Here is a 111954-nt window from a genome sequence, read left to right as displayed (position 1 = left end):
GCCGCCCACCTTCGTCCCCGGGTGGCACTGGTCCAACTACGCGGAGGTGTTCCGCTCCACCCCGTTCCTCGCGCAGTTCGGCAACACCGTGCTGATCACGGTCGTCCGGGTCCTCACCCAGCTGCTCTTCTGCTCGATGGCGGCGTACGCCTTCGCCCGGATGCGCTTCCCCGGCCGGGACGCGCTGTTCCTGGTGATCCTCTCCGTGCTGATGGTGCCCGGCCAGCTCTACCTGCTGCCGCAGTACCGGATGGTGATGAACCTCGGGCTGCTCAACACCCTCACCGGCATCGTGCTGCCCGGGATGTTCAGCGCCTTCGGCACCTTCATGCTCCGCCAGTTCTTCCTCTCCCTGCCGCGCGACATCGAGGAGGCCGCCCGGCTGGACGGCGCCGGCCCGCTCCGGGTGTTCTGGTCGATCGTGCTGCCGCTCGCCCGGCCCGGACTGATCTCGCTCGGCGTGCTCACCGTCCTCTGGTCGTGGAACGACCTGCTCTGGCCCCTCGTGGTCACCAGCGACGCCGACCGGATGCCGCTGTCGGTCGGCCTCGCCACCCTCCAGGGCGAGCACGTCACCGACTACCCCGTCCTGATGGCCGGCTCCCTGCTGGCCAGCCTGCCGATGATCGTGATGTTCATCGCCGCCCAGCGCCGGATCACCGAGGGCATCGCCTTCACCGGCTCCAAGTGACCATCCACCAAACGTTTTCACCTGAAGGGACACCACCGAGTGGACGACCTGCGCCTCGGCGTCATCGGCCTGGGCCTGCGGCTCTCGCTGCCCCTCGCCGCCCACCGGCCCGGCCGCGGAACCGCGGTGGCCGCCCTGTGCGACACCGACCCGGCCGCGCTCGGGCGGGCGGCCGCACGCCTCGGCGTCGACGACACCTGCGCCGACTACCGCGACCTGCTGGAGCGCGAGGACGTCGACGCGATCCTGGTCGTCACCCCCGACGACACCCACGAGCGCATCGCCGTCGACTGCCTGCGGGCCGGAAAGCCTGTCTACCTCGAAAAGCCCATGCACATCACGATCGAGGGCTGCGACAACATCCTGCGCGCCGCCCACGAGAGCGGTACCCGCCTGTACGTCGGGCACAACATGCGGCACATGGGCGTGGTCCGGCAGATGCGCGAGATCATCGAACGCGGCGACATCGGCGAGCCGAAGACCGTCTGGGTGCGCCACTTCGTCGGCTACGGCGGCGACTACTACTTCAAGGACTGGCACGCCGAACGGGAGCGCACCACCGGGCTACTGCTGCAGAAGGCCGCGCACGACCTGGACGTGGTGCACTGGCTGGCGGGCGGCTACACCGAGCGGGTCAACGCCTTCGGCGACCTGATGCTCTACGGCGACCTCCCGCGCCGCGAGCCCGGCACCCCGCGCCCCGAGGGCTGGCTGAAGGAGTTCGCCTGGCCGCCGACCGAGCGGCGCGACCTCAACCACCGGATCGACGTCGAGGACGTCTCGGTGATGAACATGCGCCTGGACAACGGCGTGATCGCCGCCTACCAGCAGTGCCACTTCAGCCCGGACTACGTGCGCAACTACACCGTGATCGGCACCGAGGGACGGCTGGAGAACTTCGGTGACGACCCCGGCGCGCTGGTGCGGGTGTGGAACAGCGGCCCGAGCGGCTACCGGGCCGAGGGCGACGCCACCTACCGGGTGAAGGAGGCGCACGGCACCCACGGCGGCAGCGACGTCGCCATCGTCGAGGAGTTCGCCCGCTTCGTCCGCCACGGCGGCCGCACCGACACCTCCCCGCTCGCCGCCCGGATGGCGGTCGCCGCCGGCTACATGGCCACCTGCTCGCTGCGCGACGGCGGCCGGCCGTACGACATCCCGCCGCTGGACCGGGAGCTCACCGCGTACTTCGAGAACGGGCAGATCCGTCCGAGGTGAGTTCTGCCCGACGCGACTCTTGACGCGCCGCTGTCATGACTGGCACGTTTGCGCAGAACTGATTGAACAGTAGATGAACGATGCAGCTTTGATCAGTTCAACTCACCCTCTCCATAGCCACGTTCAAAGGTCGATCGCATCCATGGCTGATCTGAACCGTCGTCGCTTCTTCCAACTCGCCGGTGCCACCGTGGCGTTCTCCGCGCTGTCGCAGAGCATCGCGCGGGCCCAGGCGATCGCCCCGGCCGGGGTCACCGGCACGATCCAGGACGTCGAGCACATCGTCGTGCTGATGCAGGAGAACCGGTCCTTCGACCACTACTTCGGCGCGATGAAGGGCGTCCGCGGCTTCGGCGACCCCCGCCCGGTGACGCAGCCCAGCGGCAAGCCGGTCTGGTACCAGAAGGACAGCGGCAGCAAGGAGATCCTGCCGTTCCGGCCGCAGGTCGACGACCTGGGCCTGCAGTTCGTCCAGGACCTGAACCACGACTGGGCGGGCGGCCACAGGGCGTTCAACAACGGCAAGTACGACCAGTGGGTGCCCGCCAAGACCGCCACCACCATGGCGTACCTGACGCGCCAGGACATCCCGTTCCACTACGCGCTGGCGGACGCCTTCACCATCTGCGACGCCTACCACTGCTCGTTCATCGGCTCGACCGACCCGAACCGCTACTACATGTGGACGGGCTACACCGGCAACGACGGGGTGGGCGGCGGCCCGGTCCTGGGCAACCAGGAGGCCGGCTACGGCTGGATGACCTACCCCGAGCGGCTGGAGCAGGCCGGGGTGTCGTGGAAGATCTACCAGGACATCGGCGACGGCCTGAACGCGGCCGGCTCCTGGGGCTGGATCAACGACGCCTACCGCGGCAACTACGGCGACAACTCGCTGCTCTACTTCAACACCTACCGCAACGCCCAGCCCGGCAGCCCGCTGTACGAGAAGGCCCGCACCGGCACCAATGCGAAGGCGGGCGAGGGCCTGTTCGACGTCCTGCGGCGCGACGTGCAGGCCGGCACGCTGCCGAAGATCTCCTGGATCGCCGCGCCCGAGGCGTTCACCGAGCACCCGAACTGGCCCGCCAACTACGGCGCCTGGTACGTGTCGCAGGTGCTGGACGCCCTCACCTCCAACCCGGACGTGTGGGCGAAGACCGCGCTGTTCATCACCTACGACGAGAACGACGGCTTCTTCGACCACGTCGTGCCGCCGTTCCCGCCGTCCTCCGCGAACCAGGGCCTGTCGACAGTCGCCACCGGCGCGGACTGGTTCGCGGGTAACGCGAGTTACGCGGCCGGTGCGTACGGGCTCGGGCAGCGGGTGCCGATGATCGTGGTCTCGCCGTGGAGCAAGGGCGGCTTCACCTGCTCGGAGACCTTCGACCACACCTCGATCATCCGGTTCATGGAGCGGCGCTTCGGCGTCGCCGAGCCGAACATCTCGCCCTGGCGCCGCGCAATCTGCGGCGACCTGACCTCGGCCTTCGACTTCACCACGTCCGACGCGGCCGTGGCCGCGCTGCCCTCGGTGGCCGCGTACGCGCCGAAGGACAGGAACCGGCACCCCGACTACGTGCCGACCCCGCCGGCGACCGGCACCATGCCCAAGCAGGAGGCGGGCAGCAAGCCCACCCGCCCGCTCAAGTACGCGCCGTACGTGGACGGTGCGGCCAACATCAGCACCGGCAAGTACGCGCTGACCTTCAGCGCGGGCGCGGCCGCGGGCGGCCAGTTCCTGGTGACCTCCTCGAACCGCACCGACGGCCCGTGGACCTACACCACCGAAGCCGGCAAGACCATCGGCGACAGCTGGAACACCACGTACTCCAAGGGTGTCACCGACCTGACCGTGCACGGGCCGAACGGCTTCCTGCGGCGCTTCCGCAACCCCGGCAAGACCGCCGGCCCCGAGGTCGTCGCCCGCCACAACGCCGCCACCGGCAACCTCGACCTGACCTTCACCAACCCGGCCGGCGCCGACGCCGTCCTCACCGTCACCAACGCCTACGCCGGCACCCCGCAGGCCGTCACCGTCCGCAAGGGCACCACCGTCAACCTGACGCTCTCACTGGCCGGTTGCCGCAACTGGTACGACGTCACCATCACCTCCAACGTCACCACCGACTTCGTCCGCCGCCTCGCCGGACACGTCGAGACCGGCGCCCCGGGCCTCTCCGACCCGGGCCTGATCACCTACTGAGGTCGGCCTCCGGCGTCAGCCGTACGAGTAGCCGAGCGGTGTGATGTCGTCGACCTGGGCGGCCGTGGTCGGCTGCCACGGGTCGAGGACGGCGTCCGTTCCGGAGAGGGACGGGCGCCCGGAGTGGGTGAGCTGCCAGTGGTCCCAGACCCGGTCGACGTTGGCGTGCAGCAGCCAGAAGATCGGGTCCTGGGTGGCGGTCATCGGGTCGCTGATGGTGCCGTTGCACCAGTTGTGGACGTTGTTGTGGGCGTCCGTCTCCAGGTGCGAGGTGAACCCGGTGTAGGTGCGGCGGTGCTGCAGGCCGTCGATCACCGCCTGCGTGGGCAGGTGGTCGCCCGCCGCGCCGGGGACGCCGCGCTGCACGCCCGGCGGCTGCCACACCCAGTCCGGGCGGTGGTGGTCGGTGGCGTAGTCCCAGTACGGGATGGTCAGTCCGGGCTGCTTGCGCCGCAGCAGGTCCTCGCAGCGCAGCGTGTACAGGCGGTGCCAGGGCAGGAAGCGCTGGGTGCCGATCGGGCCCATCATCGAGTGCATCAGGTGGCCCATGTCGGCGTGGATCGCCGCGAACGGCTGGTACGAGTGGTCGGCGTGGGCATCCTTCAGCGCCTTGTTGAAGCGGTCCTTCGCGGCCTGGTCGAGCCGCCGGTGGTCGACCCGGACGCGGGAGAGGCTGCCCGTCAGCTGCACCAGCCAGCGGCGCACCTCCGCCACCGGGACGGTCGGCGCGCCGTCGGGCCCGGCCGCGCGGACGGCGGCGGGCGGAGCGGGGACGGTCGCCAGGTGGCGGTCCAGGCGCAGCGCCAGCGACTCCGGGTCGACGGCGGGGCGCAGCCCCCACTCGTCCTCCAGCACGCGGAGCTGCTCGCCGCTGGGGAACCGTCCAACGGGTGCGGCGACCGCGGCGGGTGCGGCGGCGGTGGTCTTCCTGGTACGGGTGGTGGCCTTCTTGCGAGGGGCGGGAGGCATGGGCGGCGGGTCCTCTCGGCAGTCCCGGTCGGCCGGTGCGGGCCGCCGGGGGCGGCTCCGGCACCGTCCACCATGAGCGGGGCGGGCGGCGAACCTGCGGCGACGCCCGGTCGTCCCGGTCGAGGACCACCCGGACGGGCGGCGTACGCCGGGCGGGGCGGGCGAATGGCCCTGTGCGGCCTGCCAGCGGTCGGTGGTGACAGCCGAGGTGGCGACGACAACGCTCGGACTCCCCTTGCTGCTGCGGCTGACCGACGGACGATCGGCCGCCCTCCGTGCCGCGGTCGGCCCCGCGCCGGGCCTGGACGCGCAGGTGCCGAGCTGCCCGGCCGTCGACCTGGTCCTCGCCCTGCGCGGGCGCATCCCGCTGGACCGGCTGGAGCCGGAGGGCGATCCCCGGCTCTTCGACCCGCTGAAGGAGTGGGAGCCGGAGGCGTAACCCGCAGGCCGCTCGGCGGCCCCGGTTCACACGGTGACGTCGGGGCTGTCCGCGCTGAGGTGGGCGACGGCGGTGCCGTCGCCGTGCGGGGCCAGGAGCGCCCGCAGCTCGTCGGCGGCGGCGGCGAGGTGGTGGCCGTCGCGGTCGGCGTGGAGGGTCTCCAGGAGGAAGGTGACGTGCGTGGAGTCGGCGGTGACGCGGGTGCGGTGCGCGTCGCGGTGGTTCCAGTGGCGGGTGAGCACGCCGGTGGTGTCGGCGTAGACGATCTCGCCGGGCCGGGGGTGCTCGACGGTGTCGGGTTCGCCGAGCGGGGTGAAGGTCTCGGTGCCGTCGGCCGGGCGGATCACGACGCCGCCGGTCACGTGCGCGAGGTCGAACGCCCCGGCGGGCAGGCCGTGGCGGACGGAGACGGCGTTGTAGGAGTCGACGGCCGGGTTGATCCGGGGCAGCAGGCCCTGCTTGGCGAGCCGGCGTCCGAGCGCGTCGACGCTGGGCCGGATCCGGCGCGGGTTGGTGCCGAAGGAGCGGTAGGCGGTGTGCCAGGCGTCGATCCGCGGGTCGCTCTCGCCGGCGGGCTGCCAGGAGCCGTCCGCGAGCTGCCGCTCCAGCGCGGCGAGGGCGGCGTCGGTGGCCGGCCAGGGCTCGTGGCCGCGCAGGCCGGTGGCGGTGACCAGGGCGATCCGGGCGTCGGGGAAGGCGGCGGCGACGGCGGGCGTCAGGTGGAAGGTCGTCGGCATGGCGGGGTCCGCTCCCAGGGGGTCGTCAGGCGAGGGCGAGCAGGCTGACGGCGACGGCGGCGACGCCGAGGCCGAGGAGCTGGCTGCGGTGGATGCGTTCGCCGAGCACGCTGCGGGCGAGCAGCACGGTGCCGGCGGGGTAGAGCGCGGTGATCACGGCGACGACGGTCAGGTCGCCGTCGCGGACGGCGAGCAGGAAGAGCAGGTTCGCGACCGAGTCCAGGACGCCGGCTGTCGCCGAGATGCCGTACGCGGGCCGCTCCTCGCCCAGTCGGCGCCGCAGCAGGAGCGCGGCGGCCAGGGTGACGGCCGAGGACACCGCGCGGCCGACGATCAGCGGGGCCACGCCGCTGCCGGAGGGCGCCCGGTCGAGGCAGACCAACTGCAGTGCGATCGCCGTGCCCGCGCCGAAGGCCAGCAGCAGCGCCGTGCGCGACGGGCGGGCCGCCCCGATCCCGGGGCCGGCGCTCACCAGGACGACGGCCGAGAGCGCGAGGACCAGGCCGAGGACGCCGGCGGTGCCGAGGTGTTCGCCCTGCAGCAGGCCGACGGCGACCGGCAGCGCTGCCGAGACCAGCGCGGTGACCGGCGAGAGCACGTTCATCGGACCGAGCGCGAGCGTCCGGTACAGCAGGACGAACGCCGCGGCGGAGGCGGCGCCGGAGGCCGCTCCCCAGCCCACCGCGGAGGCGCTGAAGTCGGCCCCGAGGAACGGCCAGATCAGCAGCTCGACGGCGAGGCTGGCGGGTGCGGCGATCAGCACCGTGCGCAGGACGTGCGCCTTGCGGGCGCCGAGTCCGCCGAGGAAGTCGGCGCACCCGTAGGCGAGGGAGCTGCCCAGGGCGAGCAGGAGAGCGATCACGGCAGATCCTTCGGCGTTACAGTGGAACGACTGAACGGTACAACGGATCGACCGGTTCGCCCAATGGAGTGACCTGGATGGTGCACTAAATTGGTCGAGCGGCGTGGAGGGGGCAGCCAGGTGAGCGAGACGGACGCCGCGCTGCGCGCGGTCGCGTACAACGTCCGGTCCGCCCGGCTGCGGGCCGGGCTGTCACTGGAGGAACTGAGCCGGCGGGCCCAGGTCAGCAAGGGCGCGCTGGTCGGACTCGAACGGGCCCAGGGCAACCCCAACCTGGCCACCCTGGTCCGGCTCGCCGACACCCTCGGCATCTCGGTGTCCGACCTGATGCAGGGCCGCACCGGGGGCCGCGTCCGGGTGGTGGCGGAGGACGCGACCGCGCCGCTCTGGACCGGGGCGCGGGGCAGCGAGGCCCGGCTGCTGCTCACCACCACCGGCCCGGTACCGGTGGAGATCTGGCGCTGGCGCCTGGAACCGGGGGAGGAGTACCCGAGCCACCCCCACCAGGCCGGCGTGGTCGAGACCGTCAGCGTCACCGCCGGCCGGATGGTCCTGCTCGTCGACGGCGTCGAGCACCCCGTCCACGCCGGCCAGACCGCGACCTTCGACGGCGACACCCCCCACGGCTACCGCGGCGCGGGCGATGCGACCTGCCACCTGATCATGACCGTCCAACTCCCCCCGGGCCCCGCCGCCACCGGCTGACACGCGGTGCGGGAACGGTTCAGGCGAGTGCCGTCACGGACTGATCGAGGACGAGTTCGTGCTCGACGGACGACTCGTCGCCCGGGACCGGGACGGAGCGGCCGCTGCGGGTGAAGCCGATCTTGCGGTAGAAGGCCTCGGCCCGCTCGTTGTCCTGGTGCACGTACAGGCGGACGCGGGAGACCTCGGGCTCGTCGAGCTCGTGGGCGAACGCGATCGCCGCGTCGAACAGGGCACGGGCCAGGCCGGTGCCGCGCTGCTCGGGGCGGACGAACACGCCGACCAGGTGGGCCTGGTCGACGGCGGTCGGCGCGCCCAGGACGTCCTGGTGGCCGGCCCGCTCGATCAGGACCGTCACCGAGCCGTCCCAGCCGCCGTCCGTCCGCTCGGCGACGAACTGCTGCGCGATCATGTCGCCGCGGGAACCGGCCGCGCGCGCCCGCCAGAACTCGTCGGGCTTGGAGGCGGCGCTGTCGTACGTGTCCAGGAAGGCGATTCCCGCGACCGGATCCCGCAGGGCCTCCAGACGCAGCTCCTTGACCTGCTGCCAGTCCTCGCCGGTGACGGCTCGTATCACGTGGTTCATGTGCCGATCCTCGGGCGCGCGCGGAGACCGGGGCAAGCGGGTTTCGGTCGGTCCTCCGCGGGCCGCTCCGGTCTCATCGGCCGGGTGGCGCCCAGGCGAGGCCGGAGAGGGCGGATCGGACCTGCCGGCGGAACCAGCGCTGCGCCGGGTCGTTGTCGTTGCGCGGGTGCCAGCCCATGGAGATGTCGATGGGCGGCAGCGGCAGGGGAATCGGCAGCGGGACGAGGCCGAGGGCGGCGACCAGGGGTGCCCCGGTCCGGGCCGGTACCTGGCTCACCAGGTCGGAGGCGGCGACGAGTTGGAGCGCGGAGGCGAAGGTCGGCATCGCCGCGACCACGCGCCGCCGCAGCCCGACGGCCTCCAGCGCGTCGTCGAGCGGTCCGCGCAGGCGACCGCGCCGGGACGGGGTGACGTGCAGGGCGCCGGCGAGCGCGGCGGGGGTGAGCGGGCCAGGGGTGAGCGGGTGGCCGGGGCGGACGACGGCGACCATCTCGTCGACGAGCAGCGGCTCGATCCGGGTCTCGGGTGCCGGGGCGGTGATCACCCGGACCTCCAGGTCGGCCGTTCCCTCGCGCAGGACCAGGTCGTCGGGGTGGGGCCCTTCGGAGAGCAGGACGACGGTCACGCCGGGCGCGGTCTGCCGCAGGCGCGGGAGGAGGCGGGTGGCGAGGGTGCCGGCGAGCAGGTCGTTGGCGATGACGGTGAACGTCCGGTCGAGCCGCGCCGGGTCGACCGGGCGGCCCTCGGCGAACAGGGCGCGCGAGCGGTCGAGGAGGGCCTTCACCTCCGCGTGCACGGCCTCCGCCCGCGGCGTCGGCACCATGGACCGCCCCGAGCGGACCAGGATCGGATCGGCGAACGCGGTGCGGATCCGCGCGAGCGTCCGGCTCATCGCGGGTGCGGACAGGCCGAGCCGGTCGGCGGCGGCCGAGACCGAGCACTCGTCGAGCAGGACGTCGAGCGCGACGAGGAGATTCAGGTCGACGTCCCGGGCCGCGGCACCCACGATTCGGTCTCCCACCTGCAGAATTGTGTCTGCTGCAATCTATTCTTGCGATACGTGCATTTGAAGTCATGGTAGTCCGCTCCTAGCGTCCCTCCCGTTGAGGTCCGAGACCCGGAGGGGACGACGTGGAGACCAAGCAACTACCGGCCGCCGAGCAGGTGGCGGCGGACCGGCCGAACGCCAGGGCGACCGTGATCCTGATGTCCCTGTGCGCGGGGACCCTGCAGGCGATGGCCGCCGCGATGAACCTCGCGGTGCCGTCGATCGCGCGGAGCGACCTGCACCCGAGCCCGACCGCCCTGGTGTGGATCGTGGACGCCTACCTGATCGCCTTCGCCTGCCTGCTGATCCCCGGCGGCGCGCTGGCCGACCGGCTCGGCCGCAAGGGCGTCCTGCTGGCAGGACTCGGCCTGTTCGCGGGCGGCGGCCTGCTCGCGGCCGCCGCCGGGAACGTACCGCTGCTGATCGCCGGGCGGCTGGTCGCCGGCGCCGGCGCGGCCCTCGCCCTGCCCGTCACCCTGGGGCTGCTGATGCTGGTCGTCCCGCAGGCCGGCCGTCCGGCCGCCGTGGCGACCTGGACCGCCTCGCTCGCCGTCGGCGGCATCCTCGGCAACGTGGTCGGCGGTGCCGTGCTCCAGTTCCTGCCCTGGCAGGGGCTGTTCCTGGTGTTCGGCACCGCTGGCGCGCTGCTCCTCGGGGCCTGCACCCTGCGGGCGCCCCGGACACCCCGGCGCGCCGTGCCGCTGGACGTCCCCGGCTCGGTGCTCCTCGCCGCCGCGATCGTCGCGCTGATCCACGGGCTGATCGAGGGCCGCGAGCGCGGCTGGACCTCCGCCTGGGTGCTCGGCTCCTTCGCCGCCGCCGTCCTGATCGCCCTGGTGTACGTCCGCGTCGCGCTGCGCCGCGGCCAGCCGCTGCTCGACCCGCGGGTGTTCGCGCTGCGCCCCGTGCGGGCCGGCACCATCGGCGTCACGGTGGCGTTCGCCGGGGCGTTCGCCATGTTCTACGTCAACGCCCAGTACCTGACGCTCGCCCACGGCTACTCCCTCGCGCTGGCGGGCTTCGCCATCGCGCCGATCGCCGTCGCGATGACGCTCGCCTCGCGGTCCTCCACCGGGCTGGTGAAGCGCTGGGGCACCAAGCGGGTGGTGGCCCTCGGCTTCGCCGGGATGGTCGTCGGCCTCGGCGCCTTCTCCTTCGTCGGCGTGGGCACCCCGTACGCCCTGTACGTCCTCTGCCCGGCGTTGGCCCTGGCCGGGATGGGCCTGGCCCTGCCCTCGCTCTCCGGCGGCATCATGACCGCCGTGCCCGCCGACCGGGCCGGGATGGGCTCCGGCCTCAACGGCGCCGCCCGCGAGGTCGGCAGCGCCGTCGGCGTCGCGGCCATGGGCACCGCACTCGGCGCCAACGCCGCAGGCACCGGCGCGTCCGCCGCGGCACTCGGCGCCGCGATGGACTCCGGCTTCCGCGTCGTCGCCGTCGCGGTGGCGCTGGCCGCCGTCCTCGTCGTCCGCTGGACCGACTGAGCCCCGGCCCCGCGCACCGACCGCTGACGCCCGGGCCCCCGTTCCAGGGGTCACCCGGGCTCCGGTCACCCGGGCTCCGCTCCTCCGGTGACGGGACCGGGCGGGGCGGGACCGGTCGGGGCGGGACCGGTCGGGACCGGGCGGGGCGGGAGGATCAGGGCCAGAACTCCGTGCGCAGCGCCGGCAGCAGGGTGCTCTCGGCCCAGTCGATGAACGCGGGTTGGCTGTCGCCGCCGACCTGGATGAGCGCGACCTCGTCGAACCCGGCCTCCACGAACGGCCGGACGGCGTCGACGAAGTCCTCGACCCGGTCGCCGCAGGGGATCGCGTCGGCGACGTCCTCCGGCCGGACGAAGCGGCTGGCGGCCGCGAACCCGGCCGTTCCGGGCAGGTCGGCGTTGACCTTCCAGCCGCCGCCAAACCAGCGGAACTGCTCGTGCGCCCGGCGGACGGCGGCGTCCCGGTCGGTGTCCCAGCACACCGGCAGCTGGCCCACGGCCGGCTTCCCCGCGCCGCCGTGCCGCGCGAAACCTGCGACCAGTTCCGGGTCCGGCTCGACCGCGATCACCAGGTCGGCCAGCTGCCCGGCCAGTTCGCAGGAGTCCGGGCCCGACACGGCCACGCCGATCGGCGGCGGCCGGTCCGGCAGGTCCCAGAGCCGGGCGCCCTCGACGTCGAAGTACGTGCCGTGCCGGGTGACGTACCCGCCCTCGAACAGCTCCCGGATGATCCGTACCGCCTCGGCGAGCATCTCCTGGCGCACCGAGACGGCCGGCCAACCCTGCCCGACCACGTGCTCGTTGAGGTTCTCCCCGCTGCCCAGGCCGAGCCGGAACCGGCCCTCGGACAGCAACTGCACCGTGGCCGCCTTCTGCGCGACCACCACCGGGTGGTAGCGGAACGTCGGGCAGGTCACGTACGTCATCAGCGGGATCCTCGAGGTGGCCTGCGCGGCCGCGCCGAGCACCGCCCAGGCGTACGGCGCGTGGCCCTGCTCCTCCAGCCACGGGAAGTAGTGGTCCGAGACCACCGAGAAGTCGAAGCCCGCCCGTTCGGCCCCGACCACGTCCGCGACCAGGTCACGGGGCCCGCGCTGCTCGGTCATCATCGTGTATCCGATCTGCACCATGGCCCGCGTCTGCCCGGGGAGCGGCCGGCCAGTCTCCGGCAGTCTTTGCCAAACGGTCGACCAATCGGCGCTCGCGGTCGGGTAGCTTCCAAGACATCCGAGGAACGTGATGAGCGGGCCCGTTCGGCTTGACCGAGCGGGTCCGGGAGGAGGCGTGTGCCCATGAGCGTGATCGACCTGACCGGGACGGCGGCCGGACTTCCGCAGGCGTGGAGCTCGCTCCTGCTGGGCCGGGTGGGAACGGCGGCGGTGAAGGTCCTGCGGATGGACGGGACGCCGGTGGCGGAGGAGAGCCACGGCGCCGACGAGGCGCTCCTCGTGCTCGACGGCCGCATGGAGCTGGTGGTGGACGGCACTCCGGTGTCGGTCCGGGCCGGAGAGCTGTACCTGGTCGCGGCGGGGACGGCGCACGCGGTCGCTCCGGGCAGCCGCGGCACGCTGGTGATCGTGGAGCTCCCCGAGAGCTGACGATACGTCAGACCGGCGGCGTCGTCACAGCCCGAGCTTGCGGCCGGCCTTGGCGGCCTCCGACAACTGGCTCTCCTCGCCCGCGCGTTGGCGGGACCGCAGGACACCCAGCGCGAAGGCGATGTCGGGCGGGGCCTGGGCCGCGACCTCGTGCAGGGTCGTCTCGCCGACCGCGGCGTCCTGATGGTCGCCGAGTGCCTTGTGGATGCGCTTGGCGTGCTTCGCCTGCCGGCGGGCGCGTTTCTTCAGCAGTGGCTCGCTGCTCTCCGCGGCGTAGCGGGCCCGCTTGGCCGCCTTGCGGGCGCGGTGCAGGGCGACGTCGCGGTCGTGCCCGGCGGGCTGGGCCAGGGCGGGGCGCAGACGCTTCACGACCCGCTTCCGCTGCTTCTCCATCACCTTCCGGGCCTGCTTGCGGCCCCGGCGCGCCCGGCCGCGCAGCGGCGGATCGGCGGCGAGGTCCTCCAGCGCGTCGACGAGCGCGAAGTAGCGGGGCCGCTCCATCGCCTCGACGGCCGCGCGCCACGCGCTCGCGTACCGGTCCCGGAAGACGGTCTCCAGCAGTCGCCGGGTCGCCCGCGGCCGGAGGTCGCCCGGCAGGTCGGACGCGGCGGTGGCGAGCTGCTCGCCCATGACCTCGGCGTCCCGGGCCCGCCCGAGGATGCGGCCCAGCCGGCGCAGCTCCTTGTCGACGTCCTCCACCGCGTCCCGGCGGAGGAAACGGCGGTGCGCGGCCAGCACGCTGCGCAGGCGGCGGATGTGCACCCGCATCCGGTGCACGGAGTCGGGCTCGTCGAGCCGGACCGCCGCGTCCAGCGACTCCAGCGCGGCGATGTGGGAACGCAGGTAGGCCGTGAGGTAGTCGCCGACCGAGTCGCAGGTGTCCGGGCCGGGCGGGGGTGCGGACCCGGCGCCGCCCGGGATCGCGTCGAGGCGCGCCTTCAGGGCCCTGCCGAGCTTGGTCGGGGAGTCGGACGGCCGCAGCCCGTCCGCGAGCAGCCGCTCCTCCACGGCGTCGAGCAGCTCCGGCCCCGCCTCCCCGAGCTCCACCTCGGTCTCGGTCCAGTCCACAGGGCGGGTCGCCGGGTCGCCGGTGCTGCCGGTGCCGCCGAGCTGTTCGGCGGACACCGTGTCCCGGACGATTTCGGCGAGGGTACGCCCGTCCTCGTCCAGCAGCAGCGTCGGCTCCCGCCGCGTCCGCAGGTGGGCCACCGCGTCGAGCCGGCCGCCGCGGGCGTGGATCGCGGCACGGGCGAGGAGTTCCTCCGGCGGCCCGTCCCGCTCCCCGGCGTCCGCGGGCAGCCGGGTCTCGGTCCGGCTCCCGTCCGGCGCGGGCGTCTTCAGATGCCAGCCCGCGTCATGCCCCCCGGTGCGCCGGCGCAGCGTGACACCGCGGCGCAGCAGACGCAGATCGGGGGTGTCGAAGTACACGGCGTCGAGCCGTACCACCGGCTCCCGGCGTACCGACGCCGCTCCCGGCAGGCCGTCCGCGGCCAGCGGCGTGCGCAGGGCGCCGTCGTACGACCGCTCTGTCTCCTGGTGTTCAGTCGCCACCCCGGGCGTCTGCCCGCACCGGCCCGTCCGAATCGTCCGGATCGACGGCGCCGAGCTGCCGGTGTGCGCCGGACGGCACGGGGTCAGGCGCCGGGCGCCCACGCGGGCCGGTACTCCGGGTGACCGGTGTACGGGAGGGCGAGCAGCCGCAGCGTCCACTCCGTCGTCACCGGCGGCGGAGCGTGGCGGGCGCCGCTGTCGTCGTACAGCCACCGTCCGTCCGCCTCCTCGTGCAGCGGGCCCATCCAGTGAAGGCCGCACGACCTGCCGAAGGAATGCTCGACGGCGCAGCCCGGCGAGCAATCGGCGTTGGAGACCGCTACCAGCTGCCGCTTCACCGCCGTCTCCGCCAGCACCCGCGCCGGCGCCCAGCGCGCGACGTGGTCGCCACCGGTCGCCGGGGCGGCGGTGGCCGCACGCGCGATGCGCGCGTCCTCGTCGAGTCGGGCGCGGAGGAACGCGACCAGGTCGGAACTCATGCGCCCATCCTTCCCTGACGGCGGCGGTGCAGTCGAGCGTTCGCGCCACGCATCGACGCCGTCTTCACCCGCGGATTGATCCTCCGCGGCGGCGAGGACGGGCCGATGTCCTGGCTGCTGGTGACGACGGGTCCCCGCTGCGGTGAGGTCTGGACGGTCTCCGATGTCGGGCCCGTCCCGGTGCCGTCGGCCGACACGAGGACCTTTGGCTGAAGCCACGCCGTACCGGGCTCTCCGCCGGCCCGGGCAGACGCCACGGTTGGAGAAGCAGAGCCGTCGGCCGCGAGTGCCAGAATCACCGGCATGCCACCGTGCGACTACTTCTCCGCCCTCGACGATCGGGCCGCCGTCGCCGTCTTCCGGACGCCGGCCCGCGCGGGGGGTGGTCTGAAGGGAAGGCGTTGATGCCTGTTCAGGCGGAGCGGAGACGGCGGGAGGAGCAGGCCCGTCAGCCGATCTGTTCGGCGAGGGCGAGGAGGATGCCCGAGGGGCCGCGGAGGTAGCAGAGGCGGTAGGTGTCCTTGTACTGCGCCACCTCGCCGAGGAGTTCGGCGCCGTGGGGGCGCAGGCGGGCGATGGTGTCGTCGATGTCGTCGACGGCGAACATGACGCGGTGCAGGCCGACCGTGTTCGGCGGCGGGCTGTCGGCTCCGGCGCCGATCGGCGCGGGGTGGTGGTACTGGGCGAGCTCCAGCTTGCTGTGGCCGTCGGGGGTGCGCATCATCGCGATGTCGCTGCGGACTCCGTCGAGCCCGACGGCCTGGTCGGCGAAGTGGCCCTCGATCTGGGCCCTGCCTTCGACGATCAGGCCGAGTTCGGTGAAGAAGGCGACGGCGGCGTCCAGGTCCTCGACGATGATGCCGACGTTGTCCATCCGCTGGAGCGTCATGACGGTTCTCCCTCTGGGTGTGCGCGGCCTCTGACGCCCAGGTATACCGAGGACTGTCCCGGTGGACCGGTCTCGACACCCGGGAACGGGCTGAGATCCGGAGAACGGGCGGGGACCGGGAGAGCGGCGGCGGCCCGGTCCGGTCGCGGGTCCGTTCCGGCAGCTTTCGGGCAATCAGTCCGAAACGGGTGTGCATGGTCCCGGGAGACGGGGGCACCAGAGTGGGCAGCCGTACAGGACGTCGCGTCGAGAGGAGACGCCGTGAGCACGGGTGACAAGGCATCCCATGCGATCCGGAGAGCCAGAGGCAGGGTCGAGGAGACCCTCGGCAAGGCGCTCGGCAACGAGCGGATGACCGCGCGGGGCAGGACGGACCGGAAGGCCGGCGATCTGAAGCAGGCCGTCGAGAAGGTCAAGGACGCGTTCCGCGGCTGATGTGCGGGCGGCGGCGGCCGCCGGGCACCGGTACGCGTCGAATGCACACCGAAGTCGCAGGAAAGAGGAGGTAGTTGTGAGCACCGGTCTGTGGGGATACGGGAACGCCGAGGGCTACAGCGCGGGGAGCGACCTGACGGGGTTCCGCGTGGAGGCGGAGGACGGCCACATCGGCAAGGTCGACAAGCACACCGACGAGGTCGACTCCTCGCACATCGTGGTGGACACCGGTCCGTGGATCTTCGGCCGGGAGGTTCTGCTTCCGGCGGGGACGATCCAGCGGGTGGACGTCGAGGGCAAGACGGTCTGGGTGAACCGGACCAAGGAGGAGATCAAGAACTCCCCGGAGTTCTACCGCGACAGGCACCTCGACGACCCGGAGTACCGCGCGCAGGTCGGCGGGTACTACGGCGGCGGGATCTTCTGACCGGCTGACGCGGCAACGGCCGACGGGCGCGGGGCCCCGACCCAATGGGTCGGGGCCCCGCGCCCGTTCCCGGCGGGGAACCTGCAGGCGGTCAGCGGGGCAGCGAGGTGGTGTCGAGGTGGCCTGCGGCGAGGGCGGTGAGGACGGGGAGGGCGGGGGTGAAGGCGTAGAGGGTGCCTTCGGTGCGGACGAAGCGGGTGAAGTGGAGGGGGGTGACCCGGCTGCCGGTGCCGCTCGGGGCAGGGGTTTCGAAGGCGAGGGGGCTGTCGGGGCCGAGGACGGGGTCGGTGCCGGGCCTGGGGGTGCGGGCGGGTGGGAAGTCGGGGGCGTCGATCCAGGCGCGTTGGATGAACTCGAACTGGGCTACCAGGTCGGCCTGGTGGCTGAGGAAGACCATGCCGCGGGCGGCGGTGGGGCCGTTGGGGCCGGAGTCGTGGCCGGGGAGGAAGGGCGCGCCGTACGGCATGCCGCGGCGGATGATCCGGTGGCCGTCCAGTTGTGCCTCGGGGAGCGGGCGGGAGCCGGGCGCGAGGACGAGGCCGTCGCGAGGGTTGCTCTTGCGGATGTGGGCGAAGAGCGGGGTGGTCCAGCCGTCGGGGTCGGCGGCGTAGCCGATGTCGTTGTCGGGGGTGCGGCCGGTGCCGGGGTCGGCGTGCGGGTGGGCGGCGAGGGAGGCGCCGGAGGGCCAGCGGCCGACGAGGCGGGCGCCGAGCCATTCGGGTGGGGCGTCGGCGGGTGCGGTGCCGGCGGCCTGGAGGGTGGTGAGCCGGCTGCGGATCTGGGCCCACCAGCCGGGGACGTCCTGGGCGAGGCGGCGGATCACCAGGAAGCTGCCGTCCCGGGCCCAGGCGGGCAGCCCGCTGGGCAGGCCGTGGGCGCGGGGGCGGCCTACGAGGAACTCGCCGGCCGGGACGAGCCGGGTGCCGGGGTCGCCGGCGACCTGGTCGGGACGGGCGGGGTCGGCGGGGTCGTAGCCGTGGACGCCGGGCTGGCTGATGCAGTCGCGGAAGCCGAAGTGTTCGCGTTCGCCGGGCAGGGCGGCGGCGGGCTGCCGGTGGACGAGGCGCAGGCCGTGCTGTCCGGCGTCGGTCAGGGCGGCGGTGACGGCGGCGGCGAGCTTGCCGGGGTGGTCGGCGGCGACGGTGAGGACGGCGTGGACGGTCGGCTGCCCGGGGCCGCCGAACAGCCAACTGCCGGGCGCGCTGGCGCCGGTGTCGCCGAGGAGGGCGGCGCGGGCGGCCGGGCCCTGGCGGAAGGCGTCGGCGGTGGCGACGGGCAACGGGTCGCGGCCGGCGAGGTGGGCGAGGCCGTCGTGGGTGAGGGCGAGGCCGGTCCACAGGACGCTCATCGCGCCGGGGTCGGGTTGCCCCTGGCGGGCGTGGGCGGCGACGCGGTCGTTGACGGCGGTGACGTCGGCGGTGGTGGCGAGCCGGGGGACGAGTGCGGCCAGCCACCGGCGGGCGGTGTCGGCCGGTCCGAAGGTGAGCAGCAGCAGTTCGGCGCGGCTGCGGCGGAAGCCGGCGAGGACGTCGCCCTGGATCTCCCGGCTTTCACGCAGCGGGGCGGGGGCGGAGTCGGAGGGCGCGGCGAGGGCGGCGGTGGCCGGTGCGAGGGCGAGGCCCGCGGTGGCGGCGGCCGCGGCGAGCAGGGTGCGGCGGGTGAGGGCGTACGGGCAGGCGGGGAGGTCCACGGGCCGGGCAACTCGCTTCCGGAATCGGGGAGTTCGCCGCCGCGTCGGCGAGGGCGCGGCGGCGGAGGGGGAGTCGGGCCTACTTGAGGGCGGTGGCGCTGCGGAGGGCGTCGGGGGCGAGCTGGACCCATTGCGCGGTGCTCGGTACGCCGTTGGCGTCGAGCAGGAAGAGCATGTACCAGCCGGGGACGGCGGCGGCCGCGCTGGGCGGCGCCTGGAGGGTGAGGGTGTTGCCCGCGCGCGCCTTGATCCGCAGCTCCAGGTGGCGCTGGCTGGTGTTGACGGCGTGGGTGGCGGTGGTGGGCGACAGCAGGACGGCGCGCTGCACCTGGTCGGGGGTGGAGGTGGTGACGGTGAACCGGGAGTCGTACCCGAGCGCCTGCTGCGGGACCTGGTCGAGCGCGGGGCGCGGGCCCTTGTGCAGGTAGGCGGGCTCGTAGATCTCGATGGTGCCGTTCCGGTCGCTGGTGATGTCGGGGTTGTTGGCGAGCTGCTGCAGTTCGTCGCCGGTGACCATGATCCGGCCGTCCGGCATCACGACGGCGTTGGAGTGGTAGCCGCGCGGCAGCCGCTGGACGGGGCCGAGCTGCCACTTGCCCTCGGCGTCGCGCAGTTCGACCTGGCGGTACTTCAGATCGGCGTTGGGGTTGTAGGCACCGTTGCCGTAGTCGCGGATGTCGTACGCGCCGTTGACGGTGAACAGGGTGCCGTCAGGCAGGATCAGGGTGTCGTCCTGGGTGCGGCCGAAGGCGCGGGCCCGGTCGGCGGTCCACTTGCCGTCGCTGAAGCGGTAGGTGCCCGGGTCGTCGTGGTCGCCGCCGAGGATCAGCGCGGAGTTCGGGCCCTCCCAGCCGCCGGGCAGCGGGACGGCGGAGCCGTAGTTGCGCATGGTGCCGTCGGGGCGGGCGGGGAGGTCGGAGCGGGTCTCGGCGACGGGGTCGAACACCCACTGCTCGGCGGCCTGCCGGCCGAAGGCGTACACCTGGCCGTCGCGCAGCGAGAAGAGGTGGGGGTAGTCGCGGGTGAACGGCGCGTCCGCCTTGAAGCGTTCGACCGGCTGGTTGCGCGGCACGTCGGTCTTGGCGTACGGGACGGGGCGGCTGAGCGCGGGGAAGCGTTCGACGATCGGGGTGGGGGTGCCCCAGCCGAGTTCGGACTGGCCGGACATGATGAGCTGCCGCCCGTCGGCGCCGGTCACCACGGAGGGGTACCAGCGGCCGGTGGCCATGTCCTGGTTCTGCGCCCAGGTCTCCGTCCACGGGTCGAAGACCAGGGAGAGCTTGGCGCCGCTACCGCCGTTGCCGCCGAGGTTGCCGCCGAAGACGCCGAGCATGCCGTTGGGCAGGAAGGAGTGTCCGGCGCAGAAGAACGGGGCCGGGCGGGCGATGTTGAGGCCGTCCGGCATCACCACGGTGGGCGGGGTGACCTTCTTGAAGGCGTCCGCCCCGGTGCCCTTGGCCGGGTCCCAGACGAAGGCGCGGCCGGCGTTCTCGGCGCCGATGGTGTCGGTGGGCGCCGGTTCCTTCTGCGGGTTGGTCTCGATCCGCTCGAAGGAGAACAGCAGCACCTTGCCGGTGGGCAGCATCGCCACGTGCGCGGCGAAGTCGGGGGAGGGGAAGTACTCCTTGAACGCGCCGAACGCCGAGGCGTCGAAGCCCGCGTTGATGCGCGCCTGGGTGTCGGTCAGCTCCTTCAGGCGGGCGGTCCGGGTGGACTGCGGGTACTCGCCGACGGCGCGCAGGCCCAGTCGGGCGCGGGCGTGGGCCTCGGCGTGCTCGGCGCCGAGCGCCTTGGCCTCGCCGGGGTCGACCTCGGCCTGGACCTGTTCGGCGGTGAAGGTCTGCGCGGCGTTGGGGGAGGCATGGTCGTGCGCGGGGCGGGCCTGGGCGGTGGCGGGGACGGCCACCAGGACGGCCGGGGCCAGCAGGCAGGCGGCGAGCAGCCGGGACGGGCGATGACGGGACATCGGTCTCCTCGGGACGGGCCGGCACAAGGGGGGACCTACCGCGGGGTAGCGCTGCGGACGCAGCGGGGCCGGCACCACAGCCAAGTGTTCGAGTACAAACCGATTGCTGTCGCGCCGGGCGGTCCGCTGGAGTGAGGAGGCGGGGCGAGGGGGGTGACGGCATGTCACGCCTGGCCGAGCGGCCCCAGCGGAGTCGATCCGGTCCGGGGTCCGCCGGTACGCAGTCGGGCTGCCGTGCACCGGCCGCCGTGCGGGTGAGCCGCCCGCGGCTCGCCGGTCGGGGCCGCCTGGGTGGCGGTCGTCGGCACCGTGCCGGTCACCGGCCGGCGTCGCGCAGGGCCTTGCGGGTGGTGTCCAACTTCCGCAGGACGGCCGCGACATGGTGCTCGGCGGTGCGCTCGGAGAGGAACAGGGCAGCGGCGATGTCCTTGTTCCTGGCGCCCCGGGCGAGCAGGTCGGCGACCTGCCGTTCGCGCGGGGAGAGCAGGCCCGCGGGGTCGCGGGGGCCGCGGGGCTTGGAGCGGTCGAGGCCGCGCAGCCGGTGCCGGCAGCGGGAGGCGTCGGTGACGGCGCCGAGCCCGTCGAGGACGGCGATCGCCTCCGTGAGGGCGGCCGCCGCGGCCTCCGGATCGGCCGTGCCGGCCGCGGCGGCGGCGCGCTCGGCGGCGAGCGCGGCCGGGTAGGGGCGGCCGATCGCGAGCCAGCCGGCGCGGGCCCGCTCGAAGGCGGCGGCGGCCTCGACGGGGGAGCCCTCGACCAGCAGCAGCCCCTCGGCGAGCTGGTGCTCCGCGTCCGCGCCGGGGCACTCCAGGCCGGTCGTCCCGGCCGCGTGGTCGGTGACCAGGGCGCTCGCGGCGGCCCGGTCGCCGCGCAGCAGGGCGGTCTCGACGGCGGTCGGCAGCAGGTCGAAGGCGAACGGCCACAGTTCCCGCCGGCGCAGCAGCCGTACGGCGGGGGCGAGGACCTGCCAGGCCGCATCGGGGTCGGCGGCGGCCAGGCTCAGCCGGGCAAGGCCCGCGGCGGAGGGAAGGGTGAGGACGCCGGTGGCGTCCTGGCCGACGGCCCGGCGGAAGCGTTCGGCTGCTTCCCCGGCGTGGCCGCGGGCGGCGGCGACCACACCCTGGGCGGCGCCGAGCAGGCCGGTATCGGTGACCGGGCTGTCGGGGAAGCGGGTGCGGTAGGCGGCGAGTGCGGTGTCCCACCGCTGCCAGTTCCCCGACGTCCACTCCAGCAGGACGGGGTAGCTGCTGGAGTACACCACCAACCCGGGCAGCCCGGCCCGCTCGCCGAGCGCGACGGCCTCCTCCGCCCACGCGGCCACCCGCCCGTCCAGGCCCACGCAGAGGGCGATCTCGGCGGCGTTGGACAGGCCGATCACGGTGGTGAACAGCAGCCTCGGGTTGTCGCTGCGCCGGGGCAGCGCGGCGATCAGCCCGGGGACCCCGGGGGAGGCGCAGGCCGGCAGGGAGACCAGCCGGTTGGTGTGGACGATCGCCGCGGTCTCCGGGTCGTCGATCCGGTCGACGATCGCCAGGGCGCGGTCCATCCAGGCGCTGCGCTCCGCCGCCGTGGCGTCGCCGGTGTCCATCGAGGCGATCACGGCGAGGGTCTTCGCGGCGTGGGCCGGATTGTCGGCCTCCAGCTCGCCCGCCGCGGTCTCCAGGTCCTCCACGCCGGCGGACCCGCCGTCGCGGGTGCGCAGGATGTTGCCGATCCGGGCCCGGATCTCGCCCCGGACGGCGGGCGCCAGGCCCGGGGTGGCGACGATCCGGCGCAGCGCGGCGATCGTGGCGTCGGTCGCCTCGGCGGTGTAGCCGATCGCCTCGGCGAGCGAGCGGGCCGCCTCGCCGAGTTCGCCGGTGGACAGGCCGGGCAGGTCGAGGATCTGCCGCAGCAGCATCGCGGCGGTGCCCTGGTCGCCGACCGCCAGGGCCTGGTCGATCGCGGCCCGGGCGTGCACCAGCCACCGCTCGGTGTCGCCCAGCGCCCGCGTGTGGTGGGCGAGTTGCACCAGCGGCGGCGGGTCCTGCGCGGCCAGCAACGCCAGCACCCGCCGGTGCAGCCGGGTGCGCCGCGGGCCGGGCAGTCCGTCGTACACCGCGCGACCGGCCAGGGTGTGCGAGAACCCGTAGGAGTCCGGGGCGTGTTCGACCAGGACGGAGCGGGCCAGCGCCTCGACCAGCGCGTCCGATCCTTGAGCGTCCGTCAGGTCGGCCGACCGGAGCAGCAGTTCCTCGCGCGCGGGGACGGCGACCACCGCGGCGGCCTCGACCAGCGCGTGGGCCGGCCCGGACAGCGGCTCGATCCGGGCGGCCAGCACCTCGCGCAGGCTGCGCGGCACGCCCAGCAGTTCGGGCCGTTCGGCGGCGTCCGGCTCGGCGGCCAGGGTGATCAGGTCCTCCTCGGCGATCAGCGGCAGCCCGGCGCTGCGCTCGTACAGCACCCGGGACAGCTCCCCGGTCGGGCGGACGCCGAGCGCGGAGCCCGCCAGCCGGGAGACCGCGGCCGGGTCCAGCCGCTGGAGGGCCAGGTCGAGCAGGGTGGTGCCGGCCGGGCGGCGGAACGCCTTGCCGAGCAGCGGGCCGGCCTGCTCCTCGCCGCGGAAGGTCAGCACCAGGCCGACGCCGTCCGGCAGGCCTCCCGCCAGCAGCAGGAGCAGTTCGCGGGTGGCGTCGTCCGCCCAGTGCAGGTCCTCGACGGTGAGCACCACCGGCGCGGCGGCGGTCAGCAGCGCCCGGGTCGCGCCGAGGACGGCGCGCAGCCGGCCGGCCGGGTCGGCGGGCCCGTCGGGCGGCGGGGGCAACCGGTCCGCGAGGTCCGGCAGCAGCGGGGACAGGGCGCCGGCCGCCGCGCCGATCCGTGCGTCCGGCCGCAGCAGCGGGCCGACGGTCTCCAGCGCGTCGATCACCGGGCCGAAGGGCAGCGGCTCGCGCAGCGGGTGGCAGCCGCCCAGCACCGAGCCGACGCCCCGGCCGCGCAGCACCGCCGAGGCCTCCGCGACCAGCCGCGACTTGCCGACCCCCGCTTCGCCCTGCACCAGGACCACCGCGGGCCGCGCGGTCAGCGCCCCGACCACGGCGGCGAGCTCCCGCTCCCGGCCGACGAACGCGAAGCCGCGGGGACCGGCCGCCCGGCCCGCGCGCCCGGCCGACCGGCCCCCGCGCCCAGTCGCCTCCTGCGCCATGGTCCGCTCCCTGCCCACCGGCGCCTCGCCCCGCCGGTGGACCCACGCTACTGCGGGGCTCGGGCCGATGCGCGGTGCGGGAGTACGGAGGTTGCGGGTCGCGACTACCCAGGATCGCGTCGGGGAGGTTCGGGAATGGGCACCGGTGGCCGTGGCCGAGGGGCCGCCCGCGGGCCTTCCCTGGAAGCAGCGAAGGACGTTGCAGGAGGCGAGAGGCCATGAACACCAGGATCCGGCCGGTGGCGACCCGGCCCACCGCGATCTACCTGCGGTGCTACCCGTACGACGCGGCCTACCTGCTCGACTTCTGGGACGTGCTGGCGTGCTACGCGCTGGAGGCCGGGCTCGGCGAGGCCACCGTCTTCCTGGACAACGGCCGACGTTCGGGCGGTGCGCTGCCCGCCCTGTCGGAGCTGCTGCGCGCCGCCGAGCAGGGCAGCCTGCGGGCGGTGGTGGTGCCCGGGCCGTTCGTCTTCTCGCTGGACGACGAGGTGGCGCGGCGGACGGTCCGGCAGCTGGCGGAGCTGGGGTGCCGGGTGTACGAGCTGCCGGACCGGTCGCGGGAGCGGCCTGCTCAGCCTGCGGAGTCCTCGGCGCTCCCGGCGACGATCAGCCGGCCGACGGACTCCTCCAGCGCCGCGCGGGCCGGTGCGTCCAGCCCGTCGTCGGTGACGAAGCAGTCGATCTCGGTCAGCGCGGCGAAGGCGCTCAGCCCCACCACGCCCCACTTGCTGTGATCCGCCACCGCCACCACCCGGCGGGCGGCGGCGATCAGCGCGCGGTTGGTCTGCGCCTCGGCGAGGTTCGGTGTGGTCAGCCCGGCCCGTTCGGAGACGCCGTGCGCGCCGATGATCAGCAGGTCCACGTAGAGGGAGCGGATCGCCTGGTCGGCGAGCGGGCCGACCAGGGCGGCCGAGGGCGTGGGGGTGCCGCCCGTGAGCAGCAGGGTCGGGCCGGTGCCGGCGACGTCGGCGACGTTGTCCCGCAGCAGGTCGGCGACCGGCAGTGAGTTGGTGACCACGGTCAGCCCGCGGACCTGGAGCAGCCGGCTCGCCACCGCGTACGCGGTCGTCCCGGCCGAGACCGCGACCACGCTGCCCGGCTCCACCAGGGCCGCCGCGGCGTCGGCGAGCGCCGCCTTGGCGCCCGACGCCAGGTGGGTCTTGGCCTCGAAGCCGGGCTCCTCCGCGCGGGCGCCGCTGGCCACCGCGCCGCCGTAGATCTTCTCCACCTCGCCGGCCCGGGCGAGCGCGTCCAGGTCGCGGCGGATCGTCATGTCGGAGACGCCGAGCTGCTCGACCAGGTCGGCCACCCGAACCGCGCCCGAGCGCTTCACCAGGTCGAGGATCAGCGCCCGGCGCTGCGGCCCCAACAGTCCGGGGTCGGCCACGGTCTCACCCTCTCCTCGTGGAAATCATCAGGAAGCAACAGTCTAGGCCGGGCCTGTCTGCCGGGTGAATTCAACAAGATCGAACATGATCGGCGGCATATGTCCCAGTTTTGGCCGGGACTTCGCGCGAGACCCCTTGACACAACCCAACATCACTCCGAGACTCTCCGGCAATCGCCTGTTTGCGCGAACACGGTGCGACCGCGTGACACCTGGCGAACCCCCACCCACCCCACCCGAGGTACGTGAACCATGCGGCGAATCAGAACCACCCTGTGCGGAACCCTGCTGGCGCTGTCCCTCCCCGTGACCGGCCTGATGGCCCAGCCCGCCGCGGCGGCGCAGGTGACCATCACTAACGGCACCCAGTTCACCGACACCACCGGCGCCGTCGTCCACGCGCACGGCGGCGGCGTCATCAAGGTCGGCCAGTACTACTACTGGTTCGGCGAGGACCGGAACGCCGACAACACCTTCCGGTACGTCTCCGCGTACCGGTCGACCGACCTGAAGACCTGGGAGTTCCGCAACCACGTCCTCACCCAGGCCACCGACCCGGAACTGGCCTACGCCAACATCGAGCGGCCCAAGGTGATGTACAACGCGGCCACCGGCCAGTTCGTGATGTGGATGCACAAGGAGGGCGCCACCGACTACGGCGAGGCCCGCGCCGCCGTCGCCGTCTCCTCCACGGTCGACGGCGACTACTCCTGGCACGGCAGCTTCCGACCGCTCGGCGAGATGTCCCGGGACATCACCACCTTCGTCGACGACGACGGCACCGGCTACATGGTCTCCGCCGCCAACGAGAACGCCGACCTGCACGTCTACCGGCTGACCGCCGACTACACCGGCATCGACGCCCAGGTGCAGAGCCTGTGGAACGGCCAGTCCCGCGAGGCGCCCGCGATGTTCAAGCGGAACGGCGTGTACTTCCTGCTCACCTCGCACGCCACCGGCTGGTCCCCCAACCAGCAGAAGTACGGCACCGCGACCAGCATCACCGGCACCTGGAGCGGCCTGAGCGACGTCGGCGACGGCGTCACCTACGGCAGCCAGACCGCGTACGTGCTGCCCGTCCAGGGCACCTCCGGCACCAGCTACCTGTACATGGGCGACCGCTGGGGCAACTCGATGGGCGGCACCGTCCAGGACTCCCAGTACGTCTGGCTGCCGCTGAAGTTCCCCACCGCCACCACCATGACCATGGGCGACTCGCCGCAGATCACCGTCGACACCGCCACCGGCACCGTCGCGGGCGTCGGCGGACCGTGGGAGTCGCTGACCGGGCGGCAGAGCGGCAAGTGCGCCGACGTCTCGAACTACGGCTTCGCGGCCGGCGCGCAGGCCATCCAGTGGTCCTGCGGCAACGGCGCCAACCAGAACTACTGGTTCAAGACCGTGAGCAACGGCTACGTCCAACTGGTCGCCCGGCACAGCGGCAAGTGCCTGGACGTGAACGGCGCCTCGAAGGCCGACGGCGCGCTCGTCGTGCAGAACACCTGCTCCACCGCCACCTCCCAGCAGTGGCAGGTGCAGAAGGTCGACAGCACCTACGTCCGGCTGGTCGACCGCAACAGCGGCAAGTGCCTGGACGTCACCAACCAGTCCACCGCCGACGGCACCGCCCTGGAGCAGTGGACCTGCAACACCGGCACCAACCAGCAGTGGAAGCGCACCACCGTGAGCTGACCCGCCCGCAGGCCCCCACCGCAACACCCCACCACCGGCACGCCCCTCTTCCTCGCCACCGAGGGGCGTGCCGTCGTGCGTCCGCACCCGAAGACCCCCGCCCCGACCCCGCCCGAAGATGGAGCCCCGATGCCCAGAGGCACCCGCACCACCGGCCTCGGCCTGGCCGTGGCCGCCGCGCTCGCCGCCGGAGGAATCGCCGTCCCGCCCGCCGCCGCCGCGGAGGCGGCGGCGCACGTCACCGTCCGCCTCGACCCCGGCTACCAGCAGCAGCCGTTCCAGGGCTTCGGCACCGCGCTGGCCTGGTTCGCCAACGTCACCGGCGGCTGGCCGGACAGCGTCCGCAACCAGCTCGCCGACGACCTGTACGGCTCGGGCGGTCTCGGCTTCACGGTCGCCCGCTACAACATCGGCGGCGGCGACAGCCCCGAGACCACCCCGTACATGCGGGCGGGCGCCGCGATACCCGGCTGGTGGAACCGCCCCGCCGCCGTGAGCCCGCCGAACCTCGAACCGCCGAACTGGTGGGACCCGGCCGACCCCGCCCACTGGAACCCGCAGGCCGACGCCAACCAGCGGTGGTGGCTGACCGCCGCCAAGGCCCGCGGCGCCGACACCTTCGAGGCGTTCTCCAACTCGGCCCCCTACTTCATGACCAACAGCGGCCTGGTCTCCGGCGCCACCGACGCCTCGCAGGACAACCTCCGCTCCGACCAGTACGACCGCTTCGCCGCCTACCTGGCCGGCTCCCTGCAGCGCGTCCAGGCCGCCACCGGCGTGACCTTCGGCTCGCTCTCCCCGATCAACGAGCCCAACACCTGGTACTGGCACGCCGGCGGACCGCAGGAGGGCTCGCACTGGGCGCCCGACTCCCAGGCCCACATGCTGACCAGCACCCGCACCGCGCTCACCGCCGCCGGGCTCTCCACCCCGGTCGCGGGCATGGACGAGACCGACCCGGTCCAGTTCCGCGGCGACTGGAGCAGCTACTCCACCGCCGCGCGTGCCGCGGTCGGCAGGCTCAACACCCACACCTACAGCCCCGGCGGCCGCGGCGGCGCCCGCGACATCGCCCGCGGCGCCGGCAAGTCGCTGTGGATGTCCGAGGTCGACCTCGGTGGCAGCGGGCCGCAGGACTTCACCGACATGTCCCCGGCCCTCGACTTCTCCCGCCGGATCACCGGCGACCTGCGCGAACTCGAACCCAGCGCCTGGGTGATGTGGCAGGCGGTCGAGGACTACGAGAACATGACCCCCGCCCACGAGAACTCCAACTGGGGCCTGATCCAGGTCGACCTGACCCCCGCCGACCCGGCTGCCGAGCCGATCCGCAAGAACAAGAAGTACTGGGCGATGGCCAACTACAGCCGGTTCATCCGCCCCGGCGCCCGGGTGATCGCCACCGACAGCGCCGACACCGTCGCCGCACTGCGCCCCGGCGGCACCGGCGCGGTGGCCGTCTACACCAACACCGGCGGCGAGGCGCGTACCGTCACCCTCGACCTCGCGGGCTTCAGCACGGTCGACACCGCGGTGCCCGTGCAGCAGTGGACCACCGACGGCGGCAAGAACCTGCAGCGGGAGGGCGACCTGACCGCGACCGCCGCCAAGACCGTCACCGCCACCGTCGGCCCCGGCTCGGTCACCACCTTCGTCCTCCCCGGCGCCACCGGTGTCTCCACCACAGCCGCCACCGCCCCCACCGGCACGGTGCGCCAGCTGATCGGCGACCACAGCGGGCTGGCCCTCTCGGCCGGCGCCACCAACACCGCGGCCCCCGTCCAGCGCACGCCCAACGCGAGCGACACCGCCCAGCAGTGGACCTTCACCAAGCTGTCCGGCGCCTGGGACGGCACCGCCCTCTACCGGATCACCAACGGCCGCTCCGGCAAGGCCCTCTCGGTCTCGAGCGGCGTCCTCGGCTTCGCCTCCTCCGGTACCTCCACCTCCCAGCAGTGGATGCTCTCCACCACCGGCGACGGCCACGCCACCCTGGTCAACAAGGCCAGCGGCCTGCTGCTCGACGTCACCGGCGACTCCACCGGTGACGGCGCGACGGTCGGGGTGTGGCAGCCCACGACCGGCAGCAACCAGTCGTGGGCGGTGCGCGGCGCGGCCGCCGACAACTGGAAGACCCTCAAGGACCGGCAGAGCGACAAATGCGCGGGCCCGGAGAACGCCTCCACCGGCGCCGGCGCGCCGATCGCCCAGTACGCCTGCGCGGCGACCGCGAGCCTGCAGTGGTCGCTGCGGTACAGCGGACCCGGCCAGGTCAACGTGATCGCCCGCGCCACCGGCCAGTGCCTGGACGTCTCCGGCGCCTCCACCGCCGACGGCGCCGAACTGGTCCAGTACCCGTGCAACGGCAACAGCAACGAGCAGTGGTCGGTCCGCGACACCGGCTCCGGCTACGCGACCCTGCTCGCCCGCCACAGCGGCAAGTGCCTGGACGTCGCGGCCGGCTCCACCGCCGACGGCGCCCGGCTGGTCCAGAACCCGTGCACCGGCGCCCCGGGCCAGCAGTTCCTGATCGGCTAGCAGCGCGCTCCACTCCTCGCGGATCGTCGCCGAGGCCACGTCCTCGACCGGGGTGCCGCGTCGCAGGGCAACCGCCCCGGTGAGTAGCCCCCTACGCCTCGTCCCGGGCACCCGTGGCCGCCGCCTTCCGGCCGGACCCCGCGGCGGCCACGAACCGGTGCATGTCGAGCTCGCCGTCGGCCGGTTCGAAGCGGCGGCCGGAGCCCTCGGTGACGATCCTCTCGTCCCGGACGCAGCCGAGCACGGGAAAGCAGACCACGGACCGACAAGTGGCCAAGGCTTTACCGTGCCGCCGACGGGCGGGTCCCCCTGTAGTAATTTACGCAGCGTGCCAGCGCCGTCTCCGGGTCACCGACCCGGCGATTCCTGTACCCAGCGGGGGATCTGATGCAGCATCCGTCCTACGACCCGTCATCCCAGCAGCCGCCCCAGCCGGCGCAGCCGGGATTCGGCCCGTCCTCGTACGGACCACCCCCGTACGGACCGCACGGCCACCCGCCGGAGGGGCGCTCGAAGGCCAAGGCGTGGGGCGCCTTCGCCGCCGTGGTCAGCGCCGTGGCCGGTGTGGCGAGCGCCGCGGCCGCCTTGATGGGCGGGGGCGACTCACCGAACCCCGCCCCCGCACCCCAGGTGACCGTCACCGTCGCCGCGCAGGCCGGTACGGGGGGAGCTCCCGCCCCGGTCCCCTCGGCCCAAGGGGCGGCTGCCTCCGCGCCGGCCACCGGCACCGCCGCGAAGGTCGTGTGGACGGGGCCCTTCCGGCTGGGCATGGAGGGCGTCGACCTGACCTCGAACCCGCCCGCCGCCGGCGCCAGCGGCAGCTTCATCTTCCTGCGGCCGGACGCCCAGCGCAGTGGCAGCAACGGCATGGTGGTGAAGGGCACGGTCGCTCCCTGGTCCGGGCCCGGGGAACCGACCGCAGAGGGCTGCCGGGTCCAGCTGCTCACCCAGAAGCGCCAGGAGGTCGAGGTCGCCGTGAACGACCAGGTGTGCGTGGTCGAGGGCGGCTCACCCATCGGAGTCCTGAAGATCACCGGTGTGCACTACAACGCCGGTTCCTACGGTGAGCTCGACACCGTCCTCACCGTCTGGAACCTCAGGATGAACCGCTGACCGCCCGCGCCCTCAGGTGCGGAAACCCGCGTGCACGTGGTCGCGGTGGGTCCGGTCCGTGAAGAACTGATTGGCCGCCGCGCCGCCGGACAGCTGTCGGGGCCCGCCCACGTTGTACGAGCCCGCCGCGGCGGCGGCCCGCATGAAACCGTCGACCAGGTCGACCGGCGTCGCCGGATCCACCACCGCCCGGCCGTCGATCTGCCAGGTGTCGAAGGCCCGGCCCACCGGATGGTCGCTGGGCCGGTCGGTCCCGAACACGTCCAGCGGATGCCCCGAGCGGACCACGCTCACCTGGAAGGCGTACGGACCGGCGAGCGCCAGCATCGCCTGCAGCACGCTGTCGTGCACCGCGCCGCTGCGCACGTCCGCGACGGCCGCCGGGGGCAGCACGATCCGGGGCTGGGCGAGGACCCGGGTGGCCGGGTCCGGGAGCTGCGCCGCGGCCGGCCCCGGTTCGGCAGGATGCAGAGCGGTCACGTCCCAGCGCGGGCTCGCGGCGCTCAGCCGGACATCCACCGTCGTCCCGCCGGCCGTCACGGTGGAGCCGGTGGCCGACCACTGCCGACAGACCACCAGCACACTCGCCGAATCCGACAGGATGCCGCCGTACTGCGCGTAGACCACCCCCACCACCGCCTCCGCCGCGGCGGGCAGCAGCGGCCCGGCCTGGTCGGCGAGCCCCGGCGGCAACCCGAGCGCGGCCACCCGCCCCCGGGCCGCCTCCAACCCCTGGCCACCCGGCCCCCACGTACCGAGCGCCTCCACCACCTCGACCGCCCGCAGCTTCACCTCCGGCTCGACCTCGCCGGGCCCGGGACGCCACGCGACGGCCTGCGGCAGTGAGGCGGAGGCCTGCGAGGCCGGAGCGGACGCGCTCGCGGTCGACGCGGCCGAGGAGGCCGGGGACGACGAGGGGGCGGGCGAGGCCGGGGGCGAGCTCGCGGCGGGAGAGCCGCCGCCGGAGCATCCGCAGGCGGCGCCGAGCGCCAGGCCGAGCCCGCCGACCAGGAACGCCCGCCGCCTCACCATTGGCGCGGGACCGTGCACGCCTCCCACTATGCGCCCGGCGCCGCGACCGCCCCGGACCGACGCGCCCACGCCGGCCGGACCGGTTCGACGGACGGGAACGTCAGCAGCCGTGACGGCCCGGACGTCCGGCGCCGCGGCCGTTCGGATCAGCGTGCTGTCGGGGCCGGGGCGGTGGAGGCGCGGAGGACCAGTTCCGGGGTGACGGCGACGGAGGCGGTCGGGGACTCGCCGGGGGACTCGATCTGGCGGAGGAGTTGGGCGACGCACTCGCGGCCCACCTCCTCGAAGTCCTGCCGGACGGTGGTCAGCGGGGGCAGGTAGTACGCGGACTCCGGCAGGTCGTCGAAGCCCACCACGCTGACGTCCTCCGGCACCCGCCGCCCCGCCTCGTGCAGCGCCCGGACCAGGCCCAGCGCCAGGTGGTCGTTGGCGGCGAACACCGCGGTCACGTCCGGCCGGGCGGCCAGCTCGCGGCCGATCCCGTAGCCCGAGGCCGCCGTCCAGTCGCCGAAGCGCAGGGGTGGCACGGGCGCGCCCGCGGCCTTGAGCGCGGCGTGCCAGGCGGCGGCGCGGCGGCGGGCCGCGTAGGAGTCCTGCGGACCGCCCAGGTGCCAGACGGTGCGGTGGCCGAGGTCGAGCAGGTGGCGGGTGGCGGCGGCCGCGCCCGCGGCCTGGTCGGTGTCGACGGAGGGGAACCGGCGCTCCGGGTCGCCGTCGGCGACGACCACCGGGACGCCGGAGGAGACGTTGAAGCCGGGCCGGTCGAGGATCTGCGCCTCGATGACCACCAGCCCGTCCACGGCCTGCTCGGTGAGCTGCCGGACGGCCTGCTGCACGGCCTCCTCGGTCTGGTCCTCCACGCAGACGACGTTCAGCGAGTAGCCGGCGCGCTGCGCGGCGCGGGAGATCGCGGCGAGGGTGCGGGCGTTGCCCTGCGCGGTGACGTCGAAGGTGACCACGCCGAGCACCTGGAACCGGCCCAGGGTGAGCGCACGGGCCGCGCTGTTGCGCTGGTAGCCGAGGATCCGCATGGCGGAGAGCACCCGGTCGCGGGTCTCGGGTTCGACGTTGCTGCGGTTGTTGGCGACGCGGGAGACGGTCTGCGAGGACACCCCGGCGAGCGCGGCGACGTCCGCCTGCGAGGGCGGCCGGTTCCGGCCCCTGGCGGCGGCGGGCCCTTCCGTCTTCTCCATGCCGGTCCTTCCCGTGATGTCTGCGTGAACATGGTACTGGCCGGAAGCAGCCGGACGCCGCCGCCCTTCCCGTGTGGGGACGGGAAGGACGGCGGCAGCGGCGGGCGGGGCCGACCCTCACGGCCCTCCGCCGGTCACGGGGGCCGGGTCAGGCGGGGAGACCGATGGCGCGTTCGCCGGTGCGGCGTTGCTGGACGACGACGGCGAGGACCAGCAGGGTGCCTTGGGCGACGTTCTGCCAGAAGGAGTTGATGCCTTGGACGGTGAGGCCGTTCTCGAGGGCGCCGAGGAGGGCGACGGCGAGCAGGGTGCCGCCGATGCCGCCCTTGCCGCCCTTGAGGGCGCAGCCGCCGAGGGCGGCGGCGGTGATGGCTTTGAGTTCGAGTCCTTCGCTGCCGGAGGTGGGTTGGCCGGAGCCGGTGCGGGCGGTGAGGAGGATGCCGGCGACGGCGGCGACGGTGCCGATGAGGGCGTAGACGGCGATGAGGTATTTGTTGATGTTGATGCCGGCGAGGCGGGCGGCGGTGTCGTTGCCGCCGATGGCGTAGAGGTTGCGGCCGAGGTCGGTGTGCTTGAGCAGGACGTGGACGGCGAGGGCTGCCGCGATCAGGATCCAGACCATGACGGGCAGGCCGGCGATCTTGCCGCGGCCGAGGAAGACGAAGACGGGGTCGTTGAGGACGTAGCCCTGGGCGCGGCCGTCGGAGAGGAGTTGGGCGAGGCCCTTGTAGGCGGCGAGGCCGGCGAGGGTGGCGATGGTGGGGTTGACCCGGCCGTAGACGATGACGGCGCCGTTGAGCAGGCCGATCAGCAGGCCCACGGCGATGGCGGCGGCCGTGCCGGCGAAGGCGTTGGAGCCGGCGGTGGTGAAGGCCATGGCGGAGACGACGGAGGCGACGCCCGCCTGGGAGCCGACGGAGATGTCGAGGCCGCCGCAGATGATGACGACGGTCTGGACGACGGCGAGCAGGCCGGTGATGGTGGCGGCCTCGGCGATGACCTGGAGGTTGGTCAGGCTGAGGTAGTTCTCGTTGAGGACCCCGAAGACGGTCAGCACCAGGACGAGGGCGCCGGTCAGGCTGAGGTTCTGCCCGTTGATCCGGGAGGCGAGGGCGGGCCGGGGGCGCGGTGCGGTCGCCGGGGTGGCAGTGGTGGTCATCGGGTGGCTCCTGTGGTGGTGGCGGCGAGGTCGTCGGCCATGGCGAGGGCGAGGATGGCCTCTTCGGTGGCGTCGCGGCGGTCGAGTTCGCCGGTGATGCGGCCGTTCTGCATCACCACGACGCGGTCGGCGAGGCCGAGGACCTCGGGGAGTTCGGAGGAGATCACCAGGACGGCGACGCCTTGTTCGGCGAGGTCGGCGATGATCCGGTAGATCTCGGCCTTCGCGCCGACGTCGATGCCGCGGGTCGGCTCGTCCAAAATGAGGACCTTGGGCCTGCGGGCCAGCCAGCGGGCGAGGACCACCTTCTGCTGGTTGCCGCCGGAGAGCTTGCCGACCTCGTGCTCGATCGAGGGGGTGCGCACCCGGAGGCGGTCCGCGTACTCCTGGGCGAGCTGCTTCTCCGCGCCGCGGCGCACGAACCGGAAGCGGCGCAGGCGTTCCAGCACGGCGATGGAGGTGTTGTCGCGGATCGAGCGCTGCAGGAACAGGGCCTGCGCCTTGCGCTCCTCCGGGGCGAGGCCGAGCCCGGCGCGGATGACGGCACCGGGACGGCCGAAGGGCAGCGGGCGGCCGTCCAGGGTGGCGGTGCCGGAGCGGACGGGCAGGTCGCCGGCCAGGGCGAGGGCGAGTTCGGAGCGTCCGGCGCCGATCAGTCCGGCGAGCCCGACCACCTCGCCCGCGTGCACGGTGAGGTCGATGTCGCGGACGTGGTCGGTGGTGAGCCCGCGGACGGCCAGCACCGGGCGGTCGGTGGCCACCCGGCTGCGCGAGAACATGGCGGACAGGTCGCGGCCGACCATCAGCCGGACCAGCTGGCCCTCGTCGGTGGTGGCGGCGTCCTGGACGCCGGCGAGTTCGCCGTCGCGCAGCACGGCGATCCGGTCGGCGAGCTGGAAGATCTCCTGCATCCGGTGCGAGACGTAGATGACCGCCACCCCGGCCTCGCGCAGTCGGCCGATCAGGGCGAACAGCGCGTCCACCTCGTGCTCGGAGAGCGAGGAGGTCGGCTCGTCGAAGGCGATCACCTTGGCCTCGCCGGTCAGCGCCCGCAGGATCTCCACCAACTGCCGCTGCGCGGGCGTCAGCTGGGAGCCCAGCAGGTCCGGGTCGAGGACTCCGGCGAAGCCGAGCCGCTCCAGGTCGGCGGTGATCCGGCGGCGCAGCTCGGCGCGGTCCAGGCGGCGTCCGGCCCGGCGGGGGAGGGCGCCGGCGTAGACGTTCTCGGCGACCGAGACGTGCGGGATGATCTCGGGCTCCTGCGGGATGATCCGCACCCCGGCTGCCCGGGCGTCGGCGGGCGAGGTGAACTCGACGCGGCGGCCGTCCAGTTCGAGGTGGCCGTCGGTGGGGCGGTGGTCGCCGGTGAGGATCTTCAGCAGGGTGGACTTGCCGGCGCCGTTCTCGCCCATCAGCGCGGTGACCTGCCCGCCGGGGAAGTCCAGGGTCACCCCGCCGAGCGCCCGGACGGCACCGAAGGTCTTGGTCACCGCCACCACCCGGGCGGCGGCGGGCACCCCGGGCGGTGGGGAGGGGGTCTGCGTACTGGTCAAGGGGATCACCTCGGAGCGGCGGAGGGTCTGGTCGGACGGGTGGTGCCGCCCCGCCCGGACGCGGGGGCGGTGGTCCGGGCGGGACGGCGGCTGGGCCGGCCCCGGCTGGGGCGGCGGGGCCGGCGGTCGGTGGGTGCGGGGGCGGTGGGGCCGACCGGGTCGGGGGGCTCAGCTGCAGCTGACGCCGGCGTCCTTCCAGGTGGCGGCGTCGACCATCCGGGTGGGGGCGAAGGCCTCGGCGGGGAAGTCCTTGCCGTTCTTCAGGCGGTCGACCATGGTCTGGACGGCGAGCGCGCCGACGTCCTTGCCGTTGATGAACAGCGCGGCCTTCATCCCGGACGGCTTGCCGCCGTTCCAGTCCTTGCAGGCCAGGTACGCGCCCAGGCCCACCCCGATCACGTCCTCGGCCTTGAACCCGGCGTTGGCCAGCGCGGTCACCCCGCCCTGCACGTTCTCGTCGTTGCAGCCCCACACCACCCAGTGCTTGACCCCGGGGTTGGCGGTGACGGTGGCGGCGATCCTGTCCTGGGCGCCGGTCGGGGTGTTGTCGGTGGCGACGTCGATGTTCGGCACGCCGCTCGCCGCCGCGCCGAAGGCGCCCTTCGCGGCCTTCACCCGGTCGCCGCAGACCGTGACGTCCTGCTTCCAGGCCGAGATGGTGCGGGTCTCGGCCGGGTTCCAGCCGGCCTTCCTGAACTCCTCGGCGGCGCGCTTGCCGACCTCGCCGCCCATCTGCTCACCCGAGAAGCCGATCCGGGGCACCAGGTTCTCCTTGCCGCAGGCGGACGGGTCCGGGCCGTTGGCGCAGATCTGGTCGTCGGAGGTCAGCAGTGCGACCTTGGCGTCCTTGGCGGCCTGCACGACCTGCGGGCCGACCGCCGGGTCCGGCACCACGACGATCAGGCCGTTGGACTTCTGCGCGATCGCGGACTGCACCTCGCTGACCGTCTTGTTGGCGTCGTTGCCGAGGTTGACCACCTTCAGCTCCACCCCCAGCTCGGCGGCCTTCGCCTTCGCGCCGGCCGCCTCACCGACGAAGTACTCCTGGTCGCCCTGCTTCTGCAGGTAGGTGATCGAGATCCGGCCGGTGACCGGGGCGGCCTGGTCGCCACCGCCGGTGGACTGCTGCCCGGTCGAGCAGGCGGCGGTCGCACCGAGGGCGAGCAGCAGACCGGCGGCCGTGACAGCGCGGCTGGCGGAGGTACGGGGCATGGGGGACTCCTTCACACCGGCACGGCGGGACGTGCCACCGCGGCAGGGAGGGGACAAGGGGGAGAGGCCACCTGGGCCGGGGGCTGGGCCGGAACCGGAAGCCCAACAAGACTCAACATCACTCAACGTGATGCAACAATGAGACGCAATGGCGCAGGTCGGAGTCAAGCCGGTCGCCCCGCCGATACGTGGTCGTAACCTTTGCCGCCGGAGTCGAAAATCCGTCCGCAGGTCCGAGTTGCCCGTCTGACCAGCAGTGATGTCTCCGTTCTTGCGGTGGACGCCGGTCACGAAGTCGCATCGCGGTGCTACGACCGCTTGACGCCCCCGCTCCGCCAGGTCAACACTTCACGCCAACGCCATGTTGGCGCAAACATCCGCCGAAGGGCCTCACCCGTGAGCACGTCGCGCACCCCCCTCGCGCCCAGTCCGAAACCGCCGCCCGCCCGGCGCCGCCCGGCCGGCCCGGCCAGACCGACCAGCCGCCTCGGCCACGGGGCGTACGGCTACGCGTTCTTCGCGCCCTTCCTGGCGGTCTTCGTGATCGGCGTGGTCGCACCGCTCGGCTACGCCGCCTACCTGAGCTTCTTCCAGGACCGGCTGATCGGCGGGACGGTGTTCGTCGGACTCGACAACTACCGCCGGGCCCTGGGCGACGAGCTCTTCCGGGCCGGCCTGTGGCGGGTGCTGCTCTTCCTGCTGGTCCAGGTCCCGGTGATGCTCGGCCTGGCCCTGCTCGCCGCCCTCGCCGTGGACAGCGGGCGGCTGCGCCGGGCCGGACTGTTCAGGATCGGCATCTTCGTCCCGTACGCCGTCCCCGCCGTGGTGGCCTCCCTGATGTGGGGCTACCTCTACGGCGACCGCTTCGGCCTGGCCGGGCAGCTCGGTGACCTGCTCGGCATCGACGTGCCCGACCTGCTGAGCGCGAACTGGATGCTCGCCTCCATCGGCAACGTGGTCACCTGGGAGTACGTCGGCTACAACATGCTGATCCTCTACGCCGCGCTGCGCACCGTCCCCGAGGAGCTCTACGAGGCGGCCGAGATGGACGGCGCCGGCGAGTTCCGCAAGGCCTGGTCGATCAAGCTCCCGGCCGTGCGGCCGGCGTTGGCGCTGGCCACGGTGTTCTCGATCATCGGCACCTTCCAGCTCTTCAACGAGCCGAACGTCATGCAGACGCTCGCCCCCGGCGTGATCTCCACCAGCTACACGCCCAACATGTACGCCTACAACCTGGCGTTCAACGGACAGCAGTTCAACTACTCGGCCGCGGTCGCGGTGGTCCTCGGCGGCGTGACCGCGGTGGTCGCCTACGCGGTGCAGGTCCGGTCGATGCGCAAGGAGCAGGGCCGATGAGCCGCCGTACCACCCCCGCCCGCCGCCGCCCGAGCACCGCGCTCACCCTGGCCATGGGCCTGATGCTGCTGTACGCGCTGCTCCCGCTGGTCTGGCTGTTCATGTCCAGCACCAAGGACACCGCTTCGCTGATGAACAGTTTCGGCCTGTGGTTCGGCGACGGCTTCCACCTGTTCGGCAACATCCGGGACGTCCTGACCTACGACGACGGCATCTACCTGCGCTGGTTCGGCAACACCCTGCTGTACGCGGTGGTCGGCGCCGGCGGCGCGGCGTTCGTCTCCACCGCCGCCGGGTACGGCCTCGCCAAGTACCGCTTCCGCGGCCGCACCGCGCTCTCCGCCCTGGTGCTCGGCGCGATCGCCATCCCCGGCACCGCGCTGGCCGTCCCCACCTACCTGCTGTTCAGCAAGGCCGGGATCGTCGACACCCCGTGGGCCGTCCTGCTGCCCTCGCTGGTCAGCCCGTTCGGCGTCTACCTGATGCGGGTCTACGCCGCCGAGGCGGTGCCCGACACGGTGCTGGAGGCCGCCAGGATCGACGGCTCCGGAGAGCTGCGGACCTTCTTCACCATCTCCCTGCGGATGCTGGCACCCGGGTTCGTCACCGTGCTGCTGTTCGCCCTGGTCGCCACCTGGAACAACTACTTCCTGCCGCTGATCGTGCTGAGCGACCCGCAGTGGTTCCCGCTCACCGTCGGCCTCAACCAGTGGAACGCCCTGGCCACCGGCGCGGCCGGCAGCGGCGTCACCACCGTCAACTTCTACCCCCTGGTCGTCACTGGCAGCCTGCTGGCGATCGTCCCGCTGGTGGTCGCCTTCCTCTTCCTCCAGCGCTTCTGGCAGTCCGGCCTGGCCGCGGGCAGCGTCAAGGAATGACCCCGGCCGCCGGCCGTCCGTCCGGCCCAACCCTCCACCACAGCAAGGAAACCGCCATGATCCCTGTCCGCCCCCGCCGCAGACTCCTCGCGCTGGTCCCGGCGGCCGCGCTGGCCCTCGGCCTCACCGCGTGCGGCTCCTCCGGCCCCTCCCCGGCCGCCTCCACCGATCCGGCCGCCGCGCTGGACACCCCCACCACCCTGACCTTCTGGACCTGGGCACCCGGCCTCGACAAGACCGTCGCGCTGTTCGAGCAGAAGTACCCCAAGATCAAGGTCAACATCGTCAACGCCGGCCAGTCCGCGACCGAGTACACCAAGCTGCAGACCGCCATCAAGGCCGGCACCGGCGGCCCCGACGTCGCCCAGATCGAGTACTTCGCGCTGCCCGAGTTCGCCCTCTCCAAGCGGCTGGTCAACCTGAAGGACTTCGGCGCCGCCGCGCTGGAGCCGAAGTTCACCGCCTCCGCCTGGTCGCAGGTCGCCGTCGCCGACGGCGTCTGGGCCGTCCCGCAGGACACCGGCCCGATGGCGATGTTCTACAACAAGAAGCTCTTCGACGAGCTGAAGCTCGAACCCCCGAAGACCTGGGCCGAGTTCGAGCAGGTCGCGGTCAAGATCAAGGAGTCCGACCCGAAGCGCTTCATCACCTCCATCGACCCCGGCGACGCCGGCGGCCTGGACAGCCTCATGTGGCAGGCCGGCAGCCGCCCCTTCCAGCAGAAGGACGCCACCACCGTCGCCGTGAACCTGCAGGACCCGGGCGCGAAGAAGACCGCCGACCTGTGGACCTCCCTGCTCTCCCGCAAGCTCGTCGACCCCGCCCCCGGCTGGACCAACGAGTGGTGGCAGGGCATGGGCAGCGGCCGGTACGCGATGTGGCTGACCGGTGCCTGGGCGCCCGGCAACATCGCCTCCACCATCCCCGACACCGCCAAGGACTGGCGCGCCGCCCCGATGCCGCAGTGGACCGCCGGCGACAACGTCTCCGCGGAGAACGGCGGTTCGGCCGTCGCCGTGCCGTCCACCAGCAAGAACAAGGCGGCCGCCGCCGCGTTCGCGATCTGGCTCAACTCCGACCCGCAGGCCGTCCGCTCGCTCAACGAGAACGGCCTCTTCCCCGCCACCACCGAGCTGCTCAAGGACCCGGCCTTCCTCGACAAGCCGCTCACCTCGCTCGGCGGCCAGCCCGCCAACCAGGTCTTCGCCGCCTCCTCGGCCGCCGTCGGCAAGGGCTGGCAGTACCTGCCCTACCAGGTCTACGCCAACTCGGTCTTCAAGGACACCGTCGGCCAGGCCCTCGGCGCCGGCACCGACGTCAACGCCGGCCTGACCGCCTGGCAGAAGCGCATCACCGACTACGGCACCCAGCAGGGCTTCAAGGTCACCACCCCGTGACCCGCAGGCCGGCGCCCGCTCCCACCGGACGGGCGCCGGCCCCGCCTCCCACACCCCCAGGAGCAGCACCACCATGCCCGTACTCGCGATCGACGGCGACGACTTCACCCTCGACGGCGAACCCTTCCGGATCATCTCCGGGGGCCTGCACTACTTCCGCGTCCACCCCGACCAGTGGGCCGACCGGCTCCGCAAGGCCCGGCTGATGGGCCTCAACACCGTCGAGACGTACGTGCCGTGGAACCTCCACCAGCCCAGGCCCGACGTCTTCCGGCTCGACGCCGGACTCGACCTGCCCGCCTTCCTCGACCTCGCCGCCGCCGAGGGCCTGCACGTCCTGCTCCGCCCCGGCCCGTACATCTGCGCCGAATGGGAGGGCGGCGGCCTGCCGTCCTGGCTGCTCACCGACCCCGACATCCGCCTGCGCAGCCAGCACCCCGCCTACCTCAGCGCCGTCGAGGGCTACTTCGAGCAGCTCCTGCCGCCGCTGCTCGACCGCCTCGCCACCCGCGGCGGACCGGTGATCGCCGTCCAGGTGGAGAACGAGTTCGGCGCGTACAGCGACGAGTGGGCGCACCTCCACCACCTCGCCGAGCTGCTGCGCCGCCACGGCGTCGACGTCCCGCTGTTCACCTGCGACCAGCCCGCCGACCTGGCCCGCGGCAGCCTGCCCGGCGTCCTCGCCACCGCCAACTTCGGCAGCCGCGCCCGCCAGGGCCTCGCCGCCCTGCGCGCGCACCAGCCGGACGGGCCGCTGATGTGCACCGAGTTCTGGATCGGCTGGTTCGACCGCTGGGGCGGCCACCACGTCGTCCGCGAACCGGCAGCGGCCGCACAGGAGTTGGACGAGCTGCTGGCCACCGGCGCCTCGGTCAACCTGTACATGTTCCACGGCGGCACCAGCTTCGGCTTCACCAACGGCGCCAACGACAAGCACACCTACCGGCCCACCGTCGGCTCCTACGACTACGACGCCCCGCTCGACGAGGCCGGCGACCCGACGGCCAAGTACCACGCCTTCCGCGAGGTGATCGCCAAGTACGCGCCGGTGCCGGAGGAGCCGGTGCCGCAGCCCTCACCGAAGCTCGGCGGCATCACGGTGCCGCTGATCGAGAGCGCGCCGCTGTTCGGCAACCTGCCGGTGCTCGGCACCCCCGTGCCCTCCGAACGCCCGCTCGCCATGGAGCAGTTGCAGCAGGACTTCGGGTACGTGCTGTACAAGGCGATCCTGCCCGGCGCCGGGCCGGCGGTCCTCGAACTGGAGGACGTCCGCGACCGGGCCCAGGTCTTCGTCGACGGGCAGCCGGTCGGCGTCCTCGAACGCGAACGGCACGAGCGGGCCCTCGCGTTCACCGTGCCGCGGGCCGGCAGCGTGCTGCGCGTCCTGGTCGAGAACCAGGGCCGGGTCAACTACGGGCAGGGGCTGCACGACCGCAAGGGCCTGCTCGGCCGGGTGCTGGTCAACGGCGTCGAGCTGACCGGGTGGACCAACCTGCCGCTCACCCTGCGCACCCTCGACGAGCTCGGCTTCGGCGCGGGCGAGGGGCCGGTCGTCGGCCCCGCCTTCCACCGCGGCACCTTCGAGGTCGCCGAGCCCGCCGACACCTTCGTCCACCTGCCGGGCTGGACCAAGGGCAACGTCTGGGTCAACGGCTTCCACCTCGGCCGCCACTGGTCGCGCGGCCCGCAGCGTTCGCTCCACCTCCCCGGCCCCGTCCTGCGCCCGGGGTCGAACGAGATCACCGTCCTGGAACTCCACGCCACCGGCCCCGCCCGCACCGTCGAACTCCGCGACCGCCCCGACCTCGGACCGACCGAGGAGTAGCCGGACCGGCCGCGCCCCTCCGCGCGAGGGGCGCGGCCGTCAGCGGGTCAGACCTTGTAGTACAGGTCGAACTGGCGGGTGCTGCCCGCGTTGTTGGTGATGCCGAAGCACAGGCGGGGCGCGCCGGCGCCGGTGTAGATCGCCATGCCCTCCGGCTCGCGGGGGTCGGCGGCGGCGTCGGCCTCGGAGTGGGTGGACTTGACGTATCCGGTCGCGGGCAGGTTGCCCGTCCCGTTGAGGTCGAACGAGGTGGTGTGGATCGCGTACTTGTCGACGCCGGTGAGCGTCGCCGAGGGGGTGCTGACGCGCGGGTCGCCGTCGAGCATGTAGACGTACTGGCCGTACGAGGTGAACCCCTGGAACGTCGCCGGGGCGGTCGGGTCGGGGGTGCCGTCCGCCTTGTACTTGTACAGCGGGGGCTGCTGGATCCGGGCCAGTGGCGCGGGGAGGGTCTCGGTGCCGGCGGTCGCCACGGTGGCGGCCAGGTCGTAGGCCGCGAACCAGTGCGCCGAGCCCAGCGCGTAGCGGATCACCAGGAGGTTGTGGTCCACGTCCACGGACGGCGTCATCGAGGTCGCCGCCGGGTCCGGGGAGCCGAAGCGCCGGACGGCCGGGTGGCTGGTCCACAGCACGCCCTGGTCGGTGAACGGGAAGCGGACGACCTCCTGGCCGTAGCCGCTCTTCCCCGCCCCGGCCTCGGTCCAGACCTGCGCCGGGGCGCTGCCGTTCGCCGGCTCGATGCCGAGCGAGACGCCGTGGCCGAAGCCCAGCAGGTACATGAAGCCGGTGACCGCGCCGGTGGCCAGGTCGTGCCGGGTCAGGCACAGGTCGCCGGACTCGGCGTGGTCGTCGCCGCCGATCGCCTGGGTGACCGCGACCTGGCTCCCCGACCGAAGGTAGGCGACCTGGCTCATGCCCGCGATCTGCAGGGTGTAGAGGTGCTTGTTGACCGAGTCGAAGGCGATGCCCTGCAGGGTGGTGGAGGAGTCCTGGTTGCCGACGCCGGCCAGCCAGCGGGTCGAGCCGTTCGAGACGTCGATCAGGGCCGTTCCGGTCGGGACGTTCGCCGGGTCGGTGCCGGCCGCCTCGGCGACGGTGCCGGCACCGGGCAGCGCGAGGGCGGCGACGGTGCCGGCGGCGAGGCCGGTGCCGCCGCGTATCAGGTTCCGGCGGGTCAGGTTCGATGTCATGATCGCGACTTTACCGGCCGGACGTGCACCGACGACTCACAGGTGCAGCTCCGGCGGGAAGCCGGTCCACCGCAGGTCGTCGGGCAGGTGGCGCATGTCGTTGAGGAGCGCGACCGTCGTCGGGCGGCCCGGCGCGTAGCGCAGCACGGTCAGCGCGGCGTTGGCGTGGTCGAGGCCGAGCCAGCGCCACGGCGGCGCGTCCAGGGCGTGCCGCACCAGCCAGCCGATCAGGAAGTTGTGCGTCACCACCAGCTCGTGACGGTCCGTGCCGCCCGGCACCGGGCCGGTGAAGCGGGCGACCGCCTCGCGGGCCAGCTCCGGCCCGCGCTCGCGCTCCTCCTCCGTGGCCGAGGAGAGGAAGCGCAGCAGGTGGTCGGCGCAGTCCGGCGGCAGCTCGTCCCGCACCGGGACGTGCGGCACGTAGTCGCCGGCGCACTCCTCGGCCCGCACCTCGACGCCGGTGAGCTGCCCGGCGATCAGTTCGGCGGTCTGCGTCGCGCGGGGGAGCGGCCCGTGGTGCAGCACCCGGATCGGACGGCCCGCCAGTCGGCGGCCCAGCAGCTCGGCCTGGCGCCGGCCGCGCTCCGACAGGCCGCTCTCGTCCGGCAGCGCCTCGCCGTGGCGGACCAGGTACAGGTGTCGGGTGGCGCTCGCGGCGGTGTTCACGGTCATGGCGGCGGGGTCCTCCAGGTGGCTCGGGTCCGGGTACGTCCTGGCTGGACGCCGGGCCGGGGGCCGCGGTTCCCGTTCCCCGGCTGCTGGTTCGGGCCACCCGGTGCGCCTCGGCCGCGCGGAGTCGGCGCCGGCCGCCTCGCCCTCTGACGCCGCGTTCAGCCCGGGCGGTTGGTGACGGTGCGGCCGTGGTGGGCCAGCAGCGCCCGGTGGACGCTCGCCAGGGTGCCCAGGTGCTCGGTGAGGGTGTGCAGGGCGGCCGCGACCAGCTCGGGGTTGCCGGGGTCCAGGCGCAGGTCGACCAGGTCGGTGGCCACGTCGAGTGCCGCCTCCGCGCCGACCGCGTGGGCCTCCAGCTCGACATCCTCCTCGCGCGGGTCCGTCCACGGGACGCGGCCGGCAGCCCGGTCGCCGGCGGGTCCGGCGTCCTCGTCGGTGTGGATCAGGCGGGTGAAGCGGCTCCTGGTGAACGTCATCTCCACCCGCGCAGCACGCCAGTTGTCCTCCGGCAGCGGCCAGCCGTGCGGCATCACCGCCCCCGCCCGGCGGGCCGAGCCGACGGCGTCCGGCCCCATGCAGTTAACCACGTTGTAGGTCGAGCTGGTCATCGCGCGCTGCAGGTGCGCGGAGAGCGCGGCCAGCCGCCTGCCCTCGTCGCGGTGCTCGATCTCGGCGGGCACGGCCAACCCCAGCGCGGCGTGCGCCGCACGCAGCTGGGCCTCGTCCGGCAGGAAGTCCTCGTACACGCGGTCAAGCATGCCGCACGACCGTCCGCGAGCCGCGGCGGGACACCGTCGGCGGCACCGGACGCGGCCGCCCGCTCCCGCCGGTGGTGCGCGCGGGGATAGGTTGGCCGCATGCGTCTGACCAAGTACGGCCACGCCTGCGTCCGCATCCAGGACGGCGACCGGGTGCTCGTCATCGACCCCGGCGTCTTCTCCGGCCCCGAGGCCCTGGCCGGTGCCACCGCCGTCCTGCTCACCCACGAGCACGCCGACCACGTCGACCTCGACCTGCTCGCCGCCGCCCGGGAGCTCGACCCCGCGCTCACCGTCCACACCCACCCCGCCCTCGCCGCCGCCCTCGGCGACGGCGCCACGGGCGTCGCGCCCGGCGAGAGCTTCACCGCCGCCGGATTCGGCGTCACCGCGGTCGGCGGCCGGCACGCCGAGATCATCGACGGCCTGCCGGGCTGCCCGAACATCGGCTTCGTCGTCGACGGCCTCTACCACCCCGGCGACTCGCTGTTCGTCCCCGAGCAGCCGGTCGACACCCTGCTGGTACCGGCCTCCGGTCCCTGGCTGAAGCTCGCCGAGGCGATCGGCCTCGTCCGCGCGCTGCGCCCGGCCCGGACGTTCCCGATCCACGACGCCAACCTCAGCGAGATCGGCGCGGCCAACTTCGACGGCTGGCTGGAGGAGGAGAAGGGGACCGCCTACGCCCGCATCCCGCTCGGCGAGTCGGTGGACCTGTAGGAGGCGGCCGCCCCGGGCTGCTGGGGGCGAATAGTCGGATGACCGTGGTCCGAGGGTCTGTTAGAACGTTCGGCATGCCTTCTCAGCGCACCCTGCTGCCGCGTTCGGCGCCGGCGGACACCGGGATGTCCTCCCGGGCGGTCGCCGCCTTGCTGGACCGTCTCGAAGAGCGGTCCGGCGAGTGCCACTCGATCATGGTCGTGCACCGGGGGCAGGTCGTCGCCGAAGGCTGGTGGGCTCCGTACTCCGCACAACGTCCGCACCTGCTCTACTCGTTGACCAAGTCGTTCACCTCGGTCGCGGTGGGCCTGGCGATCGCCGACGGGCTGCTCGCACTGGACGACCGGGTGGTGGACGTCCTGCCCGAGCACGTCCCGGCCGACGTCTCGGAGCAGGGCGGCCGCATCACCGTCCACCACCTGCTGTCCATGACCGCCGGGCATCCCGGGGACAGCCTCGCCGCGGCCTGGCACCTGGAACCCGACGACCTGGTGAAGGGCTTCCTGCGGCTGCCGTTCGCCGCCGCCGAGGGAACGCGGCACACCTACGACAACGCGACCACCTTCCTCCTGGCCCGGATGGTGGAACGGGTCACCGGCCGCGGCCTCCCGGAATTCCTCGATCAGCGGCTCTTCGAGCCGATGGGCGTCGACCACGCCGAATGGGACCGGGTGGGGAGCGGCGCCGCCTTCGGATTCCACGGACTGCACCTCAGGACCGAGGCCGTCGCCGCGTTCGGCGAACTGCTGCTCCGGGGCGGACGCCGGGGCGACCGGCAGCTCGTCCCCCGCGCGTGGGTGGAGCTCGCGACCGGGTGGCAGGTCGACTGCGCGCCGTACAAGGACGACGGCTCGCACGACGCCGACTTCTCCTGCGGCTACGGCTACCAGTTCTGGATGTCGCGTCACGGTTACCACGGCCACGGCGCGTTCGGGCAGCAGTGCGTGGTGGTCCCCTCGCACGACCTCGTGGTCGCGGTGACCGGACAGGGGGAGGCCCAGGAGGTGCTCGACGCCCTGTGGGACTGCCTGCTGCCGGGCGTCGGCCACCCGGGAAGCCCCGAGGACGACGCGGCACTCGCCGAGCGGCTGCGGCGGCTGTCCCTGTCGCCGGTGGCGGGCGCACCCGGCCCGCAGCGCCCGGTGGAGGCGCGCCTGGACGCCTCCGCCGAGGGCTCGGCGCTGCCCGGCGGAACCAGGGTCGTCGTCGAACCCCGCGACGGCGGATGGCTGATCCGGCTGGGCGCCCACCTCGCCGTCGACGCCGGGCACGGTGCATGGCGGGAGAGCTCCCCGCTGGGCCGGCCGGTCGTCTCGGCCGGGGCGTGGCAGGGCCGGCGGTTCGTCGCCGACCTCTACGTGATCACCACCCCGCACCGCGTCCGCCTGACCGTCGACGCCGACACGGGGACCGCGCGGGCGACGTGGAGCACGGTGCCCCTGACCGGCCCCGACCTGGACCTGCACCTGCGGTCACCGCTCATGACGCGCCCCGACGTCGGGTAGGCCGCCTCCCCCGGATCACGCCGGGCGGCTGCCGGAGCGCGCACGCCCCCAGCCTCCGGCCCGGGATACCCCCACGCGGGCTTCTCGTCGGCCGCCGGAGGCCGGGGGAGACGCCCGCCGATCCGACGTGGTCCGGAAGGGACGGCCCGGCGCTCCGGCCCCGGCGCGGGAGACCTGCTGTCACTGGCCGCCCTGGCCGGCGCTTCCCATCGGGCCGATCTTGACCGGGGAGCCGCCGCCCTCGGTGACGGGGAGCGAGCCGGCGCCCGGCCACGGCAGGGTGACCGGCTGGGTCTCGTCCGGCGGGGTCACCACCAGGCCGGTGATGCGGATGCCGGTGCCGCCCGAGGTGTTGGCCGGGTAGCTGATGCCGAAGTACGTCGACTTGCCGTTCGCCACCACGCCCGCGACGACCGGCTCGCCGGAGCGCTTCGCGGAGATCGTCCCCGCCGTGGTCTTCAGGTCGACGCCCGCGTACCCGGCGAGCGTGCAGTCCTTGCCGCTGTGGTTCTTCAGCTCGACGACGACGGTGTTCTCGGCGTCGCCGGTGATGGTGCGGTCCGCGGCGGTGACGGTCAGGTCCGTGGTCCGGCACCGGGCGGCCTTCCCGCTGCCGGTGGAGCCGGTCGGCGCGGCGGTGGACGACGCGCCGCCCTTGCCCGGGGCGCCCGAACCCTGACCGCCGCCGGTGGGGGAGGCCGTGGCGGACCCCGTCGGGGTGGCGATCGGGGCGCCCTGCGCGGTACCCGGCTCGTCGTCCTCGCAGGCGGTCAGCGAGAGGGCGGCTGCGACGGCCAGGGCGGCGAAGGCGAGCTTGCTGACGCGCATGGTGTGTTCCTCCGGGCGGGGCGGTGGTGTCGGGTGCTCGGTGCGAGCGGGTTTCCGAAGAGCAGGACCGCCCGCCCGGACGAACCGTTCCGTCCGGGCCGGTCCCAGGACAGTGCTGTGACATGACGGCGCGTCACCACGCTCGGAGCCTGCCGTCGCGCCGGGCTTCCGACCTGCCCCGACGCCCCCTCGGGCGGTCTTCGCGCACCGCCGACGCCGTCACCGACCGCCGGGACACACCCGTGACCCGGACGACCTTGACCGCGCATCCGCAGGGCCGACCGGTCCCCGCGCACCGCGAACGAGGCCCACCGCCGGCATCCCCGAGCGGCCCGTCCCGCCCGCCGGAGCGCTGCCCGACTTCACGGTCGCCCCGGCGCGGCCACCGTGCCGGGGGCCGCGTCCGGCGTAAGAATGGGAGCGACCTGCTGTGCCCGCCCACTCCGGAGGTACCGGTGAGCGATCTCGAGTTCGAGCAGAAGCGCACCCTCTCCCGCGCCGAGGCGGCCGACCAGTTGGAGGCGCTGGCGACCGCGATCCGTCGCGGCGGTCAGGCCGAGCTGGACCTCGGACCCGGAAAGCTGACGCTCCGGATCCCCGACGAGCTCCGCACCGAACTCGAGGTCGAGCTGAAGGACGGCGAGATCGAGCTGGAGATCGAGATGTCCTGGCGCACGGGCCGGCCCGGCGAGGAAGACTGACGCACCGACCCGAGCAGGAGCCGTCGCATGTCACCACCCGCCGATCGTCCGTCCGACGGCCGGGACGAGACCCCCGAGGAACGCGCCGACCGCCTGTGGGGCGAGATGCTCCAGGAGGTCCGCGTGTGCCAGACCGGCGCCCAGATCCTCTTCGGCTTCCTGCTCAGCGTGGTCTTCACCCCCCGCTACCGCACGCTGCCCGCGTTCGACCAGCACCTCTACGTGGCCACCGTCTTCCTCGGCGCCCTCGCCACCGGCACCCTGATCGCCCCGGTCGCGTTCCACCGCTTCCTGGTCGGCCACGGCATGAAACCGGAGCTCATCCGCGTCGCCGGCCGGCTGATCTCCACCGGGCTGGTCCTGCTGGCCCTGACCATCACCGCCGCGCTGCTGCTCCTGCTGCGCACCGCCACCGACCTGTCGCCGGCGGCGTGGGTGCTGTCCGGGGTGGCGCTCGCCTGGTTCGCGGTGGGCTGGCTGGTGCTGCCCCGGTACGTCCTGCGGCGGGGCGCCCGGGCGGAGGGGCGGAGCAGCACGAAGGAGTGACCGCACCGACCGGACGGAGAAGGGCAGGACCGCATGACGTTCCAGCATCCGGCGCGCAGGCACGGGGACGGCAGGCGCGGCCGGTTCGAGGAACTCGCCGAACTGGCGTCGAACTTCACCAGCTCGCCGGTCTTCGCGGTGCTCTGCCTCGCCCTGGTCGGCCTGTTCGTGGGCGTCCACGCGGCCGGTCTGTCGACCGAGTGGCAGGTCCTCGTGGGCGACACGATGGCCGCCGTCACGCTGCTGCTGCTCGCCCTGCTGAAGAACGCCGAGCGGCGCGCCGAGCACGCCATCCAGCGCAAGCTCGACGCGATCGCGCGCGCCCTGCTCGAACAGCAGGAGGGCGAGATCGGCCAGGCCCACGAGGACCTCAAGGCGGCCGTGAACATCGAGGAACGTCTCTAGGACGGCGATCGCCGTCCGCCGTCGGAGTGTCAGCGCGGGTGTCCTGCGCGGGATCCGTGGGCGTCGGTGCCCATGGTGGGGCATGACCCGCCACAGGGTCGCACTGCTCTGCGCCGCCGCCGTCCTGCTGTCCTGCACCCCGCTGCTCACGGGGACCGAGCCAGCCGGTGCCGCCGCCGTGCGCCCCGGACAGGACTGCGTCTCCTCCCCCACCCCGGACGGGAGTCCGGCCCGGGAGCTGCTCGACGTCGTGGAGAAGGACAGGCAGGAGCTGAAACTGCGAGCGGTCGTCGCCCGGGTGACCCGGGACGGCCGCGAGGTGTGGACGGGCGCGGTCGGGCCGTCGATGACCGACGTGCCGGCCCGCCCGGACATGCGCTTCCGCGCGGGCAACGTGGGCATCGCCTTCATGGGCACGGTCCTGCTGCAACTGGTCGACGAGGGGCGCGTCGGCCTCGACGACCCGCTCGCGCGCTGGATGCCGGAGGAGCGAGCTCCGCCCGAAGGGCCGATGGAGGCAGCACGACTGCTGCCCGCCGGCCGCTACCCCAGCGCGAGCATCGCCTCGGCGACCTCGCGGGCCGCCGCCCGGGGGAGCGCGGTGGCGGCCTCCTCCAGGACCAGCAGCCGGGCCCCGGGGATCTCGCGCGCGATCGCCTCGCCGTTGCCGACCGGGAAGAACCGGTCACGGCGGCCGTGCACGACGAGCGCGGGGACGGCGATCCCGGGCAGCCGCTCGCGCCAGCGGGGCGCGCAGTCGAGCCGGGAGAACACCGTGCGCAGCTGGTTGGCGGTCTGGACCGCGGCGGTGGTGCCGGGCGTGCGGTCCCAGACGCGCCCGGCGAGTGCGCGGGCGGCGTCGGGGTCGTCGCCGAGGATCTCCGCGCCGGCGGCGGCGAACTCCGCGACCGCCCCGCGGTCGGACCAGTCGGGCACCGGGCGGGCGGACAGCCGGCCCATCGTCGCCGGGTCGTGGCCGGGAAGGTCGTCGTCGGGCGGTCCGGGCGCGACCGGACGGGTGCCGACCACGATGAGCGCCGAGAACGCGCCCGGACGGTCCAGTACGGCCACCTGGGCGACCATGCCACCGACGCCGATACCGGCGAGGTGCGCCGGGCCCCCGCCGAGTGCGTCGGCGAGGGCCGCCGCGTCGGCGGCGAGGTCGCGCAGGGTGTAGGCGGGCGCCTCCGGATCGGCGGTCGTCGACTCCCCGCTGTCGCGCAGGTCGTAGCGCACCGCGCGGCGTCCCCCGGCGGCGAGGCGCTCGCACAGCTCGTCGGGCCAGGAGAGCATCGTCGTCCCGCCGGCGAGCAGGACGAGCGGCGCGTCCTCGTCGCCGAAGGACTCGATGCCGAGGGCGGTCCCCCGGACGTGGACGGTGGTCATCGGACCTCCACGGGAACGGTGCGGGTCGGGCGGGTCGAGGCCGGTGGGCCGGTCATGGGTGGTGTCACACCGGGTCTGACGGGATCCGCCGGCGAAACTCATCGCCCGCACGTGGAGCGACCGGTCACGACCGCGCGGTCGGCGCCGGGCGCGTCCGGCATCAGCGCCCGGGGTGCCACTCGGCGAGGAGGACGGTGGCGTCGTCGCGCAGTTGCTGGTCCTGGTGGAGGACGATCTGCTGGATGAGGCGGCGCAGGGCCTCCGGCGCGGGCAGGCCGTCGGCCATGGCGCGCACGACGGTGTCGGCGAGGCGGCCCTCGCCGAAGAGCTCGCCGGTGGCGGCGGCGCGGGCCTCTGTGACGCCGTCGGTGAACATCAGCACGCGGTCGCCGGGCTGGAGCTGGGCGGTGTGGACCTGCGGCGCGGGCAGGTCGGGGGCGTTCAGGCCGAGTGGCAGGTGCGGCGGGCGCAGCAGGGCGTCGGTCACGATGCGGCGGCCGCGGATCAGCAGGGGTGCCGGGTGGCCGCAGTTGATCCAGTCGAGTCGGCCGGTGGTGGTGTCGAGGTCGGCGACCAGGCAGGTCAGCAGGCGGTCGGGGATCCACTGGGCGAGGGTGCGGTCGATCCGGTCGGCGATGTCGGTGAGGCTTCCGCCGGCCCGGCGGGTGGAGCGGCAGGCGGCCAGCGCGACGGCGCTGCAGCCGCCGGAGGCGAGGTCGTGGCCCATGGCGTCCAGCAGGGTCAGGTGCAGGCGGGTGCCGGCCAGGCTGTGGTCGAAGGCGTCACCGCCGACCTCGTACGCGGGCTCCAGCAGGGCGGTGGAGGTCACCGACGCGGTGCCGATGGTGAGGGGCGGCACGAACGCCCACAGCAGCTCCGCCTGCAGCGTCATCGTCCGGCTGCGCACGGTCCGGGCGAGGACGTCGCTGTGGGTCCGCTTGGTCGCGATGATCATGGCGATGAGGGAGGCGAGGGCTTCACCGCGCCGCTGAAGGGGCGGGTCGAGCGCGGGTGCGGTCACGCGCAGCACGCCGAGGCGCCCGACGCCGTCGACCACCGGCAGCCAGCCCAGCGCGCCGGCCGGATCCGTGCCCGCCGGATCCCCGGGCGAGATCTGCGCCGTCTCGGTGCGGTACGCGCGCCCGGCGAGCGAGGCGTCCACGGGCAGTGTCTCCAGCTCCGCGTCCGCGCCTTCGGCGATCAGCTGCGCCTGCCCGGGGGTGGGCAGGGCGACCAGGTTGTGCTGCTGCACGTCGGCGACGTAGACCCGGGCCTCGGACAGTCCCAGGCGCCGGCCCGCGTCCTGCACCAGCGCGGGGATCTCGCGCGGTGCGAGGCGGTGGGAGGCGGCCAGCACGTCGGCCAGCACCTCACCGAGGTCGGAGTCCTCGACCGGCACGGGCCCGCCCTCCGCAGTCGTCCGCCGGTGGTCCCCGGCGGTCCTCCCATCATCGCGCCGGAGCGAGGACGGGTCGCGGTGGCGCGCTGCCGCCGCTGCCCGGGGACCACGGCGGTGCCGGACGTCGCTCCGCCGCTCGTCGGTGCCGGCCGCGCGCACCGCGGTCGAGCCGCCCGGAGCCGAAAGGCACCTTTCGGGCCGTGGCCGACCGCCGCGCGAATTCCGTGGGCATGGCCGACCCGGGTGGTAATGTCGAATTCGGCCGCCGGGCGGAACATGTTTTCGAGAATGGCGTTCGCTGCGGAACGGTGACGAAATGTCCCTTCTCCCGCGCTGCCTCCACGTGTTCTTCGTCAATCAACGACGTTGTCGGTGCCGTCGACGCAGCCGTGGTTGGCCGTCGCGCCGGCACCGGTCACGTAGTGCGGCTGGTTGCTGCCGGGACCGGCCTCCTCGAAGCCCGCGGTCGGATCACCACTGCTCGTGACGGAGCCGAGGACTTGACCGGAGAGACGGTGTGACACGGGGCGGGCCCTCGCGCGCTGAACGGATGCGGGCCTCGAACTGCTTCCGACGATCGGAGGGAACCCCGGCCGGGCCGCACCCCCGCTTGCGCTCCGGACATGCCGAAGAAGTAGGTGATCCATCACCTCGGAAGGCGAATGTCGAAGGCCGGCATTCGCCTCGAAGCCATGCCCGAATCCGTTCGGATCCGGGCCGGCCGAATGGCCGGACGGCTTTTACCGTCGGCGTTTCCGCGGGGCAAGCGGCATTCGTTGGCGGACCTCCGCCAAGGCCCTGGCGGGGCGATTTCGAGCCGTCTGGCGAGGTCTCGCCATTCGCTGGGAGAAGTCTTTTCATCGGATGCGATCCTTCGTCATGCTTCCGGCCACCCCGGCAATCCGGCGACCCGCCTCCCCAGCAAGGCGCGGCGCCGCCGATCGCACGGGGCGGTACGTCAGCGCCCGCTCCGCCCCCAGTCGGCGCCAACCCGGCGTCTCGGAGCGCGGCGCGACCGCGGACCCGCGGTTGACCACGGAAGGAACCGTACGTGAAGCGCAAGCTCGCTCTCGGAGCCGTTCTGTCCGCCTCGGCCCTGCTGGCCGGCGCCGTCCAGGCCGGCGCCGGACTCGCCCACGCGGCGCCGGCACCCACCGCCATGGCCCACGCCCTCGGTCTGTCCGGCCAGGAGCACCTGATCGTCAAGGACACCGTCGTCGACGCCGACGGCACCCGTCACCTCCGCTACGAGCGCACCTTCGCCGGACTCCCGGTCCTGGGAGGCGACCTGATCGTTCACCAGGACGCCGGGGGCGCCATCAGGTCGACCGACCGCGCCCACGCGGGTTCCGTCGCGCCGGCCTCCCTCAGCCCGAAGCTCACCGCCGCGCAGGCCGCCGCCCGGGCGTCCGCCGCCGTGCGGGCCACGGTCGGCGTGACCGAAGGCGACGAGCCCGCCCTCACCTCGGTCGACGGGACGGGCACCGCGCAGCTGGTGGTGTGGGCCGCCTCCGGTGCGCCGCGCCTGGCGTACCGGACCACAGTCGAGGGCATGCGCGCCGACGGCACCCCGAGCAGCCAACTGGTCGTCACCGACGCCGCCACCGGCGAGGTCCTGTCCGCCCACGAGCAGGTGCAGACCTCCAACGCGACCGGCAGCGGCAAGGGCGTGTTCGTCGGCAGCGTCACGCTGACCACCAACTGGACCGGCTCCACCTACGAGCTCAGGGACAACACCCGCGGCGGCCAGTACACCGTCTCGCTGAACAACAAGCAGGGCGGTCAGGGCACGCTCTACACCGACACCGACAACGTCTGGGGCAACGGCCTGGCCTCCAACGGGCAGTCCGCCGCCGTGGACGCCCAGTACGGCGCGGCCGCCACCTGGGACTTCTACAAGAACACCTTCGGCCGCAACGGCATCCGCAATGACGGAGTCGGCGCCTACAGCCGCGTCCACTACGGCCGCAACTACGTCAACGCCTTCTGGTCGGACTCCTGCTTCTGCATGACCTACGGCGACGGTGCCTCCAACACCCACCCGCTCACCGCCCTCGACGTCTCCGGCCACGAGATGAGCCACGGCGTCACCGCCAACACCGCGGGCCTGAACTACTCCGGTGAGTCCGGCGGCCTCAACGAGGCCACCAGCGACATCTTCGGCACCGGCGTCGAGTGGTACGCCAACCTCGCGGCCGACGCCCCCGACTACCTCATCGGCGAACTGATCGACATCAACGGCAACGGAACCCCGCTGCGCTACATGGACAAGCCGTCCAAGGACGGCCGTTCCGCCGACTCCTGGTCCTCCGGCGTCGGTTCGCTGGACGTCCACTACTCCTCCGGAGTCGCCAACCACTTCTTCTACCTCCTCTCGGAGGGCAGCGGCGCCAAGACGATCAACGGCGTCAGCTACAACTCGCCCACCTCCAACGGCTCCACCGTCACCGGCATCGGCCGCGACAAGGCCCTCCAGGTGTGGTACCGCGCGCTGTCGGTGTACATGACCTCCAGCACCGACTACGCGGGCGCCCGCACCGCCACGCTCAAGGCGGCAGCCGACCTCTACGGCGCCGGCTCCGCCGAGTCGGCGGCCGTCGCCGCGGCCTGGTCGGCCGTCAACGTCAACTGATCCCCGGCGCAAGCCCCCACCCACCGGTGGCCGCCCAGACACCCGACCGGGACGGCCGCCCGCCCGCAACCCATGGGCCACTCCCACTCCCAGGAGGAGAACTGTGAGGAACGAGCGAACCACCCCCGCCGAACCCACCTCCCGTCGCGGCACCCGGCTCCTCGCCGTCGCCGCCGTCCTCGCGGCCGCGACCGCCGCCGCCGTGCCGAGCGCGGGGGCGACCGCCCCGGCCCGGGACGCGGCCGCCCTGGCCAGGGTCGCCGATTCCGTCGCCCGCGCCGACGTCGGCGGCACGGCCTGGCACGTGGACCGGGCGACCGGACGCGTCGTCGTGGTCGCGGACAGCACCGTCACCCCGGCCGGGCTCGCCAGGATCAGCGCGTCCGCCGGACCGGACGCGGCCGCGATCAGGATCGAGCGGACCGCCGGCGTCTTCACCCCGCTGCTGGCCGCCGGAGACGCCGTCTACGGTGGCAGCTACCGCTGTTCGCTGGGCTTCAACGTGGTGAAGGGCGGCACCTACTACTTCCTCACCGCCGGGCACTGCGGCAACGTCGCCAACACCTGGTACACCAACTCCGGCCACACCACCCTGATCGGCGCCACCGTCGGTTCCAGCTTCCCGGGCAACGACTACGCCCTGGTCCGCTACGACAACACCTCGCTCAGCCACGCCGGCGGCTACACGGCCGCGAACGCGTACGTCGGTGAGTCGGTCAAGCGCACCGGCTCCACCAGCGGCACCCACGGCGGAACGGTCACCGCGCTGGACGTGTCCGTCCACTACTCCGGCGGCGGCACCGTGCGCGGGATGATCCAGACGAACGTCTGCGCCGAGCCGGGCGACTCCGGCGGGCCGCTCTACGACGGGAGCAAGGCGCTGGGGATCACCTCCGGCGGGAGCGGCGACTGCCGCACCGGCGGAACCACGTTCTTCCAGCCCGTCACGGAGGCGGCTGCCGCGTACGGGGTGGCGGTCTACTAGACCCGCCGGACGCACCCTGCCGGCGGCAGGCACGTGACACGGGGTCACCGGCCCCGTCCGCGGCCTGCCGCCGGCTGCGTCCGTGTCGGCCGCGGCACGTATCGTTGCGGCGATCACCAACGCGACGCAGTACACGGGGAGCACACATGACCGTCCATCGGCCGGGACTTCCGTCGGACCTTCCGCGGGCCGAGGAGCTGTGGGCGCGCTGGGCGCTGCTCGCCGCGCTCGAGGCGACCACCGAGGGCGAGGAGACGCCGTCGGTCCACCGGACCGGCCGGTGGATCGACGACGAGGGCCTGCACTGGGACGACTGCGGCTGCACCTGGTGGATCATGTCGAGGCAGGGCGAGGGCCGTTTCGTGCTCTACGGCGAGGACGAGTCGAGCGGCGTCAAGTGGTACGAGCCGGCGATCGACGTGCTGGCGGGCGGCCCGGACTGGCTGCCCTACGAGGAACTGCGCCACCGGCTCGAGGGGAACGAGATCGGCTGCGTCTACTGGTACGAGAACGGCACCTGGGCCCGCGCGCCGTACCCGGACGACCTGGACGACGACGGCCTGGACTGCGGCCTGAGCTCCTTCATCGAACGCGGCGAGGTCCTGGAGGAGCTGACGGGCCGTCTGGACGGCTCGGCCGCAGGGAAGGACGCGTCCACCCTGCTGGCGGACGCGGAGGCGTACCGGCTGGAGCCGCGGACGCTGCTGGAACGCCTGGGCGCGACCGACCGCGACGGTGATCCGTCGGACCCGCCGGCCGTCCTCCGGGCGCTGGTGCGCGCGGGCCTGACGGGGGAACCCGCGGCGGCCGACGCGCTCTGACGGCCGGGACGGTGCGGCGGCCCGGGCCCGGCCCGGGCCGCAGGAGGGGGGACATGGCGTGGCCATCACCGCGATGCACGCCGGCCGCGGCCGGCTGGACGCCAGCCAGGACGACCTCGGGTGCGGCTGGGCATGGCCGGCGATCCACCGTGTGCGGCCCCGGGTGCCGCTGGCCTGCCCGGAGTGCGGGCACGGCGTGCACCCGAAGGTCTCCTCGGGCGGGCTGCGGTTCTTCGCCCACGACGCCGGGGCGCCGAACTGCGCGCTGGCGCAGGAGAGCATGGAGCACCATCTGCTGAAGCTGGAGCTCGCCCAGGCGGTGCGCGCCGGCGGATGGTTCGCCGAGCTGGAGGTCCGGGCCCCGGACGGCGCCTGGCGGGCCGACGTGATGGCCTCGTCCCCCGACGGCCGCCGCCGCATGGCGTGGGAGGCGCAGCTGTCCCCGATCACCCCGGACGAGATCGGCGAACGCACCGCCCGCTTCGCCGCGGACGGCGTGCGGGTGTGCTGGGTGGGGATCCACTCCCGGCCGTGGTTGGGCACCGTGCCCTCCGTGCTGGCGGCCGCTCCGGGCAGCGAGGGCGCGCCGTGGAAGGTGGTGGGCGGGCTGGCCCGCTTCGACGTGCCGAACTGGTTACCGGCCAACGCCGCGCTGCGCGACTTCGTGGCCTGGGTCCTGGCGGGGCGCGTCGTCGGCCACCGCTTCGCCCGTCCGCAGCGGCTCGACGGCCGCACCCTCTGGCCGGCGGCCTGGACGGCCCCGCGCTACACCGAGGACGCCGCCGAGTGGGAGCGGCTCCAGCGGCAGCTCGACGGCCGGCGGGTCCAGGCCGTGGAGCGCCAGCTGCGCCCGGGGACGGGGTGGCGCGGTACGGCGGAGCCCTCGCGGCGCCTGCTGCGCGATCCGCACCGGGTCGTGGTGCGGTCCTGGCGGCTGTCGGTGCCCTCGGACGACCGCCGGCGGATGCGCGAGGCGGCGGCGGAGTGGGTGCGCGTCCACCACGGCACCCAGCCGTACTTCGGGCACGAGGACTTCGACCCCCGCTGGGCGGGAGGCATCCCGCTGTGCGCCGGCCACGCGGACGGGCCGGTCGTCGCGCTCCTGCGCCCCAAGCCGGCCCTCCTCGACTGGGAGCGGCTGGACGGGGTCGTCGTCCTCGCCGCGACCGAACCGGACCGGGCGAAGCTGGCCGCGACGGCACCCCGGGGCGCGCGCGTCATCGGTCTCCCGGCACCGCGCTGAAGCGGTGGTGGCATGGGTCACGCGCACATGGCCGTCCGATCAAGGGTGGATCTCCCCGCCATTACCGCGCCTCCTGACGGGTCGCATGATTCACGTCACAGCCCCGCCGCACAGAGCCCCCGACGGTCCCACCCGCCCGGATCCGGCTCGGCGAGGCCCACGGCCGTGTCCACCCCCACCCAGGAGCCCCTCCATGACACGTCTGCCCGGCAAGTCCCGCGCGCGGCAGGGCATCCGCCGCTGGATCTCCGCCGCCACCGGCGCGGTCGCGCTCGCCGCCGGCCTGCTGACCGTCGGCGCCCCCACCGCCTCCGCCGCCGCCCTCACCCAGGTCACCGGGTTCGGGTCCAACCCCGGCAACCTCAGCATGTTCGAGTACGCCCCCGACGGCCTGCCCACCGGCCGGCCGCTGGTGGTCGCCCTGCACGGCTGCGTGCAGAGCGCCTCCGACTACCACGGCCACTCCGGCTGGGCCCAGTTCGCCGACCAGTACAAGTTCGCGGTGGTCTATCCGCAGACCACCAGCGCCAACAACTCGCTGAGCTGCTTCCGCTGGTTCGACTCCGCGCAGAGCACCCGCGGCAACGGCGAGGCGCTGTCCATCAAGCAGATGGTCGACAAGGCGGTCGCCCAGTACGGCAGCGACACCCGCCGGGTCTACATCACCGGCCTGTCCGCGGGCGGCGGCCAGGCCGCGAACCTGCTCGCCGACTACCCGGACGTCTTCGCCGGCGGCGCCGTCGACTCCGGCCTCCCCGCACAGTGCGCGACCGCGCAGGCGGGCGCCTCCAACTGCCAGAACAACGACATGGGACTCACCCCGGCGCAGTGGGGCACCAAGGTCCGCAACTCCTACCCGGGATGGACCGGCCCCTACCCGCGGGTGGCGATCTGGCAGGGCAGCTCCGACACCACCGTCAAGCCCGTCAACGGCACCGAGCTGCGCGACCAGTGGACCAACGTCTGGGGCATCCCGCAGACCCCGTCCAGCACCCAGACCCTCACCGGCGGCACCACGCTGACCCAGTACAACGACGCCGACGGCAAGCCCGCCGTCCAGCTGTACTCCGTCTCCGGCATGTCCCACGGCCTGGCCGTCAACCCCGGCACCGGCACCGGCCAGTGCGGCACCACCGGCGCGTACTACCTCAAGGCGATCTGCTCCAGCTACTACACCGCCGCGTTCTGGGGCCTCGACGGCTCCGGTGCCGCCACGCTGCCCGCGCCGGCGGGTCTGGCGGTCACCGGGACGACCGACACGACGGCGTCGCTGAGCTGGTCGGCGGTGAGCGGGGCGGCCTCGTACAAGGTGTACCGCGGCGGCGCCCTGGTGGGCTCGGCCACCGGCACCAGCTACACCGACTCCGGTCTGAGCAGCGGCACCAGCTACGCGTACACGGTGGCGGCCGTCGATTCGGCGGGGACGGTCGGTGCGCAGTCCGGCGCCGTCACCGCCACCACCACCGGTTCCGGCGGCACCACGCTGCCCGCGCCGACGGGTCTGGCGGTCACCGGGACGACCGACACGACGGCGTCGCTGAGCTGGTCGGCGGTGAGCGGGGCGGCCTCGTACAAGGTGTACCGGGGCGGCACGCCGGTCGGCTCGGCCTCGGGTACGGGCTACACCGACTCCGGCCTGACCAGCAGCACCGCCTACGCGTACACGGTGGCGGCCGTCGATTCGGCGGGGACGGTCGGTGCGCAGTCCGCCGCCGTCACCGCCACCACCACCGGCTACACCCCGCAGTGCTTCACCGCGAACAACTACAGCCAGGTCGTCGCCGGCCGCGCCCACACCAGCGGCGGCTACACCTACGCCAACGGCTCCAACCAGAACATGGGCCTGTACAACCTCTACGTCACCCACACCCTCAAGGAGACCGCGGACGGCTACTACGTGATCTCCGACAGCGGCTGCTGAACCCCTGCGGCAGCCCCGCCCCGCCCCGTCCGTGCTGACGGGGCGGGGCCTTCGGGGTCCCCGTCCACCACGTTCGGCCGTGGGAGGTGGTGGGAGGTGGCGAACGCGCCCGGACCCACCGGCTGTCGGGGGCGCCGTCGACCGGGAGGTGTTCCAGGACGGGCAGGGCATTCACTCCGCGCCGGGGACACCTGCCAGGCCCGGCGCCCGGCGGTCCGGGGATCTGTCGGACCCCGGGGATACATTCGGTCGCACGGGGCGCGGCGGCCTTGCCGCGCCGGAGTGTCGACTGCCGGAGGTCCTCACGTGTCGCTGGTACGGGTCCACAACTTCTCGGTCTCGCTGGACGGCTTCGGCACCGGCGAGGGGCAGACCTTCGACGAGCCGTTCGGCCACGCCGGGCACCGGCTGCACGGCTGGTTCTTCAACACCCGGGCCTTCCGGTCGATGCAGGGCGCGGAGGGCGGCGCCTTCGGCGTGGACGACGCCATGGCCGGGACGTGGGGCGAGGGGATCGGCGCGGAGATCATGGGCCGGGGCAAGTTCGGTCCGCAGCACGGCCCCTGGGAGGACCACGACTGGAACGGCTGGTGGGGGGAGGAGCCGCCGTTCCACACGCCGGTCTTCGTGATGACCCACCACCCCCGTCCCTCGGTGGAGATGAAGGGCGGCACCACCTTCCACTTCGTCGACGGCTCGCCGCAGGAGGTGCTGGCGCAGGCCAAGGAGGCCGCGGGCGGCCTCGACGTCCGGATCGGCGGCGGGCCGAGCACCCTGCGCGCCTTCCTCGCCGAGGACCTGGTCGACCACCTGCACGTCGTCGTGGTGCCGATCCTCCTCGGCCGCGGTGAGCGGCTCTGGGACGGCCTCGAAGGGATGGAGAGCCGCTTCCGCGTCGAGACGGTGGCGACCCCCAGCGGCGTCACCCACCTGACGTTCACCCGCGCCTGAGGTTCACCCGCGCCCGACCGGGCCGGGCGTGTCGCGGAGGCCGGGGCCTCGTCCGTCAGGCGGCTTCCGCGACCCGCGGTGCCCGGGACAGGGCTCGGCGCGGGGGGAGCTGGAGCAGCCGGCAGCCGTGCCGGTCGAGGTGGCGGAGCGCCGCCGCCACCTCCTCCTCGCGCAGGCCGAACACGTACAGGCCGGGCACCAGGACCGCGGAGATCCAGCCCTCCGCGACGGCCCGCAGCAGTGCGTCGAGGGCCGGCAGGCCGTCGGTGACGCGGTGGCCGTTGTCCACGAACAGCTGCGGCTCGGGAAGCCCCGCCGCGGCGGCCAGGTCGGCGAGCGCCCAGCGCCGGCACTCCATCCCGCTCGGGTCGGCGGGGTAGGCGCGGAGGTAGGCCGCGGTCCGCGGCGGACCTCCGGGGTCGGCGGTCCGCTCGAATGCGTCCATCGGTGCCACCTGCCTCTTCTCGGGACCGCACCGGAGTGCGGCGGCAGGTCCGGCACGCCCGGTGAATCGCCGGGTGTTCCATTGCGGGCCCTACCTGTTCGCCCCTCATAGATGCGGACGATCCCGGGTGGGCATTCAGTTGCAGGTACCCGGGTGCCGCCGAGTGCCGGTGTGACTTATGCGCTCGTGCGGGTGGCCCCGGCGTATCGCTACCGGCGCGCCTTGGTTCGTGTGCCTATAAAGAGCCCGTCACGTTGACCGACCGATGGGCTCTCACCATGCTGCAAGCCGCTCTGCGGGTGCTCGCCGCCGCCTCCCTCGCCTCCGCCGTCGCCTCCGCCACGGCCGTCCCGGCGGCCGCCGCCGCTCCGGCCGCTCCGGCCGTGCCCGCCGTGCGGGCGGCGGCCGACGACGACCTGACCACGCCCTGCGGGCCGGTCGTCGACTACCGCGCCTGGGACTGGTGGCGCACGACCACCCAGCCACAGATCGCCCAGACGGTCGCGGCCTCCGCGGCGAACGAGCGCTGGCAGTGGCGCAACGACGTCAACACCCTCTGGCGCGGTGACACCCGCGAGAACGTGGAGGACATCTTCCGGGCCGGCTTCACGCCCCGCGGCGAGGCCGTGACCCCCCTCGCCGAGTACATCGTCCAGGGCGGCGGCCAGAACAGCGCCCACCTCAGCACCAGTTGCGCGATGTGGGTGGCGCAGAAGTTCGCCACCTACGGCGCCGCCAAGACCGGCTGGGTCTACGAGATCTACGCCCCGGGCGGCATCGACGTCAACGCCACCGCCCGCCTCAACGGCTACCAGTCGCCCTATCTCTGGAACAAGGAGATCGACTTCCCCGGCGGGGTGGAGGGCCGGTACATCAAGGGTGCCTGCAAGTACCACCTGACCGGCACCGATCCGGACACCAAGGTCAGCACCTTCGAGAACCTCGGCTGCAAGAACAACGCCGACTTCGCGCCGTACCGGAGCGAGGCGGCGGTCGCCCACTGACGCGCTCGCGTCCTGTCACGACCCGCCAACCAGGTCCGGAGCTTCCGCTGGCACCACCAGGCCGCCCCGCGGCCGCGCCCGCTGGTGTTCGGGGCGCGTTCATCCGGATAGACGCGGTGATGACCCGGGAGGTGGTGCGGGGTGGGCGAGCGGTTCGGCGCCCGGTACGGGAGCAGCTACGACGAGGTGGTGCGGGCCCTGACCGCCACGGTCGCGGACGCCGGCAGCGGCTCGCTCGCGGACGACGCGACCGTGCTGTGCCCCGACCGGTACGGCTCCCCGCAGCGCCGATTGCACCCAGGCGGCCGGAGCGGCCGCCTGGGCCCGGGCGAGGCCACTGGTGGCGACCGCCCGGCGGACGCGCCCCGGAGTGGGGCGGAAGGAGGCGAAGGAGCATGACCGAGGAGACCGCCGGTGCCACCGGCACCAAGGACCAGGACTACGACCTGATCTGGTACGTCGAGGCCTGCCTGAGCAACGCGCTGCGCCTGGAGACGTACGTCCGGGACGCGGAGCGGGCGGGCGACGGCGAGGTCGCGGAGTTGTTCCGCAAGGCGCAGGCCGACAGCCGCAAGGGCGCCGAGATCGGCAAACGGCTGCTTGCCGGCCGGCTGGGTGCGGCGGGTGCGGCGGGCGGTGCCGGTACGCCTGCGGACACGGCCGGACGGACCGTCCGGGAGGCCACCGTGAGCGGTGGCGCCGGCGAGGGCGCGGCCACGGTGCCCGGGGAAGGGACCGGCGTGGACGGGCCCGCACCGGCCGAGGACGCGGAACTGCCGCAGGACCCGACGACCCCGTAGGGGTCGGGTGGGGATCGTAGTGTCGGCGACGCGGTGCCACAGGTGCATCGGTGGGATTCACCCGAAGGAGGGGGGTGCGATCGTGGGCGTACGCCGCCTCGGCGCTGCCGTACGCGTCTTACCGGGCCCGCCCCGGCCGTCGAGACTGGGTGACGTTCGCGGCCGGGTACTCGGGACCGGCCGCCTTCCGGTGGGGGACGCCGATGGCCGAGCCGTTCGTACTGCCCGATTTCTACCTGCCGCATCCGGCGCGGCTGAATTCCCGCCGGGCATGCTCCCGGCCGGCCCACCGCGCCGCGGCCTTCGCTCTGCCCGAAGCCCGCGGCCTCGGTACGTCCGACGCCCGGATCGGCGCCGAGCTTGCCGCCCGCGCCGCGGCCGTCGTCGCCCGCTGACAGCTTCGCGCCGGGGCGCTCCACCGGCTACGGCACCGGGTGATCCGCTCACTCCGGTGCCGTAGCCGGACGGGGCCGACGGCGTGAACGGGAGGCACTGCCCGCATGTTCCGAGCGGGTGGGGGCAGCCGACTAGCAGGTTCGTCCACTGACCGGAGGTGCGTATGTCCACTGCCACGGTGCTGCTGCTGGCGCCTCTCGCGATCGCCGCGGTGCTGACCGCCACCGCCTCCCGCCCCGGTCCCCGCCACCGCGGGCCGCGGGCCGAGTCCGGCCGCGGCGACAGGGCCGGCCGTCCGCGTCACGCCCGCACCGGCGGCTGACGCCCACCGCGCGAACGCGCGGGCCGCGGAGCCGGCGGCGGGTCTCAGTGCCCGTGGTCGGCGTCGTGGGTGGTGGGTGTCGCCCCGGTGGTCGGGGGCGCCGGGGGAGCGGTGGTCGTCGCGGGGAGGGTGAAGGCGGCGGTGTGCACGGTGTCCTGGTGCTTGAAGTCCAGGAAGAGCCGGTAGTCGCCGCTGCTGGGTGCGGTGGTGGTGAAGGAGACGGCGGGGCCGCCGGTGGTGCCCCCGCCGTCGGGGTGGACGTGGAGGTAGGCGAGGTCACCGGCGCGCAGGGCGACCAGGTGACCGCCGGCGCCGAGGTACGGCTGGAGGTCGGTGACCGGGCGGCCGTCGCGGCTGACGGTGAGGGTGAGCCGGCCGGCCCGGCCCGGGGTGAGGTCGCCGGTCAGGACGACGGTGTAGCCGTCGGCGGTGACGGTCCGTCCGGTCTGCGGCAGTGCGGAGGGGCGCAGGTCGCCGGCGGCGTGCAGGTCGGCGCCGAGGGCGAGGCCCCCGTCGGTGCCGGCCGGCGCGAAGTCGGCGATGACCCGGTACTCCCCGGCGGCCGGGAGGGCGACGGGCGTGCTCCAGGTGCCGTCGGCGGCGCGGACCGGGTGCAGGTGCTGGAAGGTGGAGAGGTCGCGCGGGGCGACGATCAGGTGCAGCTCCTTCTCGTGCTGCGTGCGGTACTCGGTGACCGGTCGGCCGTCCGGGCCGAGCACGCGGAACCGCAGCTCGGTGGGGGCGCCGGCGGTGACGAAGGGGTTCTCCAGGCCGAGCGTCCAGCCGCGGTCGGAGACCTGGAGACCGCCCGGCAGGTGTTCGCCGGACTGCGCGCTCGGCGTGGCGGCGGGCGCGTGCCTGGCGCTGTCGGACGTCCGTGACGGCGGTGCGCCGGTACCGGTGGCGTTGCCGACGCCGTACGAGGCGCCGAAGACGGTGGCGATGCCGGCGACGAAGGCGGTGATCTTCAGCGCGGTGTTCATGAGGGCTCCCTCGGACACGTGGAGTGGTCGGTGCGTCGGACCTCCGACGCCCGCATTAGATACCCCCTGGGGGTATCTGGTCAACCTGTGCCCGCGGATCTGCGGGGGTGTGTCGTGGTTGCCCCCCAGGGGGGGGGGCGGCTCCGCCGGTCCGCCGTGGTGGCCCATCGGGGGTTGCGCGGAAGTGCTCGCGGTACGGGCCCCGCCAGGTCCAGCATCCGGGCGCCGTCGTGGGCGGCGATCGTCATGGGGCGGACGGGGTCGGGTGCGGTGTCGATGGCCGCCGCACTGTCGATCATGTGGCAGTCCGGGTCCGCTGTCGGCGGTGGCCGCCATGGCATCCGCCCCGGCGATCCGACCGTCGGCCTGTCCGCGGCCTGGCCGCTGTCCGTTCGCCGAGGGTTGCGATACATACCCCCTGGGGGTATAAAGAACTCGCCGCAAGGGATACCTCGTGGGGGTATCCATCGAACTGACTGCACCGGAGGAAGCCATGTCCTGCTGTTCGACCGAAGGCACCTGCTCGACCGCCGCCGCCACCGCGACCGTCGTGGTCGAGAACGCGCCCGCCACCACCGTCTACACGGTCGCCGGAATGACCTGCGGCCACTGCGAGCAGGCCGTCGGCAAGGCCGTCGCCGCGCTCCCGGGCGTCACCGCCGTCTCGGTCGACGTCAAGGGCGGCCTGGTGACCGTCTCCGCCGCGACCGCGATCGACGACGAGGCCCTGCGCGCCGCGATCGACGACGCCGGCTACGAGCTCACCGGCCGGGCCTGACGCGCCCGCCGCCCCATCCGCCAGGAGGCTCACGGTCCCGCTACCCCCGGGGGGTAGCGGGACCGCCCTCCGGCGCCGCCCCACCGACGACGACCACGAGGAGCCCAGATGACCATCAAGGCCCCCGCCTCCATCGAGGTGGAACTCCAGATCGGCGGCATGACCTGTGCCTCGTGCGCCGCCCGGATCGAGAAGAAGCTCAACCGGATGGACGGCGTCGAAGCCACCGTCAACTACGCCACCGAGAAGGCCAAGGCGGTCGTCGCCGAAGGCGTCGCCGTCGCCGACCTGATCGCCACCGTCGAGGCCACCGGCTACACCGCCACCCTGCCCCGGCCCCCGGCCGCCGAACGCCCCGTCGGCGAACAGGCCGAGCCTGCGGACGAACTCGCCCCGCTGCGCACCCGGTTGTTCACCGCGCTGGCCCTCGCCGTGCCCGTCATCGCGATGGCGATGGTGCCGGCCCTGCAGTTCGACAACTGGCAGTGGCTGTCCCTGACCCTGGCCGCCCCCGTGGTCACGTACGCCGCCTGGCCGTTCCACCGGGCCGCGTACACCAATGCCCGGCACGGCGCCGCGACGATGGACACCCTGGTCTCGCTCGGCACCGGCGCCGCGTTCCTGTGGTCGCTGTGGGCGCTCTTCCTCGGCGACGCGGGGATGCCGGGCATGCGGCACGGCTTCGAGTTCACCATCGGCCGCAGCGACGGGGCGTCCAACATCTACCTGGAGGCGGCGGCCGGCGTCACCGCCTTCATCCTGGCCGGCCGCTACTTCGAGGCACGCTCCAAGCGCACCGCCGGTGCTGCTCTCAAGGCGCTGCTCGAACTGGGCGCCAAGGACGTCGCGGTGCTGCGGGGCGGACGCGAGGTGCGCGTCCCGGTCGCCGAACTCGCCGTGGGCGACAGCTTCGTGGTCCGGCCCGGCGAGAAGATCGCCACCGACGGGGTGGTGGTCGAGGGCACCTCCGCGGTGGACGCCTCGATGCTCACCGGGGAGTCCGTCCCGGTCGAGGTCGGGCCCGGCGCCACCGTCACCGGCGCCACCGTCAACGCCGGCGGCCGCCTGGTCGTCGAGGCCACCCGGGTCGGCGCCGACACCCAGCTCGCCCGGATGGCCGGGCTCGTCGAGGACGCGCAGAACGGCAAGGCCGCCGCCCAGCGCCTCGCCGACCGGATCTCCGCCGTCTTCGTCCCGATCGTCATCACCCTCGCCGTGGCCACCCTCGGCTACTGGCTGGGCACCGGCGAGGGCTGGACCGCCGCGTTCACCGCCGCCGTGGCGGTGCTGATCATCGCCTGCCCGTGCGCCCTGGGCCTGGCCACCCCGACCGCCCTCATGGTCGGCACCGGCCGCGGCGCCCAGCTCGGCATCCTGATCAAGGGCCCGCAGGTCCTGGAGAACACCCGCAGGGCCGACACCGTCGTCCTGGACAAGACCGGCACCGTCACCACCGGCCGGATGACCCTGCTCGCCGTCCACACTGCCGAAGGCACCGACGAGACCCAGGTACTGCGCCTGGCCGGCGCCCTGGAACACGCCTCCGAACACCCGATCGCCCGCGCCGTCGCCACCGCCGCCACCGACAGGCTCGCCGCCCTGCCCGCCGTCGACGACTTCCAGAACGTCCCCGGCCTCGGCGTCCGGGGCACCGTGGACGGACACACCGTCCTCGCCGGCCGCGAGGCGCTGCTCGCCGACCGGGCCCAGCACCTGCCGCCCGAGCTGGCCGCGGCCAAGACCGCGGCCGAACGCGCCGGCCGCACCGCCGTCGCGGTCGGCTGGGACGGCCGGGCCCGCGCCGTCCTGGAGGTCGCCGACGCGGTCAAGGACACCAGCGCCGAAGCCGTCGCCCGGCTGCGCGCACTCGGCCTGACCCCCATCCTGCTCACCGGCGACAACCGGCTCGTCGCCGAGGCCGTCGCCGCCGAGGTCGGCATCGCCCCCGAGCAGGTGATCGCCGAGGTCCTGCCCCAGGACAAGGTCGCCGCCGTGCAACGCCTCCAGGACCAGGGCCGGGTCGTGGCCATGGTCGGCGACGGGGTCAACGACGCCGCCGCCCTCGCCCAGGCCGACCTGGGCCTGGCGATGGGCACCGGCACCGACGCCGCGATCGAGGCGGCCGACCTCACCCTGGTCCGCGGCGACCTGCGCGCCGCCGCCGACGCGATCCGCCTCGCCCGCCGCACCCTGGCCACCATCAAGGGCAACCTGTTCTGGGCCTTCGCCTACAACATCGCCGCCCTGCCGCTCGCCGCCGCCGGCCTGCTCAACCCGATGATCGCCGGCGCCGCAATGGCCTTCTCCTCGGTCTTCGTGGTCGGTAACAGCCTCCGCCTCCGCACCTTCCGCTGACCACGTCCCCTGCCGTTATGGGTGCACCGCTCACCGCGCGAACGCGCCGCCACCGCCGATCTGTGGGCAAGCTGGGCAGGTCGGTGGTGCACGCAGGAAGGCGAGACCATGAACCGAGTCCTCTTCGTGGTGACGGCGGCCGACACCTGGACGCTCAAGGACGGCTCCAAGCACCCCACGGGCTTCTGGGGCGAGGAGCTGGCGGTGCCGCACAGGATCTTCTCCGGGGCCGGGTGGGAGGCCGTGATCGCCACCCCGGGAGGGAAACGGCCCACCCTGGACAGGATCAGCATGGGCCGCACCGCCGGCCTGCCCGGCACCCTCCGCGAGGTCGCCGACCACCTCGCCACGATCCAGGGGGAGCTGCGCAGCCCGGCCTCCATCGGCGACGTGGACCCCGACGACTTCGACCTGGTCTTCTACCCCGGAGGCCACGGTCCGATGGAGGACCTGTCGCACGACGAGGTGTCAGGCGCGCTCCTCACCGCGAGGCTCGCCTCCGGCCGGCCGCTGGCCCTGCTCTGCCACGGCCCGGCGGCACTGCTGGCGGCCAGGAACGACGACGGGTCCTGGCCCTTCGCCGGCCACCGGGTCACCGCGCTGTCCAACGTCGAGGAGAAGTTGACCGGCTTCGGCCGCAAGGCCCCCTGGTACCTGGAGGACAGACTGCGCGAGAGCGGTGCGGACTACGCCAAGGGCGCCCTCCCACTGGTGCCGCACATCGAGGTCGACCGAGCCCTCTACACCGGTCAGAACCCCGGCTCGTCCAGGCGGCTCGCCAACCGCCTGGTGGCCGACCTGTCCTGACGGCCCGGGGGCCGGTGCGGGCCGGTGCTGGGCCGGTCGGTCAGAAGGTGATCTCCGGAGCGCCGGGCCCTGCGCCGCTACCGCGCCTGGCTGCCCGAGCGGCAGACGTCCGCAGCCGGGCACCCCGGCCGATGACCACGCGCCCCGGGCAGGGCGCCGGTCCGGCACGGCGTCAGGTCAGCGGCGCTCGCCCAGGCACAGCACCAGGGTGGAGCTGCGACGCGTCTCGACGTAGGTGGCCACCAGCGCCTGCTCCGTCTCGCACTCCTTCTCGTTGGCGCCGTGGACGACCTTGAGCACGGTGAACTCCGCGTTCGCCGAGCCGCAGTCCACCAGGCTCATGTCCGGCTTGCTGTCGGTGCCGGCGTTGTGCGCGCAGTCACCGGCCTTCGCCGCGGCCGGGTTGTCCCGGGAGACGTACGCGGCCACGGCGAGCGCCGCCGCGATCACCACGACCATCGCGCCGATCTTCAGGATGCCGGGGATCCGGCGGGACTTGGGCGCCTCGACCGGTTCGAACGGTATCGGCGGGGGCGCGAACGCGAACTCGGGCGCGTACTGGGGCGCGTGCGCGGGCGCCGGCGCGGCCTGGGGCCCGGCGGGGCCGGTGGCGGCGTCGGGCAGCGGCGGAGTGCTCAAAGGGGTTCCTTCACTCGGGCGACGAAGCGGCACGGCAGATTACCGCTGCGCCACCCAACAGCCCCGAACGGGCTGCGCACAACCCAATTCCCTCCCCTTCCTGTCCGCCCGGCTCGCGCGGACGGCCTGTCACCCCGCCGACCGGTGGGTGTCCCGGATGCGGGGAGCAGGTGGAGGTTTCGGGGGGCCTCGGCCGACGGGCCGCGCCGTGGACGGCCGTGTGCCTACAGTCGGGCCCGGGGCCGGTACGACGCCGCAAGGAGAGTGCTCGATGATGTCGATGTCCGCGGTCCGCCCGATGCCCGTCACCTTCCCGGAGAGCCCGCTGCCCCACCTCCCGGTCCCCGCGGAGCTGCGCTTCGACGCCGATCACCCCTTCGCCGCGTGCCTGTTCTTCCCGGTGGACGAGTGCGAGTGCGTCGACGGCGACGAGCCGGTGTCCTGGTGGTTCGGCCGCGACCTCCTGAACGAGGGCCGGTGCGCGCCCGCCGGGGACGGCGACGTGAGGGTCTGTCCGGGCGCCGAGGGCGAGATCCGCATCACCCTGGTCGGCGAGACCGGGCAGGCGGTGGTCAGCGCCCCGGCCGAGGCGGTCACCGCCTTCCTCGCCGACAGCTTCCGGCTGGTCCCGGCCGGTTCGGAGTCCGAGCACCTGGACATCGACGCGCTGCTGGCGCAGTGCCTCGGCGCCGACTGAAGCCGGTGGGGCTCCGTCCTCGACCCGCCGTTGCGGGCACGCTCCTTGGCGCCGGCGACGGCGGGTCGAGGGCGGCTGACGCGGGTGGTCAGACGGCGGTGGCGTGGACGGTGACGGGGATGTTGCCGCGGGTGGCCCTGGAGTAGGGGCAGATCCGGTGGGCGGCCTCGGCGAGCTCCTCGGCGGTGGGCTGGTCGACGCCGCCGAGCCGCGGGGCCAGCGTGGCCAGCAGCGAGAACTCGCCGTCGTCGCCGTGGTGGAGGGTGACCTCGGCGCTGATCGCGGTGCTGGTCAGCCTGATCCGGCGCTGGGCGGCGGCGTGGCGGAGGGCGCCGAGGAAGCAGGCGGCCCAGCCGGCGGCCAGGAGCTGCTCCGGGTTGGTGGCGTCGCCGGCCCCGCCGAGCTCCTTGGGAATGGACAGGCGGTGGTCGAGCAGCCCGTCGCTGGAGCGGGCGGTTCCGCCGTTGCGGCCCTCGCCGGTGACGTCGACGGTGGCGGTGTAGGTGACGGCCATGGTGGGTTCTTCCTTCCGGTACGGATCGGGGGCTGGGGTACGGGGGAGCGCGGGTCAGGGGCGGGGCAGCCGGTTGCGGGCCTCGACCGCGCTGATCGTCGTCCTCAGCGCCTTCGCCAGGACGCCCCGGCCAACGGTGCCCAGCAGCAGGCCGGTGACGCGGCCCTTGAGGTTCTTGCCTTCGCGGACGACCACGACGTCCAGCTGCGTCGACCCGTCGGGCAGCCGGGTGAAGGCGTAGGTGTGCCCGGAGGCGCCGCCCCAGAGGTTGGAGTCGGTCGTGGTCATCACCACGCGGTCCGGGTCGGACCAGTCGTACCGCAGCCGTTCCCACACACCGCCCGACCCCTCGGTGACGTCCGCGTGGTCGACTCCCTCCGCGTGGACCCGCAGGTACTCGTCGGCGCTGTTGGGGAACAGGGCCCGGCGTCCCGGCCCGAAGTCGGTGAGGCTCGCCACGAACTGCTCGGGGGTGGCCTGCGTCCGCTCGGTGAAGTGGATGGTTGCCATGGGGTCGCCCTGCGCTCCTCGGATCGGTGGTCCGTACGGGCCCGGCGGCCTGAACGGGTGCCCTCAGACTCCCCGGTGGCGGACCCCGGTCGAGCCGGTGCCGGACCCTGGCCCCGCCCGGCCAGTGCCCCGGCCGGTACCCGGGCCGTGACGACCAGGGTCCGGCACAGGCTCGACCGGGGTCCGGGCCGCGGGATCGTCGTCGGTGGATGCGGACGGCATCCCTGGCGGCGAAGGAGCTGACGATGGTGGAGTACAAGATCGAGGTCGTGGTCGTCCCGGTGTCGGACGTGGACCGGGCCAAGGACTTCTGGACGCGGATCGGGTTCCGCGAGGACGTCGACTTCACCGGCCCCGGCGGCTTCCGGGTGGTGCACCTGACCCCGCCCGGGTCGGCCGCGTCGATCGTCATCGGCAGCGGCGTGACCGACGCGGCGCCGGGCTCCGAGCACGGTGTGCACCTGGTCGTGGACGACGTCGTCGCGGCCCGCGCCGAGCTGGCCGCGGCCGGGGTCGAGGTCGGCGAGGTCTTCCACGACGCCGGCGGAGTCTTCCACCACGCCGGCACCGCCGGGCGCGTCCCCGGACCGCACCCGGCGCGGCAGTCGTACGGCTCGTTCGCCTCGTTCACCGACCCGGACGGCAACACCTTCGTCCTGCAGGAGGTCACCACGCGGCGCCCCGGCCGGATCGGGCACGTGGTCTACCGCTCGGCCGACGAGGTCGAGGCGGCACTGCGCGACGCGGCGCTCGCCCACGGCACGTACGAGGAGGAACTCGGCCACCACGACCAGGACTGGCCGGCCTGGTACGCCGCGCACATGGCCCGTACGGCCGGGCTGGGCAGCTGAAACGCGCCGGCGGGGCGTGGTCGCAGGGACGGGCCGGACGGCAGGAAGACGGGGCGGGCGGGCACATGCAATCCATCACCACGACGACGATGGTGGGCCGCGAGGACGAGCAGGCGGAGCTCGCGGCGTTCGTGGGGTCGGCGACCGGCCGGGCCCTGGTCCTGCGCGGGGACACCGGCGTCGGCAAGAGCTCGCTGCTGGGTCACGCCGCCGCGCTCGCCGACCGGGAGGGCCACCGCGTCGTCCGGGCCGCCGGCGTCGAAGCCGAGTCCGCGCTGCCGTACGCGGGGCTGCACCAGCTCATCCACCCGCTGCTCCCCGGCGATGCGGAGTCGGAGGCCGCCGGGCCGGACGCCGGGTCGGACGCCGGGATGCGGGCGGTGTTCGGCGCCGTGTTCGGTGCGGCGCAGGGTGATCCGCCGTCGGTCATGACGCTCGGCATCGCCGTGCTCGGCCTGCTGCTGCGCTCCGCCGCCGAGCGGCCGCTGCTGCTGGTCCTCGACGACGGCCAGTGGTTCGACGACGCCAGCGCCGACGTCCTCGGCTTCGTGGGCCGGCGCCTGAGCAGCAGTCGGGTGAGGCTGCTGATCGCGGTCCGCACCGACCTCGCCTCCAGGTTCGACACCGCCGCCCTGCCCGAACTGCCGATCGCCGCCCTCACCGACGAGGACGCGGCGCGCCTGCTGGACCGCCGCCACCCGGACCTGGGCCGGCGGATCCGCCGACTCGTCCTGGAGCAGGCCGAGGGCAACCCGCTCGCCCTGGTGGAGCTGCCCGCCCACCTCGCCGGCCGGGCGGACGACCCCGCACTCGACGACTTCTCCGGCCCGCACGGCGTCCCGCTGCCCCGGCGGCTGCACCAGCTGTACGGCGCCCGGATCGCGGCCCTCGACGAGCACGTGCGGGCCGAGCTGCTGCGGGGAGCGCTCGACGGCGCCGGGACCACGGCCGGCACCGACACCGTCCCGGGCACGCGCTACCCCATGCGCGACGCCGACCAGGCCGTGGCCGCCGGGCTGCTGGACGTCGCGGTGGCCACCGGCGAGTTCGTCTTCCGGCACCCGCTGGTGCGCTCCGCCGTCGTGCGGACGGCCACCCCCAACCAGCGCCGCGCCGCGCACCTGGAGCTGGCCCGGGTCCACCGGGCGAACCTCGAACGCCGGGCGACGCACCTGGCGGCGGCCACGGTGGACCCCGACGAGGAGGTGGCAGGCGTCCTGGAGGCGGCGGCCGGGTCCGCGACCCGGCGCGGCGGCGCGCTCGCGGCCGTGACCTGGCTGACCCGGGCCGCCGAGCTCAGCGAGAACCCCGCCGACCGGTCCCGCCGCCTGGCCGACGCGGCCTTCGTCGCCGGCCACGCCGCCCGCCTCGGCCAGGCGCACCGGCTGGTCCGGGCGGATCCCGGCCCCGGTTCGGCGGGGTCGCCGGCCTCGGTGCTTGCGGCCGCCTACCAGGCGCTCTACCAGGACGGGGACGTCCGCTCCACCCACCGCCAGGTCTCGGCCGCGATCGAGAAGCTGCGCGACGACCGGCCCGCGGTCACACCCACCGCCACGCCCACCGGCGCTGCGGTCGACGGCGGTGCGGTCGACGGCGGCGAACCCGGGGAGGTCCTCACCCGGCTGGTGGTCCTCCTCCTGGCGATCAGCCAGTACAGCGGCGACCGCACGGTCTGGGAGAGCACCCACCGCCTCCTCGCCTCGCTCGGCGACCTCGTCACCGACCGCGCGCGGCTCTACAGCGCCACCTGGAGCGACGTCACCCGGTACGGCGCCGGCCGGGCCGAGGCGGTGCGCGCCGCCGCTGCCGACCTGCCGGGCCTGGCACCGTGGGACGTCTCGCGGCTGGGCGCGGCCGCGTACCACCTCGACCTCCTGGACCACTACCGCCCGCACCTGCAGCGGGTCGTGGACCGCGAGCTGGAGACCGGGGCCGTGGCCACCGGCATGGTGATGCTGCACCAGATCCTGCTCGACCAGATGGCGGTCGGCGAGTGGGCCGAGGCCGAGTCCACCGGACAGCGTGGCCTGGACCTGGCCGCCGAGCACGGCCACCACCTCTTCGCCGCCCAGAGCCGCGCGTACCTGGCCCAACTCGCGGCGCTGCGCGGACAGCTCGGACGGGCCAGGGACCTGCAGGCCGAGGTGGACGCCTGGGCCCGCCCGCGCGGGGTGGGATTCCTGACCCAGGTCGCCGACTCCGCGGGCGCCACCGCCGCGCTGGGCTCCGGGGACCACGAGGCCGCGTACCTCTACGCCATCGGCATCACCCGGCCGGGCACCTTCCGGCCCTACGCGTACCAGGCCCCGCGCACCCTGCTCGACCTCGTCGAGGCCGCCCGGCACACCGGCCGCGCCGAGCAGGCCCGGGCCCATGCCCTCGCCGCGCGCGACGCAGGTCTGCCGCTGGTCTCGCCCCGGCTGGCCCTCATCACGTACGGCGCGCTGGCGATGACCGCCGAGAGCGACGGGGAGGCCGCCGAGATGTTCGGGCGGGCCGAGGCCCAGCCGGAGGCCGACCGCTTCCCGTTCGAGCTGGCCCGGATCCGGCTCGCGCACGGCATCCGGGTGCACCACGTCCGGGGCGGGGCGGCGGCACGGCAGTACCTCCTCCCGGCGGCCGGAGCGTTCGAGCGGCTGGGCGCGGCCGGCTGGGCCGAGCGGGCCCGGGCCGAACTGCGCGCCACCGGTGCCCCGCCGCGCACCGCGACGCCGAACCTCGCCTCGCTGACCTGGCAGGAACGCCGGATCGCGGACCTGGCCGCCGGCGGCCTGACCAACAAGGAGATCGGCACCCGGATGCACCTGTCGCCGCGCACCGTCAGCTCGCACCTCTACCGGATCTTCCCGAAGCTGGGCATCACCACCCGGGCGGCGCTGCGCGACGCGCTGAGCCGGGCCGACGGGGCGTCACAGCCCTGACGGCCGCGCCCGGTCCTGCGTGGCGGCGCCGATGCCGTTCGCGGCCAGCCAGGCGAGCACGTGGTCGGCGACCGCGCGCCGGCCGCCGTCGAACACCAGGGAGTGCCCCCGGTCGGCGAACTGCTTCAGGTCGGTCACCGCGGGGGAGTCGCCGTAGAGCTTGTAGACCGCGCGGGTCACGGCGTCCGGGACGATCCGGTCCTCCTGGCCGGAGACCAGCAGCAGCGGCCCGCGCGCCGGGCCGGCGGCGTCCACGGCGGCGTCCAGGTCGGCGGCGGCCGGTTCGGCGGCAGGACGGTCGAACCCGAGGTCCGCGAGCAACGGGCGCGGGGCCGGGACGGCGTACCGCTCGAAGAGCTCCGCGGCCTCCCGCTCACCGACTGCGTTGGCGACCAGGTGCCGGAACCGCCTGCGGGTGAGCGGCTCGGTGCCCGGGCCGGAGCCGTCCTGGCGGCTGCCCCCGACGGGCCGTGCGCCGCCCGGCGGCAGCGGTGCGAGGGCCACCGCCGCGCGGCCGAGGCCGGCGCCGAGGAGGAGCCGGGCGATCAGGCCGCCGGCCGAGTGCCCGATCAGCACCGGCGGGTCGTCGAAGGAGCGCACGATCCGCTCGTGGTGGGCGGTGAGCGCGGCCAGCCCGAGCCCGTGCCACAGGCCCGGACCGCGGCGGGCCCCGGCGGCGGTGGGGGCCTCCCCGGGCCAGCCCGGGACCGACACCGCGTAACCGTGCGAGGCGAACTGCTCGGCCCAGCCCTCCCACGAGGACCGGTGGAACCACGCACCGTGGATCAGGACGACGGGGGTTTGCTTCACTGTCAGACCTTCCGACTGCACACGACGATCCGCCCCGGCGCGGCGGCCCTCGTCCGAGGATCGCCGAGCGGTGCGGCGGCGGAAACAGTCGGATGACTGCAGGTGACGGCCCGGCAGGTCCGCGGGCTCCGGGGGGTGTCTCGACGTCATGTGACGGATGCGGCCGGCCGGTGGCCGAAGAAGAGTGGAGGCGTCAGCGAGCCTCCAGGAAGGACCAGACATGATCAGCAGGCGCACGTTCACCCGGGCGGTCGGCCTCGGCGTGGGCACCACGGCCCTGTCGCTCGGCGCGGCGTCCCACGCACCCGCCGCCCCTACCGTCGCCCCGGGCGCGCACACCGCGTTCCCCACCCTCAAGCAGGTCCGGGCCGGCGTGCTCGACATCGGCTACGCCGAGGCCGGGCCGAAGCACGGGCCGGTGGTCGTCTGCCTGCACGGCTGGCCGTACGACATCCACAGCTTCGTCGACGTGGCGCCGCTGCTCGCGGACGCCGGCTACCGGGTGATCGTGCCCTACCTGCGGGGCCACGGCACCACGACCTTCCTGGCGCCGACCACGGTCCGCAACGCGCAGCAGTCCGCGATCGCCCTCGACATCGTCGCGCTGATGGACGCCCTGCAGATCCACCGGGCGGTGCTGGCCGGCTTCGACTGGGGCTCGCGCACCGCCGACATCATCGCGGCGCTGTGGCCGGAGCGGGTCGAGGCCCTGGTGTCGGTGAGCGGCTACCTCGTCACCGACGTCCCCGCGCAGCGGAACCCGCTGCCGCCGAAGGCCGAACACACCTGGTGGTACCAGTACTACTTCGCCACCGAGCGCGGCCGCGTCGCCATGGAGACCCGGCAGAACCGGCACGACCTGTGCCGACTGGTGTGGGAGGAGACCTCCCCGGCCTGGGACTTCGACGACGCCACCTTCGAGCGCACCGCCGCGGCGTTCGAGAACCCCGACTACGCCGCCATCGTGATCCACAACTACCGCTGGCGCCTTGGCCTCGCCGACGGCGAACGCCGCTACGACCGCTACGAGCACCTGCTCGCGGCCCGGCCGGCCGTCACCGTGCCGACCATCACCCTGGACCCGGCCCTCGACCCGTTCCTCGCCACGACCGACGGCACGGCGTACCGGAAGTACTTCACCGGCCCGTACGAGCACCGCGTGCTCCCCGGCGTCGGCCACAACGTGCCGCAGGAGGCGCCGACCGCGTTCGCCCAGGCCGTCGTCGACGCGGACCGGCTGTGACCCGCGAGCAGGCGGCGGAGCTCCGCAGGGCCCGGTTCGGCACGCTCCCGGCACGCGTCGCCTTCGAGGACATGGTCGAGGAGAAGCAGGTGCCCACGGCCCGGCGGACCGCGGAGGCCCACGACCCCGACGCCCTGGCGGTCAGGTTCTCCTGCCTGGCCGCGGACCTCGGCCTCTGAGCCCGGCCACCCCTGCGGGACGGCCGCCCCCGCTCTCACCTCGGCGGCGCGCCGCCGAGGTGACGGGCTAGGAACTCGGCCTCCCGGGTGATGTGTTCGGGCGCGTACCAGCGGGCGTGGTCGTAGTCCGGGTGGTCCAGCCACGGCGCCATCGCGACGACCATCTCCGACCAGCCCTCGTGCAGCCGGGCCCGGATGTCGGCGGCACCGGGGCGGGCGGCCAGGGCGCGGATCTCCGTCAGCGTGCGCGTGGTCGCCCGGTGGGCCAGCCTGGCCAGCGCCCGGGCCACCTCCTGGGACTGCGGGTCCTCGATGCGGTGCCGCTCGTCGATGAGCCGTTCCAGCAGGAAGTCCTCCGCGGACAGCACGTCGGCCTCGGTGAGGTCGGCGGTGTACCGGAGCTCGGCCGTGGGCGGCCTCGGCACGCGCGGCGCGGTCGTCTCGTTCATGGATCCCCCGGCTCGGGGTGGACCGGACGGACGGGTCGTCACTTCCGGCTCATCACCTCGGATACCGCACTCTATGCGAGGTGATGCACGTCACACGAGACTTTGAAGATTTTCCGACAAGTTTGACCATCGCCGTAGGGCCGGGAGGTCGCGCCTGCGGCGTGCTCCGACCGCGGGCGGCGTCGGTAGGCTCGGGGCGTGGCCCTTCGCCGTCCCGACGTCGTCGGGGCGACGGCATCCTGCCCGGCCAGGACAACCCGACGATGGACGAGGTCTTCGGCTCATGATCCACCCGCACGAGCTGCGCATCGCCAAGGCCGTGGCCGACGGCATCCGCGAGCTGCCGGCCCGGGCCCGCGAGGAGTTGCGTGCCGCGCTGCTGCGGGCGCAGGAGGACCCGTACGGCTGGCCCCAGGCGGACCGGTACGACCTGGACGACACCGTCCGTGTCGTCACGACCGGCGCGGTGATCGCGCACTACGCGATCGTCCCCACCACCCCGCACCTGTGGCTGTTCGCGATCACCGTGCTGTGACCGCGCGGCAGGGAGGCGGGTCGGGCCGCGGGGTCCGTCCCGTCGAGCCGGTGGGACGGACCCCGGGGCGGGTCAGTCGCGCGGGGGCCGGACGCAGCGGAAGCCGCTCGCGGCGGCCGGGTCGCCGTGGCCGGTGTAGCGGGGGACGGTCGGGTAGCGGCAGAGGTCGCGGGTGACGGTGCGGCCGTCGGCGGTGGTGAGATCGGCGTGCAGGACGGCGGGTGCCTTGCCCCGCTCGACCCAGGCGGTCAGTGCGGCCAGGTCGTCGACCTTGCCGCCGTTGAGACCGCAGTGCGGGACGCCGGGTGCGAGGAACAGCCGGTAGAAGTCGTCGACCCGCTCGCTGCCGCCCATCCGGCGTTCCACGCGCTTGCGGTAGTCGACGGTGCCGGCGGTGGGGATCAGTTGGTCGGCGGTGCCGTGCCAGGTGATCAGCTTGCCGCCGGCGGCGCGGAAGGCGGAGAGGTCGGGGTCGCGGGCGCCGATGACCTGGTCGTACTCGGCCCCGGCCTTGCGGAAGATCTCCTCGAACCGGGCGTAGGTGAGGTTCGCGGTGTCGAACGAGGGCTGCTTCTGCACGAAGGTGGCGGCCCAGACGGCGGGGACGACGAACGGCGAGCCCGTGGTGACGCCGTTCTCGTCGGTCCTGCTGGCCGCGAGGTAGCGGAAGTCGGCGCCGATCGGCAGGCCGTACCAGAGCCGTCTGCCCTCGGCGTCGCGCGGGCCGTCCCAGATCCTGCGGACCACCTCGGCGTCGGCCGCGGTGACGGTGATCTCCTTGCCGTCGCAGACGATCCGGGTGCCGATCAGGCGGCGCGGGTCGTAGTCGCAGCGCGCCGGGTCGCCGACCAGGCCGTCGGCGGCGCCGTCGAGCCGGTCGCAGGCGGTGAGGGCGGCCCGGTTGAAGGCGTCGAACTCGCAGGCGGTCGGGTAGGTGCGGGTCTCGTGCATCACGACCTGCGGCCACAGGGTGGCGACCTCGAACTGGTTCCAGTTGATGCCGGGCGCCGCGGCGTTGACGCCGTCGAAGTCCTCCGGGTAACGCTGGGCCTCCAGGTAGCCCTGGCGGCCGCCGGTGGAGCAGCCGTTCCAGTAGGACCAGGACGCGGCCCTGCCGTAGACGCCGGCCACGACGTCCTTGCCGACCAGGGCCATCTCGTGCGCCGAGCGGGAGGCGAAGTTGTCCAGCAGCGCGGTGTTGACGTGGCCGGAGGCGTCCAGCGCCCAGCTGGTGTCCAGGGGGCCGCCGACGCCGGCGTCGGTCGTGGCGGCGGCGTAGCCCTGTCTGACGGCCGCGGCGAGTCCGGCGCCGTTGTCCCCGGCGGCGTAGGCGCTGCCGCCGACCGCCTGGAAGCGGCCGTTCCAACCGGCCTGCGGCAGCCAGACGTTCACTTCGGCGTGGTCTCCCGCGCCGGGGTGGGTGAGGGTGACCGTCACCTCGCAGTGCGCCGGGACGTCGGGCACGGGGAAGCCGCCGAGCGGCGGAACCCCGGGTACCTGGAAGGTGCCGGCCGGGACGCCGACGGCGGTCACCGACTCCACCGCGGTGCCGGCCGGGGCGGGAGGCGCGACCGGGGCGCAGGTGAAGGACAGCGGGCCGTGCGGTGGGGTGTCCGCCGATGCGCCGACCGGCGCGCCGAGGGCGGCGGCCAGCGGGACGGCGGCTGCGACGGCCAGGAACCGTCGTTTCATGTTCGCTCCAAGGGTGTTCGGGTATGGCGCCCCCACTGTCGCCGCCGCACCGGTGCCGGCACATCAGTCACCTGACGGTCGGTCGGTGCGAGGCCTGCCGGGCCCGCCGGTGGCGTCACCTGACCGATGTGTCCGGGGCGGACCGCGGGCGACAGTGGGGACCGCCAAACCCATCGCCCTTGTTCGAGCCCCTGGAGCGTGATCTCCCGTGCACAGCCCTGAGAACGTCCGCAAGCGCCGGTTCACCGCCGCCGCCGTCGCGGTCGGTACGGCCGCGGCCATCGGCGCGTTCGCCGTCGCCGGCACCGCGGACGCCGCCGCCCCCACCCCGGCGGCCGACCGCGGGCCCAAGCCGACCGTCGTCCTGGAGCACGGCGCGTTCGCCGACGGCTCCAGCTGGGACGGCGTCGTCGCCGCGCTGCGCCGCGACGGCTACCCGGTGGTGGCCGCCGCCAACCCGCTGCGGGGGCCCGCCTCCGACGCCGCCGCGCTGCGCAGCCTCGTCGACCACCTGAAGGGCCCCGTCGTCCTCGTCGGCCACTCGTACGGCGGCTCGGTCATCAGCCAGGCCGCCGTCGGCGAGCCCCGGGTCAAGGCCCTCGTGTACGTCGCCGCGTTCCTGCCCGCTCCGGGCGAGTCCGCGCTGGAGCTGACCGACCGCTTCCCCGGCTCCACCCTGCCGGGCACGCTGGACCCGGTGCCGTTCACCGGCGCGGACGGCAGCACCGGCACCGACCTGTACATCCAGCAGGACAAGTTCCGGGCGCAGTTCGCGGCCGACGTCCCGGCGGACCGGGCCGCCCTGGCGGCGGCGGCCCAGCGGCCGATCGCGCAGGCCGCGCTGACGGAGAAGGCCACCGCCGCCGCCTGGGAGACCGTCCCCAGCTGGGACGTCGTCACGACCGAGGACCTCAACATCCCGGCCGCCGCCCAGCGGTTCATGGCCCGGCGGGCCCACGCCCACACCACCGAGGTGGCCGCGTCCCACTCCGTCGCGGTCTCCCACCCCGACCTGGTGGCCGGCGTCATCGAGAAGGCCGCCCGTGCCACCCGCTGACCGAACCGGCGGGCCCCGCAGGGTGGCCGGCGGCTCCTGAACGCCGGGAGGGCGGACGTCTCCCCTCCGCCCTCCCGGCTCCCTCCGCCCTCCCGGCCGTCCACCGCGAACGAGGCCGAGTACGCTCACCGCCCGGACAGGGCGCCTTCGATCTCGCGCCGGGAGGAGATCCCCAGCTTCACGAAGACCTTGCGCAGGTGCCACTCCACCGTGCGCGGGCTCAGGAAGAGCTGCGCTCCGATCTCCGCGTTCGGGTGCCCGCCGGCCGCGAGCCGGGCGATCTGCGCCTCCTGCGGCGTCAGGACCGGCGCGCCCACCGTCCGCCTGCGGACGGTCTCGCCGGTGGCGAGCAGCTCCCGCCTGGCCCGCTCGGCGAACGCCTCCATCCCCATCTCCGCGGCCGCCTCGTGCGCCGCGTACAGCTCGTCGCGGGCCTGGGCCCGCCGGTTCCGGCGGCGCAGCCATTCGCCGAACAGCAGCCGGGCCCGGGCCTCCAGTGCGCCGAGCCCGCCCCGACCGTAGTGGTCCACGGCCTCCCGGTAGCGGTCCTCGGCCCGCTCGGGCGCCCCGGTCAGGGCGTCGGCGACGGCGTTCGCCCCGAGCGCCCAGGGCGTGCCGGCCCGGCTCCACTCGGCCAGCCGCTCGCGCGCCCGGGCCGCGACGTCCAGGTCACCGGTGCGGGTCGCGGCCTCGACCAGCTCGCTGCACGTCCAGTGGTGGACGACCAGGTCCCGGTGGTCGATGCCGCGCAGCGCCGCCTCCATCGCGAGCGGGTAGTTGCCCAGCCCGTTGTGGAGCACGGCCCGCGCGCACGCCGCCATCGCGGTGAGCCGGCCGAGGCCGCGCCGTTCGCCGTCGCGCTCCATCGTCTCGATCACCTCCAGCGCCGGCCGCTCCCGGCCCCGGTACGCGCTGATCAGGCCGGTGGTGGCCAGGCGCGTCGCGACGCCCGCGGCCTCCTCCGCGACCACCGCTTCGGCCAGCAGGTCCCCGGCCTCGGCGAACCGTCCCGCGTACCCGAGCGAGGCCGCCCGGTACGGCAGCGCCGTGGAGAGGACCGACAGGGTGCCCGTCGTCCGGGCGAAGCGGGCCGCGCGCTCGGTGATGTCCAGCCAGGCCCGGTGATCGCCCAGTTCCACGGCGGCGTTCGCGGCCGGCCACAGCACCGCCAGGTCCTCGTCGGCGGTGAGGGAGTGCAGAGCCCGCTCCAGCAGTGGGAAGGCGGCGACCGGCCCGTCCGTCGCCCAGGCGACCAGGGCCCGGAGGAAGACCCCCGCCGTCTCCTCGCCCGGCGGCAGGTCGCGGGCCGCCTCGGCGACCCGCCGCAGCCCGCCCGCGTCGTACCGGCCCGCCCAGATGGCCGCGCCGAACGCGGCGAGGTAGGTCTCCCGCGCGGCGGCCGGGTCGAGCTCCCGGAGCCGTCCCGCCGCGTCGAGCAGGGGCTGCACCGCGCCGAACCCCGGGTCGGTCATGGACGAGGCCCGGGCCCGCAGCCGACTGGCGTCGGCCTGCTGCAGCGGGTCCAGCGGCCCCAGTTCGGCGGCGGCGACCAGGTCGGGCACCCGGGCCGGCGCGCCCGCGGCGAGGTGCGCCGATGCGGCAGCCAGCGCGCGCCGCGCGCGCTCCTTCGGGTCGGGGGCGAGCGCGGCGGCACGTTCCAGGAACGAGGCGGCGGCCGCCCGGCCGCCGCGCGCCAGGGCCCGGTCGGCGGAGCGCTCCAGCGCGGCGGCGACCTGCTCGTCCGGGCCGACGGCGGCGTGGGCCTGGTGCCAGGCCCGCCGGTCGGGGTCGCGCCCGGCGTCGGTCGCCTCCGCGAGGGCGCCGTGCGCGGCCCGCAGCGCGGCGGCGTCCGCGCCCCGCCAGACCGCCGACCGCACCAGCGGGTGCCGGAACCGCACCGGGACGCCCAGGGTGATCAGGCCCGCGGCCTCGGCCGCCGCCGCTGCCTCCAGCCCGATGCCCAGCAGGCGCAGCGCGTGCCACAGCAGCGGCCCGTCGCCGACCGGTTCGACCGCCGCGACCAGCAGCAGGGCCCGGGTGTCGGCCGGCAGCGCCTCCACCCGCCGGCGGAAGCCGTCCTCGACCCGGGTCGCCAGCGGACCGGCGCCCGGCCCGCCGAACCCGAACGCCAACTCCGTCGGCGACAGGCCCCGCGGCAGCTCCAGCAGGGCCAGCGGGTTCCCACCGGTCTCCGCGACGATCCGGTCCCGCACCCGGGCGTCGACCGGGCCCGGCAGCACGCCCTCGAGCAGCGCCCGGGCATCGGCGTCCGCCAGCCCGCCCAGCGCAAGCTCCGGCAGGCCCGAGAAGCCGTCCTCGTGCTCCTCGCCGGTGACCCGCTCGGCGAACACCAGCGCCACCGACTCGGCGTCCAGCCGTCGCCCGACGAACGACAGGATCCGGTGCGACATCAGGTCCAGCCACTGCGCGTCGTCCACCAGGCACACCAGCGGGGACCCGGCCGCGGCCTCCGCGAACAGACCGAGCACCGCGATCCCGACCAGCAGCATCTCCGGCGGATTCCCCGCGCTCAGGCCGAACGCGACCCGCAGCGCCTCCTGCTGCACCGGCGGGAGTCCGTCGAGGTGCGACAGCAACGGCGCGCACAGGCGCTGCAGGGCCGAATAGGCGAACTCGGACTCGGCCTCGACACCCGCCGCGCGCACGGTCCGCACCGACGCCGCCCGCTCGGCCAGGTGATCGAGCAGCGCCGACTTCCCGACGCCGGCCTCGCCGCGCAGCACCAGCACCCGGCTGCGCCCCTCGCGCACCTCGCGCAGCAGGCGGTCCAGCGCCTCCAACTCCACGGCCCGCCCGAGCAGTCGGCGGTTCGGCTGTTGCGACATGTCCCCTCCGGCACCAGTTCCTCCCGGAGGAGCTCCACCCATCCTACGAACAGCGGGTTTCTCCGGTCCGCCCCGGCCGACGCCCACTGACTGGACGTCATGTGACGGAGGCGCGGTGGACACCCCGCGCAGCAGAGTGGGGACCGGTGGACCTCAGGAACAGAGCGGAAGGATCTCGACATGACCCGTACGTGGTTGATCACCGGAGCGTCCCGGGGCTTCGGACGCCGGCTGACCGAAGCGGCCCTGGCGCACGGCGACCAGGTCCTGGCCACGGCCCGGCGGCCGGAGCACCTGGCGGACCTGGCCGCCCGCCACGGTGCGCGTGTCCGCACCGCGACCCTGGACGTCACCGACGCGGACGCGGCCCGCGCCGCGGTGGGCGCCGCGGTCGAGGCGTTCGGCCGACTGGACGTGGTGGTGAACAACGCCGGGTACGCCAACAGCGGGCCGATCGAGGACATGACCGACCGGGACTTCCGCGCGCAGTTCGAGGCGAACTTCTTCGGGCTGGTGAACGTCACCCGGGCCGCGCTGCCGGTGCTGCGCGCGCAGCGGTCGGGCGTGTTCGTCCAGTTCTCGTCCGTCGGCGGCCGGGTCGGCGGTACCCCGGGCATGGGCGCCTACCAGAGCGCCAAGTTCGCCGTCGAGGGCTTCTCGGAGGTCCTGGCGAACGAGGTCGCCCCGTTCGGGGTGAAGGTCCTCATCGTCGAACCCGGCGCCTTCCGGACGGACTGGCAGGGCTCGTCCATGGAACTGCACGCGGTGGGCCCCGACTACGAGGAGACCGTCGGCGCCATGAACCGCTACCGGCAGGAGAACGACGGCGCGCAGCCCGGTGACCCCGCCCGCGCCGCCCGGGTGATCATCGACGTCCTCGGCCACGACGACCCGCCGCGCCGACTCCTGCTCGGCGCCCAGGCCGTGACCGCGGCCCTCGCCGCCGGCGAGGCGCGCGCCGAGGAGGCCCGGACCTGGGCCGACGCGAGCGCCGCCGCCGACTTCCCGGCAGGCGGGTGAGCGTACGGCGGCGTCCCCCGTGCTTCCGGCGATGGCCCCCGCCGCCGGGTCAGCCGCCGCAGGAGCAGCCCGCGGCGGCCGCCCCGGCGGGGGGCGGGGACGCGTCGTCGGCCCGGTCGTCGGAGGTGCAGCAGGCGTCCGGTGCGGTGGCGGCGGATCGTGCAGGGGCGGATCGGAGGAGCGGCCCCCTCCCGCGGGCACCTGCCCGGGATGCGACCGGCTCAGGGCTGCGCGGTCAGCCGGAAGCTCTGCGCGGCGGAGTTGTCGCAGGTGCGCTGGACGAGCTGGACCGAGTTGGTCGCCGCGGTCGTGGCGACGGCGAGGCACTTGGCGCTGTGCCGGGCGACGAAGTGCTGGGCCCCGTTCGCCTCTTGAAAGCTCGATTCGCGCTACCTGCTGGTTCATTGACTGTTCGCCGGTTCCGTCTCGAAGTCTTGACGTCGAGTCGGAAGCGCTGTTGACTCGGTCCGCACCGGCCCGGAACCGGTTCCGGGATTCCATTGAGGAGGGACGGTCAAGGGAGTCCCCAATGCAAGTCCTGAACGCTGGCGTTTCAGCTGGGCGTGGCGTCCTGCGCGCCTGGACCGGGCAAGACGCAACTGTCCGGCGAGGAGACCGGGAAGATGCCCCCGGCGCAGGCGACGGTTGCCGTGCGTTCCGACCCGCTGCTCGTCCTGCCGGCGTGGGACGGCCGATCGCCTCGAAGATCCCGTCGGCGTGGATGTCGTGCGAGGAACGGGGCGACGTCGATGAGGTCGGGGCAGGCGGCGGGCGCGCGAGTGTCGTGGGGGCTCAGCCCAGTGAGGCCTCGTACTTTCCGGCTTGGGCGTCCTCGGCCGACAGGGTGGCCTTCCCCCGGTGGGACACCTCCACCTGGTAGGAGCCCGGTCCCACCGGTACGCCGGTGACCCACACGCTGAACCGGCAGTACAGGCCGACGCGCATGCCGGCGGCCAGCGACCCCGTCGCGACGGCCCTGCCCCCGCCGTCGTACACCGTGACGGTGGCGCCCTCGTGGATGTCCTGGTAGCCGCCCGTCCCGGAGCAGGGGCCGGAGGTGACGCTCGACTGCTTCAGGGTCAGATGGCCGCTCAGGGCGAACGTGTCGGGCCCCGCCGCCGGCGACCCGGACGTCGGCGTGGCGGGCCCGGCGTCCTCTCCGGACAGGCCCCGGGCCAGTCCGACGGCAGCAGCGGCCACGACCAGACCGGTCACGATCGCCAGGGGGATCTTCCAGGCCGGACGGCGACGCGCCGGTACCGCGTCAACGGGCGGGGTGTCGGCGACAGCATGCTCCTCGGTCATGCCCGGCAGCATTCCAGCACGGGCCCAGGGAGGAGGGCGGAACCCGGAATCGTGGCCGCAGCGGGCCTGAGCGGGCACCGCGGCTGCGGCGGCGCATGCCGACGGGTGCGGTGCCCGGGCCTGGTGTCGGTCGGGCACCGCACCCGTCAGCGGGGAGGCTCAGACTCCGGTGGAGCGGCGGCGGAGGGAGTAGGCGCCGATGCCGAGGCCGCCGGCGAGGAGCGCGGCACCGGTGGCGAGGCCGCCGCCGGAGACGGCGAGGCCGCCACCGCCGGTGTGGACACCGCCGTGCGGCTTCTTCTGGTCCTGCCAGGGGACCTCCTTGGCGGACTCCTCCTTGGCCTGCTCATGCTTCGGGGCCCCGCCCTTGCCCTCCTCCTTCTTGCCGTCGTCCTTCTTGACCTCGGCGCTCTTGGAGTCCTCCTTCTTGGGCTCCTCCTTCGGCTGCTCCTGCACCGGTGCGCTCGGTGCGGGTGCGGTCGGTGCGGGTGCGGTCGGTGCGGGGGCGGCCGGCAGCGCCGGGGCGTCCTGCCAGACCCGCTGGTCGTCGACGACGGTGCGGTTGGAGGGCTGGGGGTCGGCGTGGGCGGCGGGAGTGGCCAGGGCGAGGACGGCGGCCGCGGCCGCGGCGGCGAGGAGGGGGCGTTCGAGACGCATGGTGGGATGTGTCCTTCCGGAGTGGCGCACGACTGCCGACCTGTCGCCGGCGGAGGGTTCGTGGCCGTACCTCCCTCACGTTCGGTCAGAGGGGCGGGGTGTGCCACCGGCCAGGTCCTTCCGGAGGACTGGCGGCCCGTCAGCCATTGGGGTGGTTCGGGGGGCTCTCCCGGGCGTGTCGGTGAGGGGAGGGCGCCGGGCGGGGACACATCTGCGCATGGTGTCTGACCATCGGATTATCGGTCGCCGGCTGCTACTGAGCGTAGCGGGCGTCACCCTGCTCTCCGCCGCCACCGCCTGCGGCTCGTCCCCGTCCGGCCAGGACCCGTCCGCCGGCGCCGGCCCCGCGGCGAAGGCCGTCAACGTGCCGAGCCCCGCCCTGGCCCCGCTGCCGTCGGCCTCCCCGCCGTCGGCCTCCCCACCCTCGGCCGCCCCGTCGTCCGGGGCTCCACAGCCGGCCGCACCACCCGTCGGCAGCGCCGCACCGTCCGCCGCGGCGGCCCGGCGCAACGCCGCCGCGCCGCTCTTCTCGCTCGCCTCCGACGACAAGCTCGTCGCCCTGACCATCGACGACGGCCCGGACCCGGTGTACACGCCCGCCGTGCTCTCGATCCTGGAGCGCTACGGCGTCCGGGCGACCTTCTTCCTGGTCGGCGAGAACGCCGTCAACCGTTCGGCGCTGGTCCGCGAGATCGCCCGGCAGGGCCACCACCTGGCCAACCACACCTGGAGCCACCCCGACCTGCGCCACCTCTCCGAGGCCCAGGTCCGGGACGAGCTCGAGCGCACCTCGGACCTGCTGCACACGGCCACGGGCAAGCCCGCGACCTGGTTCCGCGCGCCCGGCGGGGACTGGTCGGACGTCGCGCTGCGGGTCTCCAACGAGCTCGGCATGCGCCCGATGGGATGGTCGGTGGACCCGGTCGACTGGGCCCGCCCGGGTACGTCCCGGATCACCACCAGGGTGCTGGACGCGATCCGGCCCGGCTCGATCGTCCTCAACCACGACGGCGGCGGCGACCGCTCGCAGACCATCGCCGCGCTCAAGACGTACCTGCCGGTCCTGATCGACGAGGGCTACCGCTTCACCGCGCCCGCGTGAGGCGCCGCTCCGTCTCCGGCGCCGGAGGCGGAGCCGGGCCCGGAGGCGGCCGCGGGTGCGGCGGCCGTTCATCACGTTCTGCATACGACCGCAACCCAATCCCCCCTTCCGGTGTCCAATAGGCCGGAGAGATTCGTACTGGTGCTCGTTCATCGAATCTGAGGGGGATTTCGATATGCGTCGCGTTGGGTCCGCTGCCGCCCTGGTGTCCGGGCTGCTCCTGGTGTCCGGCTGTTCCGGGACCCCGCATCCAGCGGGGGGCGCTCACGGTGATGCGGTGCCGCCGGGGGCGTCGGCCTCGGGCTCGGCTCCGGCTTCCGCCCCGGCCGCGGCTCCGGCGGCCACGATCACGGTGGCGTTCGCGGGGGACGTGCACTTCGAGGGGCGGACGAAGGCGCGGTTGAACGTGGCGCCGCCGCAGCAGGCGCTCGGCCCGATCTCGAAGCAGCTGGCCGACGCGGACCTGTCGATGGTCAACCTGGAGACCGCGATCACCGACCGGGGCGCGCCGCAGGCGAAGGCCTTCACCTTCCGCGCCCCGGCCCGCTCGCTCAAGGTGCTGCAGGACTCGGGCGTGGACATGGTCTCGCTCGCCAACAACCACGCCGTGGACTTCGGCCAGGTGGGGCTGACCGACTCGCTGGCGGCCAAGGCCTCCTCGCCGATCCCGGTCGTCGGACTCGGCAAGGACGCCGAGGAGGCGTACGCGCCGCACGTCGCGGAGGTCAAGGGCGTGAAGGTCGCGGTGCTGGCGGCCAGCCAGGTGGACGAGGAGACCAACAAGAACTGGCGGGCCGGGGCCGGAAAGCCGGGCATCGCCTCGGCACTGGACGAGGCCGCGCTGCTGGACGCGGTGGCACGGGCCAAGGCGCAGGCGCCGGTGGTCCTGGTCTACCTGCACTGGGGGCAGGAGACCAATCCCTGTCCGACCGCCGCCCAGACCGCCCTCGCCAGGAAGCTGGCGAGTGCCGGAGTCACCGCCGTGGTCGGCACGCACGCCCACACGCTGCTGGGATCGGGGATGCTGGACTCCACGTACGTGGCGTACGGCTTCGGCAACTTCCTCTGGTACAACTCCAGCAGCGCCGGCGGCACCGAGACCGGGGTGACCACGCTGACCATCACCGCCGGCAAGGTGACGGGCGAGGAGTTCACGCCGGCGCAGATCAACGGGCAGGGCGTGCCCGTTCCGCACACCGGAGCGCAGGCGGCCGCCGCGGTCAAGCGCCGCGACGGCCTGCGCGGCTGCACCGGCCTCGCCCCGGTCGGGCGTTGAGCCGCGGCGCCGTCAACGTCCGGTGTCGGCGGCGCTCCTGCGGGGGCGCCGCGGATGGATCCGGCGTGACACCGCGAGCCCGATGAGGAGATAGGCGACGAGGGCGCCCGCGGAGGCGAGGATGATGTCGTCGACGTCGAAGCTGCGCCCCGGGACGAAGAAGTGCTGGAACGTCTCCAGCACGGTGACGGCCAGTGCGGCGGCGAGGGTGGTTCGCACCGGCCCGCGCAGGCGGCGGCTGACCACGGGGAGGAGAACGCCGAAGGGTGCGCCGACGAGGGCGTTCCCGCCGACCTGGAACAGCGCCGCGCGCACCGACGGGCGGTCCAGGTAGAGGCGGATGCTGGTGCCGGGCGACAGGTTGGTGTGCGCGATCCGCATCGACGCCGCCGACGGTGTGAGCGTGAGCCTGATGACGACGGCCGCGCAGAGGGCGAAGGCCAGCAGCGCGACGACCCGCGCGAGCGAGCGTGCGGCCACGGTGAGCACGCCGCGAGGGGTGATCGGCCGCCGGTCGGGCGCGGCGCGCCCGGTGGCGGTCTCCGGCGCCGCCGCGGGCGTCTCCGCGTCTTTGTCTTTCTTCCGTCCGCCCGGCGCCAGGCGCCACCGGGCGCCGCGTACGGTCCGGTTGGTAGCTGCTGTGGCGGCCTGCCGCGGCGATCTCCCCATCGTTCCTCCCCAGAGTCGGCAGACGTCTACCCCACAACGACCGCATCATGTCCGCCACCCCCTCCGGCCCCGGCACCCGCAGGCGCGGGTGCCGGAGCGGGGCGCCGTCCGGGAGCCGGTGACGCGGACTCAGTCCCGGTCGGCGCGCAGCCGGGAGAGCGCGGTCTCCAGGGCCCGGTCGGCCGGCGCCGCGACGTCCGGCACGACGCCGACGCCCTCCCAGTTGGTCCCGGTGATCGGGTTGATCGAGCGGGCGGTCGGGACGGTGACGGTGATGTGCGGGGTGAGCGCGAAGCGGTCGGTGGGGTGGGCGCCGCCCCGGGTGGTCTCGCCGATCAGGGTCGCGCGCTTGTTGGCCTGCAGGTTGTAGGCCAGCTCCTCACCGCCGGAGAAGGTGAAGGCGGCGGTCAGTACCGTCACCGGGCGGTCCAGGTAGCGGGGTGCGGGCAGGTGCGGGTACGTCCAGAACTGCCGGGTCGAGTCGGTCTCCCGGTCGTAGATGTCGTTGAGGTGCAGCTCGTCGTCGGGGAAGAAGAAGCTGCACCACAGGGCGACGCCGTTCGGCGAGCCGCCCCGGCAGGTGCGCAGGTCGATCACGAGGGCGTCGGTGTGCGCGACCAGCTGCATGGCGGCACCGATCGCCTGGCGCCCCGCGCCGGCGTCCGGGATGAACGTCAGGTCGAGGTAGCCGATGTTCCCGTCCAACTGCTCGACCCGGCGAATGCCGTAGTTCCCCCGGCGGTAGACCTCCGCCCAGCGCGCGGCCTCCTCCTCGGGAGAGTCCTCCTCCTCGACCGGCACCGCCTCCTCGCTCCACAGCAGGCGCAGGTGCTTGTCCGGCCGGACCTCCTGGAGGTGCCCGGTCACCGCCGCGCACAGCTCGGGCCCGGTCAGCCCGTCGTACTCGCCGCCGGCCGCGCGTGCGCGCAGCGCCTCCTCGATGGCCGCGGTCAGCTCGGGGAAGACGTACCGGTCGTTGATCTTCGTCAGGGCTGCGTCAAGAATCTCGTCGTTTGAGGTCACGGGCGCGGATCCTACGGTCCGACCCGGAGGCTGACGAGTGGTTTTCCGTCCGACCGGCAGGCGGTCAGAGCGCGGGGACGATCTTCTCCTGGCGCACCAGCTCCTCGAGTTCCCCGTCCGACAGCGGGTGCAGGGTGTCGAGGAGGCGGCGGAGCCGCGGTTCGTCGTCGGGCGTCCGGGCGGTGACGTCCACCTGCACGTCCCGGTGGCGGCGGGTGAGGGTGACCTGGACGCTCCCGGAAGGGTCGCGAGCGACCTTGCGCAGGTCGCCGTTCGACTCCTCCGCGCAGGTCGCGCCGTCCACCGGCGGCGGGCACCGGAGCGTGGGGGTGGGTGGGTGGCGGACCGTCAGGCTGACCTGCCGCCGGAGGTCGTACTCGCCGACGGGCCGGTACTCGATCCGGAAGTCGCCGCCGGCCGCAGCGCGCAGGATCTCCATGCCGGGCGGCGCGTCGCCCGCGTACAGAAGTTCCTGGTGCTGCCGGTACCGCGCGACCTCGGCCTCGTACCGCCGCTGGTCGACGTGCGGCAGGACGACGAGACCCCCGTACGCCACGGCGGCCGCCAGCACGGCCGCCGCTCCCAGGCGGACCGGGCGGCTCGGCACGAAGAACGCCGCGGCGAAGGCGTACGGAGCGCCCGTCAACGCGATCCGGGTGTCGGCGCTGCCCAGGTCCACGTGGCTGGTGTAGGCCGCCACTCCGGCCAGGACGCCGAACGTGCCGAGGGCGAAGACCGGCAGCGCCCGGCCGAGGATCCCCGTCGTGGTGTCGTACCGAGGGGCCGTGCCGCGCAGCGGCAGGTATGCCGCGACCAGCAGGCCCACCGCGGCGGCCACGCCCAGGGCGAGGACCAGGAGGGCCGCAACGGCCCCGCCGCCCCAGGCGGCGAGCACCAGACCGAAGCCGAGCGCCGGTACCGCGGCCGCCATGGTCGCCCAGACCAGGACGAGGTGAGCGGCCGTCAGGATCCTTCTGCTGCTGCTCTTCACAGCGGGGAGCATGTCAGCCGGGGCCCGGCGGCACATGAGCAGCGGTACTCAGAACCACGCGGCCGGGCCGATTCAGGTCAGGATCTGACCTGAACGGCGCCTACTGTCTCCCATGTCGACGGACGACACCTCACGAAGGCGGAGAGACCATGACCGAGACCACCACCACCCGCACCCCGGCCCTCACCGGCGAGCGCGCCGACCTGCTGGAGCAGCTCGGCAAGGCGCGGTTCTTCCTGCGCTTCACCGCGAAGGAGCTGACCGACGCGCAGGCCGCGACGCGCTCGACCGTGAGCGAGCTCTGCGTGGGCGGGCTGATCAAGCACGTCACCGGGGTCGAGCAGGCCTGGGTCGGGTTCATCCTCGAAGGCCCGTCGGCGATGCCGGACTTCACCGCCATGACGGAGGAGGACTTCGCCCGCCGCCGGGACGGCTTCGAGCTGCTGGCCGGCGAGACCCTGGCCGGTGTCCTCGCCGACTACGCCGAGACCGCCCGCCGTACGGACGAACTGGTCGCCACCCTGCCGGACCTGGACGCCGCCCACCCCCTGCCGAAGGCGCCCTGGTTCGACGCCGACGCGCAGTGGTCCGCCCGCCGGGTCCTGCTCCACATCATCGCCGAGACCGCCCAGCACGCCGGCCACGCGGACATCATCCGCGAGGCCCTGGACGGCGCCAAGAGCATGGGCTGACACCGCGTCACGCGGTCGACGGGCTCAGGCCGGGACGAGCGCGTCCCACTGGTCCCGGGTCGGGCCGTCGTGCGCGGGGGAGAAGTCGAGGTCAGTCCGGGCCGACGCCGACGCCGGCCCGGACCGGCGACCTACTTGGCGGGCGGGATCACCGCGTTGGCGAGCCGGAGGATGTACCGCATGTCGGCGCCGCGGGGGCTCGTCGGGTTGAACGAGTAGACCATCCGTCGCTGCAGGTCGCGGGTGGCGAACATGCCGCTGGTCCAGCCGGGGCGCGACCCGGTCTTCCCCCAGAGGGTCACGCCGTTGATCTCCGTGCGGACCAGGCCCATGCTCATGCAGGCCGACACCTGGCCGGGCAGGCACTGCGGGTTGTCGACGTTGGGCACGTCGGGGAGGGTGAACAGCAGCTCCTGCTGGGCCGCGGGCAGCAGCCGGCCCTGGAACAGTGCGGTGAGGAAGCGGTCCAGGTCGGGCGCGCTGGAGATCAGGCCGCCCTCCGCCCACGGCCACGGGCTCTGCTCGGTGACGTCCACCTGGTGGCCGGTGCCGTCCGCGTCGTGCACGGTGAGGTACGCGTGCGCCGCCGGGCGGGCCAGCCGGCTGTCGTCACGGTCCGGGACGGTCGTGTCGTGCAGGTGCAGCGGCTGGATGATCCGGTGCCGCACCTCGTGCGCGTAGGCGTGGCCGGTGACCTTCTCGATCAGGAGGCCGGCGACGAAGGTGTTGAAACCGTTGTACTGCTGTCCGGTGCCCGGCGCGAAGACCATCCGCTGGCCGGCGAGGGTGGCGACCACCTGCTGGGGCGTCCAGCTGTCGAACCGGTGGGCGACGAACCACTCCGCCGTGCCGTCGCCCCAGGCGCCACTGGTGCCGTGCGGCAGACCCGAGGTGTGGTTGAGGAGTTGGCCGATCCTGACCGGCGGGAAGTCGGCGGGCAGCAGGCCCGGCAGGTACTGCTGGACGGTGCCGTCCAGGTCCAGCCGGTGCTCCGCGGCCAGTTGGAGCACGACGGTGGCGGTGAACACCTTGGACATCGAGCCGATCCGGAACCTTCCCTCCGGGTCCGGTGCCTCCCCGGTGGTCCGGTCGCCGATACCGCCCGACGCCCCGAACGGCCGCCCGTCGCCCGCGATGCGGACGAGCGCTCCGTTGATCTCGGCGTCCGGGAACCCGGCCACCGCCTTGCGGACCGCCTCGCGGTCCAGCGGCGGCAGGGCGGCGGACGCGGTGGATGCGCCGGACGCCGTCGGGAGGGGCGCGGCCGAGGCCGACCCGCCCGCACCGGCGACCACCGCGACCAGCATCGCTCCGGCAACCGCGAGGTTGGTCCAACGTCGGTTCCGCACAGTGGTGTTCACGCTGACACTCCAGGATCGTGGCGACTCGTTCGGTTCGTGGTCGAGTCTGTCCGACCCGCGCTCCACCGCCATCCGGGATCAACCCTGACCGTACCCAAACCTTCCCCTGACGTGCCATCAGGGTCACCGGCCGGTCGGGCTGGACGGCGCCTTCCGGCGGGTGGACCTGGAGATCTCGGCAACACCGACGGGTTCCTGCACGCGCACGTGTGGCCGCGCGACGAGCAGTTCGGGCTCGGTCCGCGGCACGAGGGACTGCGCCCGGCGATCGGGGCCGAACCGGACCGGCCGGCACGGGAGGGCCCGGACGAGAAGGGCTGACGTCCTTCGGCCGGCCGGACCTCAGCTGCCGCCACCGCCGGTCGAGCCGCCGTGGCCCAGCGCGCCGTAGTCGATCTCCGAAGGGGGCGAGGGCAGGGGCCGGGGATGGCGCCGGACGAACAGGGCCACCGGGACGGCGGGGGAGAGGAGGTCGTGGAGCTCCCGGTACAGGGCGGCGGCGTCGGTGTCCGGGGGCAGCGGCTTGGGCGCGATCCAGCCGTGGGCCAGCCGTACGGTCAACGTGACGGTGACGGTCTCGGGCTGCGGGTCGCCCTCGTACGGCTCCTCGACGGAGCGGTCGATCCGGATCTGCCGGACCTCGGTGAGCGGCCTCGGCCGGGCGGCGCGGGCGGCCCGGACGAGGGCGACGGTGGTCGGCGCGGCGGCGGGGGAGAACCGGAGCCGGTGCACCCGCAGGAAGAAGGCCGTGTAGACCACCACGGCTGCGGGGACGACGGCGCCGATCGCACCGACGATCCCGGCGGCCGCCCACACCGGGGCCCACCCCGCGCCGGCGAACCGCATGACGACGCAGACCGGTACGGCGAGGAGCATCCCGAGCGCGAACAGCAGGGGCAGGCTGCGCCCCACGTCGAGGGAGACCCCGGCGGCGAAGCGGGGCGAGGGGTCGTCGCCGGTGAGAACGAGGTCGATCGCGTCAGGGTCCGAACGGTCCACCCATACCGTCTCCATGACACCACGTTAGGTCGACGGCCCGGTTCCGGGGAAGAGCGCTCGGGGGCGGGCGGTGCCAGCCGGGGGCGCGGGGTCAGCGCGACGGGGCGCGGCGGCGGGTGCGGCGGCCGGGGCCGGTGGCGGGGTCGGCGGCGAGGCAGAGGGAGAGGGTGATGCGGGCGCCGCCGAGCGGGCCGCGGTCGATCCGCAGGGCGCCGGCGGTGGCCGTGGCGGCGCGGCGGGCGATGTCCAGGCCGAGGCCGGTGGAACCGGTGCTGGCGCCGCGGGCCAGGGCGCCGTCCGGGTCGTCGATGCCGGGGCCGGCGTCCTCGACGGTGAGTTCGACGCTCTGCGCGGTGCGCTCCACCCGGACGGCGAACGGGGTGCCGGGCGGGGTGTGCCGGAAGACGTTGCCGACCAGCGAGTCGATCACGGCCGTGAGGTCGTCCGCGGGGAGCCGGACGGGCGTCGGCTCGGTGGTGATCTCCAGGCGGCAGTCCCGGTCCTGGTGGCCGGCCAGGGTGGCCCAGAAGCCCGCCCGGTGGCGGATCACCTCGGCCGCCTCCGCCCGGTCCCCGGCGGCGCGGCCCGCCGCCGGGGACCGCCCGGCGGCGGAGCGTGCCGTGCGGGCCTCCTCGGGGGCGGTCAGGGCGCGGCCCATCGGCCCGGTGGCGAGCGGGGTGCGGGCGGCGGCGATGATCGAGTTGAGTTCCTCCTCCAGCTGCGTCACGGCCGAGCCGATCCGGCGGGCGTCGGGGCCCGGGGCCATCCGGTCGGTCGCCAGCTGGAGGGCGGTCAGCGGAGTGCGCAGCCGGTGCGAGAGGTCGGCGACCAGTTCGCGCTCGGTGGCGAGCAGGTCGATCATGCGGTCGGCCATGGCGTTGAAGGCCTGTCCGGCGTCCTGCAGTTCCCGGGGGCCCGCGGGCTCCACCCGGATCTCCAGGTCGCCGGCGCCGAGGGCGTGCGAGGCCCGGGACAGGCTCTTGGAGGAGCGCACCACCTGGGCGCCGAGCCGGTCGGCGACCAGCACCGAGCCGGCGATCAGACCGACCGCCAGCAGGGACATCACCGCCCAGGAGGCGGTCACCCCGCGGGTGAGGTCCGCGTCGGGGACGAACTCCTCGACCACGGCCGTTCCGTTCTGGCCGAGCACCACGGGCTGGAGGTAGATCCAGCCGCCGGGCACGTCCTGGGCGATCGACTCGCCCTCGTCGGTGGCCCGGTGCAGCAGCTCGGCGGGGGCGTGTCCGGCCCCCAGGTGCCGGCCGTCGGGCAGGTGGACGCCCAGCCCCTCGCCGGGGTCCAGGCCGGAGACGGCCTGCTGGAGGTCGGCGGTGCGGGTGGTGAGCGCCAGCACGGGCGCCAGGGCGGCGGCGCGCTGCTCGGCGGCGGTGGTGCTCTGCTTGCGGGCCTGGTCGGCCACCAGCACGCCGAGGGGGATCAGGAAGGCCAGGGCCACCATCGAGGTGACGGCCAGGGCCACCCCGGCCAGCGACCGTCTCACCGGGGGGTCACCATCTTGATCCCGACCCCGCGCACCGTCCGCAGGTACCGGGGGAGCGAGCCGCGCTCGCCGAGCTTGCGCCGCAGCGCCGAGAGGTGGACGTCGATGGTCTGGTCGTCCACGTACGGTTCGCGCCAGACCTCGGCGAGCAGCCGGCTCTTGGGCACCACCTGGTCGACGTGCCGGGCCAGGTAGGCGAGCAGGTCGAACTCGCGGCGCGTGAGCCGCAGTTCGACCCCGTCCAGGTGGGCCGAGCGGCCGCGCGGGTCGATCGCCAGCCCGCCCACCGTCAGCAGCCCGCCCGGGTCGGTCGCCGGGCCGGCCGCCGCGGCCGCCGGCGCGGCGGCCGCGGAGCGCCGCAGCACCGCGTTGAGCCGGGCCACCAGCTGCCCGCCGGAGAACGGCTTGACCAGGTAGTCGTCGGCGCCGGCGTCCAGCAGCTTGATGATCTCCGTCTCGTCGTCGCGGGCGGTGGCGACCAGGACCGGCACCTGGGAGATGCCGCGGATCATGCGCAGGGCGTCCGCGCCGTCCAGGTCCGGCAGCCCGAGGTCGAGCACCACGGCGTCCAGCGGCGCCCGGGTGACCTCGCGCAGCGCGCCGAACCCGTCGCCCGCGCTGCGCACCAGGTGCCCGTGCGCACTGAGCACCTCGATCAGCGAAGCGCGTATCTCTGGTTCGTCTTCGACGACAAGGACGCTCGGCATGGGGGACACCGTAGCGGATCGTGGATGATGGCCCGCGTGCACCGTCTCGCTCGCTACCTGCTGGTTTGGATCTGCTGCACGGCCTTCGCCGTGACGGCCGTGTTCTTCGCGGTCGGCTTCGTCGTGGACTCCACGGCCGAGGTCCCGCCGACGGTCCGGACGGGGGCCGACGGGATCGGGACGGCGGTGGACGGGATCGCGGCGGCGGCGTCGGCGGTGGCGGTGGCGCAGAGCCCGTCCGCGGCGCCCGTCCCCTCCGGCCCGCCGTCCGCCGCGCCGTCGAGCGCGACCCCGGGCGGCCCGCCGAGCGCCGGGGGCGGCCCGTCGCCGACGAAGACCCGGGTGCCGACCCCCTCCGGCACGGCCACGCCCACGCCGCAGGGCGGCGAGCAGCCCGGCTCGTGCCCCGGCGGTCCCGGCGTGTACACCGTGAAGTCCGAGGGCGGGCAGGTCACCGTCCGGTACGGCGCGAGCGCCGTCTGCCTGGTCTCCGCGCTGCCGGCGCCCGGGTTCACCACCCAGACCGCCCAGGGCTCCGCGCAGACGCTGCAGGTCACCTTCGCCAGCTCGCAGCACCGCTCCCAGATCACCTCCACGGTGCAGCCGCGCGCCCAGTCCTCGGTGCGCGAGACGGACCTCTGAGCGGGGCCGCGGGCCTTTCGGCCGGGCCGGGCCGAAGCCCGGCCCGGCGGGTCCTGGCGCAGCTCGGGGTGCAGGTCGGGGTGCAGGTCGGGGCGGGTTCCGGGGCTGCTTCCGAAGCAGCGGCTGCGGGCTTCCTTAGGCGTTCCTGAAGATCGGCCGCAACGGCGTGCCAGGCCGTCCGGGCGCCCTATGGTTGCTGTCGCAGGAGCTCCTGACGGCCCGCCGGACCGGTGAGGCGACAGGGCTCCACGCGCACCCCGGACTCGCGGACCGGGTGCGCCGACCCACCGTCTCCCGACCCGGCCCCCGGCCGGACCCCTCTCCGGGACACGGCAACCCTCACCCGATCCCGAGGTACCCCCATGTCCATCGACCCCCGTGCGCCCGGGCCCCAGGGCCGCACCCCGGCCCACCGCGCCGCCCGACGGATGCCGCGGCTGCCCCGCGCGGCCGTCGCCGGTGCGCTGGTGCTCGCCGCGGGCGGCGCCGTGGCCGCCGTCGCCGCACTGCCCGGCCCGGCCGACGGCACCGCACCCGCCGCGACCGCCGCGGTCGCCGCCGCGCAGGCCGTCACCGCCCCGCCCGCCGTGCCCGACCAGACCGGTGGCACCGCGACGGCCGACCCGAGCGCTCCGGCCGGGCCCGCCGGCGGGAGTGCTGCCGCGAGCTCCCCTCCCGCCGCTCCGACCGCGGCCAAGCCCGGTGCCACCCGCACCGGCACACCCGCCGCGTCCCCCGCCGCCAAGCCCGCCGGTGCGGCCGCGGGCACGGCGGGCGGCGGGGACGAGGTCCAGCAGGTCCTCGCCCTGATCAACAGCGCCAGGGCAGGCCAGGGCCTCCCCCCGTACACCCTGACGGGCGGGCTCACCGCGGCCGCCGCCGGACACAACGCCGTGATGAGCGGCGGCTGCGGACTGTCCCACCAGTGCCCCGGCGAACCCGCCGTCGGCGGGCGCGAGAGCGCCCAGGGCGTCCACTGGGGCGCCGCCGGCGAGAACATCGGCCGCGGCGGACCGGTCTCCACCGGCACCGCCGACATCGCCGCGCAGGCCGTCCGCCTGACGCAGAGCATGCTCGACGAGAAGCCGCCCGCGGACGGCCACCGGCGCAACCTGCTCAGCCGGAGCTTCACCCACGTCGGCATCGCCGTGTACCGCGACTCCGCCGGCACGGTCTGGCTCACCCAGGACTTCTCCGACTGATCCGGCCACCCCGGACCGTCTGCCCCGACCCCTTCGCGGACCACTCCCGGACCTCTCCCGAACCCGAACCCGAACCCGAGGAACTCCCGTGCGCCGTAACGCCCTCACCCTCACCCTCGCCACCGCCGCGGCCGCCCTCGCCGCCTGCGGCCCGACCGCTTCCGGCGGCGACGCCGCCCCCGCGGGCGCCGCCGTCACGGCCTCCGACAGCGCCGCCCTGCCCGAGCCGGTCAACATCGTCACCGCCCCGCCGGAGACCGGTACCCCCACCCCCACCCCGACGCCGAGCCCCTCGGCCAGTGCCACCAGCACCAAGCCGCCGGCCTCCGCGAAGGCCACCGCCAAGGCCGGCAGCGCCGCCCCGGCCAAGCCCGCCGCAGGCGGGGGCGGCCCGGTCGCCATCGGCTACAACGCCGCCGCCGACTCGCCCGCCGCCGTGGCCGCCGCCCTCCAGCAGGCCAAGGCGGACGGCAAGAACGTCCTGCTCGACTTCGGCGCCACCTGGTGCGGCAACTGCAAGGCCCTCGACAAGACCCTCGGCGACAGCGGCGTGCAGGGCGTCCTCAACGCCTCGTACCACCTCGTCCAGGTCGACATCGGCAGCCACAGCACCGCCAACTTCAACCTGCTCAAGAAGTACGACTCCCAGGGCAGTTACAAGATGCCCGTGCTGATCGTGGTCACCCCCGACGGCACCGTCCGGACCGACACCAACACCGCCGGCCTGCCCTCCCTCAACACCACCGGCTTCACCGCCTTCCTCAAGAAGTGGGCCGCGTGAGCCCCCGCCGCCGCCCCGCCGCGGCCCTGCTCGCCGTCCTCCTCGCCCTCCCCGCCGCCGGCTGCTCGTCCGGCGGGAGCACCGAACGGACCGAGCAGCCCACGGCCGCCGCCACCCTCCTCGGCCGCTTCGAGGACAGCGGCGTCACCGTCACCGTCGCCCTCCGCGACTGGCACGACGGCGCCGGAACCCTCGAACTCTCCTTCGCCCCGGAGGAGGCCGGCTTCCACCTCTACGCCGTCGACCTCCCCCCGGACGGCGTGGACGGCGTCGGCCGGCCCACCACCGCCCGCACCGACGGCGCCCTCGGCGCCACCGCCCCGCTCGCCGTCGCGGCCCCCGTGCGCCGACTCGCCCTGGAGGGCATCGCCGAACCGGTGCCCGTCTACCCGGACGGGCCCGTCACCGCCACCCTCCCGGTCCGTGCCGCCGGCACCGGCCCGGCCGTCGTCCACGTCGGCTACGCCGCCTGCAGCGAGACCAACGGCTGCCTGATGCCCGTCGCCGACCACCCCGTCCCGCTGACCGTCACACCGGCCGGGCCCACCGCGGCGCCGTCCGGCTCCTCCCCGACCGCCACCCCGAGGTGATCCCCGTTGCCTGACCGCCGCCCCCGGGCCGCCCTCGCCGCGGCCGCCCTGCTCGCCGCGGCGCTGCTGCCCGCCGGCGGGTGCGCCGCCGCCGACGCCCTCCCGCAGGGCTCGGCCGCGGCGCCCGCCGCCGGCGCACCCGCCGTCACCTTCGCGGCCGCCGACCGCCGCCCCGCCCCCGACCTCGCCGGCGAGGACCTGGACGGCACCCCGCAGAGCCTCGCGGCCCTGCGCGGCCACGTCGTGGTGCTCAACATCTGGGGTTCCTGGTGCGGCCCCTGCCGCGCCGAGGCCGACGGCCTCCAGCGCGTCCACGCCGAGACCGAGCCCCGGGGCGTGCGCTTCCTCGGCATCGACACCAAGGACCCGCAGCCCGGCCCCGCCCGTACCTTCGTCCGCGACCACGGCCTCACCTACCCCAGCCTGTACGACCCCAAGGGCGCCCTGGTCCGCACCCTCCCGCCGCAGACCGTGAACGTGCAGGCCCTGCCCGCCACCCTGGTCGTCGACCGCGCCGGCCGGATCGCCGCCGCCGTCGCCGCCCCGGTGACCCCCGAACAGCTGCGCGCCGTCCTCGACCCGATCACCGCGGAGGCCGCCACCCCATGACCCCTTCGTACCGCCAGCTCGCCGTGGACCCCGGCGCCACCCTCGCCCACGGCACCCTGCTGCTCGCCGTGCCGGTGGCCGTCGCCGGCGGCCTGATCTCCTTCTTCTCGCCCTGCGTCCTGCCCCTGGTGCCCGGCTACCTCAGCTACGTCACCGGCTTCTCCGCCGTCGACCTCGCCGACGCCACCGCCCGCCGGCGCGGCCGGATGCTCGCCGGATCGCTGCTGTTCGTCCTCGGCTTCAGCGCGGTCTTCGTCTCGGGCGGAGCCCTGTTCGGCTACTTCGGCAACACCCTCCAGGACCACCGCGAGACCATCACCGCCGTGCTCGGCCTGTTCACCGTCGCCATGGGCCTGGCCTTCCTCGGCGTCCTGCCCGGCCTCACCCAGCGGGAACTGCGCACCCACCGCAGGCCCGCCGTCGGCCTGGCCGGCGCGCCCCTGCTCGGCTTCGTCTTCGGCCTCGGCTGGACCCCCTGCATCGGCCCCACCCTCGGCGCCGTCCAGGCCCTCGCCTGGAGCCAGGCCAGTGCCGGCCGCGGCGCCCTGCTGATGACCGCCTACTGCCTCGGCCTCGGGCTCCCGTTCGTCCTCGCCGCGCTGGCCTTCCGGCGCGCCCTCGGAGCCTTCACCGTGGTCAAGCGGCACTACGCCCTGGTGATGCGGATCGGCGGCGGCCTGCTGGTCGCGGTCGGCCTGCTGCTGGTCACCGGCCTGTGGGACCGGCTCGTCGGCGCGCTCCAGCAGTGGGCCGCCGCCCTGGGCGGCTGAGCTCAGCGGCCGGTGAGCAGATCACCGACCGCCGCGACGCCCTCGCGGATCGCGCGTTCGCCGACGTTGCCGAAGCCGAGGACCAGCCGGGCGGGCGTGGTGGCGCGCGAGGCGCGGCAGGTGCTCATGCCGTAGAGGCCGACGGAGCGTTCACGGGCGGCGGCGACGACCGAGCGCTCGTCGGCGCCCGCGGGCAGGTGGACGACGGCGTGGAAACCGGCGGCCAGGCCGGTGACCCGCAGCCCGGGGGCGTGCTCGGCGAGTGCACCGAGCAGTGCGGCGCGGCGGGCCCCGTACGTGCCGCGCATGCGGCGCAGATGGCGGTCGAAGCGGCCGGACTCGACGAGCCGGGCCAGGGCGAGCTGGTCGAGGGTGGGCGTGCCGCGGTCGCTGAGGTGCTTCTGCTCGGTGAGCGGCCCGGCCAGGTCGGGCGGGCAGGCGATCCAGCCGATCCGCAGCGCCGGGGCGAGGGACTTGCTGACGGTGCCGAGGGAGACGACCCGGTCGGGTGCCAGCCCTTGCAGCGCGCCCACCGGCTCGCGGTCGTACCGGAATTCGGCGTCGTAGTCGTCCTCGACGATCGTCGCGTCGTTCTCCCCGGCCCAGGCGATCAGGGCCAGCCGGCGCTCCGGGGCGAGACCGACACCGGTCGGCCACTGGTGCGCCGGGGTGACCACGACGGCGCCGGCGCCGGTCGCGGCGAGGGCGCGGACGTCGACGCCCTGCTCGTCGACCGGTACGGGCACCGCGCGCAGGCCCGCCGCGGTCGCGGCGGCGCCGATGGTGGCGGGTGAACCGGGGTCCTCGAACGCCACGGTCCGCACCCCGCGGGCCGCGAGGACCCGCAGGACGAGGCCCAGGCCCTGCGCGTAGCCGTTGCAGACCACGATGTGCTCCGGATCGGCCGCGGCGGCGCGGACCCGGCGCAGGTAGCCGGCCAGCACCTCGCGCAGGACCGAACTGCCGCGCGGATCCCCGTAGTCGAGCTCAGCCGTCGCCATGCCGCGGGCGGCCTCGCGGGTGGCCCAGAGCCACTCCTGGACCGGGAACGCACCCAAGTCCGGCACGCCCCAACGGAAGTCGGCCACCGGGCGCGGTGCCTTCGCGGGCGGCTCGGCGGCCCCGGGCGGGGCCGCGGCGCCCGCACCGACCCGGGTCGCGGAACCGGGCCGGGTCACCAGGTAGCCCTCCGCGACGAGTTGGGCGTAGCAGTCCTGCACCAGACCGCGGGAGAGCCCGAGCGTACGGGCGAGCTCCCGGGAGGACGGCAGCCGTTCGCCGACCCGCAGGCGGCCGGTGCGGATCGCGTCCCGCAGCCCGTGCTCCACCTGCGCGCGCAGCGGCCGGCCGCCGGTCCGGTCGACGACCAGCAGGAGCTCGGGCGGGGAACTGGACCACTCCGGCGGCATGGAACTGGAGCTTACCGGGGTCCGGTCGCGCGCTTAGCGTCGTGCCGTGACCGGAACCCACTCCTCGCCTCCGCCCGCCCCCGCCCCGCGTCCGCCCCTGGTGACCCGGCCGCTGCTGCTGCGCTTCGTCTCCGGCCTGGCCGCCTCGACCAGCTTCTTCCTGCTGCTGTCGGTGGTCCCCGGCTACGCCGCGGTCGGCGCCGGGGCGAGCGGCGGGGGAGGCGGAGGCGGCCGGGCGGGCCTGGCCACCGGGGCGCTGATGCTGGCGACGGTGGTCGGCGAGCTCGCCACGCCTGCGCTGGTCAACCGCTACGGGTACCGCGTCCTGCTGGCCGTCGGCCTGTTCCTGCTGGGCGCGCCGGCCCTGGCACTGCCGCTCTCCGGCGCCCTGGGGTGGATCGTCGCGGTCTGCCTGCTGCGCGGACTGGGCTTCGCGTTCACCGTGGTCGCGGGCGGCGCCCTGACGGCGTCGCTCATCCCGGCCGAACGGCGCGGGGAGGGGCTGGCCCTGGTCGGCGTCGTCAGCGGGGTCCCGTCGCTGGTGGCCCTGCCGCTGGGCACGTGGACGGCCGCACACGCCGGCTACGGCGTGGTCTTCACGGCCGCGGGGGTGGTCGCGCTCGCCGCGATCGCCTCGGTGCCCGGCCTGCCCGACCGGATCCGCTCCACCGGGCCGGCGGTCGGCGTCACCGAAGGGCTGCGAACCGCCGAACTTCGGCGCCCGGCCGTGGTGTTCGCGGCCACGGCCGTCGCCGCCGGGATCGTCGTCACCTTCCTCCCGCTCGCCGTCCCCGCCGCGGCCGGCGGCGTGGTCGCCCTGGCGCTGTTCGTCCAGCCCGCGGCGGCCACCCTGGCGCGCTGGTTCGCCGGCCGGCTCGGCGACCGGCACGGCCCCGCCCGCCTGGTGCTCCCCGGCCTGCTCCTGTCGGCCGCGGGCACGCTCGTCATGGTGCTGACCGGCAGCCCCGTCGCCGTGGTCGCCGGGGCCGGAATCTTCGGGATCGGCTTCGGCGTCGCCCAGAACGCCACCCTGACGCTGATGTACGCGCGCGTCCCCACCGCCGGCTACGGCGCCGTCAGCGCCCTGTGGAACTTCGCCTACGACGCCGGCATGGGCGCCGGCGCCGTCGCGTTCGGCTGGCTCGCCGCCGCGACGGGCTACCCCTGGGCGTTCGCCCTGACCGCCGCCGCGATGCTGACCGCCGCCGTCCCGGCCCGCCGCGACCGCAGCGCCGCCGCCCGGACCGGGCCGGGCGGGACGGACGCACCCGTGTCGGCATCCGCTCCGCAGCAGTGAACGACACCCGACGGGCAAGGGAGCAGGGGACCACGTGCAGCACTCCGTCCGGCCCCAGGGCAGTCCACCCGTGAACGGCTACAGCCACGCGGTGGCCTTCACCGGGCCGGTGGTCGCGGTCTCCGGGCAGGTACCGGTGGACGGGGACGGCCGGATCGTGGGCGAATCCGACCCGGCCGCCCGGATCCGACGGGTCTTCACCTTTGATCTCCTGGGATGTCCCGCGCTTCAGGCCGGGTCGCCGGACTCGTCCACCCGTCCTTCCGCATCGAGATCGATGCCCTCGCGGCGATCGACGGGGCCGGCCGCTGAACCTGCCGTGCCAGAAGCGGCGGGTGGATCTCTTCGCATCGGAACTGCGCGTGGTCACCGCCGCGCAGGAGCTGGCCGAATCCCTGGGCGCCGACCCGAACCACACGGTCGCAGCGGCGGCGATGGACACCTCCGGAAGGATCCACACCGCCGTGAACGCCCACCGCTTCACCCGGAGGACCCTGCGCCGAACTCGTCGTCCTCGGAGTCGCCGCCGCCCACGCGGGCCCGCTGCTGACCGTCGCTGCGGCCGGAGACCGCGGCCGCGACCTGATCCCGCCCTGCGGACGGTGCCGCCAGGTCCTGATCGACCCGCACCCCGGCGTGATGGTCGCCGTCCCCGGAGAGCACGGGCCGCAACTGCGCCCCGTCCGCCGGCTGCTCTTGGACACCTACGCCGCCCGGACGCGGACGCACGCCGCATCGTCCGCTTCGACAAGCGCCACCACGACGCCGTCGCCGACGGTACCAAGATCACGACGATCCGCCACGACGCCCCCCGTCGCCGTGGGCAGCGCCCTCTTCGTCCTCAGCGTCGACCGGTACCGCCTGGACACCGTCACCGCCCAACAGGCCGGCCTCGGACCCGGCACGACGGTCGAGCAGCTCCGCGCCGGTCCGCGACCCGGGAGGTCCGGCCGTGCCGTGCCCGAACCTTCACGCAGCCGCGCCGCAGGGAGGCTGACTTCCTTGCGCCGCCACCCGACGGGAGGACTGCGGGTCGGGCCGCTTCCGCTGCGGCCCGACCCGGGCCGGGGGACCCCCAACCGGCCCCCGGCCGCGGTCGGGACGCCCCAGGACGCGCCGACCGCTGCGCCGAACACTTCCAGGCGGTGGACCGGCCGGGCGACCCGACTTCCGCCGGCCGGAAGTGCGGGCGGTGGCGTCGGTGTCCGCGCGGGAGGCGCTCACGTTTGGTTAACGTCTCGCTGACGTGCGGAAACGGGCGCGGAGTGTGGTTGACTGACCGGGACTTCCGGCCCGGGGGCGCGCCCCCGGGCGGTGGGGGAGGTCGGGGAATCGTTGGCGTCAGGGGGAGCGATGCGGGCGCTCGCGGCCGTGGGGGAAGCGCGGCTGGAAGCGGACGGGCTGGTGCTGCGCCGTCCGGTGCCCGGGGATGCCCCGCTGGTGTACCGCGGGACGCGGGATCCGCTGGTGCGGGAGTTCCTGCAGGCGGTGATCCCGCACGTGGACCTGGCGGCCGCCGAGCGCTGGCTGGCCGAGGTGCCGCCGCAGCTGTGGACCGGCGGCAGGGCGGCGTACTTCACCGTGGTGCTGGACGGGGAGCCGGTCGGCTGGGCCGAGTTGGTCAACCTGGACGCGGCGGACGAGAGTGCGGAGGTGGCGGTCTGGCTGCTGCCGGAGCACCGCCGGATGCGGACCGCCACCGGTGCGCTGCGGCTGGTCTGCCGCTTCGGCTTCGAGTGGCTGGGCCTGCGCCGGATCGACGCCTTCGCGGCCGCCGACAACATGGCGAGCCAGGTGATGGGTGCCGCGATCGGGTTCCGGCGGGCCGGCTACCGCCCGGCGCTGTTCCGCAGTTCCCGCACGCAGCGGCTGCACGACGCGGTGCACGCCACTCTCGTCCCGGACGACCTGTGCTGACCGGGGCGCGTTCGGAGCAGGGCCGGTACGGGCTCCGACCGATCCGGTGAACCACGCGGTGGGCCACCCCGGTGAGGCGCACCCGGTGGGCCACCGGACGAGGAAGCGGACAAGGAAACGGGCAAGCGCGCGGGCAGGCAACTGCCCGGCAGGGCACGAGGAGTGACGCATGGCAGATGGCATCCGACTGGAGTCCGGCGGCCGCGGTGAGCTGCTGATCGCCGTCGACGGCACGTTCCGGGCGGTCGGCGCGGACGGCGCGGAGCGTACCGGGCGGGTCGACGCCGCGCTGGTGCGGCGGGTGCTGGGCGGTCTCGAGGACGCCCCGTCGCCCGTCGAGGACCCCACTGCGGCGCGGCGGTTGACGGTCGTCGGGCAGCCCGGCCGCCCCGGCCGGCAGTGGACCGACGGGACGGCGGCGCCGGTGCCGGCGGCGGCCGCCGTGCTGGACGCGCTGCTCGACCAGGTGTTCGCCGAGCCCGGCGCCCCCGTGGCGCTGGGCTCGGCGCTGGCGCTGGCCGCTCCGGTGGCTCGCGGGGCCCGTACGGCCGCGGCCGTCGGCGCGGTGGGCGGCCGGGCCGCGTACGCGCTGGTGAACGAGGACGGTTCGTTCGGCCTGACCGCGCTGGACGACGACGAGGCGCTGGGCGGCTCGGACGCGGACGCGGGGCTGCTGCCGACGGCGGTGGCGCTCGGCGCGGCGGCGGGCCGGTCGCTGTTCGCGGTCGGCGGGGCGGACGGCTCGGTGCAGGTCTGGGACGCCGTCACCGGGCAGGTCGCGCACGGCACCACGGGCGGGGAGGGCGCCCAGGCGGTGGCCGCGGCGGTGATCGGGGACGTCCCGGTGGCGTTCTCGGCGGGCCAGTCCGGCGACCTGCGGGCGATGCGCGCGGACAACGGCCGGGTGCTGGGCGCGCTGCCGACCGGGGGGAACGGCGCCACCGTCCTGCGGGCGGCGCACTGCGCCGGGCTCGACCTGCTGGCCGCGGCCGGTGCGGACGGCGCCGTCCGGGTGTGGAACACCGCGGACGGCGAGCAGCTGCACCTGCTGGTCGGCCACCGGGGCGAGGTCCGCGCCCTCGCGGTGCTCTCCGTCGCCGACCAGGCGGTGCTGGCCTCGGCCGGCCAGGACCGCCGGATCCGGCTGTGGGACCTCGCCACCGGTCAGCCGGTCGCCGAGCTGGACGGCCACACCGGCACCGTGACCGGCCTGGCCTTCCTGGAGGTGGACGGCCGCCCGGTGCTGGCCTCCTGCGCGCTGGACGGCACCGTCCGCACCTGGGACGTGTACGACGGCCGTCCGCTGCGCGGCTGGCCGGCGGGCGAGTGGCTGACCGCGCTGGCCGTCGACGGCGCCCGGCTGCTGGTCGGCGACGAGCGCGGCGGGATCACCGCGTGGGACGCCGCCACCGGGGCGGCCCTGCAGACGCCCCCGCTGGGCCGGACGGGCACCCCGGTCACCGCGCTGTCCCGCGGCGAACTGCTGGGCCGTGCCGTGCTGGTGGCCGGGTTCGGCGACGGCACGGTGCTGTGCTGGGACGCGCTGACCGCCACCCGGCTGGTGGAGGTGCCGGCCGACGGCGGCCCGGTGAACTCGCTGGACGTCACCGCGGACGGCCCCGACGGCCCGCTGCTGGTGTGCGGCACCGCCGCCGGGGCGGTGCGCGCCCACGTGCTGCGCGACGGCACCCCGTACCCGCTGCCCACCCCGCACGCCGGGCCGGTCGCCGGGCTGGCGTTCACCGCCGAGGAGCCGCCGCTGCTGGTCTCCGCCGGGCGGGACGGGGTGGTCGCGGTCCGTGACGCGGCCACCGGTGAGCCCCGGCTGCGCTTCGCCACCGGATACCCCGGGACCTCCGCGCTGGCGGTCACCCGGGCCGGCGGGCAGCAGATCCTGGCCACCGTCGGCGCCGATCTGACGGTGCGGCTGTGGCACGGCGGCAGCGGCCGGCCCGGTCCGGTGTGCGCGGGACTGGCGCTGCCCGCCGAGGTGCTGACCTTCGGGCGGCTGGGCGGACGCCCGGTGGTGATCGCCGGGGCGGCGGACGGCACCGTGCTGGCCTGGTCGGTGGAGGACGGCAGCCGGATCGCGGAGCTGACCGGTGGCGGCGCGGCGGTGCGCTCGCTGGTGGCCCGGGAGCTGGACGGCGAGGCCCTGCTGGCGGCGGGCGACACCGCGGGGACGCTGCGGCTGTGGCACCTGGCGAGCGGCAGCCTGCTGAACGAGGCGGCGCTGGAGGGGGCTCCGCTGGCGATCGAGCTCGACGAGGCGGGGGTGAGGATCGTCACCCCCGGTGGCGCCGTCTCCCTCTGAGAACCTGACAACCGGTTAGTAATATGGTGGTCATCTTGCCGGGGTAACCTCCGTTTTCAGATGCATGACAAGAACACGGTGGGGGAAGCGGTGCACTTCCGGCTGCTCGGAGCGGTCTCGGCAGACGGCGCGGACGGGGAACTGCGGCTCGGTCCGGAGAAGCGGCGCAGCCTGCTCGCCCTCCTGCTGCTGCGCCGCAACCGCGCCGTCTCGGTCGCCCAGTTGACCGAGGCGCTGTGGGTCGCCGAGCCGCCCGCCAACGCCCGGACCGTGGTGCAGGGCCACGTGTCCCGGCTGCGGGCGCTGCTCGTCGAGGCGCGGGTCGACCGGGACGAGGTGCACCTGGCCACCGCCGGGGACGCCTACACCCTGCACCTGCCGGACGGGCTGGTGGACGTCGAGCGCTTCGACGCGCTGGTGGCCGCCGCCCGCGCCGAGCGGCACTCCGCCGACGTGGTGGACGCGCTGGAGCGGGCCCTCGGCCTGTGGCACGGTCCGGCACTGACCGGGACGGTGGCCAGCCCGCCGCTGGAGGCCTGGCGGCAGACGCTGGAGGAGAACCGGCTCGCCGCGGTCGAGACGCTGGCCGAGCACTACCGGCTGCTGGGGGAGCCGGCCAGGGCCGCGGAAATTCTACGCGCGGAGACGGTGGAGCACCCGCTGCGCGAGTCGCTGGTCTCCGCCCTGATGCTGGCCCTGTTCGGCGCCGGGCGGCAGTCCGACGCGCTCGACTGGTACCACCGCACCCGCGAGTCGCTCGCCGACCGCCTCGGCGTCGATCCGGGGCGGGCACTGAACGCCGCCTACGAGCGGATCCTGCGCGGCGAGGGCGCCGCCACCGCCGGCGGAGCCCCGGTCGCCGTACTGCCGGAGCCGGTGCTGGTCCGGGTGCCCGAGCAGCGCGCACCCGAACCCGAGCCGCTGCCCGCCGTCGACCTGCTGCCCCGCGCCCCGCGCGGGTTCCACGGCCGGGAGGCGGAACTCGCGGCCCTCGGTGACGCCGCCCGCAGCGCCCCCGACGGCGCCATCGCCCTGGTCACCGGACCGGCCGGGGTCGGCAAGACCGCACTCGCCCTGCACTGGGCGCACCGGCACGCCGCCCGCTTCCCCGACGGCCTGCTCTTCGCCGACCTCGGCGGCCCCGGCGGCCGCCCCGAGTGCGACGTCCACGAAGTGCTCGGCGAGCTCCTCACCGCGCTCGGCGCCGCCCGGGAGGACCTGCCCGACGGCGCCGCCGCCCGCAGCGCCCTCTACCGGCGGCTCACCACCGGCCGCCGGATCCTGGTGGTGATCGACAACGCCTGGGACGTCGACCAGGTCCGCTCGCTGCTGCCCGGCGGGACGGACGCCGTCGCCGTGGTCACCAGCCGGCACCGGATGCTCGGCCTGCTGGTCTCCGAACTGGCCCGTCCCGTCCCGGTGCCGGTGCTCGGCCAGGACGAGTCCACCGCGCTGCTCGCCCGCGTCCTGGGCCCGGCCCGGATCGCCGCCGAACCCGCGGCGGTCCGCGAACTCGCCCGGCTCTGCGCGGGGCTGCCGCTCGCCCTGCGGATCGCCGCAGCCAAGGTCTCCGCCGACCCGCGCCGCCAGATCGCCGCCCTGGTCGGCCAACTCCGCCACGAGCAGCGCCGACTCGCCGGCCTCGCCGCCGAGGAGGTCGGCGTCACCGCCGCGCTGCGGCTCTCCTACGAGCAGCTCCCGCCGCCCGCCGCCCGCCTCTTCCGCGCCCTCGGCCACCTCCCCGGGCCGGTGATCGACGCGTACACCGCCGCCGCCCTCGGCGACCTCGACCCGGACGCCGCCGCACGGGCCCTCGAACAGCTCGCCGCCACCCACCTGGTCACCGAGACCGACGGCGGCCGCTACACCCTGCACGACCTGGTGTGGCTGTACGCCCGGGAGCTGGGCGACCGGGCCGGCCCGGTGGAGCGGCGGCTGGCCCGGGAACGCCTCGCCGACCAGTACCTGTTCACCGGACTCGGTGCCGCCGAGGCCGCCGAACCCGGCAGCCAGCCCTGTTTCGTCCCCGCCCCCGGCAGCCACCGGCCGCGCGCCACGGCCGAGTTCGCCACCGCCGAGGAGGCGCTGGCCTGGCTCGGCGCGCACCGCGAGCCGCTCGCCACGCTGATCGCCACCGCCGACCCCGCCCGGGCCTGGCGGCTGGTGCTCACCCAGTGGCCGCTGATCCTGCGCCGGGTGCGGGACGGCTGGGTACCGCTGCTGCAGCACGCCCTGGAGGCCGCCGCCGAGGCCGGCGACCCCGACGGCGAGAGCCAGGTCCGGGCGCTGCTCGGCTGGGTGCTGGTCTCCAACCGCCGCCTGCCCGAGGCACAGACCTGCCTGGCCCCGGCCGCCGACCTCGCCCAGCGGGCCGGCAACCAGGTCGGCAGGGCGGTCGCCCTGATCAACCTGGCGCTGGTGCAGGCCGAACTCGGCGACCCCGCCGCGGCCGGCGCCGGACTCGCCCAGGGCCTGGAGATCGCCCTGGCCGTCGACCACCGGCACACCGTCACCCTCGCCCTGCACCACCTCGCCCGCCACATGCTGGCCACCGGCCGCCCCCGGCAGGCCGTCGAACACGCCCAGCACGGGCTGGAGCTGACCGCGGACGACGGCCCCGAGGTCCGACGCGTGCTGCTGCACACCGTCTGCGGCGAGGCGCTCACCGGCCTCGGCCGGCACTCCGAGGCCCGCGTCCGGCTGCTGGCCGCCCTCGCCGAGGCCGAGCAGCTCGGGCACGACCAGGCCACCGCCGAGGTCCTGCGCGCCCTCGCGGGCGCCGAGGACGCCGCCGGACTCGGGCGGTCCGCCGCCGGCCGGCGGCGCCGCGCCGACGAGATCAGCCCGGGATGAGCGGGACGGACCGGCGCCGGCCCGGTGCGGGCCGGCACTCCGGCGGCGAGCTGCGGAAATCGGTTGACGAGACGTTAGCGACGCGCATGCGGGGCGCAAGTGGCGCGGGGGAGTCTGGGAGGGTGCGGCCGCCGTGGGTTTCCCGGTGGCGCCCGTGGCACCGCGTCCGCTTCTGCTCACCCGGTCGCCCCGGGGGCCCGGAAGTCCCTTGCCGCCCGAACCACGGGGCAGAGTCAGCGGGAGGGGTGTCCGGGGATGGCCGGCGAATCGGTGTGGATCGACCTCGACGAGGTCCAGGCGTCAGCCAAGACGATCATGGGGTTGCTGAAGGAGCTGGAGGGCCCGGCCAACCAGCTGGAGGCCGTCTTCAAGCAGGTCCAGGCCTCGGTCTACGGCACCGACCTGCTCGGCAAGTCGCTGCAGGGGTCCGGCTCCTCGGTCGGCGGCCTCGCCCAGCACCAGGAGCAGGTGCTGGAGGGCATCAGGGTGCTGATGCGCAACGCCTCCGCGATGGGCGAGAACCTGCTGACCATGGCGGCGCGCCACTCCTCCAACGACGAGCAGGTGGCGTCCGCGCTGTCGGGGATCAGCGGCACCGGGGCGGTGCCCGCCTCGCCGGCTGCCCTGAGCCTGCCGTCGGGGACGGTGCCCGCCGCCGCCACCCAGGTCGGCGTGAGCCTGCCGGACGGGGTCGCCGCCGCACCGCTGGCGATGCCCGTCGGGAGGACCCTCCCGGACCTCGACCCGGTCGCCCCGCCCCCGCCGGTCGCCCCGGTCAGCGTCCCCGACGCCGGAGTCGGCTACCACGACCCCGACGCGCCGGACCTGGACTACAACGACCACCCGAACCCGCTGTTCGTGGACCGGCCGCACGGGGGCGGCGGCGGACACATGCTGATCTGATCCCCGAGGAGGTCCCGACGACCTCCCGCCGGCCGGCCCGAGCGGCGACGGCCCGGCGTCGAACCACCCGACGCCGAGGACCGCCCGCCCGGCCGGCCGCCACCACGCCCTTGGCACCCCCAGCCCCGACGGGCCGTCACCGGACCACACCGGTGACGGCCCCGCCGAACCGTCACCGACACCTTCCGGAGAGCCTCCCGCCATGATCGAGCTGCCGGCCGACCTCGCCGAAGTACTCAAGACCGTGCAGAGCAACGAGAACGGCGCGGACATCGCCTTCCCGGACGGCGACGAGGAGCTGCTGGCCCGGCTCGCCGAAGCCTGGGACAAGTGGAACGAGGTCGCCGGCACCCACGTCCAGGCGATCGCCCAG

At 74.5% G+C, this 111954-nt stretch carries 104 protein-coding genes and 4 pseudogenes (2 of these 108 running past the window's edge); 60 read left to right on the top strand and 48 right to left on the bottom strand.

The genetic code is table 11. The features are described from left to right. The 3 genes from ABEB06_RS04905 to ABEB06_RS04895 form a co-directional block, all read left to right on the top strand. A protein-coding gene (locus tag ABEB06_RS04905) for a carbohydrate ABC transporter permease (protein WP_345695540.1) crosses the window boundary here: on the top strand, window positions 1–691 show its 3' portion. 125 nt of this gene lie to the left of the window's left edge; only the last 691 of its 816 coding nucleotides appear in the window; its start codon lies beyond the left edge, outside the window; it ends in the stop codon at window positions 689–691. A gap of 39 nt (window positions 692–730) precedes the next feature. Continuing rightward, window positions 731–1909 carry a Gfo/Idh/MocA family protein gene (locus ABEB06_RS04900; RefSeq protein ID WP_345695539.1) on the top strand — a complete coding sequence of 393 codons (1179 nt, stop codon included), beginning with the start codon at window positions 731–733 and terminating at the stop codon, window positions 1907–1909. Between the two features lie 142 nt (window positions 1910–2051). After that, window positions 2052–4112, top strand: a complete 2061-nt coding sequence (locus ABEB06_RS04895; RefSeq protein ID WP_345695538.1) for a phosphocholine-specific phospholipase C — start codon at window positions 2052–2054, stop codon at window positions 4110–4112. Between the two features lie 15 nt (window positions 4113–4127). Here the strand turns inward: ABEB06_RS04895 and ABEB06_RS04890 are convergent, their stop codons facing one another. Beyond that, window positions 4128–5081, bottom strand: a complete 954-nt coding sequence (locus ABEB06_RS04890; RefSeq protein ID WP_345695537.1) for a tyrosinase family protein — start codon at window positions 5079–5081, stop codon at window positions 4128–4130. Between the two features lie 208 nt (window positions 5082–5289). Here ABEB06_RS04890 and ABEB06_RS04885 point away from each other — a divergent pair, with 208 nt between their 5' ends. Then, on the top strand, window positions 5290–5520 hold the full coding sequence (locus ABEB06_RS04885; RefSeq protein WP_345702121.1) for a hypothetical protein: 231 nt from the start codon (window positions 5290–5292) through the stop codon (window positions 5518–5520). 26 nt (window positions 5521–5546) lie between these two features. On the opposite strand, the gene ABEB06_RS04880 is transcribed toward ABEB06_RS04885, so the two are convergent. Both ABEB06_RS04880 and ABEB06_RS04875 read right to left on the bottom strand, forming a co-directional pair. Further along, complete coding sequence (locus ABEB06_RS04880) at window positions 5547–6257, bottom strand: B3/B4 domain-containing protein (RefSeq protein WP_345695536.1); 711 nt, start codon at window positions 6255–6257, stop codon at window positions 5547–5549. A 25-nt stretch (window positions 6258–6282) separates the two neighbouring features. Beyond that, window positions 6283–7119 carry an EamA family transporter gene (locus ABEB06_RS04875; RefSeq protein ID WP_345695535.1) on the bottom strand — a complete coding sequence of 279 codons (837 nt, stop codon included), beginning with the start codon at window positions 7117–7119 and terminating at the stop codon, window positions 6283–6285. Between the two features lie 120 nt (window positions 7120–7239). Between ABEB06_RS04875 and ABEB06_RS04870 the strand changes: the two genes are divergently transcribed. Continuing rightward, on the top strand, window positions 7240–7824 hold the full coding sequence (locus tag ABEB06_RS04870) for a helix-turn-helix domain-containing protein (RefSeq protein WP_345695534.1): 585 nt from the start codon (window positions 7240–7242) through the stop codon (window positions 7822–7824). Window positions 7825–7843: 19 nt separating this feature from the next. Here the strand turns inward: ABEB06_RS04870 and ABEB06_RS04865 are convergent, their stop codons facing one another. Further along, a complete protein-coding gene (locus ABEB06_RS04865; RefSeq protein WP_345695533.1) occupies window positions 7844–8410 on the bottom strand; it encodes a GNAT family N-acetyltransferase in 567 nt (188 codons plus the stop codon). 73 nt (window positions 8411–8483) lie between these two features. Beyond that, window positions 8484–9431, bottom strand: a complete 948-nt coding sequence (locus ABEB06_RS04860; RefSeq protein ID WP_345695532.1) for a LysR family transcriptional regulator — start codon at window positions 9429–9431, stop codon at window positions 8484–8486. A 110-nt stretch (window positions 9432–9541) separates the two neighbouring features. Here ABEB06_RS04860 and ABEB06_RS04855 point away from each other — a divergent pair, with 110 nt between their 5' ends. Then, complete coding sequence (locus ABEB06_RS04855) at window positions 9542–10942, top strand: MFS transporter (RefSeq protein ID WP_345695531.1); 1401 nt, start codon at window positions 9542–9544, stop codon at window positions 10940–10942. Between the two features lie 154 nt (window positions 10943–11096). Here the strand turns inward: ABEB06_RS04855 and ABEB06_RS04850 are convergent, their stop codons facing one another. Beyond that, window positions 11097–12071, bottom strand: a complete 975-nt coding sequence (locus tag ABEB06_RS04850) for an LLM class F420-dependent oxidoreductase (protein WP_345695530.1) — start codon at window positions 12069–12071, stop codon at window positions 11097–11099. Window positions 12072–12233: 162 nt separating this feature from the next. Between ABEB06_RS04850 and ABEB06_RS04845 the strand changes: the two genes are divergently transcribed. Further along, on the top strand, window positions 12234–12539 hold the full coding sequence (locus tag ABEB06_RS04845) for a cupin domain-containing protein (RefSeq protein WP_345695529.1): 306 nt from the start codon (window positions 12234–12236) through the stop codon (window positions 12537–12539). Window positions 12540–12563: 24 nt separating this feature from the next. On the opposite strand, the gene ABEB06_RS04840 is transcribed toward ABEB06_RS04845, so the two are convergent. From ABEB06_RS04840 to ABEB06_RS04830, 3 genes are all read right to left on the bottom strand, one after another. Next, window positions 12564–14090 (bottom strand): CYTH and CHAD domain-containing protein, encoded by a 1527-nt coding sequence (locus ABEB06_RS04840; protein WP_345695528.1) that lies wholly within the window; start codon window positions 14088–14090, stop codon window positions 12564–12566. Window positions 14091–14173: 83 nt separating this feature from the next. After that, a complete protein-coding gene (locus ABEB06_RS04835) occupies window positions 14174–14569 on the bottom strand; it encodes a DUF6221 family protein (RefSeq protein ID WP_345695527.1) in 396 nt (131 codons plus the stop codon). A 448-nt stretch (window positions 14570–15017) separates the two neighbouring features. Then, on the bottom strand, window positions 15018–15458 hold the full coding sequence (locus tag ABEB06_RS04830) for a VOC family protein (RefSeq protein WP_345695526.1): 441 nt from the start codon (window positions 15456–15458) through the stop codon (window positions 15018–15020). Window positions 15459–15719: 261 nt separating this feature from the next. On the opposite strand from ABEB06_RS04830, the gene ABEB06_RS04825 reads away from it, so the two are divergent. Beyond that, window positions 15720–15893 (top strand): CsbD family protein, encoded by a 174-nt coding sequence (locus tag ABEB06_RS04825; protein WP_345695525.1) that lies wholly within the window; start codon window positions 15720–15722, stop codon window positions 15891–15893. Window positions 15894–15969: 76 nt separating this feature from the next. Then, on the top strand, window positions 15970–16320 hold the full coding sequence (locus ABEB06_RS04820) for a PRC-barrel domain-containing protein (RefSeq protein WP_345695524.1): 351 nt from the start codon (window positions 15970–15972) through the stop codon (window positions 16318–16320). Window positions 16321–16411: 91 nt separating this feature from the next. Here ABEB06_RS04820 and ABEB06_RS04815 read toward each other — a convergent pair whose 3' ends face one another. The 4 genes from ABEB06_RS04815 to ABEB06_RS04800 form a co-directional block, all read right to left on the bottom strand. Continuing rightward, window positions 16412–18010: a Dyp-type peroxidase gene (locus tag ABEB06_RS04815; protein ID WP_345695523.1), complete on the bottom strand. Its 1599-nt coding sequence runs from the start codon at window positions 18008–18010 to the stop codon at window positions 16412–16414. Window positions 18011–18089: 79 nt separating this feature from the next. Continuing rightward, window positions 18090–19976, bottom strand: coding sequence for a galactose oxidase early set domain-containing protein (locus ABEB06_RS04810; RefSeq protein WP_345695522.1), 1887 nt, complete (start codon window positions 19974–19976; stop codon window positions 18090–18092). A gap of 316 nt (window positions 19977–20292) precedes the next feature. Further along, window positions 20293–23160 (bottom strand): ATP-binding protein, encoded by a 2868-nt coding sequence (locus ABEB06_RS04805; protein ID WP_345695521.1) that lies wholly within the window; start codon window positions 23158–23160, stop codon window positions 20293–20295. Window positions 23161–23734: 574 nt separating this feature from the next. Beyond that, a complete protein-coding gene (locus ABEB06_RS04800) occupies window positions 23735–24550 on the bottom strand; it encodes a DeoR/GlpR family DNA-binding transcription regulator (protein WP_345695520.1) in 816 nt (271 codons plus the stop codon). A 252-nt stretch (window positions 24551–24802) separates the two neighbouring features. Here ABEB06_RS04800 and ABEB06_RS04795 point away from each other — a divergent pair, with 252 nt between their 5' ends. Both ABEB06_RS04795 and ABEB06_RS04790 read left to right on the top strand, forming a co-directional pair. Then, the gene (locus ABEB06_RS04795) at window positions 24803–26242 is read left to right on the top strand and encodes an RICIN domain-containing protein (RefSeq protein ID WP_425559570.1); all 1440 of its coding nucleotides are present in this window, start codon (window positions 24803–24805) and stop codon (window positions 26240–26242) included. A 129-nt stretch (window positions 26243–26371) separates the two neighbouring features. Next, window positions 26372–28780 (top strand): RICIN domain-containing protein, encoded by a 2409-nt coding sequence (locus ABEB06_RS04790; RefSeq protein WP_345695519.1) that lies wholly within the window; start codon window positions 26372–26374, stop codon window positions 28778–28780. Between the two features lie 91 nt (window positions 28781–28871). On the opposite strand, the gene ABEB06_RS04785 is transcribed toward ABEB06_RS04790, so the two are convergent. After that, complete coding sequence (locus tag ABEB06_RS04785; RefSeq protein ID WP_345695518.1) at window positions 28872–29039, bottom strand: AfsR/SARP family transcriptional regulator; 168 nt, start codon at window positions 29037–29039, stop codon at window positions 28872–28874. Between the two features lie 128 nt (window positions 29040–29167). Here ABEB06_RS04785 and ABEB06_RS04780 point away from each other — a divergent pair, with 128 nt between their 5' ends. Beyond that, complete coding sequence (locus ABEB06_RS04780) at window positions 29168–29893, top strand: hypothetical protein (protein WP_345695517.1); 726 nt, start codon at window positions 29168–29170, stop codon at window positions 29891–29893. Between the two features lie 12 nt (window positions 29894–29905). On the opposite strand, the gene ABEB06_RS04775 is transcribed toward ABEB06_RS04780, so the two are convergent. The 5 genes from ABEB06_RS04775 to ABEB06_RS04755 all read right to left on the bottom strand — a co-directional run bounded on the left by ABEB06_RS04775 (window position 29906) and on the right by ABEB06_RS04755 (window position 36042). Then, window positions 29906–30925, bottom strand: coding sequence for a hypothetical protein (locus ABEB06_RS04775; protein ID WP_345695516.1), 1020 nt, complete (start codon window positions 30923–30925; stop codon window positions 29906–29908). A gap of 146 nt (window positions 30926–31071) precedes the next feature. Beyond that, window positions 31072–32118, bottom strand: coding sequence for a LacI family DNA-binding transcriptional regulator (locus tag ABEB06_RS04770; RefSeq protein ID WP_345695515.1), 1047 nt, complete (start codon window positions 32116–32118; stop codon window positions 31072–31074). A 148-nt stretch (window positions 32119–32266) separates the two neighbouring features. Then, window positions 32267–33277: an ABC transporter permease gene (locus ABEB06_RS04765; protein WP_345695514.1), complete on the bottom strand. Its 1011-nt coding sequence runs from the start codon at window positions 33275–33277 to the stop codon at window positions 32267–32269. Continuing rightward, on the bottom strand, window positions 33274–34794 hold the full coding sequence (locus ABEB06_RS04760) for a sugar ABC transporter ATP-binding protein (protein ID WP_345701736.1): 1521 nt from the start codon (window positions 34792–34794) through the stop codon (window positions 33274–33276). Before ABEB06_RS04760 ends, ABEB06_RS04765 begins: the two co-directional genes overlap by 4 nt. A gap of 204 nt (window positions 34795–34998) precedes the next feature. Next, the gene (locus ABEB06_RS04755; RefSeq protein ID WP_345695513.1) at window positions 34999–36042 is read right to left on the bottom strand and encodes a substrate-binding domain-containing protein; all 1044 of its coding nucleotides are present in this window, start codon (window positions 36040–36042) and stop codon (window positions 34999–35001) included. 396 nt (window positions 36043–36438) lie between these two features. On the opposite strand from ABEB06_RS04755, the gene ABEB06_RS04750 reads away from it, so the two are divergent. The 4 genes from ABEB06_RS04750 to ABEB06_RS04735 all read left to right on the top strand — a co-directional run bounded on the left by ABEB06_RS04750 (window position 36439) and on the right by ABEB06_RS04735 (window position 41498). After that, window positions 36439–37398 carry a carbohydrate ABC transporter permease gene (locus ABEB06_RS04750; RefSeq protein ID WP_345695512.1) on the top strand — a complete coding sequence of 320 codons (960 nt, stop codon included), beginning with the start codon at window positions 36439–36441 and terminating at the stop codon, window positions 37396–37398. After that, window positions 37395–38276, top strand: a complete 882-nt coding sequence (locus ABEB06_RS04745) for a carbohydrate ABC transporter permease (protein ID WP_345695511.1) — start codon at window positions 37395–37397, stop codon at window positions 38274–38276. The genes ABEB06_RS04750 and ABEB06_RS04745 overlap by 4 nt, the downstream gene beginning before the upstream one ends. Before the next feature lie 56 nt (window positions 38277–38332). Beyond that, the gene (locus ABEB06_RS04740; RefSeq protein WP_345695510.1) at window positions 38333–39673 is read left to right on the top strand and encodes an ABC transporter substrate-binding protein; all 1341 of its coding nucleotides are present in this window, start codon (window positions 38333–38335) and stop codon (window positions 39671–39673) included. A gap of 73 nt (window positions 39674–39746) precedes the next feature. Next, a complete protein-coding gene (locus ABEB06_RS04735; RefSeq protein ID WP_345695509.1) occupies window positions 39747–41498 on the top strand; it encodes a glycoside hydrolase family 35 protein in 1752 nt (583 codons plus the stop codon). Window positions 41499–41545: 47 nt separating this feature from the next. Here ABEB06_RS04735 and ABEB06_RS04730 read toward each other — a convergent pair whose 3' ends face one another. The 3 genes from ABEB06_RS04730 to ABEB06_RS04720 form a co-directional block, all read right to left on the bottom strand. Further along, window positions 41546–42688 carry a phage baseplate protein gene (locus ABEB06_RS04730; RefSeq protein ID WP_345695508.1) on the bottom strand — a complete coding sequence of 381 codons (1143 nt, stop codon included), beginning with the start codon at window positions 42686–42688 and terminating at the stop codon, window positions 41546–41548. Window positions 42689–42724: 36 nt separating this feature from the next. Then, entirely contained in the window at window positions 42725–43360 is a 636-nt protein-coding gene (locus tag ABEB06_RS04725; RefSeq protein WP_345695507.1) for a histidine phosphatase family protein, read from the bottom strand. A 158-nt stretch (window positions 43361–43518) separates the two neighbouring features. Next, the gene (locus tag ABEB06_RS04720) at window positions 43519–44118 is read right to left on the bottom strand and encodes a hypothetical protein (protein ID WP_345695506.1); all 600 of its coding nucleotides are present in this window, start codon (window positions 44116–44118) and stop codon (window positions 43519–43521) included. A 99-nt stretch (window positions 44119–44217) separates the two neighbouring features. Between ABEB06_RS04720 and ABEB06_RS04715 the strand changes: the two genes are divergently transcribed. Further along, window positions 44218–44835, top strand: coding sequence for an MBL fold metallo-hydrolase (locus ABEB06_RS04715; protein ID WP_345695505.1), 618 nt, complete (start codon window positions 44218–44220; stop codon window positions 44833–44835). A 74-nt stretch (window positions 44836–44909) separates the two neighbouring features. Then, the gene (locus ABEB06_RS04710) at window positions 44910–46340 is read left to right on the top strand and encodes a serine hydrolase domain-containing protein (RefSeq protein ID WP_345695504.1); all 1431 of its coding nucleotides are present in this window, start codon (window positions 44910–44912) and stop codon (window positions 46338–46340) included. A gap of 180 nt (window positions 46341–46520) precedes the next feature. On the opposite strand, the gene ABEB06_RS04705 is transcribed toward ABEB06_RS04710, so the two are convergent. Next, window positions 46521–47168 (bottom strand): DUF4232 domain-containing protein, encoded by a 648-nt coding sequence (locus ABEB06_RS04705; protein WP_345695503.1) that lies wholly within the window; start codon window positions 47166–47168, stop codon window positions 46521–46523. Window positions 47169–47623: 455 nt separating this feature from the next. Here ABEB06_RS04705 and ABEB06_RS04700 point away from each other — a divergent pair, with 455 nt between their 5' ends. From ABEB06_RS04700 to ABEB06_RS39265, 4 genes and pseudogenes are all read left to right on the top strand, one after another. Further along, complete coding sequence (locus ABEB06_RS04700) at window positions 47624–47869, top strand: amphi-Trp domain-containing protein (protein WP_345695502.1); 246 nt, start codon at window positions 47624–47626, stop codon at window positions 47867–47869. 27 nt (window positions 47870–47896) lie between these two features. Beyond that, entirely contained in the window at window positions 47897–48415 is a 519-nt protein-coding gene (locus ABEB06_RS04695; RefSeq protein WP_345695501.1) for a DUF6328 family protein, read from the top strand. A gap of 33 nt (window positions 48416–48448) precedes the next feature. Continuing rightward, window positions 48449–48820 carry a low affinity iron permease family protein gene (locus ABEB06_RS04690; RefSeq protein ID WP_345695500.1) on the top strand — a complete coding sequence of 124 codons (372 nt, stop codon included), beginning with the start codon at window positions 48449–48451 and terminating at the stop codon, window positions 48818–48820. 82 nt (window positions 48821–48902) lie between these two features. Next, window positions 48903–49340: pseudogene (locus ABEB06_RS39265) on the top strand (serine hydrolase); the annotation flags it as partial. 23 nt (window positions 49341–49363) lie between these two features. Here the strand turns inward: ABEB06_RS39265 and ABEB06_RS04685 are convergent. From ABEB06_RS04685 to ABEB06_RS04675, 3 genes are all read right to left on the bottom strand, one after another. Beyond that, a complete protein-coding gene (locus ABEB06_RS04685) occupies window positions 49364–50206 on the bottom strand; it encodes an alpha/beta fold hydrolase (protein WP_345695499.1) in 843 nt (280 codons plus the stop codon). A gap of 160 nt (window positions 50207–50366) precedes the next feature. Continuing rightward, complete coding sequence (locus ABEB06_RS04680) at window positions 50367–51605, bottom strand: PP2C family protein-serine/threonine phosphatase (RefSeq protein WP_345695498.1); 1239 nt, start codon at window positions 51603–51605, stop codon at window positions 50367–50369. Window positions 51606–51958: 353 nt separating this feature from the next. Further along, complete coding sequence (locus tag ABEB06_RS04675) at window positions 51959–52129, bottom strand: hypothetical protein (protein ID WP_345695497.1); 171 nt, start codon at window positions 52127–52129, stop codon at window positions 51959–51961. A 527-nt stretch (window positions 52130–52656) separates the two neighbouring features. Here ABEB06_RS04675 and ABEB06_RS04670 point away from each other — a divergent pair. The 6 genes from ABEB06_RS04670 to ABEB06_RS04645 all read left to right on the top strand — a co-directional run bounded on the left by ABEB06_RS04670 (window position 52657) and on the right by ABEB06_RS04645 (window position 60158). Continuing rightward, window positions 52657–54237: a M4 family metallopeptidase gene (locus tag ABEB06_RS04670; RefSeq protein WP_345695496.1), complete on the top strand. Its 1581-nt coding sequence runs from the start codon at window positions 52657–52659 to the stop codon at window positions 54235–54237. A gap of 103 nt (window positions 54238–54340) precedes the next feature. Then, a complete protein-coding gene (locus ABEB06_RS04665) occupies window positions 54341–55222 on the top strand; it encodes a S1 family peptidase (protein WP_345695495.1) in 882 nt (293 codons plus the stop codon). 146 nt (window positions 55223–55368) lie between these two features. Next, complete coding sequence (locus ABEB06_RS04660) at window positions 55369–56043, top strand: hypothetical protein (RefSeq protein ID WP_345695494.1); 675 nt, start codon at window positions 55369–55371, stop codon at window positions 56041–56043. Window positions 56044–56101: 58 nt separating this feature from the next. Next, window positions 56102–57286, top strand: coding sequence for a competence protein CoiA (locus ABEB06_RS04655; RefSeq protein WP_345695493.1), 1185 nt, complete (start codon window positions 56102–56104; stop codon window positions 57284–57286). Window positions 57287–57479: 193 nt separating this feature from the next. Further along, a complete protein-coding gene (locus ABEB06_RS04650) occupies window positions 57480–59207 on the top strand; it encodes an extracellular catalytic domain type 1 short-chain-length polyhydroxyalkanoate depolymerase (RefSeq protein WP_425559569.1) in 1728 nt (575 codons plus the stop codon). 306 nt (window positions 59208–59513) lie between these two features. Next, entirely contained in the window at window positions 59514–60158 is a 645-nt protein-coding gene (locus ABEB06_RS04645; protein ID WP_345695492.1) for a dihydrofolate reductase family protein, read from the top strand. 55 nt (window positions 60159–60213) lie between these two features. On the opposite strand, the gene ABEB06_RS04640 is transcribed toward ABEB06_RS04645, so the two are convergent. Continuing rightward, a complete protein-coding gene (locus ABEB06_RS04640; protein WP_345695491.1) occupies window positions 60214–60603 on the bottom strand; it encodes a hypothetical protein in 390 nt (129 codons plus the stop codon). A gap of 278 nt (window positions 60604–60881) precedes the next feature. Here ABEB06_RS04640 and ABEB06_RS04635 point away from each other — a divergent pair, with 278 nt between their 5' ends. From ABEB06_RS04635 to ABEB06_RS04615, 5 genes and pseudogenes are all read left to right on the top strand, one after another. Further along, on the top strand, window positions 60882–61607 hold the full coding sequence (locus ABEB06_RS04635) for a scabin-related ADP-ribosyltransferase (RefSeq protein WP_345695490.1): 726 nt from the start codon (window positions 60882–60884) through the stop codon (window positions 61605–61607). Window positions 61608–61748: 141 nt separating this feature from the next. Next, the gene (locus ABEB06_RS04630; RefSeq protein ID WP_345695489.1) at window positions 61749–62006 is read left to right on the top strand and encodes a hypothetical protein; all 258 of its coding nucleotides are present in this window, start codon (window positions 61749–61751) and stop codon (window positions 62004–62006) included. Further along, window positions 62003–62221, top strand: a pseudogene (locus tag ABEB06_RS04625) (hypothetical protein); the annotation flags it as partial. The gene ABEB06_RS04630 and the pseudogene ABEB06_RS04625, both read left to right, overlap by 4 nt. A gap of 260 nt (window positions 62222–62481) precedes the next feature. Beyond that, a complete protein-coding gene (locus ABEB06_RS04620; RefSeq protein ID WP_345695488.1) occupies window positions 62482–62802 on the top strand; it encodes a hypothetical protein in 321 nt (106 codons plus the stop codon). Window positions 62803–62966: 164 nt separating this feature from the next. After that, the gene (locus ABEB06_RS04615) at window positions 62967–63125 is read left to right on the top strand and encodes a hypothetical protein (RefSeq protein WP_345695487.1); all 159 of its coding nucleotides are present in this window, start codon (window positions 62967–62969) and stop codon (window positions 63123–63125) included. Between the two features lie 44 nt (window positions 63126–63169). Here the strand turns inward: ABEB06_RS04615 and ABEB06_RS04610 are convergent, their stop codons facing one another. Then, window positions 63170–64108: a hypothetical protein gene (locus ABEB06_RS04610; RefSeq protein WP_345695486.1), complete on the bottom strand. Its 939-nt coding sequence runs from the start codon at window positions 64106–64108 to the stop codon at window positions 63170–63172. 493 nt (window positions 64109–64601) lie between these two features. On the opposite strand from ABEB06_RS04610, the gene ABEB06_RS04605 reads away from it, so the two are divergent. The 3 genes from ABEB06_RS04605 to ABEB06_RS04595 all read left to right on the top strand — a co-directional run bounded on the left by ABEB06_RS04605 (window position 64602) and on the right by ABEB06_RS04595 (window position 68048). Next, entirely contained in the window at window positions 64602–64886 is a 285-nt protein-coding gene (locus ABEB06_RS04605; RefSeq protein WP_345695485.1) for a heavy-metal-associated domain-containing protein, read from the top strand. A gap of 108 nt (window positions 64887–64994) precedes the next feature. Beyond that, complete coding sequence (locus tag ABEB06_RS04600) at window positions 64995–67241, top strand: heavy metal translocating P-type ATPase (RefSeq protein ID WP_345695484.1); 2247 nt, start codon at window positions 64995–64997, stop codon at window positions 67239–67241. 108 nt (window positions 67242–67349) lie between these two features. Continuing rightward, the gene (locus ABEB06_RS04595; protein ID WP_345695483.1) at window positions 67350–68048 is read left to right on the top strand and encodes a type 1 glutamine amidotransferase domain-containing protein; all 699 of its coding nucleotides are present in this window, start codon (window positions 67350–67352) and stop codon (window positions 68046–68048) included. Between the two features lie 177 nt (window positions 68049–68225). Here the strand turns inward: ABEB06_RS04595 and ABEB06_RS04590 are convergent, their stop codons facing one another. Continuing rightward, on the bottom strand, window positions 68226–68687 hold the full coding sequence (locus tag ABEB06_RS04590) for an LppU/SCO3897 family protein (protein ID WP_345695482.1): 462 nt from the start codon (window positions 68685–68687) through the stop codon (window positions 68226–68228). 271 nt (window positions 68688–68958) lie between these two features. Here ABEB06_RS04590 and ABEB06_RS04585 point away from each other — a divergent pair, with 271 nt between their 5' ends. Next, entirely contained in the window at window positions 68959–69384 is a 426-nt protein-coding gene (locus tag ABEB06_RS04585; RefSeq protein WP_345695481.1) for an SsgA family sporulation/cell division regulator, read from the top strand. Window positions 69385–69472: 88 nt separating this feature from the next. On the opposite strand, the gene ABEB06_RS04580 is transcribed toward ABEB06_RS04585, so the two are convergent. Both ABEB06_RS04580 and ABEB06_RS04575 read right to left on the bottom strand, forming a co-directional pair. Further along, the gene (locus tag ABEB06_RS04580; RefSeq protein WP_345695480.1) at window positions 69473–69898 is read right to left on the bottom strand and encodes an organic hydroperoxide resistance protein; all 426 of its coding nucleotides are present in this window, start codon (window positions 69896–69898) and stop codon (window positions 69473–69475) included. A gap of 54 nt (window positions 69899–69952) precedes the next feature. Beyond that, window positions 69953–70408 (bottom strand): hypothetical protein, encoded by a 456-nt coding sequence (locus ABEB06_RS04575; RefSeq protein ID WP_345695479.1) that lies wholly within the window; start codon window positions 70406–70408, stop codon window positions 69953–69955. A 209-nt stretch (window positions 70409–70617) separates the two neighbouring features. On the opposite strand from ABEB06_RS04575, the gene ABEB06_RS04570 reads away from it, so the two are divergent. Then, the gene (locus ABEB06_RS04570; RefSeq protein WP_345695478.1) at window positions 70618–71259 is read left to right on the top strand and encodes a VOC family protein; all 642 of its coding nucleotides are present in this window, start codon (window positions 70618–70620) and stop codon (window positions 71257–71259) included. Window positions 71260–71324: 65 nt separating this feature from the next. After that, complete coding sequence (locus ABEB06_RS04565) at window positions 71325–74180, top strand: helix-turn-helix transcriptional regulator (RefSeq protein WP_345695477.1); 2856 nt, start codon at window positions 71325–71327, stop codon at window positions 74178–74180. Here ABEB06_RS04565 and ABEB06_RS04560 read toward each other — a convergent pair. Continuing rightward, window positions 74169–74990 (bottom strand): alpha/beta hydrolase, encoded by an 822-nt coding sequence (locus tag ABEB06_RS04560; RefSeq protein WP_345695476.1) that lies wholly within the window; start codon window positions 74988–74990, stop codon window positions 74169–74171. The two genes, ABEB06_RS04565 and ABEB06_RS04560, sit on opposite strands and share 12 nt — an antisense overlap. A 220-nt stretch (window positions 74991–75210) precedes the next feature. Between ABEB06_RS04560 and ABEB06_RS04555 the strand changes: the two genes are divergently transcribed. Both ABEB06_RS04555 and ABEB06_RS04550 read left to right on the top strand, forming a co-directional pair. Continuing rightward, on the top strand, window positions 75211–76233 hold the full coding sequence (locus ABEB06_RS04555) for an alpha/beta fold hydrolase (RefSeq protein ID WP_345695475.1): 1023 nt from the start codon (window positions 75211–75213) through the stop codon (window positions 76231–76233). Next, on the top strand, window positions 76230–76412 hold the full coding sequence (locus tag ABEB06_RS04550) for a hypothetical protein (protein ID WP_345695474.1): 183 nt from the start codon (window positions 76230–76232) through the stop codon (window positions 76410–76412). Before ABEB06_RS04555 ends, ABEB06_RS04550 begins: the two co-directional genes overlap by 4 nt. A gap of 35 nt (window positions 76413–76447) precedes the next feature. Here the strand turns inward: ABEB06_RS04550 and ABEB06_RS04545 are convergent, their stop codons facing one another. Continuing rightward, the gene (locus tag ABEB06_RS04545; RefSeq protein WP_345695473.1) at window positions 76448–76861 is read right to left on the bottom strand and encodes a hypothetical protein; all 414 of its coding nucleotides are present in this window, start codon (window positions 76859–76861) and stop codon (window positions 76448–76450) included. Window positions 76862–77144: 283 nt separating this feature from the next. Between ABEB06_RS04545 and ABEB06_RS04540 the strand changes: the two genes are divergently transcribed. After that, on the top strand, window positions 77145–77396 hold the full coding sequence (locus tag ABEB06_RS04540; RefSeq protein WP_345695472.1) for a hypothetical protein: 252 nt from the start codon (window positions 77145–77147) through the stop codon (window positions 77394–77396). 72 nt (window positions 77397–77468) lie between these two features. Here ABEB06_RS04540 and ABEB06_RS04535 read toward each other — a convergent pair whose 3' ends face one another. Further along, window positions 77469–79088, bottom strand: a complete 1620-nt coding sequence (locus tag ABEB06_RS04535; protein ID WP_345695471.1) for a tannase/feruloyl esterase family alpha/beta hydrolase — start codon at window positions 79086–79088, stop codon at window positions 77469–77471. Window positions 79089–79296: 208 nt separating this feature from the next. Between ABEB06_RS04535 and ABEB06_RS04530 the strand changes: the two genes are divergently transcribed. Further along, complete coding sequence (locus ABEB06_RS04530; protein WP_425559568.1) at window positions 79297–80145, top strand: alpha/beta fold hydrolase; 849 nt, start codon at window positions 79297–79299, stop codon at window positions 80143–80145. A 125-nt stretch (window positions 80146–80270) separates the two neighbouring features. Here the strand turns inward: ABEB06_RS04530 and ABEB06_RS04525 are convergent, their stop codons facing one another. Then, the gene (locus tag ABEB06_RS04525; protein WP_345695470.1) at window positions 80271–82991 is read right to left on the bottom strand and encodes an ATP-binding protein; all 2721 of its coding nucleotides are present in this window, start codon (window positions 82989–82991) and stop codon (window positions 80271–80273) included. A 180-nt stretch (window positions 82992–83171) separates the two neighbouring features. On the opposite strand from ABEB06_RS04525, the gene ABEB06_RS04520 reads away from it, so the two are divergent. Beyond that, window positions 83172–84011 carry an oxidoreductase gene (locus ABEB06_RS04520; protein ID WP_345695469.1) on the top strand — a complete coding sequence of 280 codons (840 nt, stop codon included), beginning with the start codon at window positions 83172–83174 and terminating at the stop codon, window positions 84009–84011. A gap of 221 nt (window positions 84012–84232) precedes the next feature. Here the strand turns inward: ABEB06_RS04520 and ABEB06_RS04515 are convergent. From ABEB06_RS04515 to ABEB06_RS04505, 3 genes and pseudogenes are all read right to left on the bottom strand, one after another. Next, window positions 84233–84370: pseudogene (locus ABEB06_RS04515) on the bottom strand (RICIN domain-containing protein); the annotation flags it as partial. A gap of 433 nt (window positions 84371–84803) precedes the next feature. Further along, window positions 84804–85316, bottom strand: a complete 513-nt coding sequence (locus ABEB06_RS04510; protein WP_345695468.1) for a hypothetical protein — start codon at window positions 85314–85316, stop codon at window positions 84804–84806. A gap of 159 nt (window positions 85317–85475) precedes the next feature. Further along, window positions 85476–85973, bottom strand: a complete 498-nt coding sequence (locus ABEB06_RS04505) for a hypothetical protein (RefSeq protein WP_345695467.1) — start codon at window positions 85971–85973, stop codon at window positions 85476–85478. 217 nt (window positions 85974–86190) lie between these two features. Here ABEB06_RS04505 and ABEB06_RS04500 point away from each other — a divergent pair, with 217 nt between their 5' ends. Both ABEB06_RS04500 and ABEB06_RS04495 read left to right on the top strand, forming a co-directional pair. Next, entirely contained in the window at window positions 86191–87075 is an 885-nt protein-coding gene (locus ABEB06_RS04500; protein ID WP_345695466.1) for a polysaccharide deacetylase family protein, read from the top strand. Between the two features lie 352 nt (window positions 87076–87427). Continuing rightward, a complete protein-coding gene (locus tag ABEB06_RS04495) occupies window positions 87428–88351 on the top strand; it encodes a CapA family protein (RefSeq protein ID WP_345695465.1) in 924 nt (307 codons plus the stop codon). 12 nt (window positions 88352–88363) lie between these two features. Here the strand turns inward: ABEB06_RS04495 and ABEB06_RS04490 are convergent, their stop codons facing one another. The 3 genes from ABEB06_RS04490 to ABEB06_RS04480 all read right to left on the bottom strand — a co-directional run bounded on the left by ABEB06_RS04490 (window position 88364) and on the right by ABEB06_RS04480 (window position 91034). Beyond that, window positions 88364–88840, bottom strand: coding sequence for a VanZ family protein (locus tag ABEB06_RS04490; RefSeq protein WP_345695464.1), 477 nt, complete (start codon window positions 88838–88840; stop codon window positions 88364–88366). Between the two features lie 309 nt (window positions 88841–89149). Then, on the bottom strand, window positions 89150–90043 hold the full coding sequence (locus tag ABEB06_RS04485) for a S41 family peptidase (protein ID WP_345695463.1): 894 nt from the start codon (window positions 90041–90043) through the stop codon (window positions 89150–89152). Between the two features lie 64 nt (window positions 90044–90107). Continuing rightward, window positions 90108–91034: a hypothetical protein gene (locus ABEB06_RS04480; RefSeq protein ID WP_345695462.1), complete on the bottom strand. Its 927-nt coding sequence runs from the start codon at window positions 91032–91034 to the stop codon at window positions 90108–90110. Between the two features lie 149 nt (window positions 91035–91183). Here ABEB06_RS04480 and ABEB06_RS04475 point away from each other — a divergent pair, with 149 nt between their 5' ends. Beyond that, window positions 91184–91726 (top strand): DinB family protein, encoded by a 543-nt coding sequence (locus tag ABEB06_RS04475; RefSeq protein ID WP_345695461.1) that lies wholly within the window; start codon window positions 91184–91186, stop codon window positions 91724–91726. A 131-nt stretch (window positions 91727–91857) separates the two neighbouring features. Here the strand turns inward: ABEB06_RS04475 and ABEB06_RS04470 are convergent, their stop codons facing one another. Continuing rightward, window positions 91858–93087 (bottom strand): serine hydrolase domain-containing protein, encoded by a 1230-nt coding sequence (locus ABEB06_RS04470; RefSeq protein ID WP_345695460.1) that lies wholly within the window; start codon window positions 93085–93087, stop codon window positions 91858–91860. Window positions 93088–93229: 142 nt separating this feature from the next. Here ABEB06_RS04470 and ABEB06_RS04465 point away from each other — a divergent pair. After that, window positions 93230–93408 (top strand): annotated as a pseudogene (locus tag ABEB06_RS04465) (diadenosine tetraphosphate hydrolase); the annotation flags it as partial. Window positions 93409–93429: 21 nt separating this feature from the next. Here ABEB06_RS04465 and ABEB06_RS04460 read toward each other — a convergent pair. The 3 genes from ABEB06_RS04460 to ABEB06_RS04450 form a co-directional block, all read right to left on the bottom strand. Next, entirely contained in the window at window positions 93430–94101 is a 672-nt protein-coding gene (locus ABEB06_RS04460; RefSeq protein WP_345695459.1) for a hypothetical protein, read from the bottom strand. A gap of 76 nt (window positions 94102–94177) precedes the next feature. Then, window positions 94178–95587 carry an ATP-binding protein gene (locus ABEB06_RS04455; RefSeq protein ID WP_345695458.1) on the bottom strand — a complete coding sequence of 470 codons (1410 nt, stop codon included), beginning with the start codon at window positions 95585–95587 and terminating at the stop codon, window positions 94178–94180. Then, complete coding sequence (locus tag ABEB06_RS04450) at window positions 95584–96294, bottom strand: response regulator transcription factor (RefSeq protein WP_345695457.1); 711 nt, start codon at window positions 96292–96294, stop codon at window positions 95584–95586. Before ABEB06_RS04450 ends, ABEB06_RS04455 begins: the two co-directional genes overlap by 4 nt. A gap of 36 nt (window positions 96295–96330) precedes the next feature. On the opposite strand from ABEB06_RS04450, the gene ABEB06_RS04445 reads away from it, so the two are divergent. The 6 genes from ABEB06_RS04445 to ABEB06_RS04420 all read left to right on the top strand — a co-directional run bounded on the left by ABEB06_RS04445 (window position 96331) and on the right by ABEB06_RS04420 (window position 100888). Further along, a complete protein-coding gene (locus ABEB06_RS04445; RefSeq protein ID WP_345695456.1) occupies window positions 96331–96936 on the top strand; it encodes a hypothetical protein in 606 nt (201 codons plus the stop codon). 362 nt (window positions 96937–97298) lie between these two features. Then, entirely contained in the window at window positions 97299–98138 is an 840-nt protein-coding gene (locus ABEB06_RS04440) for a CAP domain-containing protein (RefSeq protein WP_345695455.1), read from the top strand. A gap of 88 nt (window positions 98139–98226) precedes the next feature. Then, window positions 98227–98919, top strand: coding sequence for a thioredoxin family protein (locus ABEB06_RS04435; protein WP_345695454.1), 693 nt, complete (start codon window positions 98227–98229; stop codon window positions 98917–98919). Then, a complete protein-coding gene (locus ABEB06_RS04430) occupies window positions 98916–99509 on the top strand; it encodes a hypothetical protein (protein WP_345695453.1) in 594 nt (197 codons plus the stop codon). The genes ABEB06_RS04435 and ABEB06_RS04430 overlap by 4 nt, the downstream gene beginning before the upstream one ends. Before the next feature lie 6 nt (window positions 99510–99515). Next, window positions 99516–100118, top strand: coding sequence for a TlpA family protein disulfide reductase (locus ABEB06_RS04425; RefSeq protein ID WP_345695452.1), 603 nt, complete (start codon window positions 99516–99518; stop codon window positions 100116–100118). Then, window positions 100115–100888: a cytochrome c biogenesis CcdA family protein gene (locus ABEB06_RS04420; RefSeq protein ID WP_345695451.1), complete on the top strand. Its 774-nt coding sequence runs from the start codon at window positions 100115–100117 to the stop codon at window positions 100886–100888. The genes ABEB06_RS04425 and ABEB06_RS04420 overlap by 4 nt, the downstream gene beginning before the upstream one ends. A 2-nt stretch (window positions 100889–100890) precedes the next feature. Here the strand turns inward: ABEB06_RS04420 and pdxR are convergent, their stop codons facing one another. Beyond that, a complete protein-coding gene (gene pdxR, locus ABEB06_RS04415) occupies window positions 100891–102297 on the bottom strand; it encodes a MocR-like pyridoxine biosynthesis transcription factor PdxR (protein WP_345695450.1) in 1407 nt (468 codons plus the stop codon). Between the two features lie 46 nt (window positions 102298–102343). Between pdxR and ABEB06_RS04410 the strand changes: the two genes are divergently transcribed. Beyond that, window positions 102344–103594: an MFS transporter gene (locus tag ABEB06_RS04410; RefSeq protein WP_345695449.1), complete on the top strand. Its 1251-nt coding sequence runs from the start codon at window positions 102344–102346 to the stop codon at window positions 103592–103594. 78 nt (window positions 103595–103672) lie between these two features. Here ABEB06_RS04410 and ABEB06_RS04405 read toward each other — a convergent pair whose 3' ends face one another. Next, the gene (locus ABEB06_RS04405) at window positions 103673–103795 is read right to left on the bottom strand and encodes a hypothetical protein (RefSeq protein WP_345695448.1); all 123 of its coding nucleotides are present in this window, start codon (window positions 103793–103795) and stop codon (window positions 103673–103675) included. 279 nt (window positions 103796–104074) lie between these two features. Then, window positions 104075–104224, bottom strand: a complete 150-nt coding sequence (locus ABEB06_RS04400; RefSeq protein WP_345695447.1) for a hypothetical protein — start codon at window positions 104222–104224, stop codon at window positions 104075–104077. A gap of 723 nt (window positions 104225–104947) precedes the next feature. On the opposite strand from ABEB06_RS04400, the gene ABEB06_RS04395 reads away from it, so the two are divergent. From ABEB06_RS04395 to ABEB06_RS04375, 5 genes are all read left to right on the top strand, one after another. Next, the gene (locus ABEB06_RS04395) at window positions 104948–105511 is read left to right on the top strand and encodes a GNAT family N-acetyltransferase (protein WP_345695446.1); all 564 of its coding nucleotides are present in this window, start codon (window positions 104948–104950) and stop codon (window positions 105509–105511) included. 169 nt (window positions 105512–105680) lie between these two features. Beyond that, complete coding sequence (locus ABEB06_RS04390) at window positions 105681–107825, top strand: WD40 repeat domain-containing protein (RefSeq protein ID WP_345695445.1); 2145 nt, start codon at window positions 105681–105683, stop codon at window positions 107823–107825. A 60-nt stretch (window positions 107826–107885) separates the two neighbouring features. Then, window positions 107886–110678, top strand: coding sequence for an AfsR/SARP family transcriptional regulator (locus tag ABEB06_RS04385; RefSeq protein WP_345695444.1), 2793 nt, complete (start codon window positions 107886–107888; stop codon window positions 110676–110678). A 255-nt stretch (window positions 110679–110933) separates the two neighbouring features. Continuing rightward, on the top strand, window positions 110934–111581 hold the full coding sequence (locus tag ABEB06_RS04380; RefSeq protein WP_345695443.1) for a hypothetical protein: 648 nt from the start codon (window positions 110934–110936) through the stop codon (window positions 111579–111581). A 202-nt stretch (window positions 111582–111783) separates the two neighbouring features. Next, window positions 111784–111954, top strand: partial view of a WXG100-like domain-containing protein gene (locus ABEB06_RS04375; protein WP_345695442.1) — the 5' end (the start) only. It continues 2052 nt past the right edge of the window; only the first 171 of its 2223 coding nucleotides appear in the window; it begins with the start codon at window positions 111784–111786; its stop codon lies off the right edge, out of view.

The organism is Kitasatospora terrestris, from assembly GCF_039542905.1.
GTDB classification, from domain to species: domain Bacteria; phylum Actinomycetota; class Actinomycetes; order Streptomycetales; family Streptomycetaceae; genus Kitasatospora; species Kitasatospora terrestris.
Note: the sequence above shows the minus strand (reverse complement) of the source record. Positions and strands in the feature narration are given on the sequence as shown.

What these genes read in the sequence shown, in the direction of transcription:
- ABEB06_RS04835 (WP_345695527.1), bottom strand. Translation starts at nt 14,569, where the DNA reads ATGAGTTCCGACCTGGTCGCGTTCCTCCGCGCCCGACTCGACGAGGAC.
- ABEB06_RS04805 (WP_345695521.1), bottom strand. Translation starts at nt 23,160, where the DNA reads ATGGCGCAGGAGGCGACTGGGCGCGGGGGCCGGTCGGCCGGGCGCGCG.
- ABEB06_RS04895 (WP_345695538.1), top strand. Translation starts at nt 2,052, where the DNA reads ATGGCTGATCTGAACCGTCGTCGCTTCTTCCAACTCGCCGGTGCCACC.
- ABEB06_RS04520 (WP_345695469.1), top strand. Translation starts at nt 83,172, where the DNA reads ATGACCCGTACGTGGTTGATCACCGGAGCGTCCCGGGGCTTCGGACGC.
- ABEB06_RS04730 (WP_345695508.1), bottom strand. Translation starts at nt 42,688, where the DNA reads ATGACATCGAACCTGACCCGCCGGAACCTGATACGCGGCGGCACCGGC.
- ABEB06_RS04830 (WP_345695526.1), bottom strand. Translation starts at nt 15,458, where the DNA reads ATGACGCTCCAGCGGATGGACAACGTCGGCATCATCGTCGAGGACCTG.
- ABEB06_RS04690 (WP_345695500.1), top strand. Translation starts at nt 48,449, where the DNA reads ATGACGTTCCAGCATCCGGCGCGCAGGCACGGGGACGGCAGGCGCGGC.
- ABEB06_RS04720 (WP_345695506.1), bottom strand. Translation starts at nt 44,118, where the DNA reads ATGCTTGACCGCGTGTACGAGGACTTCCTGCCGGACGAGGCCCAGCTG.
- ABEB06_RS04440 (WP_345695455.1), top strand. Translation starts at nt 97,299, where the DNA reads ATGTCCATCGACCCCCGTGCGCCCGGGCCCCAGGGCCGCACCCCGGCC.
- ABEB06_RS04505 (WP_345695467.1), bottom strand. Translation starts at nt 85,973, where the DNA reads ATGCGTCTCGAACGCCCCCTCCTCGCCGCCGCGGCCGCGGCCGCCGTC.
- ABEB06_RS04460 (WP_345695459.1), bottom strand. Translation starts at nt 94,101, where the DNA reads ATGGAGACGGTATGGGTGGACCGTTCGGACCCTGACGCGATCGACCTC.
- ABEB06_RS04640 (WP_345695491.1), bottom strand. Translation starts at nt 60,603, where the DNA reads ATGGACGCATTCGAGCGGACCGCCGACCCCGGAGGTCCGCCGCGGACC.
- ABEB06_RS04610 (WP_345695486.1), bottom strand. Translation starts at nt 64,108, where the DNA reads ATGAACACCGCGCTGAAGATCACCGCCTTCGTCGCCGGCATCGCCACC.
- ABEB06_RS04600 (WP_345695484.1), top strand. Translation starts at nt 64,995, where the DNA reads ATGACCATCAAGGCCCCCGCCTCCATCGAGGTGGAACTCCAGATCGGC.
- ABEB06_RS04650 (WP_425559569.1), top strand. Translation starts at nt 57,480, where the DNA reads ATGACACGTCTGCCCGGCAAGTCCCGCGCGCGGCAGGGCATCCGCCGC.
- ABEB06_RS04790 (WP_345695519.1), top strand. Translation starts at nt 26,372, where the DNA reads ATGCCCAGAGGCACCCGCACCACCGGCCTCGGCCTGGCCGTGGCCGCC.
- ABEB06_RS04585 (WP_345695481.1), top strand. Translation starts at nt 68,959, where the DNA reads ATGATGTCGATGTCCGCGGTCCGCCCGATGCCCGTCACCTTCCCGGAG.
- ABEB06_RS04635 (WP_345695490.1), top strand. Translation starts at nt 60,882, where the DNA reads ATGCTGCAAGCCGCTCTGCGGGTGCTCGCCGCCGCCTCCCTCGCCTCC.
- ABEB06_RS04385 (WP_345695444.1), top strand. Translation starts at nt 107,886, where the DNA reads ATGCATGACAAGAACACGGTGGGGGAAGCGGTGCACTTCCGGCTGCTC.
- ABEB06_RS04615 (WP_345695487.1), top strand. Translation starts at nt 62,967, where the DNA reads ATGTCCACTGCCACGGTGCTGCTGCTGGCGCCTCTCGCGATCGCCGCG.
- ABEB06_RS04545 (WP_345695473.1), bottom strand. Translation starts at nt 76,861, where the DNA reads ATGAACGAGACGACCGCGCCGCGCGTGCCGAGGCCGCCCACGGCCGAG.
- ABEB06_RS04780 (WP_345695517.1), top strand. Translation starts at nt 29,168, where the DNA reads ATGCAGCATCCGTCCTACGACCCGTCATCCCAGCAGCCGCCCCAGCCG.
- ABEB06_RS04845 (WP_345695529.1), top strand. Translation starts at nt 12,234, where the DNA reads ATGAGCGTGATCGACCTGACCGGGACGGCGGCCGGACTTCCGCAGGCG.
- ABEB06_RS04420 (WP_345695451.1), top strand. Translation starts at nt 100,115, where the DNA reads ATGACCCCTTCGTACCGCCAGCTCGCCGTGGACCCCGGCGCCACCCTC.
- ABEB06_RS04525 (WP_345695470.1), bottom strand. Translation starts at nt 82,991, where the DNA reads ATGTCGCAACAGCCGAACCGCCGACTGCTCGGGCGGGCCGTGGAGTTG.
- ABEB06_RS04710 (WP_345695504.1), top strand. Translation starts at nt 44,910, where the DNA reads ATGCCTTCTCAGCGCACCCTGCTGCCGCGTTCGGCGCCGGCGGACACC.
- ABEB06_RS04770 (WP_345695515.1), bottom strand. Translation starts at nt 32,118, where the DNA reads ATGGAGAAGACGGAAGGGCCCGCCGCCGCCAGGGGCCGGAACCGGCCG.
- pdxR (WP_345695450.1), bottom strand. Translation starts at nt 102,297, where the DNA reads ATGCCGCCGGAGTGGTCCAGTTCCCCGCCCGAGCTCCTGCTGGTCGTC.
- ABEB06_RS04765 (WP_345695514.1), bottom strand. Translation starts at nt 33,277, where the DNA reads ATGACCACCACTGCCACCCCGGCGACCGCACCGCGCCCCCGGCCCGCC.
- ABEB06_RS04570 (WP_345695478.1), top strand. Translation starts at nt 70,618, where the DNA reads ATGCGGACGGCATCCCTGGCGGCGAAGGAGCTGACGATGGTGGAGTAC.
- ABEB06_RS04755 (WP_345695513.1), bottom strand. Translation starts at nt 36,042, where the DNA reads ATGCCCCGTACCTCCGCCAGCCGCGCTGTCACGGCCGCCGGTCTGCTG.
- ABEB06_RS04725 (WP_345695507.1), bottom strand. Translation starts at nt 43,360, where the DNA reads ATGACCGTGAACACCGCCGCGAGCGCCACCCGACACCTGTACCTGGTC.
- ABEB06_RS04535 (WP_345695471.1), bottom strand. Translation starts at nt 79,088, where the DNA reads ATGAAACGACGGTTCCTGGCCGTCGCAGCCGCCGTCCCGCTGGCCGCC.
- ABEB06_RS04540 (WP_345695472.1), top strand. Translation starts at nt 77,145, where the DNA reads ATGATCCACCCGCACGAGCTGCGCATCGCCAAGGCCGTGGCCGACGGC.
- ABEB06_RS04890 (WP_345695537.1), bottom strand. Translation starts at nt 5,081, where the DNA reads ATGCCTCCCGCCCCTCGCAAGAAGGCCACCACCCGTACCAGGAAGACC.
- ABEB06_RS04510 (WP_345695468.1), bottom strand. Translation starts at nt 85,316, where the DNA reads ATGACCGAGGAGCATGCTGTCGCCGACACCCCGCCCGTTGACGCGGTA.
- ABEB06_RS04850 (WP_345695530.1), bottom strand. Translation starts at nt 12,071, where the DNA reads ATGGTGCAGATCGGATACACGATGATGACCGAGCAGCGCGGGCCCCGT.
- ABEB06_RS04500 (WP_345695466.1), top strand. Translation starts at nt 86,191, where the DNA reads ATGGTGTCTGACCATCGGATTATCGGTCGCCGGCTGCTACTGAGCGTA.
- ABEB06_RS04475 (WP_345695461.1), top strand. Translation starts at nt 91,184, where the DNA reads ATGACCGAGACCACCACCACCCGCACCCCGGCCCTCACCGGCGAGCGC.
- ABEB06_RS04715 (WP_345695505.1), top strand. Translation starts at nt 44,218, where the DNA reads ATGCGTCTGACCAAGTACGGCCACGCCTGCGTCCGCATCCAGGACGGC.
- ABEB06_RS04685 (WP_345695499.1), bottom strand. Translation starts at nt 50,206, where the DNA reads ATGACCACCGTCCACGTCCGGGGGACCGCCCTCGGCATCGAGTCCTTC.
- ABEB06_RS04775 (WP_345695516.1), bottom strand. Translation starts at nt 30,925, where the DNA reads ATGGTGAGGCGGCGGGCGTTCCTGGTCGGCGGGCTCGGCCTGGCGCTC.
- ABEB06_RS04390 (WP_345695445.1), top strand. Translation starts at nt 105,681, where the DNA reads ATGGCAGATGGCATCCGACTGGAGTCCGGCGGCCGCGGTGAGCTGCTG.
- ABEB06_RS04605 (WP_345695485.1), top strand. Translation starts at nt 64,602, where the DNA reads ATGTCCTGCTGTTCGACCGAAGGCACCTGCTCGACCGCCGCCGCCACC.
- ABEB06_RS04810 (WP_345695522.1), bottom strand. Translation starts at nt 19,976, where the DNA reads ATGTCCCGTCATCGCCCGTCCCGGCTGCTCGCCGCCTGCCTGCTGGCC.
- ABEB06_RS04705 (WP_345695503.1), bottom strand. Translation starts at nt 47,168, where the DNA reads ATGCGCGTCAGCAAGCTCGCCTTCGCCGCCCTGGCCGTCGCAGCCGCC.
- ABEB06_RS04660 (WP_345695494.1), top strand. Translation starts at nt 55,369, where the DNA reads ATGACCGTCCATCGGCCGGGACTTCCGTCGGACCTTCCGCGGGCCGAG.
- ABEB06_RS04795 (WP_425559570.1), top strand. Translation starts at nt 24,803, where the DNA reads ATGCGGCGAATCAGAACCACCCTGTGCGGAACCCTGCTGGCGCTGTCC.
- ABEB06_RS04450 (WP_345695457.1), bottom strand. Translation starts at nt 96,294, where the DNA reads ATGCCGAGCGTCCTTGTCGTCGAAGACGAACCAGAGATACGCGCTTCG.
- ABEB06_RS04695 (WP_345695501.1), top strand. Translation starts at nt 47,897, where the DNA reads ATGTCACCACCCGCCGATCGTCCGTCCGACGGCCGGGACGAGACCCCC.
- ABEB06_RS04565 (WP_345695477.1), top strand. Translation starts at nt 71,325, where the DNA reads ATGCAATCCATCACCACGACGACGATGGTGGGCCGCGAGGACGAGCAG.
- ABEB06_RS04865 (WP_345695533.1), bottom strand. Translation starts at nt 8,410, where the DNA reads ATGAACCACGTGATACGAGCCGTCACCGGCGAGGACTGGCAGCAGGTC.
- ABEB06_RS04740 (WP_345695510.1), top strand. Translation starts at nt 38,333, where the DNA reads ATGATCCCTGTCCGCCCCCGCCGCAGACTCCTCGCGCTGGTCCCGGCG.
- ABEB06_RS04395 (WP_345695446.1), top strand. Translation starts at nt 104,948, where the DNA reads ATGCGGGCGCTCGCGGCCGTGGGGGAAGCGCGGCTGGAAGCGGACGGG.
- ABEB06_RS04735 (WP_345695509.1), top strand. Translation starts at nt 39,747, where the DNA reads ATGCCCGTACTCGCGATCGACGGCGACGACTTCACCCTCGACGGCGAA.
- ABEB06_RS04745 (WP_345695511.1), top strand. Translation starts at nt 37,395, where the DNA reads ATGAGCCGCCGTACCACCCCCGCCCGCCGCCGCCCGAGCACCGCGCTC.
- ABEB06_RS04580 (WP_345695480.1), bottom strand. Translation starts at nt 69,898, where the DNA reads ATGGCCGTCACCTACACCGCCACCGTCGACGTCACCGGCGAGGGCCGC.
- ABEB06_RS04595 (WP_345695483.1), top strand. Translation starts at nt 67,350, where the DNA reads ATGAACCGAGTCCTCTTCGTGGTGACGGCGGCCGACACCTGGACGCTC.
- ABEB06_RS04575 (WP_345695479.1), bottom strand. Translation starts at nt 70,408, where the DNA reads ATGGCAACCATCCACTTCACCGAGCGGACGCAGGCCACCCCCGAGCAG.
- ABEB06_RS04880 (WP_345695536.1), bottom strand. Translation starts at nt 6,257, where the DNA reads ATGCCGACGACCTTCCACCTGACGCCCGCCGTCGCCGCCGCCTTCCCC.
- ABEB06_RS04380 (WP_345695443.1), top strand. Translation starts at nt 110,934, where the DNA reads ATGGCCGGCGAATCGGTGTGGATCGACCTCGACGAGGTCCAGGCGTCA.
- ABEB06_RS04555 (WP_345695475.1), top strand. Translation starts at nt 75,211, where the DNA reads ATGATCAGCAGGCGCACGTTCACCCGGGCGGTCGGCCTCGGCGTGGGC.